Source organism: Luteimonas sp. Soil_C_5 (assembly GCF_057656615.1).
The window spans coordinates 171295-283678 of sequence record NZ_JBDGKA010000002.1 but is presented as its reverse complement, the minus strand read 5'-3'; the positions used below and the strand labels follow the sequence as shown (position 1 = coordinate 283678).

Below are 112384 nucleotides of genomic sequence, written 5' to 3'. Positions count from 1 at the left end.
TTCTCACGGTCCATCGAGCGCAGCAGTTCGTCGATCACCGCGCCGGGCAGATCCTCGACGAGGTCGGCCAGATCGTCGATGTCGAGATCCTCGACCGCGGCGACCAGCTCGTCGGCATCCATGTCCGCGATCAGGCTTTCGCGCACCTCGTCGCCGACGTGGACCAGCACCTCGCCATCGTCCTCGGCATCGACCAGGCCCCACACGACGATGCGCTTGTCGTGCGGCAGGGATTCGAGCAGGTTGCCGATCTCGGCCGGCGCCAGCGTATTGACGAGGCGACGGACCGGACCCAGTCGCCCGCTGTCGAGCGCGTCGGAAAGCAGACGCAGCTGACGCGCGGTCTTGTCGTGGCGGACGGCTTCGGCCATGGATTGCTCCGTTGCGCGTCGCGACGAGGCGCGACAGCGGGTGATCAGCGCAGGGTGTTCATCCGCGCATTATCCGCGCTCGCCCGCGTTCTGCCCACCCCGTTGCAGGAACCCCGGGTGACCGGCGTCCGCTGTGTAGGCATCGATGCCGCACGGTCGAAGCTGCGCGCGTGCCCGGCGCAGGGCAGGGACACGACGGGTCGCGACGTGCGTCGCCAGGCATGTATCGCGGGCGAAATGGAACGCCGACACAGCACCACACCGCGACTCGCCGGACGAAACGCTCAGCCCGCGCCGCGCACCGGCTGCACCGTGTCCAGCCAGCGCTCGATGCCGGCGCGATCGCGTGCGCGCAGCAGCGCAGGCGACCGCGCGCGCAGCTGACCGAGGTCCAGGCCGCGGATCGCGCGCCGCACTTCCAGCAAGGGCGAAGGATGCAGGCTCAGTTCCTCCAGACCCAGCGCCAGCAGCAGCGGCGTGAAGCGCGCATCGCCGGCGATTTCGCCGCAGACCGAGACCGGCATGCCGCGACCACGCGCCACGCGGATCACGCTGTGCAGCAGGCGGATCACTGCCGGGTGCAGCGGCGAATACAGGTCGCCGAGCGCGTCGTTGTTGCGGTCGGCCGCCAACAGGTACTGCACCAGGTCATTGGTGCCGATCGAGATGAAATCGATGTCGCGCGCAAACGTCGGCAGCGCGATCGCGGCGGACGGCACCTCGATCATCGCGCCAAGTGGAATCCGCTCCGCGCCGCCCTGACCTTCGGCGCGCAGGTCGCGCTGCACGCGGGCGAGCATGCCGCGCACGGCCATGATCTCCTCGCGGCCGCTGACCATCGGCACCAGCACACGCACCGGGCCGTAGCCGGACGCGCGCACGATCGCGCGCAGCTGCGTCTCCAGCAGGCCGTCGCGCGCCATCGACAGGCGTACGCCGCGCAGGCCCATCGCCGGGTTGGGTTCGTGGCGCAGCGCCAAGCCGGTCTCGTCGGCCTTGTCGGCGCCGATGTCGAGCGTGCGGATGGTGACCGTGCGTCCGGTCATACCGAGGACGAGATCGCGATAGGCGCGGAACTGTTCGTCCTCGTCGGGAATGCGCCGGCCCTGCAGGAACAGGAACTCCGTGCGGTACAGGCCCACGCCGGCCGCGCCGAGCGCATGCGCCTCGGCCACGTCCTCACGTGTTTCGGCGTTGGCATAGAGCCGGATGTCGATGCCGTCGAGGGTCTTGCTGGGTTCGCGGCGCAGACGACGCAGCTGCTTGCGTTCGCGCTTCTCCTCGCGGAGACGTTCGCGGTACTGGCGCAGGTCGTCGGCATTGGGTTCGACGATGATCTCGCCGGTACTGCCGTCGACGACGAGCACGTCGCCGTCGTTGATCTGGGCCAGCGCATGTGGCGCGTTGACGACCAGCGGCAGGTGCAGGCTGCGCGCGAGGATCGCCGAATGCGACAGCGAGCTGCCGGTCGAGGTCACGACGGCGAGCACGCCACGCGCCTGCAGCCGGCCGATCTCCGACGGCGCGATCGCATCGGTCACCAGGATCTCGCCCGCGACGCCCTGCAGTTCCGCGTCGCGCGCGTGCAGCGCCGCATGCACGCGTCCGATGACGTGGTCGATGTCCTCGATGCGGCTGCGGAAGTAGGCGTCGTCCATCGTCTCGAACACGGCTGCGAGACGATCGCGTTGCAGGCGCAGCGCATAGTCGGCGCCGTACAGCCCGTTCATCACCAGCTCGTCGAGGCCCTGCAGCAGTTCGGGATCGTCGAGCAGCAGCGTGTGCAGGTCGAGGAACTCGCCGACCTCGTGGGCCAGTGCGCCATGCAGCTGGTCGCGCATCGCACGGATCTCAGCGCGAACGGCATCGATGGCTGCATGCAGGCGCGCCAGTTCGGCCGCCGCATCGCCCGGACGGATGCGTGTCTCGGCGACTTCCAGCGCATGCGGTTCGCGGACACGCGCCCGACCGAGCGCGTTGCCCCGTGATGCGCCCTGACCGTGCAGGCCCTGCCGCATCAGCCTTCCTCGTCGAACCTGCGTTCGAACAGGTCGGCTGCGGCGTCCATCGCAGCGGCCTCGTCCTCGCCATCGAGACGCAGCACCACCCGGGTGCCGTGACCGGCCGCCAGCAGCATCACACCCATGATGCTCTTGGCGTTGACCTCGCGGCCCTTGGCGAGCAGCGTGGCATTGCTGCGGAAACCGGACAGCACCTGCACCAGCTTGGCGGTGGCGCGCGCATGCAGGCCGAGTTTGTTGGCGACGAGCAGTTCACGTTCGATCATCGGGAGAAGCCTGTCCTTGGTACGGGGGAATGCGGCCGAGGCTCAGGCCTCGTCGAGCACGACGCCGTTTCGGGCGCCTGCCGCCGCGGTGGCAGGCAGTTCGTGGAGTGCCTGCTCAGGATAGTTCATCACCCGCAGCAGCATCGGCAGGCTGAGCGCCGAAACGCGTCGCGCCGGCGTGCCGAGGCGGGCGAGCTCGGCGGCCACGTTGCTGGGGCTGGCGCCATAGAGATCGGTGAGGATCAGCACGCCGTCGCCATCGTCGACGGTGCGCAGCGCCGCGCTGGCCAGCGGCAGTACCGCGTCCACCGTCTGGTCGAACGGCACCTCGAACACGGCGGTCCGCAACGGCAACTGGGTGAGCAGGCGGGTCGCGACGGCGTGGATCGCGGTCCCGATGCCTTCGTGGGTGATGAGCAGTACGCCGACGGTCATGCGCGGACGTTAGCAGAGCGGGGCGACCGGCCGGAAGCGTCAGCGACGGAACTGCGTATCTGCTGGACACCGCGACGAAACTCTGCGTCGCCGGACCGGGCGCACATCAGGCGCGTGCGTCGCGCGCCGACGCGTCAGTCCAGTTCGCGGTGATACGTCGCCACGTCGCGCCAGCCCTGTTCGCGGGCATGGCGGGCCAGGCGTTCGGCCAGATAGACCGAGCGGTGGCGTCCGCCGCTGCAGCCGAAGGCCACGGTGACGTAGCTGCGCGTCGCGCTGCGCATCTTCGGCAGCCAGGTGTCGAGGAACTGCGCGACCTGGGCCGCGTATTCGCCGACATCGTCGTGTCCCTCGAACCAGGTCCGCACATCGACGTCGCGTCCCGACAGCGGGCGCATGCGCGGATCCCAGTGCGGGTTCGGCAACGCGCGGGCATCGAACACGAAATCCGCATCCGCCGGTACGCCGCGGCGATACGCGAAGGATTCGAACAGCAACGAGACCGAATCGTCGTCGGCCAGTTCCAGCTCGGTGAGAATGCGCCGGCGCAGCTGATGGACGTTGAGGTCGCTGGTGTCGATGACGCGGTCGGCCAGCGCCCGCAGCGGTCGCAGCAGGGTGCGCTCCAGCGTGATCGAATCGGCGAGCGACAGGCCGGCGCGGCCCAGCGGATGCCGCCGGCGCGTGTCGGCGAAGCGGCGCAGCAGGACTTCGTCGCCGGTTTCGAAGAACACCAGACGCGGATCGAGGCCGAGACGGCCGACTTCCGACAGCCAGGTCGGCACCTTCGACAGGTCGGTGTGCCGGTTGCGGACATCGATGCCGACCGCGAGCCGCTGCGGCGGGTCATCCGCCCGGGTCACGTTGGCGACGAAGTCGGCCAGCATGCCGGCCGGCAGGTTGTCGACGCAGTAGAAGCCCAGATCCTCGAACGTGCGCAGCGCGACCGACTTGCCGCTGCCGGACAGTCCGCTCACCACGTACAGCATCGGCGGCGCGGGCTCGCTCATGGCGCGCTGCGCTCGAGGAAATGCGAATGCCGGGCGAGGAAGGCGGCGGCCGGATCGAGGCCCTTGCTGCGCAGAATGTGGGTGCGGGTGGCCGCCTCGGTCAGCACCGCGAGGTTGCGACCCGGCATGACCGGCAGGGTGATCAGCGGTACGTCGAGATCCAGCACCCGGCGCATTCCGAGATCGCCGGTCAGGCGCACCATGCCATCGGCGTCAGCGGCCATCGTGTCGGCATTGGGACGTGCGAGATGCACGATCAGGCGCAGATACTTGTTCCGCTTGACCGCGGTGTCGCCGAACATCTCGCGGATGTTGAGCACGCCGAGGCCGCGCAGTTCGAGCAGATCCTGCAGCAGTTCCGGGCAGGCGCCGTCGAGCACGTCCGGCGCGATCTGGGTGAACTCGGGTGCGTCGTCGGCGACGAGACGATGGCCGCGGGTGATCAGCTCCAGCGCCAGTTCGCTCTTGCCGGAACCGGACTCGCCGGTGATCAGCACGCCGATCGAATAGACCTCCATGAACACCCCGTGCAGGGTGATCCGCGGCGCCAGCACACGCGCCAGGTGGTACTGCATCAGGTTCAGCAGTTCATGGCCGCGGTTGGGCGAGATCCACAGCGGCGTCTGCGATTCCTCGGCCGCTTCCCGCAGGTCCTCGGGGCAGGGCTGGTCCTTGCTGATGACCAGCGCGAGCGGCCGGTACTGGATCATCCGTTCGATGGTTTCCCAGCGCAGGCGCGAGTCAAGGCCGTCGAGCCAGGCCAGTTCCTCGGTGCCGAGGATCTGCACCTTGTTGGGATAGATGATGTTGAGATAGCCGGCCAGCGACGGACGCCGCGCGACGGTCTCGACCGATTCGATCGTGCGGTTGCCGCCAGTCTGGCCGGCCAGCCAGCGGAGGCTGAGGCGTTCCTGCAGCTGCGCGTAGAGTTCCTGCGCCTGGATGCTCGCGTTCATCGCTCAGACCGACGCGGGCTGGGCGGCGGGATCGAGCAGCAGGCTGCGCAGGCGGGGCAGGTCGCCGGCACCGCGCAGTGCGTCGCGGTACTCGGGATCCGAAAAACGCTCGACCAGGCCCGACAGGGTCTGCAGATGCTGCTCGACCAGATGGTCGGGCACGCACATCGCGAACACCAGATCGATCGGCTGGCCATCGCTGGCGCCGAAATCGATGGGATGCGAAAGGCGGAGGAACGCGGCGCGTGGCTCGCGGAACGCGCTGGTACGCGCATGCGGGATGGCGACACCGCGTCCGATGCCGGTGCTGCCCAGCTGCTCGCGATCGCGGAGCGCCTGGGCCAGCACCGGTGTGGTGGTCGGCGAATTGCCCGCCAGCAGGCGGGCAGCCGAGTCCAGGACCACGTCACGGGAACCGGGTGCAACCAGCATCACGATGCGGTCTGCAGAGAGCAGATCGAAGAAGGGCATGCTGCGCGGGCCCGGGCGGGAACGTGGAGCGGAAGCCTATCCGAAAGTTCCGTCGCGTGCAGGGTTCTCGCCGCGATGATGGTCGACGACCTTTTTGCGATGCTTGACCAGCAGGCGATCGAGCTTGTCGGCCAACTGGTCGATCGCGGCGTACATGTCGGATGCCGTGGCATCGGCGTGCATCGTCTTGCCCGCGATCAGCACCGTAGCCTCGGCCTTGTGGTGCGGTTTCTCGAGGCTGAGCTGGGCGCGCACGTCCAACGGGCGATCGAAATGCTTGGACAGCTTCTGGAACTTGGTGTCCACGTAGTCGCGAAGCGCGGGCGTCACCTCGATCTGGTGGCCATGGGTCTCGACATGCATCGGCAACCTCCTTCAACAGTGGGAAGGATCGCCGGCGATCGACGCGGGCGATCCAGGTCAGAGTAGCGCGACCGGGGCCTGGTGCAAGCACCGGTTGCGTCTCTGTGACCACCGTAGGGAAGCGGAAGTTCAGGCGATGCGAACGCGTTCGTGCGATGAGGGAATGTGCAGCGCTTCGCGGTACTTGGCGACCGTCCGTCGGGCGACCGGCACGCCGGACGTCTTCAGCAGATCGGCCAGGCGCGCGTCCGACAAGGGTTTGCGCGGATCCTCGGCGTCGACGAGGCTGCGGATCATCTGCTGGATCGCGGTGCTCGATGCTTCGCCGCCGCCTTCGGTGCCGATGCCGGAGTCGAAGAAGTCCTTCAGCGACAGCGTGCCGCGCGGCGTGTGCACGTACTTGCGTGCGACCGCGCGCGACACGGTGGATTCGTGCATGCCGATCTCTTCGGCGACCTCGCGCAGCGTCAGTGGGCGCAGGGCGCGCTTGCCGAACTCGAGGAAGCCCGACTGCTGGCGCGCCAGACAGCGCACGACCTTCAGCAGCGTCTCGCCGCGTGCCTCGAGATTCTTGAGCAGCCAGCGCGCTTCCTGCAGGCGTCCACGCATGTAGCCGGCATCGCTGGTGCCCGCGTGCTGGATCATCTGTTCGTAGCCGCGATGGATGGTCAGTCGCGGCGAGTGGCCGGACGCGAGCGACACGCGCCAGACGCCGTTCTGGCGGACGATCACGCAATCGGGCGTGACGTAGTTGTCGTGGGGCACGTTGCCGATCTGCGCGCCCGGCTTGGGGTCGAGGCCGCGCAGCAGCTGCAGGGCCGTTTCGGCGTCCTCGACGCTGCAGCCCAGCGCATCGGCCAGTCCGCCGACACCGAGCTTGGGCAGGCGTTCGATGTGTTCGCAGGCCGCGCGCAGCGCCTGGGCACGCCCGGGGGTTTCGGCCGGCAGCGTATCGAGCTGCAGGCGCAGACATTCGCCGAGATCGCGCGCGCCCACGCCGGGTGGATCGAAGCGCTGGATCCGGCACAGCACCATGGCGACTTCGGCCGTACCCACGTGCGTGTCCGGCCGCAGCACGCCGACGATGTCGTCCAAAGATTCGCGCAGATAGCCGTCGTCGTCGATGGCGTCGATCAGCGCGATGCCGATGTTGCGGTCACGCGGCGACATGGGGCTGAGGTGCAACTGCCAGGTCAGGTGATCGCGCAGGCTTTCGTTCTGCACCATGCGATCGGCGGGATCGCCGTCGGCGTCCGGATCGCTGCCGCCCTGTCCGCCGCCGCGGTCGTGCCAGCCGTCGTCGCCGCCTTCCCATGTATGGGCGTCACCGTCGCTGTCGTCGCGCTCGGGCGTGCGTTCGCGATCGTCCTGCGCCGCCTGCGTGTCGGTCGCGGTCGTGCGATCGGTGGACGGTACGGAGAGGGAGGCGGGTTCTTCCCAGTCGAGCAGTGGATTGCTTTCCACCGCCGCCGCGATTTCCGCGTCCAGCTCCACCGTCGAGAGCTGGAGAAGATGCAGCGCCTGACGCAACTGCGGCGTCAGGACCAGGTGTTGCCCCAGCGATGTCTGCAGACGTGGCTTCATCGTTCCCGGAAATCCGTGACCGGGTGCGCGCGACCACTACAGCCTGAAGGAATCACCGAGATAGACGCGACGCACATCGGGGTTGGCGAGCAGCGCATCTGGAGCCCCCTGCGCAAGTACCCCGCCGTCACTGAGGATATACGCCCGGTCGCAGATTCCCAAGGTCTCGCGGACGTTGTGATCGGTGATCAGGACGCCGATGCCGCGTTCCTTGAGGTGCGTGACGATGCGCTGGATCTCGCCGACGGAGATCGGATCGACGCCGGCGAAGGGTTCGTCGAGCAGCATCATGCGCGGATTGGCCGCCAGTGCACGGGCGATCTCGACGCGGCGACGCTCGCCGCCGGACAGGCTGGCGCCGGCCTGGTCGGCCACATGGCTGATCTGCAGCTCGTCCATCAGCTCGGCCAGCTGCTTGCGCCGCCCGTCCGAATCGAGATCCTCGCGCAGTTCCAGCACCAGCATGATGTTGTCGGCCACGCTGAGCTTGCGGAACACCGACGGCTCCTGCGGCAGATAACCGACGCCGCGCTTGGCGCGGGTGTACATGGGCTCGGCGGTGATGTCGCGGCCGTCGAGCACGATGCGCCCGGCGTCCGCCGGCACCAGGCCGACGATCATGTAGAAACAGGTGGTCTTGCCGGCGCCGTTGGGGCCGAGCAACCCGACGACTTCGCCGGATTCGAGCGTCAGCCCGAAATCCTTGACGATCTCGCGCTGCTTGTAACGTTTGCGCAGCCCCTCGACGACCAGCATCAGCGACCGCCCTGGCCGCCGGCGGGCGCGGGCTGTGCAGGCGTGCGGTTGCGCGGTTCGAACTGCATGCGCACGCGGCCTTGGCCTTCGCCGCCACCCTGCACCTGGCCGGACGCCATGTTGTAGACGATGCGCTGGCCTTCCATGCGGCCCCGACCGGGCTGGTTGACGATCGCGTCGCCGGTCAGCACCACGGTGTCGCTGGACATGTTGTAGTCGGCTTGGCCGGCGGTCGCATCGACCCATCCGCCATCGTCCATCTGCTGCTTCATCTTCACCGGCCCGCCGGTGAGGATGACGCGCTGGAACTCGCCATTGAGGCGGCGCACGTCGGCGCGTGTGGACTGGATCTCCAGCGTGCCCTGGGTGATCGTCACGCCGTTGGTGAACAGGCAGGGCAGGGCCTCGTTGCTGACCGAGCAGTCGCTGCCGCCGGCATCGACGGACAGCGTCTGGTTGCGGTCGGACGATTTCGCAGCGACCGCGGCAGGAACCAGCGCGATCGCGAGCAGCAGCAGCCTAGCGACGGGAATTGGGGTCATTGCGGAATCTCACCTGGGAGAGAAGCTCGATCCGTCCCGAATCGAGGTCGGCACGCATGCCGATGCCCTGCATTGTAGTGCCGGGCTGGTCGACGGCCACGGCCACATCGGTGGCGGCCTGGTTACGTTGGGGGAAGATGTCGAGCGCGTCGGTCCGCATGGTGGTGGGCCGCGGCGCGCCGTCCGGACTGGTCGCCTCGACGTCGCCGCGCAGGCGCACTTCCTCGTTGTCTTCGGAGACCCATCCGGTCTGCGAGACCACGGTCCAGCGTCCGCTGCCGTCTTCGGCCGGAATGTGGAAGACGGGCGTCTCCAGCTCCAGCGTGCGGGCGCCGGGCGTCTGCTGCAGCTGCGGCGCGGCCACGGAGAACGCTTCCTGGCCTGCGTTGTCGAGCGCGACGAGATCGAAATCGCGCAGCAGGTAATCGGTGCGGCCGTCGGTCGTCGTCTCCGGCCCCAGGGCGTCCTGCTGCTGCCATGCCGACCAGCCGGACAGCAGCGCGCCGGCCAGCAGCACCAGGGTGAGGGTGATGCGCCAGTTCACGACACGCGCCCATCGGCGTGGATGTCGGTCAGCCGGCCCTGGGCATGCAGGATCAGATCGCAGAGCTCACGGCCGGCGCCACGGCCGCCGCGTGCAGTCGTCTGCCAGTGGGCCACATCGGCCGCGCAGCGATGCGCATCGGCCGGTGCGACCGCCAGCCCCGCCGTCCGCATCACGCCGACATCGGCGAGATCGTCTCCCATGAAGGCGACCGCGTCCGCGTCCAGGCCCAGCGACTCGCGCAGCGCATCCACCTGGGCGCGCTTGTCGGCGACATGCACATGCGCCTGGATGCCGAGATCGTGCGCGCGGCGTTCGACGATGCCGCCGGGCCGCGCCGTGACCAGGACCACCGCGATGCCGCACTTGCGCAGCAGCACCAGGCCCTGGCCGTCGTGGACATGGAAGGTCTTGAGTTCGCGGCCATCGCTGTCGAAGGCGAGGGCGCCGTCGGTCAGGGTGCCGTCCACGTCGAAGCAGGCCAGTCGCACGCGGCGGGCGCGCGCGACGATATCGGCAGGAACGTGGACGAAGGCGGCATCCAGCGGCAACTCGGGCATCGGGGTCTGTCGGTCCATGAATAGGGAAGGGTTACACCACGCGCGCGCGCAACAGGTCCTGAATGTTCAGGGCGCCGACGACGCGACGGTCGCCGTCGATCACCGGCAGCATCGTGATCTTGCGGGTTTCCATCAACCGTGCGGCCTCCACCGCCAGCGCATCGGCATCGACTGCAGTCGGATTCCGGGTCATCACATCGGCGATCCGCGCGTTGCGCACGTCGATGGCCGGGTCGGTCAGCGTGCGTCGCAGGTCGCCGTCGGTATACAGACCGATCAGGCGGCGCGCGTCGTCGACGACGACGGTCATGCCCAGGCGCTTCCGGCTCATCTCCAGCAGGGCATCGGCCAGCGAGGCCTCGGCCGTCACTTCGGGAATCTCGTCGCCCCCGTGCATGACGTCGCGGATGTGGAGCAGCAGACGCCGGCCCAGTGCGCCAGCGGGATGCGAACGTGCGAAGTCGTCGGCGGTGAAGCCCTTGGCCTCGAGCAGCGCGACCGCCAGTGCATCGCCCATCGCCAAGGACGCAGTCGTGCTCGTCGTCGGCGCAAGGGCCAGCGGGCAGGCTTCGGCGGGCACGCTGATGTCCAGATGCACGTCGGCCGCAGTGGCCAGCGTGGAGGCCGGCCGGCCGGTCATCACGATCAGCGCATTGCCCTGGCGCTTCAGCACCGGCAGCAGCATCAGGATCTCGTCCGATTCGCCCGAGTACGACAGCGCGAGCACGACGTCGGCATCGGTGATCATGCCCAGATCGCCATGCCCGGCCTCGCCCGGATGGACGTAGAACGCCGGCGTGCCGGTCGAAGCGAGCGTCGCGGCGATCTTGCGCGCCACGTGTCCCGACTTGCCCATACCGGTGCAGACCACGCGTCCGCGGCACTCGAGCATGCGCGCACAGGCCGCACTGAAATCGCCGTCGAGGCGGGCAGCGACGGCCTGCAGACCATCGACCTCGGTCGCGAACACACGGCGTCCGCTGTCGGCGAACGAGAAGGCGGCGGACGCGGGTGGCACCACATTTTCGACCATATCCGGCAAGGGGCTTTTCCGTTAGGCTAAGCCGTTCATTTTATGCGCTTCCCGCCGTGAATGCCCCGCGACCGGCGGCGTCGGCGATGACGGCTCACCCGCGCTTCACCTGCGCGAGACGACGTTCACGGCCCGGCAGCGCGGTCACAGGACCGAATTCTTGGATACCCAGACCATTACCCACCTGATCCAGCAGGGGATGCCCGACGCCGTGGTCCACGTGCAGGGCGACGACGGCGTGCATTTCGAGGCGCTGGTCGTTTCGCCTGCATTCGCCGGCAAGTTGCCGCTTGCGCGCCACCGCATGGTCTACGCCACCCTCGGCGAGCGCATGGGCGGCGAGATCCACGCGCTGGCCCTGCGCACGCTCACACCCGACGAGCACGCGCGCTCTGGCGGAGCCACCGCCTGATGGACCGGATCGTGGTGTCAGGCGGCGCGACGCTGGACGGCGAAGTCCGCATCTCCGGCGCGAAGAACGCCGTATTGCCGATCCTCTGCGCGACGCTGCTGGCCGATGCGCCGGTCGAGATCGGCAACGTGCCGTACCTGCACGACGTGCTGACGACGATCAAGCTGCTCGAAGGCCTGGGCGCCGGTGTCGAACACGACATCGAAGGTGCGCGGGTGATCGTGGATCCGCGCAGCGTGCAGAGCCACGTCGCGCCCTACGAACTCGTCCGCACGATGCGCGCATCGGTGCTGGTGCTCGGGCCGCTGCTGGCGAAGTTCGGCGCCGCCGAAGTCTCGCTGCCCGGTGGTTGCGCGATCGGCGCGCGCCCGGTGGATCTGCACATCAAGGCGCTCGAAGCGCTGGGCGCGACGATCACCGTCGAACACGGTTTCATCCGTGCGCAGGCCGAGCGGCTGCGCGGCGGCCATGTGGTGTTCGAGACGATCAGTGTCGGTGCTACCGAAAACGTGCTGATGGCGGCCACGTTGGCCGAGGGCACGACGCTGATCGACAACGCGGCCCGCGAACCGGAAATCGTGGACCTGGCCGAATGCCTGGTCGCGATGGGCGCGGACATCCGCGGCGCCGGGACCTCGCGGATCGAAGTGCGCGGCGTGGCCTCGCTGCACGGGGCGCGCCATGCGGTGATCGCCGACCGGATCGAGACCGGCACCTTCCTCGTGGCGGCGGCGATGACCGGCGGGCGCGTGACCGCGACGGCGACGCGCCCCGAAACGCTGGGCGCGGTGCTCGACAAGCTGCGCCAGGCCGGCGCCGACGTCGCCATCGACGGCGATGCGATCACCGTCGACATGCAGGGCCGACGCCCACGCGCGGTCGACATCGTGACCTCGCCGCATCCCGGATTTCCGACCGACATGCAGGCGCAGTTCATGGCGCTCAACTGCATCGCCGACGGCACGGGCAGCATCGACGAGACGATCTTCGAAAACCGGTTCATGCACGTCAACGAGCTGATGCGCCTCGGCGCGGACATCGCCATCGACGGGCCGCGTGCGTCGGTGACCGGTGTCGGCCGTCTCAGCGGCGCGCCGGTGATGGCCACGGATCTGCGGGCCTCGGCTTCACTGATCCTCGCCGGTCTGGTCGCCGACGGTGACACCACGATCGATCGCATCTACCACCTCGACCGCGGCTACGAGCACATCGAGCGGAAGCTGTCGGCGTTGGGCGCGCGCATCCGCCGGGAGTCCTGACGATGGCGTTCCGCGGACGGATGTCGAACCGGCGCATCGCACTGTTCGCCACGATCGCCGTGGTGCTGCTGGTGCTGGGGTGTTTGCAGCTGCTCGGCGCGGCGGCGCTCAGTGGCATGTCGTTCAAGGACATGGACTGGAACGAGGACGGACAGCTGACGCGGACGGAGATCCTGCAGGGCTTCTTCTCCGTCTCCGCGTCGAAGACCGTCGACGGCGCCCGCGAGTGCGTGGAATACCGTTGGCGGCGCAGCGACGAGGTGATCCGCATGGAATGCCGGACCACGCCCGCCGGCGCCACGCCCTGATCCGCCGTCAGGCACCGGCGCAAACGAAAAGCCCCGCAATCGCGGGGCTTTTCTGTAGACATCAACGCTTGTCCGGACTCAGTTGACCGACTGCAGACGCATGTCGATGTGGTCCTTGCCGTCGCGGCGCTGGAGCAGACGCGCCGGAACCGGCAGATCGTCGACGATCCAGGCCACGATCTGGCGACGTCCATCCGTGCGCACGACCTTCGTCGCCTGCAGCGTGCGACCGCCGACCGTTACCGCCTCCGTGCCCTCGCGCTCGAACACCTGGCGCTTGCTGCGACCATCCTCGACCAGGCGATAGCGCAGCGGCGACTTGCCGGCCTGCACGTCACGCACCAGCACCAGATTCATCAGCATGCCGTCGAGATCGCCGGTCTGCAGCTTCACGGGTGCGCTCTGGCCATCGCGTACGTCGCCCGAGAAGCGCGCCTCGCCCGCCGTCCAGTCGTAGGTGGTGTTGAGTTCGCGGTTCTTCATCAGCATCGCTGCGAGGCCGGATTCGCCGCGCTGCGAATCGCTGCTGGAGATCGGGCGCCATTGCTCGCCGGTGGCCTCGAACACGGTGGTCTGCTGCATGCGCGCGCCGGCGCCGGCGACCTGCATGCCGTAGGTCCAACGGTTGCCGGTCTCGCGCGCCAGCGTCATGTTCGCCTCGGCCCGCATGCCCATGAAATTGGCCTGGTAGGTGGCGTTGAACGGCTCGATCGCCAACGCCGGCAAAGCCGCGAGCGCGAGCAGGGCCACGGCGCACAGCTTGGCCGGGCGGGACTTCAGGACTTGCAGGTTCATCAAAGTGCTCCTTGGTATTCGACAAGACGCAGGTCCACCGCGTCCTCGCCGTCTTCGCGTTGCAGGATCCGCACCGGCGTCGGCACGCCGTCCGCGATCCAGATGATCATCTCGTCGTTGCCGCCATTGGTTCGTGAAACACGCAGGGCGGAATAGCTCATCTCGCCGAGCGGCACGATCTCCGCTTCCGCAGCCGCCTGGTAGAGATATTCGCGCACGCGGCCGCCATCGACGAAACGGTAGCGAAGGGCCACACCGGGCGCGGCATCGCGCACGACCGCCAGGTTGATCAGCAGCGCGCTCATGTCGCCGGGCTCCAGCGCGACCGGTTGCTGCCGGGTCTTCTTCAGGTCGCCGGTCCATTGCGCGATGTTGCGCGTCCAGTCGTAGACGCCGCTGACCCGCCGGTTGAATAACACCGCCGCCTTGCGGGTGGTCGACTGCTGCAGCGGGCGATAGACCGCGTTGGCGACGTCGAACACCGTGCTCTGCGTGAGGTTGAGGCCGAGGATGCCGGCGAAGCCGCGGTTGCCGCGGATATCGAGGCCGACCTCCCACTGCGTACCCTGCGGCTGCAGCTGCATCGTCGCTGCGCCGGCTGCCTTGCCCTGGTACCACGCCTCGTACGTTGCGACGAACGGGCGCAACTCGGCCGCTGCCGCGGGACACGCGACGATCAGCAGTCCGGTGAGCAGAAGGGCAGGGCGCATAAGGTCGCCATCATGCGAAGCGGTTGTTGGCTGCCAGCTGAAGCGGCGCGGCCAGCGGTTGGCCGTTCATCCGCACCGGTGCCGCCTGCAGGTCCAGGGCACCGGAGGCGATCGTCCGCAGCGTTTCGAGCAGCAGCGGATGTTCGCGGGCCAGCACCCGGGCCGCCAGCCGGTCCGCATCATCATCCGGCTGCACCGGCACCCGCGCCTGTGCCAGCACCGGGCCGCCGTCGAGGTCGGCCGTCACCACGTGCACGCTGGCGCCGTGTTCGACGCTGCCGGCGTCGATCGCCTGCTGATGGGTGTGCAGCCCCTTGAACAGCGGCAGCAGCGACGGGTGGATGTTGATCATGCGACCCGGGCGGGCATTCACCGCCGCGGCGCCGATCAGTCGCATGTAGCCGGCGCAGACGATGAGGTCGGGCCCGGCCGCATCCACCGCGCCGAAGAGCGCTGCATCGTGCGCGCCGCGGTCCGCGTAGTTGCGCGGACGGATCGCAGCAGCGGGAATGCCAGCAAGACGTGCGCGTTCCAATGCGACCGCATCGCGGCGATCGGACCAGACGCCGATGATCTCTGCATCCAGCGAGCCTGCTGCGATCGCATCCAGGATCGCCTGCAGATTGCTGCCGCGCCCGGAGGCGAGCACCGCGATGCGCAAGGGCATGTCAGCGATGTCCACGCGGCTGGCGCGCAGCCGACGCGGGCAGGTTCTGAAGTGTCACTCCCGGATCGCGAACGGTCACGCCGGTCGCATCAACCGATGCGGACACGCTCGGCTCCGTCGTCGGCAGTCACGACCTCGCCGATGGACCAGTGGGCCAGGCCCAGGCCATCGAGCGCGCGGTCGAAGTCGCCGACCGCATCGGCCGGCACCGCCAGTACGAAACCGATGCCGCAGTTGAACGTGCGCCACATCTCGTGATCGGCGACCGCGCCTTCGCGTTGCAGCCACTCGAACACCGGCGGCAGCGGCCACGACGACGCATCGATCGACAGGCCCAGGCCGTCTGGGATGACGCGGATGATGTTCTCGGTCAGGCCGCCGCCGGTGATGTGGGCCATCGCATGCAGATGCGGGCCGAGGTCGCTGCGCAGCAGTTCCAGCACCGGCTTCACGTACAGCGCCGTCGGCGCCATCAGTGCGTCGACCAGCGGCACGCCGCCGACTTCGACATCGGTCGGTCGACCGGCACGGTCGTAGATGCGCCGGATCAGCGAATACCCGTTGGAATGCGGGCCACTGGACGCGATGCCGATCAGCACGTCACCCGCGCGCACGGCAGAGCCGTCGCGCAGTTCCGATTTCTCCACGGCGCCCACGGTGAACCCGGCGAGGTCGTACTCGCCGATCGCGTACATGTCCGGCATCTCGGCGGTTTCGCCGCCGATCAGCGCGCAGCCTGAGAGCTCGCAACCGCGGGCGATGCCGCCGATGACCGCGGCCGTGGTGTCGATGTCGAGCTTGCCGGTGGCGAAGTAGTCGAGGAAGAACAGTGGCTCCGCGCCTTGCACCAGCACGTCGTTGACGCACATGCCGACCAGGTCGATGCCGATGGTGTCGTGCCGGCCCAGCTGCTGGGCGAGCTTGAGCTTCGTGCCCACGCCGTCGGTGCCGGAGACCAGCACCGGCTCGCGGTACTTGCCGGACAGGTCGAACAGCGCGCCGAAGCCGCCCAGGCCACCCATGACCTCGGGACGGAAGCTGCGCTTGACCAGCGGCTTGATGCGTTCGACGAGGGCGTTGCCTGCGTCGATGTCGACGCCTGCGTCACGATAGGTCAGGGGAGTGGGGGCGGTCACGGTGGCCGTCACGTGGCGGAAAGAACGCGGATTCTAACAGCCGCACGCGGGTGCGGCCGTCCCCGCGGCGCGCCGCTCCACGGACCGGTGGCGTCGTTTGTGGCACCATCCCGCGTCGAATGCCCCTGTCCAGGATCCACCGGATGTACCGCCCGAATCGCGTGTTGGGAATGATGGTGTGGCTGCTTGCCGCGCTGCTGCTGGCCGGCACTGCCTCTGCGCAGCGCGTCGAGGGTGACCGGGCCGAAGGGACGGGCCTGTACTCGGCCGAGATTCCGGTGCGCAGCCAGAGCGAGAACGAGCGCGAGGCGGGATTCGCGCGTGGCCTGGCCCAGGTGCTGGGCAAGCTGTCCGGTGACCGGAGCGCCGCCCAGCGTCCGGGCGTGTCGCAGGAACTGCGTCGCGCGCAGCAGTATGTCGAGGGCTACGACTACCGCCAGGACGAAGGCGTCTCCTCGCGCGGGTCGCCCACCTTCACCACCACGCTGGTCGTGCGGTACCGCCGTGACGACGTGGACGCGATTGCGTCCGCCCTGGGTCTGCCGATCTGGCCGGACCCGCGCCCCAAGCCGGTGCTGTGGCTGGCGATCGATGACGGCTCCGGCCCGCGTCTGGTGGCCTTGCAGCAGAGCAACGTCGCGCGTCCCGTGCTGCAGCGCGCAGTCGAACGCGGCTACCGCCTGGGTCTGCCCGGTGGCAGCGCGGCCGAACAGGCCGCCGTGGGTGCGATCTGGCGCGGTGACACCGCCTCGATCGCGCGCATCTCCGCCCGCTACAACCCCCCGATGCAGTTGATCGGCAAGCTGTACCGCGACGGCAGCAGCTGGAAGGCGGACTGGATCTTCGTCGACGGCGGACGCGTGCTGTCGCGCTGGAGCGACACCGGCGACGACGCGCGACGCCTGTTGCCCGGCGGCGCCGACGGTGCGGCCGATGCGCTGACCCGCCGCTATGCCAAGGCCAGCCCGGCCGGCACGCCCGGCGTGCAGGCGATCGTGTTCACCGGCATCAACAGCAGTGCGGACTTCATCCGCCTGTCGGCCCAGCTGCAGCGCATGTCGGTGGTGCGCGGCGTACGCCCGGTCCGCGCCACACCCCTGGGTCTCGAGGTGGAACTGGATCTGCTCACCGGCCTGACCGGCTTCCGGCGCATGGCGGACGAGCAGGTGCTGGTCGAAGCGGACGGCAACATCGAGGGCGTTACGCCCGTCTTCCATCTGCGCTGACGTCCAGCGCCAGGACCTCCCGATGATCCAGACCGATCCCGCGAACGTCGACATCGCGCGGTTCCTCAAGCGCCTGCAATGGGGCTTGGTGGCGTTTGCCGTGGGTTATGTGATCTGGCTGCTCGGCCCGATCCTGACGCCCTTCGTGCTGGCGCTGCTGCTGGGCTGGCTCGGCGATCCACTGGTCGACCGGCTCGAGCGTCGCGGCCGGTCGCGCGCGGTCGCGGTCACGCTGGTGTTCCTGCTGATGACGCTGCTGCTGGCGCTGGTGCTGATCATCCTGGTGCCGATGATCGAGCGGCAGATCGTCACGCTGATCGACAGCCTGCCGGAATACCGCGACTGGCTGCTCGGCACGGCGCTGCCGTGGATCGAACAGCGCACCGGCTATGAAGTGGTGTCGTGGCTCGATACCGAGCGCCTGATCGAACTGATCCGCGGCCACTGGCAGCAGGCCGGCGGTGTTGCGGCGACGGTGCTCGCCTACGTGTCGCGCTCGGGTTTCGCGATCCTCGCGCTGGTCATCAATCTGGTGCTGGTGCCGATCCTGGCCTTCTACTTCATGCGCGACTGGGACCTGCTGGTCGACCGCGTCGCCGCGCTGATTCCGCGCGATCACATCGTCACCGCGACGCGGCTGGCGCGCGAGACCAGCGAGTCGCTCGGTGGCTTCCTGCGCGGGCAGTTCCTGGTGATGCTGGGGCAGGGCGCGATCTATGCGGTCGGCATGTCGGTCGTCGGCCTGCGCCTGGGTCTGCTGATCGGCATGATCGCCGGCCTGATCAGCTTCATTCCGTATCTCGGCGCGACCGTCGGCATCCTGCTGGCGCTGATCGCGGCCATCGTGCAGGCCCAGGGTTTCGACTGGCAGCTGCTGATCCTGATCGGCGTGGTGTTCACCATCGGCCAGTTGGTCGAGAGCTACGTGCTGACGCCGCGCCTGGTAGGCGACCGTATCGGCCTGCATCCGGTTGCGGTGATCTTCGCCGTGCTGGCCGGTGGGCAGCTGTTCGGCTTCCTCGGCATGCTGCTGGCATTGCCGGTGGCGGCCGTGGCCAATGTCCTGCTGCGCTACGCGCACGAGCGTTACACCCACAGTCGCCTGTATGCGGGCGATGCGCCGGAGATCGAGATCGCAGGCGCTGGCCAGCGTCCGGTGATCATCGTCACCGACACCAAGGGCACGGACGGCGAGCGTTGAGTCGGACATGAGTGGTCCATCGCCCCAGCTGCCGCTGGTGCTCCGGTATCCGCCGGATCAGCGGCTCGAAACCTTCGTCGCCGACGATGCCGCGCTGATCCCCCAGCTACGCGACTTCGCGCTGGCCGGCGCGCGGCGTGGGCTCTATGTCGAAGGCGCGGCGGGCACCGGCAAGACCCACCTCGCGATTGCCCTCTGCGCGGAAGCCGACCGGCTCGGCCGGCGTGCGGTCTATCTGCCGCTGCGCGGCATTGCCGGTCGCTTGCGCGACGCCGCGCAGGCGCTCGATGGACACGATTTGATCGCGATCGACGACGTGGATGCCATCGCCGGCGACCGCGACGACGAGATCGCGCTGTTCGACCTGCACAACCGGATGCACGACGCCGGCCGCGCGGTGTTCTACACCGCGTCCGCGTCGCCGGACGCACTCGCCCTGGGCCTGCCGGATCTGCGTTCGCGGCTGGGCCAATGCATCCGCGTGCCGCTGTCCGGGCTCGACGACGCCGGGCGCCACGACCTGCTGCGCCTGCGCGCCGAACGCCGTGGCCTGCAGGTCGACGCTGCGACCATCGACTGGCTGCTGCGTCGCCACGATCGCGATCTCCCCGCACTCACCGCGTTGCTGGACCGCCTCGATCACGCATCGCTGGCGTCGCAACGTCGGTTGACCGTGCCGTTCGTGCGTCAGGTGCTGGCGCTGGACTGAGCGTGGGTGCGGCGTGCGTGCGCACGGCGATGACACCTCCGGGCGCCTGACTTCTGCAAGGCGGGCGCACCCATCCCCGTGATGGATCGCGGCGCCTGTCGTATCCGTTCGCGGATCCGCCTACGCCAGGGCCGCATCCAGCTGCGCCAACCGCGCCGGCGTTCCGACATCGGTCCAGCGCCCCGCGTGGTGCGTGCCGGTCACGCGTCCGTGCGTCATCGCCGCGCGCAACAGGGGCGCGAGTTTGAACCGCGGCGGCCGGGCATCGGCACCAGGTGCGTCGCCGATGATCGCGCGCCAGTCGCGCAACAGGGCGGGGCGGTATACGCCGATGCCGGCGAACGTGGATCGCGCCGTGCCCTCACTCTGCACGCGACCGTCGACGAGCGCGAAATCACCGGCGGGGTTGTGCGCCGGATTGTCGACGAGCACCAGATGCGCATCGCCGTCCGGTTCGGCCGGCAACTGCGCGAAGTCGTAATCGCTCCAGATATCGCCGTTGACGGCGATGAACGGCGCATCGCCGAGCAGCCGCAGCGCGTGCAGCATGCCGCCACCGGTTTCGAGCGGCGGCGCGCCTTCGTCCGAGTAATGCAGGCGCAGTCCCCACTGGCCGCCATCGCGGAGCCCCGGTTCGAAACGGTCCGCGAGCCAGGACACGTTGATGACGACATCGCGCACGCCGATCGCGGCGAGCTTCTCCAGATGCCAGACGATCAGCGGCTTGCCGCCTGCCACCAGCAGCGGCTTGGGCGTGTGGTCGGTCAGCGGCCGCATGCGCTCACCGAGGCCGGCGGCGAAGATCAGTGCCTGCATCGTGGTCGGGTCTCCAGGTGCGGATCGCGCACGATGCGCAGTGGTCGCACCGTCGCGATGGCGGGACCGTAGCGTAACCGGCGGTGGCGATGCACGGCAGGTGGTGTCAGCGCGGCGCCGCGATATGGTCGTACAGGCCGCCGTCGGCGAAATGCACGGCCTGCGCCTGCGGCCAGCCACCGAATGCACTGTCGATGTCGACCATCGGAATTGCACGGAAGCGCGCCCGCAACGACGCCGGCACCGCCTCGGGACGCGTCGGCCGATAGTGATGCTGCGCCGCGAGGCTCTGCGCGGGCGGCGCATAGAGATGTTGCAGATACGCGTCGGCCAGTGCACGGACGCCGTCGCGGTCCGCGTTCCGGTCGACCACGGCGACAGCCGGCTCTGCGCGGATGCTGAGCGACGGGTAGACGATCTCGAACGCCTGGTTGCGCTCCGGGTCGGTCAGTTGACGCAGTGCTTCGTTCTCCCATGCCAGCAGCACGTCGCCGTGCGCTTCGCCGACGAACGCCAATGTGGCGCCGCGCGCGCCGGCCCGCGAGGCCACGGCATTGGCGAACAGCCGGCGCATGTAGGCGAGCACCTGGCCGCCATCGCGATATTCGCGCGACGCCCAGGCCCAGGCGGCGAGATAGGCCCAACGCCCGCCGCCGGATGTCTTGGGATCGGGCGTGACCACATCCACGTCGTCGCGGGCCAGATCGCCCCAGTCGGCGATCCGTTTCGGATTGCCCCTGCGCACCAGAAACACGACCGTCGAGGTGTACGGCGCGCTGCGCTGCGGCAGACGCTCGCGCCAGTCGACTGCCAACAGGCCGGCAGCTGCGAGGCGATCCACATCGCCCGCGGTGGCAAGGCTCACCACATCCGCGAGCTGGCCGGCGAGGATCGCATCAGCCTGTGCCCCGGAGCCGCCGTGCGACATCGAAACCTCGATGTCTTCACCGCGCTGCTGCCGCCACCAGGTGGCGAACATGCGGTTGTAGTCCACGTAGAACTCGCGGGTCGGGTCGTAGGACGCGTTGTGGAGCACGGTCTCCCGCGCCTGCGCCGCACCGGACGCGAGCAGGACGACACACCCGACGATCGACAGCCATCGCAGCATTTACGGGGTCCTCCGGTGCAGCGTCACCTTACCGCGACGGGCGGCAGCGCGCCCGCCGCTCGTGCGACGGCGTCCGTTCGCGCGTACGCGCATGCGCAGCCCTCGCAGCGGCGTGTGCGAGCTTGGTCGCAAGCCACCGGGATCGTGGCCTCAGGTCCGACGGGCTCGTCGAGCAGGTCGCAATGGACGAACGACGGCGGAAACGACCGCCGTCAGTCCAGTAGTCGGTCCGGTGCTCAGCAGCAGCCGTGCGCGCCGTGACGAGTACCGCTGTCGGCAGCGACTGCAGACCCCGTGGTTTCGCCGCGCAGGGACGCCTGGTGATGTTCCGTGAGCACGCGCGCCACGCAGCTGGTCACGCGCTTGCCCATCTCGATGTGCAGGAACTCGTTCGGGCCATGCGCGTTGGAATGCGGGCCGAGGACGCCGGTGATCATGAACTGGGCGCCGGGGAATTTCTCGCCCAGCATGCCCATGAACGGGATCGAGCCGCCTTCGCCCATATACATCGCCGGCCGGTCGAAGAAGGCCTGACTGGCCTCGTCGATGGCCTTGCCGAGCCACGGCGCCAGCGCGGGTGCGTTCCAGCCCGTGGCCGCCTTCTCGAGCACGAGGGTGACGGTCGCGCCATTGGGCGGGTCGCGCAGCAGCACGTCCTGCAGCAGCTCGCCCGCACGTTTGCCGTCGACGGTGGGCGGCAGGCGCAGCGACAGCTTGACCGCGGTATGCGGACGCAGCACGTTGCCCGCCGACTGCAACGACGGAATGCCGTCCACGCCCGTCACCGACAGCGCAGGCCGCCACGTGCGGTTGAGGACCAGCTCGGACAAATCCGCCGACGCCGCGCCCTGATCATCCTTGGAGAACATGGGCTGCAGATCGCCGGTGAGCGGAAACTTGTCGTAGATCTCGGTGTCCAGCACGTCGGCCGCGCGCCGCGCCTGTTCCAGACGTTCGGCGGGGATCTCGGCATGCAGGCCATCGACACGGATTCGTCCGGTGTCCTCGTCCTCGATGCGCGACAGCAACTGGCGCAGCAGGCGGAAGCTCGACGGCACCACCCCCGAGGCATCGCCCGAATGCACGCCCTCGTCCAGCACCTTGACCGTCAGGTTGCCACCGGTCAGGCCACGCAGCGAGGTGGTGCACCAGAGCTGGTCGTAATTGCCGCAGCCCGAATCCAGGCAGACGACCAGCGAAGGCTTGCCGATCCGGTCGGCCAGATGGTCGACGTAGGCAGGGAGGTCGTAGCTGCCGGATTCTTCGCAGGCCTCGATCAGCACCACGCACCGCGCATGCGGCAGGCCCTGCTCGTGCAACGCCAGGATTGCGGTCAGCGAGCCGTAGATCGCGTAGCCATCGTCGGCGCCGCCGCGTCCGTAGAGCTTGCCGTCACGAAGCACCGGCTTCCAAGGGCCCAGATCCTCATCCCAGCCGGTCATTTCCGGCTGCTTGTCGAGATGTCCGTAGAGCAGCACGCAGTCGTCGTTGCTGCCACCGTTCGCCGCCGGAATTTCGATCAGGATCAGCGGGGTGCGACCTTCAAGGCGGACCACTTCGAGCTGCATGCCGGGAATGGCCTGCGCTTCGGCCCAGCCGGTCATCAGGTCCACGGCCTGTTCCATGTAGCCGTTGACCACCCAGTCGGCATCGAACATCGGCGACTTGTTGGGGATTTTGATGTACTCGACCAGTTGGGGCACGATCTGGTCGTCCCACAGCCGGGCGACGAACTGCTCTGTGCGGCGGGTATCCATGGGCAGCTCCAAACGGCAAAACGCGATTGTATCGCGGGCCCGCATTCGGATTTTTCCTACACGGGCGCGGGGGGTTCACCGGCTCCTGCAGGCTGGAGCGCCGGATAGGCTGTGTTCATGGCGTTGGGAAGACTGGCAGTACCGGCAAGGACGAATTGATTCGCCAGTCGGGAAAGGAATCCACCCATCTGCCAAGGATTTAGGCCATGAAAACGTTCGTATCGCTCGTTGCGTCGTTGTGCTTGTCGTTTCTGCTGGCGGGATCTGCATTCGCCGCCGGCACCGGGGAAAAGGTCAATGTGAACACCGCGGACGCCGCCACGCTCGCGCGTGTGCTGCACAACGTCGGTGACGCGAAAGCCGAAGCCATCGTCGCCTATCGCCAGGAAAACGGACCGTTCCGCAGCATCGAACAGCTGGCGTCGGTGAAAGGCATCGGTCTGCGGACGGTCGAGGTGAATCGGGAGCGGATCGAAGTCGGAGCCACCGCGGCCCGGGCGGCAACAGCGCCGGCACAGCGTGCGACCGCAGCGACCGCGCAGCGTGCACCGGCGACGAGCGCCGCAGCCAAATCGGCAGCTGCGCCTTCCCGGTCGGCACCGTAACGCTGATCCACGTGTCTCTGCCGCCGGCACAGGAGTGCCGACGGCGGTTCAGGAGCAGGGACGCTCCCAAGATCGGCAGGACGCCATCTACAAGGACGTATGTATCGCCCGCCTCGCAGGGATGCGCAGGTGGGCGATTTTGTGTCTGGCCTGTGGTTCCGTTCGAGTGCTCACTGAGAAGGCAGTGTGCCGTCGGGCCGCGGGGTCGCCGGCCCTTCGAGTCATCGAGTCATCGAGTCATTGGGTTGTTGGGCCTGCATCGCTGCCCAAGCCATCGAGCGGGACGGATGTTCGCGGACAGTCCGTATCCTTCGTACTAACCCGGGTTCAGGCCTGCACGCGCTCGCACTTTTGTTCGCGCGCGGAAGAAGGTGCTTCGCGCCTCGTTGTGCACTGGCATCCAATGCCGCTCGGCCAGCCGAGCACCCAGGGCCGCGCGTAGAATCGGGCGATGGACGCCGCCCTGCATTCCGATCACGTGCAGCTGATTCCCGCGAACGAGTACCGCCGCGTGCGATGGCACAACGGGGCGGGCTGGACGCGGGAGATTGCGACGGGACCACTGGATGCCGTCGACGGCGTGACACCCGCGTGGCACTGGCGACTGTCGATCGCCGAGATCGACCGCGACGGACCGTTTTCGACCTTCGAAGGCGTCGAGCGCGAATGCATGTTGCTGCACGGCCAGGGGGCGGCGTTGCAGTTCGAGAATGCGCCGTCGCAGCTGCTTTCGCCGCCGTTCGGACGTCTGCGTTTTTCCGGAGAGGCACGCATCTCGGCGGCGCTCGTGGACGGGCGGGTCGAGGTGTTCAACGTCATGTGGCGACGCGAGCGGGTCCAGACGTCGACCTGGCACCGTCCCCTGGTGGGATCGATGGTGGTGTTCGTTGATCCCGACAGCTGCTGGGTGGTGCATGTGCTGGCCGGCCACGCGCGACTTGCGGGCGGCACCGACGGTCCAGTGCTGTCGATGGGTGATACTGCGATCCTGCGTGCAGGCGAGGTGCGGACGCGCCATGCGTTCGAAGGTGGCGGTGAGCTGCTGTTGATCCGGATCGAACCGGAAGGCTGATCCCCGAGGCGCTGAGCCGGTTTCTGACATCTGAGCGTCACCTCGGTCCTGCGCGGGCCGAGCGCTGACGCTCGATGTACTCGAAGGTGGCGATGAGCTGCTGACTGACCCGGATCGAACCGCAACGCTGAGATCTCGAAGAAATGGTCCGTGCGGTGCTTCAGATGGGGCAACATTGCGATCTCGGCGCAGGCAGGGCGCAGACGCGCCACGCGCCTGGAAGGGAGAGCGAACTGGCGCTGATCCAGATTGAATTGCAAGCCAGCCGCCGAAGCGCCTAACCAGTCGCTGATTGGATGCGCGACACCGGTTGTGTTGGTGCGTGACACGTCACGCGTCACACGCTTGATGGGTAGCGCGTGCTGACCCGCATCGAGCTGCGAGCTGATCCACGACGCGTCGAAGCGGTCGCTGATGTCACGAGCAGCACTGCAATCTCGCGCGGATGGGACGCGGCCGCGCCGCGTATTCGAAGTTGGGGACCGGCCGTTTCGGATCCGGTCGAGCCGAGAGCTGATCCAGAAAGCGCTGACCCAGTCGCCAATGTCGGGACGGCACCGCGATCTCGCGCACGGTGGGAGCGAGGGCTTGCAACGCACTCGAAGGCGGCGATGGGCGGTTGCTGATCTCTCGACAATGGGGCCATAGGGCGCTGTCGATGATCTGCACAGCAGTCATGCGCGCAGGTGTAGCGAACCTGTGTCAGGCGCGCGAACGTGCCGTGGCCGATTGCCGATCACGAATGAGCCGCAAATTGGATTTCGCGATCCGGTCAGGCCGAATCAAAAACGCCAACCAGCATCCCATGATGCCGATCCGGCACTACAAAACGACAACGCGCCATGCGGCATGCACCGCACAGCGCGTCGTCTGGACCGGCTGGATCAGAAGCGGACGTTGACGCTCAGCCAGAGGCCGCGGGCCTTGTCCTTGTTGTTGTAGTGGTCGAAGTACAGGATCTCGTTCGTGCCGTCGAAACCCGGGTCGCCGTCGAGATCGCGGAACTCGGTGTCGTAGGTGGTGAAGTCGCGATCGAGCAGGTTGTTGATCCGGCCGTTGAGGGTCACCGCCTCGGACACCTTGTACGACGCGCCCAGGTGCAGGACTTCGTAATCCTTGTAGTACAGCGGTTCGCGCGTGATCACATGCAGGTCGCGGTAACGCTTGGAACGCGCCTCGGCGGTCAGGAACATCGTGAAGCGCTCGCTGGCCTGCCAGTCGAACGTGGCGTTGGCCATGTGCCGTGCACTGTTGCCCAGCGGCAGGCCCGCCGCGCTGCCGCTCTTCTGCTCGCTGTCGGTGAAGGTGTAGTTCGCGCGGAAGCCGAACGCGTCGCTGATCTCCCAGCGGCCGGCGACTTCGGCGCCCTGGATCACGACCTTGTCGATGTTGACCGTCCGGCTGCTCGACGCATATCCGATATCGGCGTATTCGCCGGCCGCGGTGCAGGTGAGCGTGGTGCCCGGTCCGCAGGGCTGCGAGGCGATCTTGTCCTCGAACTCGTTGCGGAAGAAGGTCAGGTTGAAGTTGTGGCCGGCCGGGCTCTGCCAGTAGACCGCCACCTCGGTGCTGGTACTGGTCTCGGGCTGCAGGTCCGGGTTGCCGAACATCGGCGACGTGCCCTGGGCACCGAAACCGGTTACGCCGTCATAAAGCTGGGTGGTCTTGGGCGTCTTGAAACCGGTGCTCACGCCGCCCTTGACCGTCCACTGCGGGCTCACGGTGTACACGCCGTACAGGCGCGGGCTGAGGTGGTTGCCGAACACTTCATGGTCGTCCCAGCGCAGGCCAGCGGTCAGTGCGAAGGGCGCGGTGATGTACCAGGTGTCCTCGGCGAACAGCGAGTACATGTTGTGCTCCTGCTTCAGGCCCGGCGTGCCGCTTTCGATGCCGAAGATGCCGTCCGTCAGTTCGCCCTGGATGACCTGCGCGCCGATCACTGCCGTGTGCTCGCCGGCCAGCTGGAACGGGATGTCGAGCTTGGCGTCGAGCGTGTACTGGGCGCTTTCCAGCGTGCGCTTCGGGCGCGGCAGGAAAGTCGATTCCGCCAGCGCGCGACGTTCGGCCAGCGGCAGGCCGGCGTAGGGGCCGGTGCCGTCGATCATCTGCAGCAGCTCACCGCGCTCTTCGACGGTGAAGGGCATGGTGCGGCCGTCGTTGTTGGTCGCCACGTGCGACAGTGAGACGAAGCTGTTGCCGAAGCCCCAGCGACCTTCGTGGGTCAGCGACCACGCATCGCGGGTGAATTCCTGCACCGGGCCGTAACCTACGCGCGGATTCGCACGGCGCGCCCAGGTGCCGCCGTTCGTGCGGCAAGCCGCCGCATTGGCGCCCGCAGCGCCGTTGCAGAAGTTGCCGGCGGTGAAGATGCTGTTGATGTTGTCCACGGTGCCGACCGGATATTCCTCGACGCCCTGGTCGTTGATCTTGATCGCGTTGTCGTATTCCTGGCGCGAGGTGTCGTAGTCGAAGGTCAGGCTCTGGTTGTCGGTCGGCATCCATGCCAGCGTGATGCCGCCGGCCTTGTTGGTGTTGTCCACCGTCTTGCCACCACCGCCGAAGCCGAGGCCGCGGGTGCGCTCCACGCCATCGGGGTCGACGATCGGGGCGTAGACCGGATTGGACGCGTTGCGGTCGTACCAGCTGGCGCGCGCGCTGAGGTTGAGGACGCCCGGCACCAGCGGGCCGGTGACGAACAGGTCGGCCGTGGTGTCGTCGCCGAACTCGCTGTCTTCGAACGAACGGCTGACCGTCGCCGAGCCGTGCCACGCATCGAGCACCTTCTTGGTGATGATGTTGATGACGCCGCCCATCGCATCGGCGCCGTAGAGCGTGGAGGCCGGACCACGGATCACTTCAATGCGTTCGATCGCATCCAGCGGCGGGATGTGGTTGAACTGGTTGCCGCCGAAGTTGTTCGGGTAGATGTCGCCGTGATTGTTCTGGCGCTTGCCGTCCACGAGGATCAGCGTGTAATCCGAGCCCATGCCGCGCATCGAGATCGAGCCCTGGCCGGTCTTGTCGCGGGTCTCGCCGACGTCGACGCCTTCGATGTCGCGCACCGCATCCAGCAGGGTGATGTACGGCCGCTTCGCCAGGTCTTCCTGGGTGATGACGCTGATGCTGGCCGGCGCGTCGGTGAGCTTCTGCTCGAAGCCCGCAGCGGTGACGACGATGGTGTCGAAATCCCGGGGATCGGGCGCGGCATCGGTCGCGGCGAGCGCGGGCGTCGAAAGCAGGCCCAGCAGGGCGGAAGCGAGCAGCGTGCGGCGGAGCGGCATGGACGTGTGCATGGAAGTCTCGTGTGGTGTGCGGGACGCGGCGGGCGGCGGCTGGCCTGCGAGGGCGCCTGATCGGGCGTAGGGCTGTGCGCCAAAGGGCGCGACCGGTCCGGTCGGGCAGAACGCCTCGGCCGTGCGGCAGGGCGGGCGCAGGGCACCCGCGGAAAACGGATCAGCGGGGCGGAGCGCGCCCGCGATGCTGGCGGCGTGCGGGATCGAAACGGTCCGGCGAACGGGCCTCGCGGCGCCGGCGCAGCTGTGGACGGCGTCGCGCGCGTGGCATCACGCGATAGGCGGCAGGCCGCGCGTGCGGGATCGACTTGACAGCCAGCAGATCGATGGCGCCGCGACGTGACGCGACGGTCGCATCGCCGCCGGACGATGCAGGCGGTGTTTCGTCGCCCTGCGTCTGATGCGCTGCAGACAGGCCGGCCGATGCGGCGTCGACCGTCGTGCCCGGGCCGGTGGCCAGCGTGGCGGCGCACAGCATCGCCAGCAGCAGCACCAGCGCACACACAGCGGCCGGCACGCGGCGAACGCTGCGCGTGAGTCCGGTCACCGGCGTTGGATGGCGGCCCTGCGGCACGAAGATTCCCCTGTGGGCAGACAGGCCCAGCAGCGGGATTCTAGTTGAGAATGGTTCTCGTGATCAAACGAAAACGATTCCGGTTCCAGTCTGGAATGCCGCAGACCGCCGCGCGCAGTGCTTCAATCGCGGTCGTCGCGTGTCCAGATGCCGTCGTCTTCTCGCTTGACCGGAAATTTCACCACCGGCTCGTATGCCGGCGCGCACAACGCACGGCCGTCGCGCACGTCGAAGCGGGCGCCGTGCAGCACGCACTCGATCGAGCCCTCGGCCGCGTCGAACGCGCCGCTGGACAGTCCGAAGTCCTCATGACTGCACTGGTCCTCCAGCGCGTACAGGTCGCCGTCCAGGTTGAACACGAGGATCGGCGTGCCGGTCACGTCGTCGAAGGCGGTCTGCATCTCGCCCGGCAGTAGGGCGTCGGTCGCGCAGACATAGGTCCAGACCGCGCTCATGCGCGCGCCTCCAGCGCCTTCTCCAGAACCTCGAACCGCAGGTCGTCGCGCAGCGGCACGCCGAAGCGGGTATCGCCATAGGGAAACGGTTTGTGGATGCCGGTCCGGCGATAGCCACGGCGTTCGTACCAGGCGATCAGCGCGTCGCGGACATCGATGACCGTCATGCGCATCGTCGGCAGCTGCCAGGTCTCCCGTGCGATGCGCTCGCACTCGGCCAGCAGCACGTCGCCGGTGCCGCGTCCCTGCAGGGCCGGATCGACGGCGAACATGCCGAAGTAACCGCAGCCGTTCTCGATCGCCACGTGCGCACACGCGAGCGGACGGCCCTCGGCACCGTCGATGACGACGACGCGGCTGTCGGCACGCGCGATGTCCTGGCGCAGTACTTCGGGATCGATACGGGCGCCGTCGAGCAGATCGGCTTCGGTGGTCCAGCCGATGCGGCTGGATTCGCCGCGGTAGGCAGACGTCACCAGCGCGACCAGCGCGGGCACATCGTCGGCCGTGGCATTACGGAACACGGGCGTGGCATCGGCCCCGCGGGCCGGATCGGAAACGGAATTCGACATGCGTCCATGCTAACGGCGCCGTCGCTGACACGACAGCGGGCGGATGAACGCGGGGGGTAAAGGTATCGCCGACGTGGTTGCGGCAGGCGCAATGCGCAAGGTCGAGCTTGCAGCCATCACCGGCGGACCGATGCAATCAGCCCAGCAGCGTGCGCACCTTGCGCAGGGCGGCGACGAAGGCGTCGATCTCGTCATGGGTGTTGTAGAACGCCGGCGACGCGCGGCACGTGGCAGCAACGCCGAAGAACTGCAGCAGCGGATGCGCGCAGTGCTGGCCGGAACGGATCGCCACGCCTTCGAGGTCGAGCAGCGTCGCCAGATCGTGCGCATGCGCGCCTTCGATCAGGAACGAGACCACGGCCGCCTTGCCCGGCGCGGTGCCGAAGATGCGCAGCCCGTCGATGCGCTGCAGCTCTTCGGTCAGATGCGCCAGCAGTTCGGCCTCGCGCGCCTCGACGTGGTCCATGCCCAGACGGTCGAGATACTTCACCGCCGCGCCGAGCCCGACGAATCCCGCGATGTTGGGCGTACCCGCTTCGAAGCGGTGCGGCGGATCGTTGAACACCGTGCCGTCGAAGCTGACTTCCTTGATCATCTCTCCGCCGCCGAGGAATGGCGGCATCGCCTGCAGATGTTCGCGGCGTGCCCACAGCACGCCGGTGCCGGTCGGGCCGCACATCTTGTGGCCGGTGAAGGCGTAGAAATCGCAGCCGATCGCGGCGATGTCGACCGCGCGGTGCGGCAGCGCCTGCGAACCGTCGATGACGGTGACGATGCCGCGCTTGCGCGCATCCCGGCAGATCTCGCGGACCGGGTTCACCGTGCCCAGCACGTTGGACACGTGGGTGAGCGCGAGCAGCTTCACGTCCGCCGTCATCGCGCGCTGCAGCGCATCGCGGTCCAGCGCGCCGTCAGGCGCGATCTCGGCGACGCGGATCGTCGCGCCGGTGCGCTCGGCGACCAGCTGCCACGGCACGATGTTGGCGTGGTGCTCCATGCGCGACACCAGGATCACGTCCCCGGCCTTCAACCGCGGCAGCGCCCAGGAGTAGGCCACCAGATTGATCGCGAACGTCGTGCCGCTGCACAGCACCAGTTCGTCGGCGCGCACGTTGAGGAAAGCCGCCAGCTTCTTGCGCGTGCCTTCGTAGGCCTCGGTTGCTTCGGTGCCCAACTGGTGCACGGCGCGGCTGACGTTGGCGTTCTGGTGGCGGTAGAACCCGTCCACCGCTTCGATCACAGACGCCGGCTTCTGCCCGGTATTGGCATTGTCGAAATAGATCAGCGGCTTGCCGTGAACCTCGCGCAGCAACAGCGGGAAATCCGCACGCACGGCCGCCCAGTCGATGCCACCGGCATGGTCCAACGGCGTGCTGGGACCATCGAACGGTGGCGTCAGCGGCGGCAATGCGCTCATGCGTCGACGTGCGCGGACAGCGCGCGATCGAGCAGCGCCTCGGCCTGCGCGCGCAGGCCCGGATCGGCGATGGCCAGCAGCGGCTCGCGCACGAAGGCGGTGGTCAGCAGGCGCTGCGCGGCATCGGCCGGCAGGCCGCGCGAGCGCAGATAGAACAGCGCGCCGGGATCGAGCTGGCCGACGGTCGCGCCATGCGCCGCCTGCACCTCGTCGGCATGGATCACCAGGACCGGCTGGGAATCGATCTCGGCGGTTGCCGACAGCAGCAGGTTCTTGTTCGACAGTCGCGCATCGGTGCCGTCGGCGCCGGCGTCGATGGCGATGCCGCCATGGAACACCACGCGGCCGCGGCCGTCACCGATGCCGCGCCACAGCAGCTGGCACGCCGTGTCACGCGCCACGTGGCGGATGCCGAGGCGGGTATCGACGTGCGCACGTCCTCCGGCCAGCAGTACGCCGTTGGCGGTCAGACGCGCGGCATTGCCGAGCAGGCGTACGTCGAGCTCGTGCCGCGTGAGCGCGCCGCCGGCTTCCACATCGGTGCGGATGTAGACCGCGCGGGCCTGCAGTTCCGCATCGGTGCGCAGGAACGTCGTGGCGCCCGACTCGCGGCGCTGGAGGCGGACGTGGCGCAGCTCGGCATCGTCGGCCACGCGCAGCGAAATCACGCTGTTGTCGAGATGGCGATGCGCCGCCGCGTCAAGATGGTGTTCGACCAGCGACAGCGTCGCGCCTTCGCCCAGGCGGACGTGGTGACGCAGATGCCAGGCGAGATCGGTCGCGGCAGGCGCACCGACGAACACCAGATGGATCGGAGCTTCGACCTTCGCGCCCGCGGCGACGTCGATCGCGACGCCATCGTGTGCCAGTGCCTGGTTGAGACGCGCGAACACCGCGTCGCCCTGCGCGTTGATCGACGGCAGCGCGGCAGCGGCGTCGGCGAGCGTCGAGATCGAGACGCCGGCCATTGCCGGTCCGGGATCCGACAGCGCCGGTGCCGGGCGACCATTGACGAACACCAGCCGCGGCGCCGGGATGTCGGCCAGCAGGGCGGGATCGACGACAGGCGCGTCGCCATCGGCGCGCGCGAATTGGCGGCGCTCGAGCGCGCGCAGCGAGGTGTATTTCCAGGCTTCGCTGCGCGGGCCGGGCAGGCCGGTCGCGAGCGTCGCGTCCAGGGCCGCGCGACGTGCGGTGTCGCCATCGAATCCGGCGGCGAGAGAGTCGAGCAGGGCACTCATCAGACGGCGGTCTCCGGTGCGACGCGGTCCTTGATCCAGGCGTAGCCCTTCTCTTCGAGCTGCAGCGCCAGTTCCGGGCCGCCGCTCTGCACGATGCGGCCATCGGCCAGTACGTGCACGACGTCGGGCTTGATGTAGTCGAGCAGGCGCTGGTAGTGGGTGATCACGATGAAGGCGCGGTCGGGCGAACGCAGCGCGTTGACGCCGTCGGCGACGCTCTTGAGCGCATCGATGTCGAGGCCGGAATCGGTCTCGTCGAGGATCGCCAGCTTCGGCTCGAGCACGGCGAGCTGGAAGATCTCGTTGCGCTTCTTTTCGCCGCCCGAGAAGCCCTCGTTGACGCCGCGGTGCAGCAGGCGGTCGTCGAGGTGCAGCACGGCCAGCTTCTCGCGCACGCGCTTCAGGAACTGCATCGAATCGAGCTCCTCTTCGCCCCGCGCCTTGCGCTGCGCATTGAGCGCGCTGCGCAGGAAGTAGGTGTTGTTCACGCCCGGAATCTCGACCGGATACTGGAACGCGAGGAACACGCCGGCGGCGGCGCGCTCTTCGGGATCGAGCGCCAGAAGATCCTGGCCTTCGAACTGCACGTGGCCGGACGTCACCTCGTAGCCGTCACGGCCGGCGAGGATGTTGCCGAGCGTCGACTTGCCGGCGCCGTTCGGCCCCATGATCGCGTGCACCTCCCCCGGCTTCACGTCGAGCGAGAGGCCTTTGAGGATGTCGCGCTCGTTGATGGAGGCGTGGAGGTTGGCGATATTGAGCATGGAAAGGCCGTAATTGGTGATTCGTGATGGGTGATTCGTCAGGGCGGACAGCCGCGCGATCCGGACAGGCGGTGGCTTCTTCGAATCACCAATCACCCATCACGAATCACTTCGCTGGAAAGCAGCGTCAGCCGACGCTGCCTTCCAGCGACACGTCGAGCAGCTTCTTGGCCTCGACCGCGAACTCCATCGGCAGTTCGCGGAAGACCTGCTTGCAGAAGCCGTCGACGATCAGGCTGACCGCGTCTTCCTCGGCGATGCCGCGCGCGCGGCAGTAGAACAGCTGGTCGTCGCTGATCTTCGACGTCGTGGCCTCGTGCTCGACGGTCGCGCTGGGATGCTTGACCTCGATGTACGGGAACGTGTGCGCGCCGCAGCGCTTGCCGATCAGCAGCGAGTCGCACTGGGTGTAGTTGCGCGCGCCCTCGGCGCCGGCGCCCACCTTGACCAGGCCGCGATAGGTGTTCTGGCCGCGGCCGGCGCTGATGCCCTTACTGACGATCTTCGACTTGGTGCGCTTGCCGACATGGATCATCTTGGTGCCGGTATCGGCCTGCTGGCGGTGGTGGGTCAGCGCGACCGAGTGGAACTCGCCACTGGAGTCGTCGCCCAGCAGCACGCAGGACGGGTACTTCCAGGTGATCGCCGAACCGGTCTCGACCTGGGCCCAGACCACCTTGCTGCGCGCGCCGCGGCACTCCGCGCGCTTGGTCACGAAGTTGTAGATGCCGCCCTTGCCGTTCTCGTCGCCGGGGTACCAGTTCTGCACCGTCGAGTACTTGATCTCGGCATCGTCCAGCGCCACCAGTTCGACGACCGCCGCGTGCAGCTGGTTCTCGTCGCGCATCGGCGCGGTGCAGCCTTCGAGGTAGGACACATAGGCTTGGTCCTCGCAGATGATCAGCGTGCGCTCGAACTGGCCGGTATGGCCGGCGTTGATGCGGAAGTAGGTGCTCAGCTCCATCGGGCAACGCACGCCCTTGGGAATGAACACGAAGCTGCCGTCGGAGAACACCGCCGAATTCAGCGCGGCAAAGTAGTTGTCGCCCACCGGGACCACGCTGCCGAGGTACTGCTTCACCAGCTCCGGATGGTCCTTGATCGCCTCCGACATCGAGCAGAAGATCACGCCCTTCTCGGCCAGTTCCTTGCGGAACGTCGTGCCGACCGAGACCGAATCGAACACCGCATCCACCGCGACGCCGGCCAGACGCGCGCGCTCGTGCAGCGGCACGCCCAGCTTGTCGTAGGTGTCGAGCAGTTCCTGCGGCACGTCATCGAGCGAGGCGTACTTGGCCTTCGGCGCCGAGTAGTAACTGACCGACTGCAGATCGATCGGCGCGATGTCGAGCTTGGCCCAGTGCGGCACCGGCATGGTCAGCCAGTGGCGATATGCGGCCAGGCGCCATTCGGTCATCCACTCGGGCTCGTCCTTCTTCGCCGACAACGCGCGGACGACGTCCTCGTCGAGGCCGGGCGGGAAGCTGTCGGACTCGATGTCGGTGATGAAACCGGCGTCGTAGCGACGGCCGAGCTGTTCGTGGATCTCGGCGTTCGCAACGGGTTCTGCGATGTCGGTGGCCATGGGCTGCCTACTGTCTATGCGGAAGCGAGGCGGGCGTCGATACGCTTCGCGTCGGCTTCGGTGGAAAGGGGGGCGGAACGCGCATCGCCCAGCATCTGCGCCAGCGTCACGCTGCGCAGCGCCTCGGCGACGACGTCGTTGATGCGCAACCAGTTGGTGCGCACGCCGCATTTGGCGGAGATCCCGCACTGGCCGTCGTGCAGGCTGCACTCGGTCATCGCCAGCGGACCTTCCATGGCTTCGACGATCTCCACCAGGCTGATCGCTGCGGCCGGACGCGCCAGCCGGTAGCCGCCGTGCGTACCGCGGAAGCCTTCGACGAGTCCCGCCTGCGCCAGCGGCTTGAGCAGCTTGCTGACCGTCGGCGGCTCGAGTCCGGCCTGGTCCGCCAGGTCCGCCGCGCTCATCACCGTCTCCGGCCGTGCGGCCAGCACGGTCAGCACGACAGTGGCGTAATCGGTGAGCTTGGTGACGCGGAGCACGGGGGCGGTCTCGCAAAGGGGACCAAAATTGTACGCTTTTGGGTCCGCCCGCTCAACGCGCCGCACCGCTCCGGTTCATCGGTCGCGCGCGCGGATGGCCGCGCAGCGCTGGCGGGCCATGGGGATGTTGGCCACAATGCGGCGTCACCTCATGCCGGGCCCCGTGCGCGATGCCGAAGAAGTCGAAGACACCGAAGAAGATCGAAGCCCGCATTTCCAGCATCCACGGCAATGGCGTCTTCGCCACCGACGCGATCGCCAAGGGCGAGCGGGTCATCCGCTACAAGGGCTTCCTGCGCAGCCACGACGACGTCGACAACCAGTACGGCGATCTCGAAGAAGACGGGCATACCTTCCTGTTCACGCTCAACGACGACTACGTCATCGACGCCAACGTCGAGGGCAACGTCGCGCGCTGGATCAACCACAGCTGCGAGCCGAACTGCGAAGCGGTGGTCCACGAGGACGCCAAGGACCGCCGGCACAAGGACAAGGTCTACATCGAGGCGGTCCGCGACATCGCGGCCGGCGAGGAGCTGACCTACAACTACGGCATCACCTTGGCCGAGCGCCACACGCCGGCGCTGAAGAAGCTGTGGGGCTGCCGCTGCGGCGCCAAGACCTGCACCGGCACGATGCTGCAGCCCAAGCGCTGAGTCAGCCCCGGCGCGGTCGATCAGGACGCGGGCACCTCGCGCAGATCCGCCGAGGCGATGCGCCACGCGCGCTGGGCCTGGCTCGCGCCGTCGACCACGGCGCGCCGCAGCACGTAGCGGCCTTCGTAATGCCGGAACGTGCCATCCGCCTGCTGCGCGCGCAGCGAGACCGGCAGTTCTATGAAGCGTGAGCCTGCGGCGGCCTCCACGGCTCCCGGCGCGCCGATGTCGACCATGACCATCGAGGTCTCTCCGAATCCGGCAGCGAACTGCTCCGGCGATTGCCCGCTGCTGCGGCCGCCATCCGACCACAGCGCGTAGGCGCGCGGGTAATCCAGTGCGTTGATCGCGGCGTAGTAGGTGCGGATCACCGCCGCCGCTTCTTCCGGCGAAGGCTCCGGGATCGCTGCGGCCGACGCCGCGGGATCGCCCGGCAGCAGGAGTCCCGTTTCCGGGTTGTCCTCGAGCGGGGCGAGCGTCGGATCGAGGATGTCCGGTGCCGGCGGTTCGCCGCCGAGCGGCACCTCGCCGGGGCCGGGCTGGCCCGGCATGTCGGTGACCGCGCCGCCGGGCTGCTGCGGCTGCGGAAGACCGGCTTCGCCGGGCGCGGTACCTGCCGCAGCGTCACCCGCCGCGTCGTCACCGGCGCAGCCGGCCAGCATCAGCAGCGCCAGCAGCGCGCCGGAGACGGCGGCCCCGCGGCGACGCTCAGCGCGCAAGGTGGACCACCACGCGACCGCTCTCGATCTGGACATCGCCGACGCGCTTGCCGGCCGGCAGCTTCGACAGCAGATCGTCGTCGAGCCGGTAGACCGGTTCGCTGCGCGCATACTCGGCCAGCAGACTGTTCACGACGCCGCGCGCGCCACCCCGCAGCAGCGCGTTGGAGCCGGGCAGGTCGAACTGCAGCAGTTCGGGATTTTCCAGATGCAGGCCGCGTGTCGACGGGTCGTAGCGCAGGCCGCTGACCAGCGACAGGTGGCCGGGCCGGCTGTCGGCCATCACGCCGCCGACGCCGAGGTCGAAATCCAGCCGCAGGCGGCGATCGCCCGACGGCATCGACAGCCGCGGATTGTCCAGCGTCACCGAGACGAGACCGCCGACGCGATCGAAGGTGCGCGGGAACCGGGTGTCGAGCTGACGCTGCAGCTGCGGCGCGGTGAAGGCCACCTGGTCGTTGAGCCACGCCGAGACGACACCGAGCGACGTACACGCCGCCAGGCCCAGCAGCAGGACCGGCAGCACCAACAGGGACAGGACACGACGCATGGGATCCTCCTCGAAGTGACGCGCACCCTACCGGCGCAGGGTGAATGCGATCTGAGCCGCGCCGGGCCGGCGGCTTACTCGGGTGCCTTGCGCAGCGTCACGCGGTGCGGTTGCAGCCAGGCCAGCAGCAGGCCGAGCAGCAGCATCGCCAGTACGTCGAACGCGATCTGCTTGAACATCAGCGGCAGCGGGAAGGGCTGGCCGGCATACGCGAGCAGGTGCCAGGGCACGAAGGACACCAGCGCCAACGCCATTCCGAAGCGCGCGCCATGCCAGCGCTTGCGACGCACCGGCGGCGGCAGCCAGCGATAGAGCCAGGTCATGCCGAGGCCGAGCGCGAGGTAGGCGAGCAGGATCCAGCCGACGTTGGCATTGGCCTCGTCGCGCGGCCGGAACAGATGCGAGAGCGCAAGGTAGTCCGCGCGCAGCAGCGCGCCGTGAACCAGGAAACCGAGGACGAGCGCGGTCGCCGAGATCGTCAGGCCGCAGATCCAGAAACGCTTGTCCATCGGGTCCCCGTGGTGAAGTCGGTAGCAGGCAGGTTAACGCTGGCGCGGTGACGGTTCGATGGACGCCGACGTGATGCGCCAGTCGTCGCCGACCCGGCGCATGCGGTAGTGGCCGGCGTAGTGGCGCAGCGGGCCCTCGCCGCCGATGCGCAGACGCACCGGGATCTCCACGGCTTCGGGCATGTCGGCGGCGTCCAGCGGCTCGGGTCGCGTGTTGTCGGCGCGGATGCCGGTGACCCCGGTGAGTGCGCGCAGTGCGTCCTCGCCGGAACCGGTCGGCGCGCCGTCGACCCAGTACGCGTCGGCGGCGCTGCGGTCCGCTTCGAACAGGGCGGCGAGATAGGCATGCAGCGTGGTGACCGCGGCCGCCAGCGATTCGTAGCGCGCGCGTTGCGCCGCATCGGCAGGGGCGCGCGCAGCGTCCGCGGTCGCCGACGTGCCGGCGCCGTTGGCCGTTGACGTGATGGACGCGGCGTCAGCATCCACTGCGGGACGCGTCGCCTCGTGCACGGCGAGGGCGAGTCCCAGCAGGCCCAGCATCGCGATGATCAGCCACCAGTGCCGGTGCCGCATGTCCCGCTCCCCGACGGCCGCACGTGCGACCGGGACGAAATGCTAGCGCGCGGCGTCGCCGCTGTCCGCTGCGGCCCGCAGCAGCGGCAGCGGATCAAAGGCGCCATCGGCGGCGTAGACGCCGTAATGCAGGTGCGGCGGCGTGCCGCGCGCGTTGCCGGTGTCGCCGACGATGCCCAGTACATCGCCCGGCCGCACCAGATCGCCGACCTCCAGGAATTCGGCGAAGCCGTCGAGGTGGGCGTAGTAGTGGCGCTGCCGTCCGGGACCCATGACCCAGACCTGCTTGCCGCCCAGCCCGCTCTCGCGGATACCGACGACCACGCCATCGGTCGCGCTGACGACCGGCGTGCCGCGCGGGGCGAAGATGTCCACGCCTTCATGCCGGCGATCGGTACCGCGCGGCGCACCGAAGGTGTCGGCCACGCGCGAGGCGCGCACGCCTTCGACCGGCATCTGCAGCGTATCGGGCGCCGGTGCGGCGGTGAGTGCGGCGATCGCCCGCGGCTTGGCCATGAACGGCTGGTGCCAGACCCAGTGACCGCCCGCGGCAAGCAGCGCGACGACGAAGACGAAACGCAGCGTGCTGCGCAATTGCGGGCCGTAGTCGCAACGCGGCGGCTTCGAGGCCTTGTTCGATTCGGGCGGCGGCGTGGCGGGCGACGGCGGTGGCGCTGCGGCGTCGCGTGGTGTGGCATCTGGATCGTGCATGACGCCAGCCTCGCAGGGCGGGCGCGAAGCCGGAGTGTGCGGCGCTGCGTCCTGCGCGGTGCATGACGCGGAACGGCCTGCGCAGGGCAGGCCGTTCCGCGGGTGACGCGAGCAGGCTCAGCGCGCCTGGGCGCTGTCCTTCACTTCCTGCTCCAGGCGCGTCTTGAGCTCGGGCGCGAGCTTGAGCTGGCGCGCGAGTTCGTCGAGATAGCTGCGCTCCATGAAGCTGGTCTCGTCGGCGACCAGCACGCTGGCCAGATACATCTCCGATGCGATCTCCGGCGTGCTCGCGGCGCTGGCGACTTCGGCCGGATCCAGCGGCTTTTCCAGCTCCGCGTGCAGCCAGCGCTGCACGTCGGCGCCTTCGTCGATGCGCTTGAACTCGCCTTCGATGACCTCGCGTTCGCGCGCGTCGATGTGGCCGTCGGCCTTGGCGGCGGCGACCAGCGCCTTGAGGATCGCCTGGCTGTGGATGTCGACCTGCGGCGCGGGCAGACGGTCGACGGTCTGCGGCGCGGGCGCGGCGACGCCGGCCTGCTGCTTCTGGTAATCGCCGTAGGCCTTGTAGGCCATCACGCCGATCGCGGCCAGGCCGCCGTAGGTCGCGACCTTGCGGGTCTTCTTGTTCTTGCCGAGCAGCAGGCCCAGCGCGCCGCCGGTGGCCGCGCCCTTGCCGAAATCGGCATTGAGCAGGCTGCTGCCGGGCTTGCCGCCGGCCTGCGAGGTGAGCAGGTGATTGAGAAAACCCTGGAAGCTCATCGTTCGAAATCCAATCGAAAGGGAGAAAGCGGCGCCGAGCATGCGATGCGAAACGTTCACCGGATGTGCACGCCCGGCGACAGTGGCCGGCGGGTCGACACCGGGAGTGCGATCCACGCGATTCCGCGGTGGTGCGGCAGGAAAGCGCGGATCGGGTGGCGTTCGATCACGGGGCCGGGCGAACCGAACCGCGGGCACGCGCGCAGCGCTGGTGCCGTGTGGCGCGTGCGGACACATCCGGACCGCTCAGGGGCGTCAGGTGTTCGCCGGAGCGGAACGGGAATGGCCAAAGTCGTCGGGCCATCTCCGGACGAAACTGGTGTGGCGGAAAACCTTCGGGCAATCCCGAAACGAAATCGGGACGGCCAAGGCCGTCCCGATCGAAAGACACGTGGCGCGCCTGGATCAGGCGGCGGCGTCCTTGAGCTTCTTGAGCGGACGCACCTTGACCTTGACCGAGGCGGGCTTGGCGGCGAACCACTGCTCTTCCTTGGTGAAGGGGTTGATGCCCTTGCGCTTCGGCTTGGCCGGCACGCTGACCGACGTGATCTTCAGCAGGCCGGGCAGGGTGAACGAACCCGCGCCCTTCTTGCTGACCGAACCGTGCACGGCGCCTTCGAGCGCGGCGAACACCGAACGGACGTCCTTCGCGGCCAGGCCGGTGGACTCGGCGATGTGCGCGACCAGACCCGACTTGCTCAGGGCTTCCTTGATCGGCTTCGGGGCGGCCGGCTTGGCGGCAGCGGCCTTCTTCGGCGCAGCCTTCTTGGCCGGGGCTTTCTTGGTGGAGGCCTTCTTCGTTGCCATGGGTATGTGGTTCCCTCGTCGTATATGGATTGGATGTTCCGGGCCGAGCGAGCCGGCCAGCGAAATGTAGGGCATCGCGGCACCCCCGCCAATAGGAAACCGCAATAAAACCGGGGTTTTCTTCGCGCTATGTCCCCGGACCGGCGGATCGCCCTCGACGTCGAGCATCTTTTTCCGGCGGCCAGCGCCACCAGCCCACCACCACCAGCACGGCGACGGCGGTGTAGGCGAGCACGAACATCCACCACGGCAACTCGAAAAACAGCACGCGCGACAGCCAGTGGCCGATGAAGGATGTCTCGTACGTGGCCTGTCCGGCATGTGCGCGCAGGGTCTGTTCCCACGTCGTCAGCGGGCATAGACGACCCAGCCAGGCCTGCGCCGCGATCACCAGCACCAGCGCGACATGCAGCCAGCGCAGCGACCGGCGACGTATCCAGCGCCAGCCCAGCGCGCCACCGATGGGCACGGCCAGCGTCATGAGGACGACGAAGGCGGCGATCGCGACGTGCAGCGCGAGCACGGCATCGGCGAGAAAAGCGGCAGTGGCGGGTGACAACGACATGGCCCCAGCGTCGCGCATCGGCGCCCGTGGCGTCGTGACGCCGCACCGGTGCAACGCGCGCGTAACGCCGCGGCGACTAGGCTGCTCCTCCGTTTCCAGCAGGAGATCCACATGGGTATTTCCCGTCACGCCACCGCACACTGGACCGGCGACCTCAAGTCCGGACGTGGCGCCCTGTCGACGCCGCAGAGCGGTCTGATGGACAGCGTGCGCTACGGATTCAACAGCCGCTTCGGCGACGAGAAGGGCACCAATCCCGAGGAACTGATCGCCGCCGCACACGCGGGCTGTTTCTCGATGGCCCTGTCGGCCAAGCTGACCGAGGCCGGGTTTCCGCCGGAATCGATCGACACGCGCGCCGAGGTCGACCTGTCGATGGATGGCGGTCCGCAGCTCAGCGCGATCCGTCTGAAAACCCACGCCAAGGTGCCGGGCATCGAAGCGGCGAAGTTCCGCGATATCGCCGACGACGCGAAGCAGAACTGTCCGATCTCCAAGGCGCTGTCGGCGGTGCCGCTGTCGCTCGAGGCCGAACTCGACAGCTGACGGCATTGCGCAGCCGCAAGGCTGCGATGCGCGTTCCATCGACGGCGGCGCCGGAGTGTTCCGGCGCCGCCGTTTTCGTGTGCACGTCTGCGACGATAGGCAGATGTCGAATCGATCCTTCGATGCAGTGCTGATCCATGGCGCCGGCGGCGGTGGCTGGGAGTGGCGCCTGTGGCGCCACGTGCTCGAAGCCCGGGGCCATCGCGTGCACACGCCCGATCTGCACGCCGCGGCCGGCGGAATCGCCGCGACTGTCTATGCCGATTACGCGCAGCAGGTGCGCCGCGAACTGGCACGGCTGCCGCGCCCGCGCGTGCTGGTCGGCGCGAGTCTCGGCGGCTTGCTGGCGCTCGACGCGGCAGACGCGGCCGATGCCCTGGTGCTGGTGAATCCGGTGCCGCCCGCGCCGTGGCACGCGCAGCTACCAGCGCGCAGCTGGCCCGACGTCGTGCCCTGGGGCGCCAACGCACGCCTGTCGTCGACGCGGCGCGCGCTGGCCGATGCCGACGAGGCGACGGCGATCGAGGCGATGCGGTACTGGCGGGATGAAAGTGGCGCCGTGCTGCGCGCAGCGCACGCGGGCCTGCATCTATCGAGGCCGACAGTCCCGACGCTGTGCATCGTGTCGCAGGCCGACGACGACGTACCGCCAGACCTCACGCGCGCGATGGCCGATGCCTGGGAGATCGAACTGCTGGCGTCCGCTTCGAGCACCCACGTCGGCCCACTTCTGGGCGCTGCCGCAGCGCAGACCGCGCGCCAGGCGAGCGACTGGCTGCAGCATCAGCTGTCTACCGGGCTGCGCACCGATCCTGGCCGGGCGCGCGCGTCCGGGGGATCGGATACCGAGATCGCGAGTCGGATCTAGCGCCAGTCGATCGTGCCGCGCACCACGGTCTGTACGCGGCCGCCGGACCAGACATCGCCGTTGCCGTCGACGTGCAGTTCGATGATCGCGTCGTGGCCGACTTCGCGGCCCTGGCTGATGCGGTAGCGGCCATCGCTGCCGGGCAGGGCATCGCGATCGGCCAGCCACGCGGCCAGCGTCGCATTCGCGGCGCCGGAGGCGGCGTCCTCGAAATGGCCGGTCGAACCGACGAAGGCGCGCACCGCGAGGTGATGCACCGGGTCACTGGAGCGCGCGAACGCGCACAGGCCCATGCTGCCGGTGGCCTCGGCGAGTGCGCCGATCGCAGTCCAGTCCGGTGTCGCGGCGCGCAGGTCGGCCTCGCTCGCGAGCTCGGCCAGCCACCAGCGGCGCCCGCCATCCATCAGCACCGGCGGCAGCGCGCCGAGCGGCATCGCGGCGAGCACGTCACGCAGACGCGGATCGTCCGCCGATGCGGTTTCGACGACCGATGCGCGCGGCGTGCGCACGGCGATCGTGCGCGTCGCGCCGTCGCCGACGACTTCCAGCGGCAGCTTGCCGGCGATGCCGTCCTGTACCAGCAGGCCGTCGCGCGGCGTGGCGAGTCCGGCTTCGAGCACGACGTGCGCGGTGCCGACGCTCGGATGCCCGGCGAACGGCACTTCGCGGCGCGGCGAGAACATGCGGATGCCGTAGCTGGCATCGTCGGACATGGCCGGGAACACGAACGTGGTCTCGGGCAGGCGCGTCCAGCGGGCGATGGCCTGCATCGTGGTGTCGTCGAGGCCTTCGGCATCGAGCACCACGGCGAGCGGATTGCCGGCACCGGGCCGGTCGGCGAATACGTCCACCTGGACGAAACGGCGGGTAGTCATGGCGGGGGCGTCACGCGGCGCGACAGTGTAGCGGCCCGCTTCGCACCTGCTCGAAGTCCGGCGCCAGCGCTGCCAGCTGACGCGTGACGCGCAGCGTACGCGTTGGAGTTGCGCATTGTGGCCGCCATCTGTGGCGTCCATCCTTTGGGTCAGCGGCAATCGCTGTCAGGGCTCGCCATCCTGCGATGCCGTCAGAGCACCGCACGCGCGCCATCCGGCATGCGTAGCAGGCCTTCGCGCTGCTTCTCACCAGTCGAATGTCCCGCGGATCACCGCCTGCACCGATCCGCCGATCCAGACCTCGCCGGCTGCGTCGATCTCGACCTCGACGCGTCCGTCGCGGCCCAGCTCGCGACCCTGGCTGGCGACGTAGCGGACCACGTCGCCATCGTCGGCCCGGTCCATGTGCAGCCATGCGGCGATCGCGGCGTTCACGCTCCCGGTGACCGGGTCCTCGGGAATGCCGTCGGCGGGGCAGAACGCGCGGACGGCAAGCTGGTGGTCGACAGCGTCACTGCGCCCGCAGACCGCGAGGCCCACCGCGCCACTGGCCAGGCACAGTGCGGCGATATCGACCAGCGGCGGCCTCAGCCCGCGGACGACGGCCGCATCGCCGAGATCGACACACCACCAGTGCGGTCCGTTGTCGAGCAGGGCATGCGGCGCGCTGGTGGCGCCCAGTGCGCGCAGCACGGTATCGAGCTTGCCCTCCGTGCCCGCGGGCATCGGCAGGTTTCGGGTGCGGGGTGCGCGGATGGACGGCTTCAGACCGGTGCTGCCTGCGTCCAGTCGGACCGGCAGCAGCCCGGCGGCGCACTGCTGCACCAGCGTGCCGTCCGGGGCGTCCGCCAGGCCCTGGTCGACCGCGGCCCAGGCCGCGCCGACGCTGGGGTGGCCGGCAAACGGCAGTTCCTGGCGAGGCGTAAAAATGCGGACCCGGTAATCGGCATCGGCCTCGGGCGGCAGCAGGAAAATGGTTTCGGACAGGTTGGTCCAGTTCGCGATGGCCTGCATCGCGGCGGTGTCCAGACCGTCGGCGTCGACCACCACGCCGAGCGGATTGCCGGCGCCGGGCCGGTCGGCGAACACGTCGAGTTGCAGGTAGTGGCGGCTGGGCACGGGCGTCTCGGGGGTGGGGAGGTTGCTTTAGAATCGCCGGTCCAGGCGCGCGTTGCCATGGCCCCCTGCGGGACGTAGCGGCCCACCGCTGGCTACGCGCCACGCCTGTCGCCCCCGTCGCTGTTCGAGATCCCACTTCGATGTCTTCCCCCTCCGACGATCGCTGGATCGTGCTCAAGTTCGGCGGCACTTCGGTGTCGCGTCGCCACCGCTGGGACACCATCGGCCGACTGGCGAAACGCCGGGCGCTGGAGCAGGACGCGCGCGTGCTGGTGGTGGTCTCCGCGCTGTCGGGCGTCACCAACGAGCTCACGGCGATTGCCGATGGCGCCGCGGATTCGGCTGCGCGCGTCGCCGCGCTGGTCGAGCGCCACCGCGCGTTCGTCGCCGAACTCGAACTGGATGTCGATGCGGTGCTCGGCACGCGTCTCGCCGCGTTGCAAGCGCTGGCCATCGATGCACGCGCGGCGACGCGCACGCTCGACTGGCAGGCCGAGGTGCTGGGGCAGGGCGAACTGCTCTCCTCGACGATCGGCGCGGCGTATCTCGCGGCGCAGGGTCTGGATTTCGGCTGGTGCGATGCGCGCGACTGGCTGGACGCGGTCGCGCTGCCGAACCAGAGCGACTGGGCGCTGCGCCTGTCGGTGAACTGCAAGCGCGAACCTGATGGCGACTGGCGCGCGCGGTTCGCCGCGCAGACGCCGCGGATGCTGCTGACCCAGGGCTTCATCGCCCGTCATGGCGACGGCGGCACGGCGATCCTCGGCCGTGGCGGCTCGGATACGTCGGCGGCCTATTTCGGTGCGCTGCTCGGCGCACTCCGCGTCGAGATCTGGACCGACGTGCCGGGCATGTTCAGCGCCAATCCGCGCGATGTGCCGGACGCGCGTCTGCTCACCCGGCTGGATTACGCCGAGGCGCAAGAAATCGCGACTACCGGTGCAAAAGTGCTGCATCCGCGTTCGATCAAGCCCTGCCGCGATGGCGGCGTGCCGATGGCGATTCTCGACACCGAACGTCCGGACCTGCCGGGCACCGCGATCGACGCGAGCGCCGAGCCGGTGCCGGGCGTCAAGGCGATCAGCCGCCGCAACGGCATCGTGCTGGTGTCGATGGAAGGCATCGGCATGTGGCAGCAGGTCGGCTTTCTCGCCGACGTGTTCGAACGCTTCAAGCGTCATGGTCTGTCGGTGGACCTGATCGGCTCGTCGGAGACCAATGTCACCGTCTCGCTCGATCCCAGCGAGAACCTCGTCAGCACCGACGTGCTGGCGCGATTGAGTGATGATCTGGCCGAGATCTGCCGGGTCAAGGTCATCGCGCCCTGCGCCGCGATCACGCTCGTCGGCCGCGGCATGCGGTCGCTGCTGCACAAGCTGTCGGATGTCTGGGCCACGTTCGGCAAAGAGCGCGTGCACCTGATCTCGCAGTCGTCGAACGATCTCAACCTGACTTTCGTCATCGACGAGGCCGACGCCGACGGTCTGCTGCCGGTGCTGCATGCCGAGCTGATCGACAGCGGCGCGATGCCGGTGCATGACGAAACCGTATTCGGCCCGAGCTGGCGCGAGATCGCCCACGGCCGTCGCGAACGCGCGCCGCAGTGGTGGCAGGGCGCGCGCGACTCGCTGCTGGCGCTGGCCGAACCCGGCCGGCCGCATTACGTCTATCACCTGCCGACCGTGCGCGAACGCGCCGCCGCGTTGTCGAGCGCCGATGCGATCGACCGCCGCTTCTTCGCGATCAAGGCCAATCCGCATCCGGCCATCCTGCGCACGCTGGTCGATGCCGGCTTCGGGTTGGAATGCGTGTCGCAGGGCGAGCTCGACCACGTGTTCGCCGTGCTGCCGGAGCTTGATCCCGCACGCGTGCTGTTCACCCCGAGCTTCGCCCCGCGCGCCGAATACGCGGACGCCTACGCACGCGGTGTGACCGTGACCGTCGACAACGTCGAAGCGCTGCGCAACTGGCCCGAGGTCTTCCGCGGTCGCGACCTGTGGCTGCGTCTCGATCTGGGTCGCGGTGACGGCCACCACGCCAAGGTCGTCACCGGCGGCGCGGCCTCGAAGTTCGGCCTGCCGCTGGGTGCGTTCGATCAATTCCTGATCGCGGCCGAAGAAGTCGATGCGCGCATCACCGGCATCCACGCGCATCTGGGCAGCGGCATCGAGACCGTCGCGCACTGGCGCGAGGTCTACGCGGAGCTCGCCGGTTTCGCCGATGCGGTCGGTACCGTCGACACGATCGACATCGGCGGCGGTCTGCCGATTCCGTATCGCCCCGACGACGTGCCGTTCGACATTCCGGCCTGGGCCGCGGGCCTGGCGGCGATCAAGGCCGAATACCCGCGCTATCGTCTGGCGATCGAGCCCGGCCGCTACCTCGTCGCCGAGGCCGGCGTGCTGCTGACCAGCGTGACCCAGGTCGTCGACAAGCTGGGCACGCGCCGCGTCGGTGTGGATGCGGGCATGCACAGCCTGATGCGGCCGGCGCTCTACGACGCCTGGCACGGCATCCACAACCTGACGCGCCTCGATGACGCGGTCGAAGCCACGGTCGAGATCGTCGGCCCGATCTGCGAATCGAGCGACGTGTTCGGCACGCGTCGCCGCCTGCCCGCCGCGACCCGCGAAGGCGACACCGTGCTGATCGCCGACGCCGGCGCCTACGGCTTCGTCATGGCCAATACCTACAACCTGCGGCAGCTGCCGCAGCAGGATGTTCTGGAATGAGTGTTGTCTTCGACCGCAATGCGGTCCGCAGTTTCCGTTTCATCGATTGCGACCTCGACGCCGCGACCGGCGTCGCGCGTCTGCGCTATGCCTTCGACGACGGTCCCGAGCTGATTGAAACGGTGGCCGTGCCGGGCGCGCCGTTCGTGCTCGACGCAGCGCGCGCCGAGGCCGCGACACAGGCGTTGCGCCTGCTGCATCTGATCGCCGGCGTCAGCTATTACAAGGCCGCCGTGCCGACGGACATCCGCATCGAGGGCTACGCAATCGATGCGGAGACCGCGACGCTGCTCGAGGACGTGTACGTGCACGGACTCGGCGAGTTCGCGTATCGCAATGGACTGGATCTGCACGGCAAGATCAAATTTCCGCATGACGCGCCTGCGAACGCCGACGCCCCCGCGCTCGGTCTGCGCACGCATGCGCTGGTCGCGATCGGCGGTGGCAAGGACTCGCTGGTGTCGATCGAAGCGTTGCGTGCGCTGGGCATCGAACAGACCGTCAGCTGGATCGGCGGCTCGCAGCTGATCCGCGTCTGCGCCGAGCGCACCGGGCTGCCGACGCTCAACATCGGCCGCCAGATCGCGCCGGAACTGTTCGAGTACAACCGCCAGGGCGCGTGGAACGGGCACATTCCGGTGACCGCGATCAACTCGGCGATCCTCGTGCTGGCCGCGGTGCTGCACGGCGTGGACCAGGTGGTGTTCTCCAACGAGCGTTCGGCCAGCTACGGCAGCCTGATCAAGGACGCGTCGGGCGGCGAGACGCGTGAAGTGAATCACCAGTGGTCGAAGGGCTGGGCGTTCGAGCGCGCGTTCGGCGATCACGTGCAGGCGCGCGTCGCGGCGGACCTGCATTACTACTCGCTGCTGCGCCCGCTGTCGGAACTCGCGGTGGCGCGCCAGTTCGCGAAGACCGATCGCTACGACGCGCATTTCTCCAGCTGCAACCGCAACTTCCATCTGCTCGGCGAGCGGCCGGTGAACCGCTGGTGCGGCATCTGCCCGAAGTGCCATTTCGTGTTCCTGGCGCTGGCGCCGTTCATGCCCAAGCCGCGTCTGGTGTCGATCTTCGGCCGCAATCTGCTCGACGATGCATCGCAGGTGCCGGGCTACGACGCGCTGCTCGAGTACCAGGACCACAAGCCTTTCGAATGCGTCGGCGAAGGCCGCGAATCGCGCGCGGCGATGGCAGCGCTGGCGAAGCGTCCGGAATGGCGCGAGGACGCGATAGTCGCGCGCTTCGCCCGCGAAATCGCACCGCAGCTCGACGCGGGCGAGCTGGATGTCGCCGGCCTGCTGGTGGTCGAAGAGGACGCACACCGCATTCCCGACGCGCTGTGGGACCGCCTGCGTGCGCATCTCGCAGCTTGAGGCAATCGCCGCCAATGGCGGCCGCATCGCGCTATGGGGCTGGGGTCGCGAAGGCCGCGCGGCCTGGCGCGCGATCCGCAGTCGCGCGCCCGCACTGCCGCTGACGCTGTTCTGCAACGCCGACGAAGCCGCCGATGCGGCGACGCTCGGCGATCCGCTGCTGACCTGCGACACTGGCATCGACGCCGCACGGCTGTCGGCCTGCGCGGTCGTCGTAAAGTCGCCGGGCATCAGCCCGTATGCGCCTGATGCGATGGCCGCCGCGGCGCAGGGCACGCAGTTCGTCGGTGGTACCGCGTTGTGGTTCGCCACGCGCGCCGCGCCGGGCGAGGTCGCAGCCGGCACGGTCTGCGTCACCGGCACCAAGGGCAAGAGCACGACCACCGCGCTGCTCGCGCATCTGCTGCGCGCGCACGGCCTGCACACCGCGCTGGCCGGCAACATCGGCCTGCCGCTGCTGGAACTGCTCGATGCGGACGCCGATGCCTGGGCGATCGAACTGTCGAGCTACCAGACCGGCGATGTCGCCACCGGCGGCGTGCGGCCTGACATCGCGGTCGTCACGAACATCTTTCCCGAACATCTCGACTGGCACGGCAGCGAAGCGCAGTACGTCGACGACAAGTTGGCGTTGCTGACCCGCGCGCGTCCACGCATTGCCGTGCTCAATGCCAATGATCCGCGGCTCGCTGCGCTGGTGTTGCCCGACAGCGAGATTCACTGGTTCGGCACGCCTGAAGGCTGGCATCTGCGTGGCGATTTCCTGTATCGCGGCGACACCGCGGTCATGGATACCTCGGGCCTGCCGCTGCCCGGCCGGCACAACCGGGGCAATCTGTGCGGCGTGCTGACCGCGATCGAAGCGCTGGGCATCGATGCCGCGCCGCTGGCCGCGGCCGCCGCTGATTTCGTGCCGCTGCCGCATCGCCTGCAGCCGCTGGGTACACACGATGGTGTGTTGTGGGTCAACGATTCGATCAGCACGACGCCGCATGCGAGTCTTGCGGCGCTCGATGTCTACCGCGACCGTCGCGTCGCCTTGCTGGTCGGCGGCCACGACCGCGGTCTCGACTGGCAGGCGTTCGCCGACGCGATGTGCAGCGGTGCGCCGCACGCGATCGTGACGATGGGTCAGAACGGCCCGCGCATCTTCGATCTGCTGGCGCCGATCGCGCGCGAAGCCGGATTCGAACTGTCGGCGGCCGACGATCTCGAATCGGCGATCGCGCAAGCACGCGCGGCGTTGGACGGCGACGGCGTGTTGCTGCTGTCGCCCGGCGCGCCCAGCTTCGGTGCCTACCGTGACTACACCGCGCGCGGTCGCCATTTCGCCGCGCTGGGCGGTTTCGATCCGGATGCGATCACGGCGATTCCGGGGATCGGCATCGCTTGAGATCCCGCGCGGCCGCGCTCCCGGTGGAGACGTCCGCGGTCACCGCGGCGGGTTTCTGTAGGAGCGCGCTTGCGCGCGAGTGGACTTCTGCAACGAACGCCATTTCGCGCGCAAGCGCGCTCCTACAGAAAACGGCGGCGACGGTGTCGGGTCGCGACACCTGTCAGGCGCGCCTGGTCACGCGGCGTCGGGATGGCAGGTGTGATTTCTACCGGGCGCTTAGCAGTCAATCTCGCACGGCCGGACGCGGCGAAACTGGTGTCGACGTTAAGTGTTGCTGCGCTGGCGATCGGCGGAGGGTAGGCCGCGCATGGTTGAAGCTGTGGACCAGGCCTACGCAACCTCGCGATGCGATACCGCCACGTTGATCGCTGCCGAGATCGCAGCGCGTGCCTGCGGACTGTTGCGCCAGCAGGTGGTACCGAGCATCTGCGCGACCTGCGCTGTGATGTCGGTGACCTCGGCCTCCGACAGTTGCGCAAGCGTGCTGTAGCCGATCTGCTCGAGCCTCGAGATCACGGTCGGGCCGACGCCCTTTGCTCCGAGCAGCAGCGCACGCTCCGCGGCACCGAAGCCATCAGTGCCCGCGCTCTACCGCGTAACGCGCCAGGCCGCGCAGTGCGGCGACGGCATCGTTGTCGCCGAGTCCGGCGAGCCCACGTTCGGCCGCCTCGGCGTATGCGAGCGCGCGGGCGCGGCTGTAGTCGAGGCTGCCGGCGGCTTCGATCGCGGCCAGCACTTCGGGCAGCGCATCGGTATCGCCGGTCTCGATGATGGTCCGCAGACGCGCGCGTACATCCGGTGTGGCCTGTTCCATCGCGTGGATCAGCGGCAACGTGGCCTTGCCTTCGGCGAGGTCGTCGCCGAGGTTCTTGCCCAGCGCGTCGGCATCGCCCGAGTAGTCGAGCACATCGTCGGCGATCTGGAATGCGTAGCCCAGTTGCATCCCGTAGTCGTACAGCGCCTGCTGCGTGGCGTCGTCCGCGCCGGAGGCCAGCGCGCCGAGCTTCGTGCCGGCGGCGAACAGCACCGCGGTCTTGCGCTCGATGACGTTGAGGTAGGCGGCCTCGTCGGTGTCCGGGTTGCGCACGTGCAGCAGCTGCAGCACTTCGCCCTCGGCGATGCGGTTGGTGGTGTCGGCGAGGATGCGCATCACCGGCATGCGGTCGAGTTCGACCATCAGCTGGAAGCTGCGCGAATACAGGAAGTCGCCGACCAGCACGCTGGCGGCGTTGCCCCAGATCGCATTCGCGGTGCTGCGGCCGCGGCGCAGGTCGGATTCGTCGACCACGTCGTCGTGCAGGAGGGTCGACGTGTGGATGAACTCCACGATCGCCGCCAGCTGGTGGTGCTCGGCGCCGACGGTGCCGGTCGCGCGCCCGGCCAGCATCACCAGCATCGGCCGCAGGCGCTTGCCGCCCGCCGAGACGATGTGTTCGGCGACCTGGTTGATCAGCACCACGTCGGAAGCCAGCCGGTCGCGGATCAGCGCGTCGATGGCGGCCATGTCGCCGGCGGCGAGGGCCTGGATCGCCGGCAGATCGAGGCGGGCGGCCGGTTGGGCGACGTTGTTCATGCAGGATCCGGGACAGGCAGGCCCGGGATTATAGGCAACGCCCGACGGCGGCGTGCGGATGCCCCCCAGCGCCGCATGCGGGCCGCGCGGACGGCAGGGGCGGGGCGCTTTATACTGTGATGTCGAAATCCATCACGTCGGCCCACAGGCCGGCGCAATCCAAGGAATTCCCATGGCCCGCGGCGTCAACAAAGTCATCCTGGTCGGCAATCTCGGCAACGACCCCGACACCAAGTACACCCAGGGCGGCATGGCCGTGACCCGCATCAGCCTGGCCACGACCAGCGTGCGCAACGACAAGGACGGCAACAAGCAGGAGCGCACCGAATGGCACCGCGTGGTGTTCTTCGGCAAGCTCGGCGAGATCGCCGGCGAGTACCTGCGCAAGGGCAGCCAGTGCTATGTCGAAGGCGAGATCCGCTACGACAAGTACACCGGCCAGGACGGCGTGGAGAAGTACTCGACCGACATCGTCGCCAACGAGATGCAGATGCTCGGCGGCCGTGGTGACGGCGGCGGCGGTGGCGGTGGCGGCAATTACGAGCGCAGCAGCCGTCCGCAGCGTCCGGCCGGCGGCGGCGGCGGCGGTGGCGGCGATGCCCCGCAGCAGCGCGGCCCGGCACCTTCGCGCCAGTCGGCCCCGCAGCAGCAGCGTCCCGCACCGATGGACGACTTCTCGGACGACGATATTCCGTTCTGATCGGACGTCGCGTCGCCCGATGTACTGCACGAACCCCCGAGCGATCGGGGGTTCCGCGTTTCAGGGATCGGCGTTCCGCCTCAGCGCACCCCGTGCATCCAGCGCCGCACCAGTGGCGACAGCACGAAATAGGCGATGCCCGAGCCGACGCCGATCCACAGCATCAGCTGGAACAGATCGGCGTAGCGCGAGGCCGCGACCGCCATGTCGAAGGTCTCGCCTTCGAGCACCTCCATCGAGGTCAGCTTGCCGAACTGCGCGGCCAGCACTTCCGAATACGCGGTCGCCAGCCAGAACGCGCCCATCATCAGGCCGACGACGCGCGCGACCGACAGCTGGGTCACCGCCGACAGGCCGATCGGCGACAGGCACATCTCGCCCAGTTCCAGCAGGAAATACGCCAGCACCAGCCACCACACGCTGGCGAGTACGCCGCTGCCGGCGGACTGCGCAGCCAGCATCAGCGGCACGAAGGCGAGGCCGGCGAACACGAGGCCGATGGCCATCTTTGCCGGCTTGCTCGGGTTGAGCCCGCGGCGGTCCAGCCACGGCCACAGCCACGAGAAGATTGGCGCCAGTACGACGATGAAGAACGCGCCGAGGAAGGTCAGCGAGCCGGCGGTCTGCGGCACCAGTACGACGTCGTGGACCAGCGCGATCGCCAGCGCGACGACCATCGCGATGACGGCCGTCTTCGCCAGCCCGCCGTTGCCGCGATCACTGGCGCGCAGCGCGGTGACCATCAGGATCGGGCTGCTGGCGAGCGCGAAGATCGCCCAGGGAATGCCCGGCTGGTAATCGCCGGGGGTCAGGCCGAACAGGTCCTTGGTCAACATGCGGTCGGTGAACGTGACCCAGGAGCCATAGGTCTGCTCATAGAGAGTGAAGAAGATCAGCACGCCGATGATCAGCAGCACCAGCGCCAGCATCTGCTGCCGCTGGACTTTCGTGCAGTGGCGCACGAGGAACCAGACGAACCACACCGCGAGCGTGACCGCGATCAGATGCATCGCGCCATGCACGGTCCAGGTGCGCTGGATCAGCTGCCAGACCAGCAGCGCGCCGGCGACGCTGCCGGCATAGATCCACCACTCGCGCGACAGCGGGCCAATGCGTTCGCGCAGCTTCGCCGGATCGTTCGGTTCGGCCAGGCCGTAGAGATACTTCTGGCCCCAGATGAAGACGATCAGCCCGGCGATCATGCCGATGCCGGCCGCGCCGAAGCCGTACTTCCAGCCGTAGGTCTCACCCAGGAACGCGCAGACCAGACTCGCGAACAGCGCGCCGACGTTGATGCCCGCATAGAACAGCGTGAACCCGGAATCGCGCCGCGGATCCTCGGGCGCGTAGAGCTTGCCGACGATCGTCGAGATATTCGGCTTCAGGAAACCGACGCCCATGATGATCAGCGCCAGCGACAGGTAGAACACCTGCAGTGCGGCTTCGTCGCGGACGACGACGCCATCGACGATGCGCGCTTGCTCGCCCTCGTAGGCCATGCCCAGATGGCCGAGCACCAGCAGCACGCCGCCGAGCACGACCGCCTTGCGCATGCCCAGGTAGCGATCGGCCAGCAGTCCGCCGATCACCGGCACCGCATAGACCAGGCCGCCATAGGCGCCGAGCAGATCGAAGCCCGCGTCGTCGCCGAACAGGTGGTACTTGAGGATGTAGAGGAGCAGCAGCGCCTTCATCCCGTAGAACGAGAAGCGCTCCCACATCTCGGTGAAGAAGCAGACGAAGACGCCTTTGGGGTGGCCGAGGAAATCGGCGCCGGGTGCGTGGCCGCGGGACAGCGAGGCGCCCATGGCGCACTCCGGAGGTGTTGAAGCCGCGAGTATAGGAGCGCCGCGGCCCGCCGCGATGTGCCGATTCCAGCCGGTGGCGGGGGCGCATGTGGGCTCGCCAGATCGGCCCTGGCGCGTGTCAGGCCGCTGGTCCCGCGCCTTCTGCAGGATCCGGCAGACAGTACACACACCGCTTTGCCTGCATCGCGGCCGCGGCCTACCATTCGGGCTCTTTGTCCGGAGTCCGCGCCATGTCCATGCGTCTTGCCGTGTTGCCCCTGTGCCTGCTCGCTGCGCTGCCCCTGGCCGCCCAGACCCGTGGCCTGGATGTGCGCGACCTCGTCTCGATCGACCGGGTGTCGTCGCCGGTGCTCTCGGAGGACGGTCGCCAGCTGGTCTTCGCCCAGCGCAGCGCCGAGGCCGACGGCAGCAAGGCCGAGACCGCGATCTATGCGCGCAATCTGGTCACCCGCGACATGGCGCCGCCGCGCCGCGTGACCCCGGCGGGCTGGAACGTCAATTCGCCGTCGCTCTCGGCCGACGGGCAGACGCTGTACTTCCTCAGCGCGAAGAACGGCAGCGCGCAGCTGTATGCGATGCCGCTGACGGGCGGCACGCCGCGGCAGCTGACCGATGTCGCGGTCGACGTCGGCAGCTACCAGGTCTCGCCCGATGGCACGCGCGTCGCGTTCAGCGCCGACACCTTCGCCGACTGCGCAGCCGATCTCGCCTGCACCAAGGCGCGCCATACCGAACGCAAGGACGCGCCGGCCACCGGTGTCGTCTACGACCAGCTGTTCGTGCGCCACTGGGACACCTGGGGCAACGGCACCCGCAGCCGCCTGTTCGTCGCCGACCTGCCGGCCGCCCGCGCGGGCGCGGTGAAGACCGTGCGCGCGCTGGGCCATGCGCTGGAAGGCGACATTCCGGCCAAGCCCTTCGGCGGCGCCGACGATTACACCTGGGCGCCGGATGGCCAGTCGCTGGTGGCCAGCGTGCGCATCGCGGGTCGCACCGAACCGTGGTCGACCAACTTCGATCTCTACCGCATCGATGCGGTGGGTGACGCTGCGCCGGTGAACCTCACCGAAGCCAATGCCGCGACCGATACCGGTCCGGTCTTCAGCGCCGACGGCGGCACGCTGTTCTATCGCGCCATGAAGCGCCCCGGCTTCGAAGCCGACCGTTACGCGCTGATGGCGATGGACGTGGCCAGCGGCGCGTCGCGCGAGATCGCGCCGCGCTGGGACCGTTCGCCGAGCAGCCTCACGCCGTCCGAAGACGGCCGCACGCTGTACGTCGCCGCGCAGGACGTCGGCCAGTACCCGCTGTTCCGCGTCGACGTCGCCAGCGGCGACGTCACCCCGCTGGTGGGCGACGGTTCGGTGTCGGCGTTCGCGGTCGCCGGTGACACGGTGGCGCTGACCCGCAACAGCCTGCAGACCGGCGACGTGCTCTACACCGGTTCGCTGCAGGCGCTGGGCACGGCGGGCGAAGGCGAGCCGCCGCTGCGCAAGATCACCGAAACCACCGGCGAGCGCCTGCCCGGGGTCGCGCTGGGCGAGGCCGAGCAGTTCTCGTTCCGCGGCGCCGGCAATGCCACCGTCTACGGCTACGTGGTCAAGCCGTCGAACTACCAGGAAGGCCAGACCTATCCGGTCGCGTTCCTGATCCACGGCGGTCCGCAGGGCAGCTTCGGCAACGGCTGGAGCTACCGCTGGAATCCGCAGACCTATGCCGCCAAGGGCTACGCCGTGGTCATGATCGATTTCCACGGCTCCACCGGCTACGGCCAGGCGTTCACCGATGCGATCAGCGGCGACTGGGGCGGCAAGCCGCTCGAAGACCTGCAGAAGGGCTGGGCTGCGGCGCAGCAGCAGTACGCGTTCCTCGACGGTGACCGCGCCTGCGCGCTCGGCGCGAGCTACGGCGGCTACATGATCAACTGGATCGCCGGCAACTGGTTCGACCGCCGCGGCAATGCGCCTTTCAAGTGCATGGTCAACCACAACGGCGTGTTCGACACCCGTTCGATGGGCCTGGTGACCGAAGAACTGTGGTTCACCGAATGGGAGTTCGGCGGCACCGTGGCCGACAACCCGCGCGCCTACGAGAAGTTCAATCCGGCCCGCCACATCGAGAAGTGGACGACGCCGACGCTGGTCGTCGCCGGCCAGAACGATTTCCGCGTGCCGATCGACCAGAGCCTGTCCTCGTTCACCGCGCTGCAGCGCAAGGGCATCGAGTCGAAGCTGCTGGTGTTCCCGGACGAGAACCACTGGGTGCTCAAGCCCGGTAACAGCATCCTCTGGCACGACACCGTCAACGCCTGGCTCGAGCAGCACATCGGCCAGTAAGCGTCCCCGAACGGCCGGCCCCGCGCCGGCCGTTCTCTTTCTGAAATCCCCTTCTGTCCCGGAATCCCCTGTCGATGGCGATCGAGTCCACCGTGCCCACCACCGCGCTGATCACCAGCGACATCGTCCTGTTCGGCCTCATCGCCGCCACGCTGGGCCTGATCTTCTGGCTGGCCAGCGGGCCGACGCCGTTCTGGAAGAAGTTCTTCGCCTGGGTGCCGGCGCTGCTGCTGTGCTACTTCGTGCCGGCGTTCTACAACACGGTCGGCCTGATCGACGGTGAGAACAACAGCCTCTACAACCCGATCGCCAGCCGCGTGCTGCTGCCGGCGGCGCTGGTGCTGCTGACGCTGTCGATCGACCTCAAGGGCATCCTCAAGCTGGGGCCGAAGCTGCTGTTCGTCTTCGTCGCCGGCACCGTGGGTGTGGTGCTGGGCGCGATCGTGTCGTTCCAGGTCATGGAATGGCTGCATCCGCCGGCCGTCGCCGGTGATACGTGGAAGGGCATGGCGGCGCTGGCCGGCAGCTGGATCGGCGGCGGTGCCAACATGGTCGCGATCCGCGAGGTCTACGAGGTCGATGCCACCCTGTTCGGCCAGTTCGCGGTGGTCGACGTGGCGATGGCCAGCATGTGGATGGCGACGCTGCTGTTCCTCGCCAACCGCGCCACCCAGATCGATCTGAAATCGGGCGCCGACACCACGGCCATCGACGAGATGAAGCACCGCATCGCCGCCTACGAGGCCGCGAACGCGCGCATTCCCACGCTGACCGACCTGATGGTCATCATCGGCGTGGCCTTCGGCATCGTCGGACTGGCGCATGCGATCTCCAATCCGGTGTCGGCCTGGTTCGGCGGCTTCGAATGGGCCTCGCGTTTCAGCCTAGATTCGTCGTTCGTGTGGGTGGTCGTGGTGTCCACGCTGATCGGCCTGCTGCTGAGCTTCACCCCGGCGCGCAGGCTGGAAAGCGCCGGCGCGTCGAAGGTCGGCACGGTGTGCCTGTATTTCCTGATCGCCTGCATCGGCATGCAGATGGATTTCCTCAAGCTGGCCGACCGCCCCGAGCTCATCGCCATCGGCGCGATCTGGATGGCGGTGCACGTGCTGGTGATCTGGGGCGCGGCGCGCCTGGTCAAGGCGCCGCTGTTCTATTTCGGCGTCGGTTCGATGGGCAACATCGGCGCGGCCGCCTCGGCGCCGGTGATCGCCGCGGCCTTCCATCCGTCGCTGGCGCCGGTGGGCGTGCTGCTGGGCACAGTGGGCTACGCGACCGGCACGCTGATCGCGTATTTCATCGGCCAGATCCTGCGGATGATGGCGGGCCAGTAACGCCCCCGCTGCACGTCATCCGGCGTCGCCCGCAAGCCGGGCGCGCCGGTTATGACGCACTGCGTCATCCACCGACCCGATGCGACACCGCGACGTGGTGTGCCGCGGTCGCGCTTCGATTGGGATGCCCGTCACGATGCGATCGTGCGCTTGGCACGAACCATGCTTGATGCTGTCCCGGTTTGAAACGGACATCGATCGTGCAGCAGGCAACGTTGGACAAGGTGGTCAGCATGAGCGAACGCGGCCCGGGCGCCGCGCGCGTCGACGTGGACGCGATCCGCGAGGAGTTCGAACGCGTGCAGACGCGCGCGAAAGGCGTCTCGATGCTGCTGCTCTCGAGCGCGGACGGTCGTGCGCTCGCCGAGTGGACCCATGCCCGTCTCGATCCGCGCCGCGTCGCGGCGATGACCAATTCCTTCCTCACGCTCGGCGAAACCCTCGCCCGGGAAGTGGGGATGTCGGCGGCCGACCACGCCACCATTTCGACGGTGCACGGCAGTCTGGTCGTCATCCGGATCAACGGCACGCGGCCGTACACGCTGGCCGTGCTCGGCGAGCAGCAGGCCACCCTGGCCGTGCTGCTGTTCGCGGCCCGCGAGTGCGCGGCGCGTATCCGCACGCTGATCTAGTTTTCCGTCCTGCGCAGTCGCCTCCCGCATTCGTGGGCGGCAGACCGCGCGCGACGCTCCGGTTCCACCATCCCAACATGAGGCAAGGACATCACATGGCAGGCAATTTCAGTCTCGATCAGCTCAACAGCGTCGCCGGTTTCATCGGCGCGGCACTGGTCGACAGCGACAGCGGCATGGCACTCGGCACGCTGGGCGGCGGCTCGCTGGATCTCGACGTGGCGGCGGCAGGCAACACCGAAGTGATCCGTTCGAAGCGCAACGTGGCCAAGATGCTCGGCCTCTCGGACACCATCGAGGACGTGCTGATCACGCTCAGCAACCAGTACCACCTGATCCGTCCGCTGGAGAGCAACGAGGCGCTGTTCCTGTACGTCGTGCTGGACCGAGCGAAGTCCAACCTCGCCATGGCCCGCCATGAGCTGAAGTCGTTCGAGCGCACCCTCGACTTCAAGTAATCCTGCGGGGCGATCCCGTTCCGACCGCTGCCGCATGCCGGCGGCGGTCGCGCTTTCTTTTTTCTGTCCGGACCGATGACCACCCCCCGATTTCGACATGCGAGCATCGCGGCGGCCGGCCTCGACGTGCTGCACATGACGCGGCTGAAAGTTGCATGCTCGCTGCTGATGGCCGAGCGCGTGCATGCCGAACTGCGTGACTGGCCGGGACCCGACGTCCATCTGCTCGTCGCCGGCACGGACGATCCGCACGGCGTTGCCGCGGCGGAGCAGGGCCGTCAGGCCGACATCACCGTACTGCGGATCGCCCGCGACGTCGGCGCGTCCGGCAGTGCGCTGCGGCATGGCGCCACGGTCAAGGATCTGTTCGACCGGCTGCATACGCTGCTGACCGAGGGGCCGCCGCGCGAAGCGCCGGTGCCGATCCAGATCCGTGTGCCGCCATCGTCCGAGCCGGTCGTGGCGGCCTATGCGGTCGCGTCGCTGCCAACTGCGCTGGACCTCGCCACCGAGACGGCCGGCACCATCGCCGTGCTCGAGCATGCCGGTCTTCGCGTGGCGATCGACCGGCGCCGCGGCCTGCTGCATCTCGCCACTGCCGGCGATCTGGAGACCCTGATCGCGACCTGCGCGCAGCCCGGCTGGCGCATGCAGGCGCTGGCCGATGCGGCGTTCGAAGACCGGCGCGCGGCGTTTCCGTACACCAGCGCGCTGGAGACTTTCGTCTGGCGTGCGGCGATCGCGCAGGACGTGGAAGTCGGCGATGCACCGCGGACGACGGTGATCGGCCTGAAGGGCTGGCCGATCGTCGAATCCGATACGCTGCCGGCCCATTGGCTGTTGCCGCTGACCTGCCTGCTGCACCGCGACTGGTCATCGGCCGCACTGGCGCAGGCCTGCGGCCTGCCGGACGCGGAGGTGGCCCGGATCTTCGCGGCCATCCATCACAGTGGGCTTGCGCAGCCGGCGGAACGCCGCATCGTGCGTGCGCCGGCCCGGGCTGTCGCGGCCGTGGACCTGCCGTCAGTGGGTTTCCTGGCACGCGTTGCCCGTCGGTTTGGAATGCAATTCGGAGGACACCGTGGATAACGTCACCACCAAGCTCGTATTCGTGGGCGACATGGGCGCGGGCAAGACCACCGCCATCCGGTCCATTTCCGACCACGAGCCGGTCAGCACCGAGATGCCGATCAGCGACGAGGTCACGTCCGGCAAGACGCACACCACGGTCGCGCTGGACTACAGCTCGATCGAACTCGACACCGGCGAACTGCTGCACGTCTACGGCGTGCCCGGTCAGGCCTATCTCGATTTCATGTGGCCGATGGTGGCCGAAGGCGCGCTCGGCATCATCGTGCTGGTCAGTGCCGAACATCCGGAGCGGCTGGAGAGCACCGACCGCCTGTTGCAGCGGTTCGGCGAACTCGCGCCGCAGGCCTGCTTCGCGGTCGGCGTCACCCGCACGGACCTGGCGGATGCGTTCACGCTGCCCGAGTTCCGCGATGCGCTGCTCGCCCGCGGCTACCGGATTCCGGTGCTGCGCGTGGATGCGCGCCAGCCGCTGCAGGTCGATTTCCTGATCAAGGCCCTGCTGTCCTACCAGTACGGCCGCACGCTGACGCCCGAGACCTGATCGCGGGCCACGCGCCCGCGCCGTTCCGCCCGCATCGGGCGCGCAACGACTTTCCGGTTACACAATGAAAAACGGGCGGAACCTTGCGGTTCCGCCCGTCGTCGTTTCAGTGCATCCGCTCAGCAGCAGCGGAAGCCGTTGCGCCCGCCGAAGCGCGCATCCTGCCGTTCGCGGAAGAAGGTCTTGTAGTCCATCGGCTCGCGGTCGGGATGCTTCTCGAGGATGTGGCGGACGTAGTTGTCGTAGTCCGGGATGCCGCAGCACAGCCGTGCGGTCTGCACGACCCTCCGCCACACACGCTTGTGTGTGGCGAAGTGCTCCAGCGGGACGAGTGCGCCGGCCATCAGCCCTGCGCTCCGGTCACGCCCCGGCCGCTCACATCCATGTCTGCTGCTGCTCGGGCGTCAGCTCCACGAACGGCGATTCCTTCGCCGTCGGCGCGGGTGCGCGGCGGGCCTTGAGGATTGCGCGGACCGCGAAGAACAACACGCTGAAGACCACGAACAGGAACAGCGTCGTCAGACCGGCATTGACGTAGCCGTTGACGATGACCTGGCGCATCTGGCCGGCGGTCTTGGCCGCGCCCAGCAGTTCGCCGTTGGCCAGCGCCGCCTGGTAGTGGCGGGCCTGGGCGAGGAAGCCCATGGCCGGCTTCGGGTCGAACAGCTTGATCAGGCCTGCGGACGTGGTGCAGATCAGCAGCCACACCGCCGGGACGACCGTGACCCATGCGTAGCGGTCCTTCTTCATCTTGAACAGCACCACCGTGCACAGCATCAGCGCGATGCCCGCGAGCATCTGGTTGGCGATACCGAACAGCGGCCACAGGGTATTGATGCCACCCAGCGGATCCACGACGCCCTGATAGAGGAAGTAGCCCCACAGCGCGACACAGCCCGCGGTACCGAGTGCGTTTGCACCCCAGTTCTCGGTCTTGCGCAGCACTGGCACGAAGTTGCCGAGCAGGTCCTGCAGCATGAAGCGACCGGCGCGGGTACCCGCGTCGACGGCGGTCAGGATGAAGAGCGCCTCGAACAGGATCGCGAAGTGGTACCAGAACGCCATGGCGCCGTCGCCGGTGCCGGGCAGGGCGTCATGCAGGATCACCGCGATACCGACGGCGAGCGTCGGTGCGCCACCGGCGCGCGAGATGATCGTGCTTTCGCCGATCTGCTGGGCCTTGAGTTCCAGCGCCTCGGGCGTGATGACGAAGCCCATCTGGCTGACCGCGGCCGCTGCGCTCTGCACGTCCGTGCCGAGGACTGCGGCCGGGCTGTTCATCGCGAAGTAGATGCCCGGATCGAGGATCGAGGCCGCGACCAGCGCCATGATCGCCACGAACGATTCCATCAGCATGCCGCCGTAGCCGATGTAGCGGGCGTGGGTTTCGTTGGCGAGCAGCTTGGGCGTGGTGCCCGAGGAAATCAGCGCATGGAAGCCGGAGACGGCGCCGCACGCGATCGTGATGAAGAGGAACGGGAACAGGCCGCCCTTCCAGACCGGACCGTCGCCGGTGGAGGCGAACTCGGTCAGCGCCGGCATTTTCAGCGTGGTGACTTCCGGACTGGCGATGACGATACCGATCGCCAGCGCGACGATCACGCCGATCTTGAGGAACGTCGACAGGTAGTCGCGCGGGGCGAGCAGCAGCCACACCGGCAGGGTCGCGGCGACGAAGCCGTAACCGATCAGCATCCAGGTGATCTGGGTGCCGGTGAAGGTGAAAGCCGGGCCCCAGTAGGGATCCGCACCGACCTTGCCGCCGAACCAGATCGCCGCGAGCAGGGCGATGATGCCGAAGATCGAGATTTCACCGATCTTGCCCGGGCGGATGTAGCGCATGTAGATGCCCATGAAGACCGCGATGGGCATCGTCGCGATCACCGTGAACATGCCCCACGGGCTCTCGGCCAGTGCCTTGACGACGATCATCGCCAGCACCGCCAGGATGATGATCATGATCATGAAGGCGCCGAACAGCGCGATGGTGCCGGCGACCTGGCCCATCTCCTCGCGCACCAGATCGCCGAGCGAACGGCCGTTCCGGCGCGTGGAGATGAAGAGGACCATGAAGTCCTGCACGGCGCCCGCGAGCACCACGCCGACGATCAGCCACAGCATGCCGGGCAGATACCCCATCTGCGCAGCGAGCACCGGGCCGACCAGCGGACCGGCGCCGGCGATGGCGGCGAAGTGGTGACCGAACAGCACGTGCTTGTTGGTCGGGACGTAATCGAGACCGTCGTTGTTGGCGTGCGCGGGGGTTGCCCGACGCGGATTGAGCCCCAACACCTTGTCGGCGATGTACAGGCTGTAGTAGCGGTAGGCGACCAGATAGATCGAGACTGCGGCCACGACGATCCAGAGCGCACTGATCTGTTCGCCTTGTCGCAGGGCCACGACGCCCATACAGGACGCGCCCAGCAGCGCGACTGCGCCCCAGACCACGTGATTGATGGCACCCTTCATTTTCGGTTAATCCAGGGGAAGACGCGCACAGGGTCGCCCCGGCGGCGGGCGGGGTCAATGGAATTGCGACCGAATCGCCAATTCAGGACGTACGACTTTCGTCTTACACAGGCGTCGAGGTGTTCGAATGACGCCGCGCTGCGGGTTCGGCGGCGGCACGAACCGGCTGAGGGCTGCATGTCCAGGCGAGACGGAAGCCGGGCCAGAGTCTTCGCTGATCGTCCGGGTGGCGGGGCGCGTGCGCGCCGCAATACCCGGGCGCTGGGCTGACAGACTGCTAGCATTGCGCGCTTTGCGGCCGGGCACCGGCGGGTTGCGGGATGACGACGATGGACGACAGGGGCAGCTGGATGTGCCGCACACGATCGCCTGCCGGCCCGACGCGATGAGTGCGGCTGCGGACGCCCCGCTGCGTGAGCAGCTGCAGTCCCTGATCGCACGCCTGCCCGAGGGCGACGTGGCGGTGGGGCCACTGGTCGACGAGCTCGGCGCCCAGGGCATGTTGCTGCTGGTCATCGTGCTGACCCTGGTGTTCCTGATTCCGGTGTCGATTCCCGGCGTCAGTACCGTGTTCGGCGCCGTGATCGTGCTGATCGGTGCGGCGCGGCTCATGGGGCGCCCCCTCTGGCTGCCGGCTGCGGTCCGTCGGCGCTCGGTCCCGGCAGGTCGCCTGCGCGGCGCGCTCGATGTCGGCCTGACCTGGGTGCAGCGGCTCGAGCGCATCACAAAGCCAGGCCGCTTCGCCGCGATGAGCGAAGGGCGTGGCACCGGTCTGTTCAACGATGCCGCGCTGATCCTGGGCGCCGTGCTGCTGATGGCGCCGTTCGGCTTCATCCCTTTCAGCAACACCGTGCCCGGCGTCGCCCTGATGTGCCTGGCGATCGGCCTGTTGCAGCGCGACGGGCTGATGGTGCTGCTCGGGCACCTGATGAACGTGCTGACGATCGTCTACTTCGCCGTCCTGATCGGCGGCGGCGGTCTGGCGATCCGGGAACTGGCGTCGAGGTTCTGGCCGGCCTAGCAGACGGGCGGGGCGTTGGCGTACGTGCTCGCGCGACGCTGCTCTGCTCCGCCAAGGCCGATCGCCCGGGGATGCGCGCCCGCGGCGCGCGCCTGGCTACAGCCAGCGTGCCTTCTTGAACATCCGGTAGAGCACGACCATCACCACGCCCACGCCGCCGATCAGCAGCGGATACGCATAGCGTTCGTCGAGTTCGGGCATGTCGTGGAAGTTCATGCCGTACCAGCTGGTGATCAGCGTCGGCGCGGCGAGCAACGCGGCCCAGGCGCCGAGCTTCTTGACGGTCTCGCCCTGGGTCAGCGTCACCAGCGCCTGGTTGACGCCCAGCGCGGTGCCGAGGATGTCGCGGATCGCATCGATGGTCTCGTTGATGCGCACCGAGTGGTCGAGCACGTCGCGGATGTAGAGCTTGGCCTCGCTCGGGATCAGCGGGCTGCTGCTGCGCACCAGCTGCGAGAGCACGTCCTGCAGCGGCGTCACCGCGACGCGCATGTAGGTCAGCTCGCGCTTGAGCTGGTAGAGCCGGATCACGATGCCGCGGTGGAACTGCTCGCTGATGATGTCCTGCTCGAGCGCGTTGAGCGTCGCCTTGAAGTCGTCGACGATCGGCAGGTAGTTGTCGACGATCGCATCCAGCACCGCGTACAGCGCCGCCGGCGCGCCCATCGCCATCAGTTCGGGTTCGCGTTCGATGCGCTGCCGCGCGGGTGCATACGACAGCGACGCGCCATGGCGCACGGTCACCAGATAGCGCGCGCCGAGAAAGATGTGGGTCTCGCCGTAGGCGATGCGTTCGTCGATCGCCTGCGCGGTATTGGCGACGATGAACAGCGAATCGCCGTAGGCCTCGATCTTCGGCCGCTGGTGCGCCTTGCCGGCGTCCTCGATCGCCAGATCGTGCAGGCAGAACTCCTCCTGCAGTTGCGCCAGCACGTCGGCGCCCGGTTCGTACAGGCCGATCCACACGAAGCTGCCGTCGTCGATCGCCAGCACGTCGCTGATGTCGTCGAGCAGGATGTCGCGCTTGGTGCCGTCCGACCCGTATACGGCGCAATTGACCACGCAGTCTGGATTGGCGGCAGCGGGTGCCGCGGCGGGCACAGGTTCGGAGGAGGTCTGCATCGCGTCATCGTCCGCCACCGCGGCGGGCGCGACAAGCGCTGGTGTGTCCGTGGGACTCGCCTCGGTGACACAGGCTTCGCAGACCAGTGCCGCGGTGCAAGCCGGAACGCGCCACCTGGTCCGCGCTCGAGTCATCGCGATGAAAAGGGGTGTTGCCTGCAGCGACGTCGCGTAATCCCTTCGCGATCGCGTTGAGGGTTGTTCTTCGGGCTGACCCGTTGCCGAAGATCTGTGCGGTTCTGCGTCGGCCCACCTCCATGGCAGCCGGTCGCGGCGCGACGTGCGCGACGGGTCGGTGGTCACCGCAGCTCTGGCCACCACGCAGAATCATTACCCGCCTGGCGAGCAGGAACCCAACAGCGCGTTGCGCCGCGCACGCTTCAGCTTGCGATTCGATGACAGGCCGCGTTCCGAAGTCACAGGACGATCGACGTTTCGCGCTGCTGCGCCGCGCTTCCGGCGTGACCGGACCTGCGTCCGTCGAGCGCCGCCGGGATGTCGATCAGGAACGAAGGGGCGTCGGCACTGCCGGCCGCCGCAATACCCGGAACAGCGCCACATGCACCGGCATCAGCAGCGACAGCCACGCCGCATTGCGTTGCGGCAGCACCGGCAGCCAGTGCAGGAACACCGCGACGACGCCGCACAGCACCACGCTGCCGAGCACCCAGCCGAACATCGCGCCCGGCGCACGGCCGCGCGCGATGCGCCAGCCGCCGGGCAGCAGCAGCAGGCACAGCGGGTTGAGCAGCAGCAGGTTCTGGTTGCGCCAGGCGAAGCCGTGGGCGGTGCCCAGCCACAGGAACAGCATCACGCCGCCGAGCAGGGCGGCCACGGTCCAGAAGGGCAGGGCGACCGCCGCCAGGGCGCGTGGCGCGGTGCGGCCGGCGATCAGGATGGCCGCGCCAAGCGCCAGACCGGCCAACAGCCACGGCCACAGCAGACGTGGACGCTCGACGGGCTCGGGCGCCTGGGTGTGCGGCACGATGACCTGTTCGCTCGACACCAGCGGCCGCCCGTCGACATTGCGTGCGTCGCGCAGCGCATCGGCCAGCCGCATTGGCACGAAGGCGTCGTCCCACAGCGCATTGGGCCGGTCCGCGGCGGGGCCGAGGCCGATGTCGAACCCGAGCCACATCCACAGCGCGGGCGAGGCCAGGCGCACCGCGTCGCCGCGGTAGCTGTTGCCGCGCGACCGGCCCTGCAGCTGGCTGTGCAGCGCGCCGCCGAGTGCGCGGTCGATGGCGTCGCGCACGCGGGTGGAGCAGTTGTCGGTGAAGTAGTCGTAGCGGTAGTGCGCGTTCTCGGGCTTCGCGTTCTCGGCCAGCGCCGCAGCGAGTGCGCGCGCCTGGTCGGGGTCGAGATCCAGCCACTGGATCGAGACGCCGCGGCCGACCTGGCGGTAGTAGGCCAGGTCATCGACGAACGGCAACGCGGCCAGCATGTAGCGCATGTCGCCGCGGATGAAGCGCGGCACGAAGTCGGGCTCGTTCGGGTCGAAGAAGCCGAAGTTGTAGGACAGCGGTTCCGGCTCGGCCGGATCGTCGACGATCAGCGCGTTGTGGCCGAAGCGTTCGAAGAACACGTCGCCGGGCTGCATCGTCGCCACGCCGATCTGCGGAACATCGACATCGGCGACGTCCTGTGCGGCCGCGAGCAGCGGCCACAGTCCCAGGCACAACAGCAGCGCCAGCGCGCGTGCGATCACGCGCGTCGGTCAGACTTCGGCATGCACGCTGACGTGCAGCGCATGCAGGCGGCGCGAGTCGGCATCGGTGACGCGGAACACGAAGCGGCCCAGCGTCAGTTCTTCGCCGACTTCCGGCAGGTGGCCGATCGCACCGGTGATCACGCCACCGATGGTGTCGTATTCGTCGTCGTCGAAATCCGAACCGAAACGCTCGTTGAAATCCGCGATCGGGGTCAGCGCGCTCACCGCGAACTGGCCGTCGGCCTGCGCCGCGATCAGCGCGTTCGGATCCTCGGCGTCATCGTGCTCGTCGTCGATCTCGCCGACGATCTCTTCCAGCACGTCCTCGATCGTCACCAGTCCGGCGACGCCGCCGTACTCGTCGATGACGATGGCCATGTGGTTGCGCGACTGGCGGAACTCGCGCAGCAGCACATTGAGTTTCTTCGACTCGGGAATCAGCACCGCCGGGCGCAGCAACTCGTGGATCGAGCCGGGGCCGTTGTCGGCGACGACGCCGCGCAGCAGATCCTTGGCCAGCAGGATGCCGAGGATCTCGTCCTTGTCATCGCCGTGCACCGGGAAGCGCGAATGGCCGGACTCGACGACCTGGCGCATCAGTTCGAGGAAGGGCGCATCGGCAGGCAGCGCGACCATCTGTGCGCGCGGCACCATGACGTCGCCGACCGTCTTGCTGGAAATGCCGAGCGCACCTTCGAACATGCGCAGCGTGTCGGCATCGATCAGGCCGTCGGCGTGCGTATCGCGCAGCAGTTCGACGAGATCGTCGCGGTTGCTGGGCTCGCCGGAGATCGCGGAGCTCAGGCGTTCGAGCCAGCCACGGCGGCGTTCCTGGGGTTCGGAACCGGGGGAAGGTCGACTGTCATCCTCGGACATGGTGCGGTTTTTTCGGTTGGCATGCGTCCGGATGGACGTGGCAGCAGTCTAGCAGGCCGGCGTGGCGGGCCTGCGAACGTGACCTGTCAGCGGACTTCGCCCGCGTAGGGATCGCCGACGCCGAGTTCGGCCAGGATCTCGCGTTCCAGCTGCTCCATGGCCTCGGCCTCGGGCGTGTTCTCGTGGTCCCAGCCCAGCAGATGCAGCACGCCGTGCACGGTCAGATGTGCGTAGTGCGCATTCAGTGTCTTGCCCTGTTCGCTGGCCTCGCGCGCGACCACGGGCGCGCAGATCACCAGGTCGCCGAGCAGCGGCAGGCGCACGCCTTCGGGCAGGCCCTCTGGCAGTTCGGCCGGAAAACTCAGCACGTTGGTCGCGTAGTCCTTGCCGCGGTAATGCCGGTTGAGCGCACGGCCTTCGTCTTCGCCCACGATGCGCAGCGCGAGATCGGCGTTGCGGATGCGGCCGTCCAGCGCCGCTGCGGCCCAGCGGCGGAAACTGGCCGCGGCCGGCACGCCCTTGCGGGCGGTGGCATAGCCCACGGCGATGTCGAGCTGGACCGGTCCCTGGGTCATCGGTGTCACTCCGCGTCGTTCGCGGCGTCGCGCCGCTCGTAGGCGGTGACGATACGGGCGACCAGCGGGTGGCGCACGACGTCACGGGCCTCGAAGAAAGTGAAGCTGACGCCTTCGACGCCGCGCAGCACGTCGATCGCGTCCTTGAGGCCGGATTTCACGTGCTTGGGCAGATCGACCTGGGTCATGTCGCCGGTGACCACGGCCGTGCTGCCGAAGCCGAGGCGGGTCAGGAACATCTTCATCTGTTCGATGGTGGTGTTCTGCGCCTCGTCGAGGATCACGAAGGCATCGTTGAGCGTGCGGCCACGCATATAGGCCAGCGGTGCGATCTCGATGACGTTGCGTTCCAGCAGCTTGGCGACCTTTTCCACGCCCAGCATCTCGTACAGCGCGTCGTAGAGCGGGCGCAGGTAGGGGTCGACCTTCTGGCTGAGATCGCCGGGCAGGAAACCCAGCTTCTCGCCGGCCTCGACCGCCGGGCGCACCAGGATCAGACGCTGCACCTTGGCCTCGTTCAGGGCTTCGACCGCCATCGCCACGGCGAGGAAGGTCTTGCCGGTGCCGGCCGGGCCGATGCCGAAGTTGATGTCGTGGCCGGTGATGCGGTGCAGGTACTTCGCCTGGTTCGGTCCGCGGCCGCGGATGGTGCCGCGCTTGACGCGCACCGCGACTTCCTGGGGCTGGTAGTCGTCGCCCTCGACATTCGCATCGCTCAGACGCATCGCGACCGCCTGGCTGTCGAACACCTCGGTTTCGGTCTCGGCGTACAGGGCCTTGAGCAGCTTCTCGGTGCGGTCGAGCATGCCGGTGTCGCGGCCGGTGATCCGAAAGATGTTGCCGCGATTGGCGATCTCGACGCCGAGGCGCAGCTCGATCTGGCGCAGGTGGCCATCGAAGGGACCGGCAAGATTGGCCAGGCGCACCGAATCGGAGGGCTCGAGCAGGAAGGTGCGTTCGGGAAGGGCATTGGTCATGGCGCGGATTCTAGCGGCCGGCATGTCGTCGCCGTGCAGATTCGCGCGCGCGGCGCACGGTCAGTTGTCGCCGGCTAGGGTTGGGCTGCGGCAGGCGCAGAAGTCACGGGCAGGGGCGGCTCGGCCAGCACGTGGCGGGTGTCGCAATCGATCCGGAGACGGCCCCGGTAACAGGCGTTGGCGTCGCGGATGCAGCCCGCGCAGCCCGGATGCGGCCGGGCGGTCGCGGGATCGACATCGACGCGGGCGCCATCGGTGTCGATGACATGGCGTGCATCGGCCGCGAAATGCCGGTCGATCACGCGAAAGCTGGCCCGATCGATCCCGTCGATCCGGTGGAACCGGTCGCTGTAGACGCACAGGCGGTCGGTGATCCAGTCCTGCTCCAGCGCGAGGCTCTGCGGATCGCACACCTCGACGCGGCGAAGCCGATCCTCGTGCGCCGCCGGTTCGCCGATGGGGCTGAGCAGCGAGTAGCCGCGTACGCGGTCGACGGCGTGCGCCGAACTGAGCGCGCGGAAGCTGGCGCGATCCGCGTCGTCGACCCGCACCAGGTTGTACGGGCTGTAGACGCAGGCCGCATCCATTGGCCAGCGGTGCGCGTCGAGGTCGAGCGTGGCGATGTCGCAGACCTCGCGCGCCGTGCCGCCGCTGTACGCGCGTCGCCGGTCGACGCCGTGCCGTCCGAGCAGCCGGAACGACGCGAGGTCCGCCCCGTCGATGGCGCGCCACTGGAAATAGACCTGCGCACGGTCGCGCGCATAGTGCGTGCGCGCGTAGGGTTTGAACGTGTCCGGATCCGCTTCCGCGACCGGCCGGCCCCACAGATACACCCGGCTCCGGTCGCGGCCGTACTCCCGGTTGATCTTGCGGAAACTCGCGGCGTCGGCGCCTTCGATCGCGACCGGACCGTGCTTGCCCGAGTTGTAGAAGACCGTGTCGTCTTCAACGCTGTAGCCGGAACAGCCGGCCAGGGCGCACAGGACACACAAGAGGACGATCATCCCTGACCGCATGCGATGGCTCCTTCTGCAAGGTCCGCAATGATGCGTGGCAACCGGTGGCCGTGGCCATCCCGGTTCACAGCGTGCGGTGCATCACCAGGATGTCGGTCGGCCCGAGCGTTGCATGCCGGAACGCGCCGGGCACGCGGCCGACGATGTCGAAACCGTGACGCTGCCACAGCGCGATCGCGCCGGTATTGCTGGCGACCACGTAGTTGAATTGCATCGCGGTGAAGCCGGCTGCGCGCGCCTGCGCCATCGCATGCGTGCACAGCGCCGAGGCGATGCCCTGGCCCCGCGCCTCGGCCGCGACCATGAAGCCCGCATTGGCGACATGGTCACCCAGGCCCGGCTGGTTCGGCTTGAGCAGATACAGGCCGACGACCTGCGCGCCGCGCTCGGCGACGAAACAGCGCGCCGGTGATGTGGTCCACAGCGCCCGCGCCTCGTCCAGCGTGATGTCCGGCGCATAGGCGTAGGTGTCGCCGCGGGCCACGACGTCGCGGAATACCGGCCAAACGCGTTCGAATCCGTGCGCATCGATCTCGCGGATCGTCAGCGGCAAGGGCAGGGCGGACACGATGCGCCCGACGTCAGGCGCCGACCACGCGCCCGCGCAGCGAATTGCTCAGCGCGTGGGTGATCTCGACATCGACGAACTGACCGATCAGTCGCGCCGGCGCCGGAAAGTTCACCGAGCGCATGTTCTCGGTCTTGCCGGTGAGTTCGTTGGGATCCTTGCGCGACGGCCCTTCGACCAGCACCGTCTGCACGCTGCCGACCATGCGTTCGGAGATGCCGGCCGCGTGGGCATTGATATGCGCCTGCAGGCGCGAGAGACGCGCGTGCTTTTCGTCCTGGCTCACCGAATCCTCGATGTCCGAGGCCGGCGTGCCCGGGCGGCGCGAATAGATGAAGGAGAACGACTGGTCGAAGCCGACATCCTCGATCAGCTTCATCGTCTTCTCGAAATCGGCCTCGGTCTCGCCGGGGAAGCCGACGATGAAATCCGAGCTGATCGAGATGTCCGGACGCACCGCGCGGAGCTTGCGGATCTTCTGCTTGAACTCGAGCGCGGTGTAGCCGCGCTTCATCGCCGACAGAATGCGGTCGCTGCCGGCCTGCACCGGCAGATGCAGATAGTTCGCCAGCTGCGGCACGTCGCGATAGGCCTCGACCAGCGAGTCGGAGAACTCCAGCGGGTGCGAGGTGGTGAAACGGATGCGGTCCACGCCGTCGATCTCGGCGATGGTGCGGATCAGCAGGCCGAGGTCCGCGATCTCACCGTCACCCATCGGGCCGCGATACGCATTGACGTTCTGGCCCAGCAGATTGATCTCGCGCACGCCCTGGCCGGCCAGTTGCACGACTTCGACCAGCACGTCCTCGAACGGCCGGCTGACTTCCTCGCCGCGGGTGTAGGGCACCACGCAGAACGAGCAGTACTTCGAGCAGCCTTCCATGATCGACACGAACGCGCTCGGCCCGTCGGCGCGCGGTTCGGGCAGGCGGTCGAACTTCTCGATCTCGGGAAAGCTGATGTCGACCTGCGGCAGGCCGGTCTCGCGCTTGGCGCGGATCAGCTCGGGCAGGCGATGCAGCGTCTGCGGACCGAACACCAGGTCCACGTAGGGCGCGCGCTTGACGATCGCTTCGCCTTCCTGCGACGCGACGCAGCCGCCGACGCCGATCAGCACCGGCTTGCCGTCCCTCTTGAGCGCCTTCCAGCGGCCGAGCTGGCTGAAGACCTTCTCCTGCGCCTTCTCGCGGATCGAGCAGGTGTTGACCAGCACCACGTCCGCTTCTTCGACGTTGTCGGTGAGCTCCAGGCCGTCGCTGGCGGCGAGCACGTCGGCCATCTTGGCCGAGTCGTACTCGTTCATCTGGCACCCGTGGGTCTGGATGTAGAGCTTGCCGCGCGGCGGCGCGCCGGGCTGGGCGTGCAGGGCGGGCGCAGGGGCCAGCGGATCGCCGGCGAGGGAGGCGGTTTCGGTCATGGCGTGTCCGGGGCGCGGCGTTGAGTCCGGGCCGGATGGCGAGTGGGCGCGCAGTGTAGCGGCTCGTGGCCGGCGCGCCGATTCGCGCGTTCACAATCAAGGACTTGGCAAGCGCCGCGGAAGCGTGGACACTCCGCGACGTGAAACGGGGATGGGGACTCATCGTGGCGCTCGGTCTGCTGGCGGCCTTTCCGGTTGCCGGCAGCTCGCTGTATCGCTGCGACACCGGCGACGGCATTCCCCAGTACGTCAGCAAGCGTGTCAGCGGTGCGAGTTGCCGGGTCGTGGGTGGCGCGCCGCCGCCGCCGAGTCGCAGTGCAGGGGCGTCCGCCGCGCGCGCGACACCTGCTTCCGTGCCCGCAGCGGCCCCTTCGAACGTCGACAGCGGCGCACCGGCGACCTTCATGGGTGGCACGGCAGGCGCACCCGCAGCCGCAGTGTCGACGCCCGCCTCGGCGCCCGCCGCCACACCGGCGCCGACACCGGCCCGGACCACGGCCGCATCGGGTGCCAGCGCGGGTCAACGTCGCCTGCAGCAGGGGCAGGTGTATTCGTACGTCAAGGACGGCGTGCGCCACTACAGCAGCAGTCGGCCATCGGGCGGCGCCCAGGTGGCGGCGGTCCGCACGATCAACTACAGCTTCTTCGAGACCTGCTACGCCTGCGGCGCGGCGCCGGGGGTGAACTTCGGCAACGTGCGCCTGAACCAGACCGCCTTCCGCGACGAGATCGCCCGGGCCTCGCGCGATTTCGGGGTCGAAGAAGCGATCGTGCGCGCGATCATGCATGCCGAGTCCGCGTTCAATCCGAACGCGCTGTCGCGGGCCGGCGCCCAGGGCCTGATGCAGCTGATGCCGGCGACGGCGCGCCGCTTCGGCGTGGTCAACGCCTACGACCCCGAGCAGAACATCCGCGGCGGCGTGGAGTACCTCGCCTGGCTGCTGAAGCGCTTCAACGGCGATCTGACCCTGGCCGCGGCGGGCTACAACGCCGGCGAAGGGGCGGTGGCCCGACACAAGGGCGTGCCGCCCTACGCCGAGACCCAGCGCTACGTGGTCCGTGTCGGCACCCTGGCCGAGCGCTACCGCGGCCAGCTCGCGAGCCGCTGATCACGGCGGGCCTGCGACCGATTGTCGCTGGATTCAGGGTTCCGCTACACTCGGGCGTGTTTTGCGGCCAGCGCAGGGAATCAGCGCCGGTCTGAGGCAGCCAGTACACAACAGCTACCGAAAACGAGAGCGGAGTACCGGATGGTCGACGAAACGGTGGTCGGGCCTGGTGGGGGAGAAGACCCGGTCAATGAGGGGCGGCGCCGCTTTCTGACGGCCAGCACGCTCGTGGTCGGTGCGGTGGGCGCGGGCATCACCGCGATCCCCTTCATCAAGTCCTGGAATCCGAGCGCACGCGCCAAGCTGGCGGGTGCACCGGTGACGGTGGACATCAGCGCGCTCGAGGAAGGGCAACGCCTGATCGCCGAGTGGCGGGGCCAGCCGATCTGGATCGTCAAGCGCTCCAAGGCGATCCTCGAGGCGTTGCCGACGCTCGACAGCCAGCTGCGCGATCCCGAATCGACCAACCTCGAACAGCAGCCGACCTACGTGCTGGAGGCCAATCCCGAGCTGCGCTCGATCAAGGCCGACATCTCGGTGCTGGTCGGTCTGTGCACGCATCTGGGCTGCTCGCCGGAAATGGTCGCCGAGATCCGTCCGGCCCCGTTCGACGCCAACTGGAAGGGCGGCTATTTCTGCCCCTGTCACAAGTCGAAGTTCGACATGGCCGGCCGCGTCTACGACGGCGTGCCTGCGCCGACCAACCTGCTGGTACCGCCGCACCACTACGCGGATGACAACACGCTGGTCATCGGTGTCGATCCGGAGGGAGCCGCCTGATGGCCAACGTCCTCGTCCGCGGCGCCCACGGCGTCTTCAACTGGGTCACCGAGCGCGCACCGGCTTTGATGCCGATGTACCGCAAGCACATGACCGAGTACTACGCGCCGAAGAACTTCAACATCTGGTACATCTTCGGCGTGCTGTCGCTGGTCGTGCTGGTCAACCAGATCCTGACCGGCATCTTCCTGACGATGCACTACAAGCCGAGCGCGGCGGATGCCTTCGCCTCGGTCGAATACATCATGCGCGACGTGGAGTGGGGCTGGCTGATCCGCTACATGCACTCCACGGGTGCGTCGCTGTTCTTCATCGTGGTCTACATCCACATGTTCCGCGGCCTGATGTACGGCAGTTACAAGAAGCCGCGCGAGCTGGTGTGGATCCTCGGCATGCTGATCTATCTGGTGCTGATGGCCGAAGCCTTCCTCGGCTACGTGCTGCCGTGGGGCCAGATGTCGTTCTGGGGCGCGAAGGTCATCATCTCGCTGTTCGGCGCGATTCCGGTGATCGGCAATGGCCTGACCGAATGGATCATGGGCGACTACCTGCCCAGCGACGCCACGCTCAACCGCTTCTTCGCCCTGCACGTGATCGCACTGCCGCTGGTGCTGCTGCTGCTGGTCGTGCTGCATCTGGGCGCGCTGCATGAAGTGGGCTCGAACAATCCCGACGGTGTCGAGATCAAGAAGGGTCCGAAGGGCAACCGCTGGTCGAAGACCGCGCCGGCCGACGGCATCCCGTTCCACCCGTACTACACGGTCAAGGACGGCTTCTACGTCTGCTTCTTCCTGATCATCGCGGCCTTCATCATCTTCTTCGCGCCGGCGTTCGGCGGCTGGTTCCTCGAGCACGACAACTTCACCGAGGCCAACCGCCTGGTGACGCCCGAGCACATCAAGCCGGTCTGGTACTACACGCCGTACTACGCGATGTTGCGCGTGGTGCCGCACAAGCTCAGCGGCGTGCTGGTGATGTTCGGCGCGATCGCGATCCTGTTCCTGGTGCCGTGGCTGGACCGCTGCAAGGTGCGCTCGCACCGCTACCGCGGCCCGATCACCAAGATCATGCTCGCGCTGCTGGTGGTGTGCTTCATCTGGCTCGGCAAGATCGGCGCCGGTCCGGGTACCGATCCGGTGGAGACGATCATCGGCCGGGTGCTGACCTTCCTGTATTTCGCGTTCTTCATCACGATGCCGGTCTGGACCAAGCTCGACAGGACCAAGGCCGTGCCGGACCGGGTGACGCTGCATGACTGACCACGCCTTCGCCCGCATGTGCCTCGCGCGCATCGTCACCGCCGCTGCGGGCCTGCTGCTGTCGTTCGGCGCGCTGGCGGCGGCCGGTGGGCCGGTGGAGCAGTCCGGCACCGACATCGGGGACCGGGCCTCGCTGCAGCGCGGCGCGCAGCTATACATGAACTACTGCGCCGGCTGCCACTCGCTGAAGTTCATGCGCTACTCGCGCATGGCCGAGGACCTGGGGCTGACCGAGGACGAGGTGATGAACAACCTCAACCTCACCGGCGCGGCCTACGGCGAGCACATCATCTCGTCGATGCCGGCCGAGCAGTCCGCGCAGTGGTTCGGCCAGACGCCGCCCGACCTGAGCCTGATCACGCGGGTGCGCGGCAGCGACTGGGTCTACACCTACCTCAAGTCGTTCTACATCGACGAGACCCGCCCGCTGGGCTGGAACAACGCGTTGTTCCCGAACGCTTCGATGCCCAACCCGCTGTGGGAGATGCAGGGTCTGCAGCATGCGGTGCACGGTGAAGCGGACGAGGGCGGGGAGCCTGCGGTCGCCCATCTCGAGCTCGGCTCGGCCGGCACCCAGAACGCGCAGCAGTTCGACCAGACCGTGCGCGACATCACCACGTTCCTCGAGTACGTCGGCGAGCCGGCCGCGCTCAAGCGCCAGCAACTCGGCGTCTGGGTACTGCTGTTCCTGACGTTCCTCACGTTCCTGGCCTGGCTTCTGAAGAAGGAATACTGGCGCGACGTCCACTGAGCGTGCCGCCCCTGGAAAGGGGCGATACGTGCGGCCCGGACGGCATTGCCGGGCGCGGCGGGGAAATGCGAGACTCGGGACCGCGACGACCGTCTGCGAGGGGCAGCCGGCGTCAGGGGCTGGCGGATCCAGCCTCCGGAAGGCCGACGACGGCCGTGAGTGCATCCATGCGAAACGTCCTGACATTGTTTTCCTCGGTCGATGATGTGCTGTGCCATCGGGCGCGCCTCGTGCTCGCGGCCAAGGGCGTCACCTACGACATGGTCGTGGTCGATCCCCAGAATCCGTCCGAGGATCTGATCGACCTCAACCCGTACCACTCGGTGCCGACTCTGGTCGAGCGCGAGCTGGTGTTGTACGCGGCCAGTGTGGTCAGCGAATACCTCGACGAACGCTACCCGCATCCGCCACTGATGCCGGTCGATCCGCTGTCGCGCGCGCGGCTGCGCCTGGCGATGCTGCGCATCGAGCACGACTGGGTGCCGCAGGTGCAGGCGATCCAGCTGGGCAACAAGGCCCAGGCCGAAGCGGCGCGCAAGCGCCTGAAGGAACTGGTCACCGCAGCGGTGCCGCTGTTCAAGGCCAGCAAGTTCTTCCTCAATCCCGAAATGAGCCTGGCCGACTGCGCGATGGCGCCGATCGTCTGGCGTCTGCATGCGCTGGACATCCCGTTGCCCAAGGACGGCGCCAAGGCGATCGAGGACTACGGCAACCGCATCTTCCGCAGCCCCGGCTTCGTCCGCAGCCTCACGCACCAGGAGCGTGGCCTGCGTCAGCTGCCGGACTGAAGGATGCGTCCGTGATGGCGTTGCAGGCGGACATTCCGGTGAATCGTTAGAATGTCCGCATGACGGATCGATCGCCTGCAATGACCAGCCACCGCCCGTATCTGCTGCGGGCGCTGTACGAATGGATTGCCGACAACGGCATGACGCCGCACATCCTCGTGGATGCGCGGCAGCCCGGCGTGCGGGTGCCCGCGCATACCGTCAAGGACGGCCGCGTCGTGCTCAACATCGCCGACCGCGCGGTCGCCCGGCTGGAGCTGGACAACGAGGGCGTGCGGTTTTCCGCACGCTTCGGCGGCGTCAGCCAGGCGGTCATGGTGCCGATCCCGGCCGTGCTGGCGATCTACGCCCGCGAGACCGGGCAGGGCATGGCGCTGCCCGAGGACATCGCGGGTCCGGCCGATGACGAGTCGATCGATGACGGGATGCCCGACGAGCGGCCGCAGCTCGAAGCGGTCGACGGCGACGGTCCCGACGATCCGCCCGATGGCAACGATCCGCCGTCCGAGCCGCGGCGCGGCCATCTGCGCGTGGTGAAGTAAGCCGGTTTGCGGCCGCCGCGCGCTGGTCGGGCGCGGCGCACATACAGCGTCTGCATGCGAGGCGCGGATGCGTTGAATCGCGCCGCGGGTGGCAGCTCGCGTGGATCACTCGAAAGCCCGGCATCTGATTCCGAAGACTTTGCGGCTGCATATCGCGTGCGGCCACCGGAGTTGCGGGGCTCGGTGTTCGGGCATCCGTGGTCCGCCGGCACTGCGGTGCAGACGGACACGACGCCATCACGAGCGCTCAAGCACGCAGCCCGCAGCGCCTGCCTCAGTGCAGCGAGGCCACCTGCGGTCGCACCGGGCCGCTGAACGCGATCAGCTGCTCACCGCGCAGGACCAGATGGCCGATATGACGCTGGATGCCGTCGTCGGAATAGTCGAAGCGGAAACTGCGTTCGAACCCGAGTCGGCCATCGTCGCCACGCCGCAATCGCGTCGCGTAGGCATGCACGCTCTGGTCCAGCCATTGCACCCCGGCCCGTTCGCAGGCCTCGCGGCCCAGCTGGCCCGCGCGTTCGGCCGCCGCGCGCGATGCGCTCCACCACTGGAACACCGCGAACGCGGCCAGCATCACGAAGATCATCGTCGGGAAGTCGGGCATGGGCGAACGGTGGCGACTGCAATGGGTGGGCGACCAGTATGGCCGCGATCCGTGGCCGCGCGCTCGCGCGATGCGGCTCAGCGGGCAAATGTCGCGCCGATATCCGCGGATGTGATCCCGCAGAGTTCTGCGGGCGTGCGGTCAGCCCGGTGGTGGGCCCAGTTTCAGCGACAGGTCGATCGCATGGACGTGCTTGGTCAGGCCGCCGATCGAGATGCAGTCCACACCGTCGTCGGCGATCGCGCGCAGGCCGGCCAGATCGACGCCGCCGGACACCTCCAGCGGAATACGCCCGTCGAACGGTGCAGCGTGCGCGATCCGCACGGCCTCGCGGCGCGTGTCCGCATCGAAATCGTCGATCAGCACGCGGGTGCAGCCCGCGGTCAGCGCTGCGCGCAGTTCGTCCAGGGTCTCGACTTCGACGATCAACGGCAGCGTCGGCGACTGCACGCGCGCCTGCGCGATCGCTTCGGCGATGCCGCCGGCGGCGCGGATGTGGTTTTCCTTGAGCATCACCGCGTCGTAGAGCCCGATGCGATGGTTGTGCCCGCCGCCGACGCGGACCGCGTACTTCTGCGCCAGGCGCAGGCCGGGCAGGGTCTTGCGCGTGTCGAGAATGCGCGTGCCGGTGCCCGCGACGGCCTCGACGTGCCGGGCGGTAGCGGTCGCGGTCGCGCTCAGGGTCTGCATGAAGTTCAGCGATGCGCGCTCGGCGCTGACGAGGGCGCGCGAACGGCCCTGCAGGGTCGCCAGCACGGTGCCGGCCACGACCCGGTCGCCTTCGTCCACGCGCCAGGCGATGCGCACGTCGGGATCGAGGGCGCGGTGGCAGGCGTCGAACCAGGGACGCCCGCAGACGACGGCGTCGGCCTTGCACAGCAGATAGGCGACGTCGGCGCCGTCGGGCAGCAGGGCGGCGGTGACGTCGCCACTGCCGATGTCCTCGGCCAGGGCCGCGGCGACGTCCGCGGCGACCGCCGCGTGCGGAATGCCGTGGCGGTCGTCGGCGGTCATGCCTTGGGGAAATCCGCGACCTGGCCGGTCGCGATGCCGTCTTCGACCAGCAGCACCGGAATGCCGTCGTCGACGCGGTACACGCGCTTGCGGTCGTGGGTCACCAGGGCCTCGCGAATCGCCTCGGCCTGGGCGTTGCCGTCCTCGCGCTGGATGCCGCCGGCGGCGATCGCCGCGTTCAGCGCATCGAGGCCGGCGCGGTCGAGCAGCGCGAGCGGCTGGCGGCTGGCGGGGCAGACGAGAATGTCGAGCAGCTTGCGGTCCATGGGCGGCATCTGGAGGCGTGGAAACGGGAGCGCGACAGCGTAGCACTCCACTCCGGCGGTCCGTTCGATGCGCGCCCGGGGCGGGGGCCGTGTCGCGGCAGGTGGATCGGGGCCGACGCGACGCGGCGAACACGATAAAATGCGTCTTTGTGGCCGGGAACCGATCATGACCACCAGCACCACCCCGCCGAAGATCGGCATCGTGATGGGCTCGCGCTCCGACTGGGAGACGATGCAGCACGCGTCGCAGAAGCTCGACCAGCTCGGCGTCGCGCATGAAGTCCGCGTGGTGTCCGCGCATCGCACGCCGGACGTGCTGTTCGACTACGCCGCCAGTGCGAAGTCGCGCGGCCTGCGCGCGATCATCGCCGGCGCAGGCGGCGCGGCCCATCTGCCGGGCATGATCGCCGCCAAGACCGCCGTGCCGGTGCTCGGTGTGCCGGTGCAGTCCAAGGCGCTCAACGGCCTGGATTCGCTGCTGTCCATCGTGCAGATGCCGGCCGGCATTCCGGTGGCCACGTTCGCGATCGGCAATGCCGGCGCGGCCAACGCGGCGCTGTTCGCGGCCGCCTTGCTGGCCGCCGACGATGCCGCTGTCGCCGCCGCGCTGGATGCTTTCCGTCAGCAGCAGACCGATGACGTGACCGCCAACGACGATCCGCGTCGATGAGCGCTGCGGACAGGGCTACGACGACCGTCGGCATTCTCGGCGGCGGCCAGCTGGCGCGCATGCTCGCACTGTCAGGCGCACCGCTGGGCCTGCGCTTCCTGGTCATGGACACCGCGTCCGACGCCTGCGCCGGCCAGTTCGCGCCGCTGCTGGTGGGCGACTACCGCGACGAGGCTGCGCTGGCCGAATTTGCCGCACAGGTGGACGTGGCGACCTTCGATTTCGAGAACGTGCCCGCCGAGAGCGCGCGCTGGCTGGCCGAGCGCGTGCCGGTGTTCCCGAATCCCGGCGCGCTGGCGCTGACCCAGGACCGGCTGGCCGAGAAGACCCTGTTCCGCGAACTCGGCATTCCGGTGCCGGACTTCGCCGATGTCGCCACGCGCGAGGATCTCGATGCCGCGGTCCAGCGCATCGGCACGCCCTGCATCCTCAAGACGCGACGCCTGGGCTATGACGGCAAGGGCCAGTTCCGGATCAAGTCGCCGGCCGATGTCGACGCCGCCTGGCAGGCGCTCGGCGGACAGGCGGCAGCGGTCGGGTTGATTCTCGAGGGCTTCGTCGCATTCCAGCGCGAACTCAGCGTGGTCGCCGTTCGCGGCCGCGACGGCGAGTTCCGCGCGTGGCCGCTGACCGAGAACTGGCACGTCGACGGTGTGCTGTCGGCGAGTCTTGCGCCGGCGCGTGTCGATGCGGCGCTGCAGTCGACTGCGATGTCGCATGCCCGCGCGATCGCCGAGCGCCTCGACTACGTCGGCGTGTTCGCACTGGAGTTGTTCTGCCGCGATGGCGAGCTGCTGGCCAACGAACTGGCGCCGCGCGTGCACAACTCCGGGCACTGGACGATCGAAGGCGCGGAGACCTCGCAGTTCCAGAACCACCTGCGCGCCGTGCTGGGCCTGCCGCTCGGCGATACCGCCGTGCGCGGCGTGGTCTGCATGCTCAACTGGATCGGCGCGATGCCCGATGCCGCGCCCGTACTGTCGACGGCTGGCGGGCACTGGCACGACTACGGCAAGCAGGCGCGCGACGGACGCAAGGTCGGACACGCGACGCTGCGCGCCGACGAAGCCGAGGCCCTGGCCCAGCGGCTGGCCGATGTCGGCGAAGCGCTCGGACGCCAGGCGCAGGTCGCGCCGGTGGTGCTGCGTCTGCGCGAGCGCTGATCGCTCTTGTGGGAGCGCGCTCGCGCGCGAAGAGGCTTTGTCGATAGAGCTTCTTCGCGCGCGAGCGCGCTCCCACAGGCGTTTGCAATCTCATTCCGACCACGGGTCGTAGCTGCCGAACCACCACAGATGGCCTTCCGGATCGCGGCATGAGTAGCCGCGGCCGCCGTAAGGCTGGTCGGCAATGTCCTGCACGATCTGCGCGCCGGCGGCTTTCGCGCGGGCGTAGTGCGCATCGGTGTCGGTCACGACCACGCAGGGACTCTGCGTGGTGCGGCCGTCGATGTCGCGCGGCTGGGTGATCAGATCGCCCCAGGCGCTGCCGCGTTGCGTGGACCCCAGCATCAGCATGCCGGTGCCGAAGACGAGTTGCGCGTGGTGCACTGTGTCGCCGTCGGCGTGCACCGCCTGGGCCTCGAAACCGAAGGCCCGGCAGAGCCAGTCGATCATGCGGGGCGCATCGTCGTAGCGCAGGCAGGGAATGATCGTGGAACCAGCGCGTGCGGCCATCGCGGATCTCCTGACGGATACGGACCGGGCCGATGATGCGCCCGGCGGCGGGCGGGTGCCAGACGGTGGCGACGGACGGCGCAGGGCGTCGGCGTCACGGCATGCGCGCGCTGACGTTTCGCGTCGCCTGCTCCGGTCGGGAAGCAGATGACGCGGGCAAAACGCGGCGACATCACGCGGCGGGCCGCGCGTGAGGACATGACGTCAGAGTGGAAACGGGCTTCGCAGCGCCGCTCCGGTGCGCAAGCGCGGCCAGCCGGACACACAGTCCGACTCGCGCGGGACGACCTCAGCGGTCGCTGCGCGGATCGTCGCTGACGACCAGCGGCACGCCGCGGGTCGGGTGCTCGAGGACGAGCACCGGCTGGGCGTAGACGCGTTCGATCGTCGTCCGGGTCAGCACCTCGCGTGGGCTGCCGTCGGCGGCAATGCGGCCCTGGTGCAGCATCACGATGCGATCGGCGTAGCCGGCGGCGAGGTTCAGATCGTGCAGCACGACGATCACGCAGGCGCCGTCGTCGGCCAGGCCGCGCGCGATGCGCAGCACGGCTTCCTGGTGTTGCAGGTCCAGCGCGGCCGTGGGCTCATCGAGGAAGACGACCGGCGTGGTCTGTGCCAGCACGCGGGCGAACGCGGTGCGCGAGGCTTCGCCGCCGGACAGCGTCTGCACGTCGCGACCGTCGAAGTGCAGCACATCGGCCGAGCGCAGCGCAGCCTCGACGATGTGCGCATCGGCGTCCGGATCCGGCGCATGCGGCAGGCGGCCCATCGCGACGACTTCGCGCACGCTGAAACCGAAACGCACCGCGTGGTCCTGCGGCAGCACGCTGCGTTCGCGCGCAAGCGGACGTGCCTTCCAGTCGCGCAACTCGGCGCCCGACAGGCGCACGCGGCCGGCGGCAGGCACCAGATCGCCGCTGGCGACCGCGAGCAGGGTCGACTTGCCGGCGCCATTCGGGCCGACCAGTGCGCTCAGCGTGCCGCGTGCGAAGCGCAGGTCGACCGCATCGAGAATCGCGCGGCCGTCGATGCGCACGCTCACGCCGTCGAGTGCCAGCACGTCCTGCGCGGCGTCGTGTGCGTCGTGACTCATGCGGTGCCCTTGCGGCGCAGCACCAGCCACAGGAAGAACGGCGCACCGAGTGCGGCTGAGAACAGGCCCAGCGGAATCTCCGACGGCGGATCGAGGCTGCGCGCGGCGGTATCGGCGACGACGATCAGCAGGCCGCCGGCGACCGCCGACAGCGGCACCAGCCAGCGATGGCCGGGGCCGGCCAGCAGGCGCACGAAATGCGGCACGACGAGGCCGACGAAACCGACCACACCGGCGAACGCGACCGCCGAGCCGACCAGCAGGGCGCAGACCGCGATCAGCATCAGCCGCGCGCGTTTGACGTCCAGACCGATGTGCTGCGCCTGGCGCTCGCCGAGCGCCAGCATGTCCAGCGGCGTCGCCAGCGCACGCAGCGCGATGGCGCCCAGCGCGAACGCGGGCAGCGCGGCCAGCATCGAATTCCAGTTCGCCATCGCCAGCGAGCCCATCTGCCAGAACACCAGCGACTGCAGCTCGTCGGCATCGGCGATGTAGGTGAAGAAGCCGATCGCCGCCGAACACGCCGCCGCGATCGCGATGCCGACCAGCAACAGCGTTGCGGTGCCGGTGCCGCGATCGGGCCGGGCGAGGACGTAGATCAGCGTCGTCGTCGCGGCGCCGCCGAGAAACGCGGCCACCGGAATCGTCCACGCGCCGAAGGCGGTTACGCCGAGCACGATCGCGCCGACCGCACCCAGCGCGGCGCCGTGGGTCACGCCGACGATGCCGGGATCGGCCAGCGGATTGCCGAACAGACCCTGCAGGCCGGCGCCGGCCATCGCCAGCGACGCGCCGACGATCACCGCCAGCAGCGCCCGCGGAACGCGCAGGTTCCACACCACCGAGATGTCGCGCTGGCTCAGCGCGCCGGCCTCAACCAGGTCCAGCTTGTGCGCGATCACGTGGACCACGTCACCCGGCGGAATGCGGAGCGGGCCGATGCCGAACGACAGCACGATCACGACCACCAGCAGCGCGAGCAGGCCGGCGAACAACAGCCCGCCCGGCGGTCGCCGGACCAGGCCGGTGCGTCGTGCCGCAGCCGCGCCGGTCATGCGCCGGGCGGTGCGTCGAGTGTGGCGGCCAGCGTGGACAGCGCCTGCGCCAGCGCGACCGCGCCTGCGCCGCCGCCGATGCTGCTGACCTTGAGCTGCGTGTCGGGCATCACCCAGACGCGGTTGGCGAACCCGGCGGGCGTCTGCTGCAGCGACGGATAGGCCTTCCACAGGCCGGCCTCGCCGCCGAACACGCGCAGGTCGTCCTCGCTGACGAGGATCACCTCGGGCTCGACCGCGACGATGCCTTCGTTGCTGAGCTGCGAATAGTTGGAGACCTTGGCCTCGTCGCCGACGTTGATGCCGCCGGCGAGGCGGATCATGCCCGCGGCTGCGGTATCGGCGCCCGCGACCGCCGGCGAACCGCCGCCGCCGGTGGCGGAGACATGGATCACGCGCGGCTTGCGCGTGTGGGTGCCGGCGATGCGCGCGGCCTCGTCGAGCTGCTGCTGCACCTGGGCGGCGAGCTGCTCGCCTTCGTCGGCATGGCCGAACACGGTCGCGAGCTTGCGCACCTTCTCGGGAATCGGCTGCAGTTCGTCGAGGATCACCAGCGTCTGTCCGGCATCGCGCAGCGGCTGCGCCAGCTTGCCGTGGCGGCGCAGGCTGTTGCCGACGAACAGGGTGCCGTCGAGGCTGAGGATGCCTTCGACGCCGGTGGTGCGGTTGAACAGGAAATGGTGCTGCGCCTGGCGACCGGTCTCGGTCACGGCATTGGTCGGCGCGGCGAACACCTGGTCGGACAGACCCAGCGCATCCATGACCATCACGATGTCGTCGTTGCCGACGATCGTGCGGGCGGTATCGGTGATCGTGACTTCGACGCCGTCGTCGGACTGCACCGTGACCGGCAGGTCCTGCTGCGAGCGTTCGACACGTGGAATATCGGTGCCGGCGATGTGCAGCCAGCCGTCGGGCAGGGCATCGACCGCGGCCGGTGCCGCGGTGGCGGCCGGGTCAGCGGCCGGCGTCGGTCCGGGTGACGGCGAGCAGGCAGCCAGCGCACAGGCGAGCGCGATGGCGAGAGGGGCGCGGAGGCGGTGGTCGGACATCTGCAATTCCATCCCGGCAAAAAAAAAGCAGCGGCCGGACCGGAATCCGGCCGCTGCGAGGCAACGATTTTAGTTGGTTTTCGGCGTGATCCGGCGAATCTGGTCGCCTTCGGCATCGTCGGCGCCACGCGACTTGTTGATCGCGTACACCGTGCCGTCCGCAACCGGCAGGACGTGATTCGGGAACGTGCCGCCATCCAGGTTGGCCACGATGTTGCCGTTGGGGTCGACGGCCGTGACGGTGCCAGCGCCGCGGCTGGAGACGTAGGCAAGCTTGCTGTGCGGATCGAACGCCACGTAGACCGCGCCGGCGCCGACATAGACGTCGTGCAGCACTTCACCCGTGTCGGCGTTGGCGATCACGAGGTTGTCGCTGCCCTGCGCCGCGACATAGAGACGGCGGCCTTCCGGATCGATCGCGACGCCGATGCCGCCATTGATGGACGGGAAGCGGAACATCTTGTCCACGGCGCCGGTTGCACCGTCGAGTACGACGACCTCACCGGTCGAGAGGCCTACCGAGTAGAGCTTGCCGGCGACCGGGTCAACGGTCAGTGCCATCGGCCCAAACTCCTCGCCGCGCACGCCTGACGGCACCGTCAGCTCCTGCACCACCTCGAGCGTCTTCGCGTCGAAGGCCACGAACTTGCCGCCGCCGAAGCCGCTGGCCCAGACGCGGTTGTCCTTGGTGTCCACGACCACGTCACGGCCGTGCGGCAGCACACCCGGCTCGAACTGCTTGACCAGCGACAGGTCGGACTGCTTGTAGACCGCGACCGTATCGTCGCGGGTATTGGTGACCCAGACATTGCCGTTGACGTCGTCGACGGCCACGCCGTAGACCGCGTACACGCGGCCATCGGTCTGACCTTCGACCTGGGCCGGCGTGACGCGCGCCGTGACTTCGAGCGTGTCGGGATCGAGCTTCAGCAGTTCCGACTGCGTGACCGGCGGACGACCCACGGCAGCCGTCACGAACAGTGCATTCGATGCCTCGCTGTGCGCGACCTGGTACAGGCCCTGCACCAGCTTGCTGGCGGTGACGTCATAGCGCTCGGCGCCGGACAGCGGCAGTTCCTCGGAGATCTTCAGATCGAACACGACGGCGGCATCCGGGTTGGCGGCGCGCACGACGACCGGGTGACGACCGGTCACGGCATCGGCCGGGATCTGCACATTGCCCTTGAAACGGCCTTCGGCATCGGCCGTGTAGGGCTGGGCGTTGAGCACGGTTTCGCCGCGCAGCAGCGTGACCGACTGGCCCGGCTGGAAGCCGCTGCCGTTGAGTTCGACCGTATCGCCGGCCTTGATCACCGGGCTACCGGCGCGCACGGCACCCTTGAAGTCGATGGCCGGCTGGCCGAATCCCTGCGCACCCACGGCGCCGACAGCGGCACACAGGGCGAGGGACAGGGCGGCGAGGCGCAGACGACGCGAGGACAGCTTTTGCATGAAGAACTCCTGGAGCGTGGATTAGACCGGCGTTCCGTATCGCCGGAAGGAAACAGCAAGGTGAGCGGAGACACGAAAAACGGGCCGCGCGGTGGTGCTCATCGCGGCGCCCGGCGTGGCGCGGCGGACCCGATCGCCGGCAACAGCGTCAACGCAGGAACGCCCGGAAGCGGAGACAGTTGACGCGCCAGCGCATCGGCCGATGTGTCGCGGCTTGACGGCAGGCAGGCATGCACGAAGCCGGCCCACGCCAGCGCCTGCAGCGCCTGGTTGAGCAGGCCCGGCGCAGCGTCGTAGGGCGCCCGCATCCGCAACGCGGCGAAGGACTGCGGCCCCTGCGCGAGTGCGTCGAGCGCCGGGGCGAACAGATCACGCGCACCGGTCACCGGGCCGATGCGGGTGTCGAAGCGCAAATCGCCGGTGAGCGCGGTCGACGCGCCGGGCAGGGCGGCGAACACCAGCGCATCGAGTGAATCGAGATGCGCGGCGTCGTCGAGGCGGCGCGCGTCGCGCTGGAACAGATCGCGGCGCAGGCTCTGGTTGCGCGCGAGGTCGCGTGCGGTTTCGGCCAGCGGCCCCGGCGGCAGCGTGCGCAGGCGCGCCTGCAGCGCAGCCGGTATCGACAACGCATCGATGTTCTCGATCGGCGTCGCGCTGCCGAGAAAACCGCAGCCCACGCTGGCGAAGGCACGGATCACATCGGCAGCGTGCTGCGGCTGCCAGTGCGCGCCGAGGAATTCGTGGGCGATGTAGCCCGCAGGTTCGCGCGCCATCGCATCGAGCTGGCGCGTGGCGCCCGGATGTTCGGCGAAGAACCCCGCGCCGCCGTCGGCAAGATCGCGCAGCAGCGACAGCGCGGCGGCAGTCCGCGATGCCGTGTCGCCTTCGAGATGGCGGCTTGCCTCGTGCAGCAGACGCTGCACGCCCTGCAGCTGCGAGGCGCCAGGATGGCTCATGTAGCCGAGTGCGAGCAGACCGCCGGGCGCGAGGCGCCGCTCGACGAGCGTCAGGACGGATGCACGCACCGCGTCCGACACCCAGGCCCACAGGCCGTGCGAGACGATGAAATCGAAGGCCTCGCCATCGTGCGTCGCGTAGTCGCGCAGATCGGCGTGGACGAATTCGAGATTGGCCAGCCCTGCGCGCTCCGCAATGTCGCGCGCCTGGGTGATCTGCGCGGCGTCGGCATCGACGGCGGTGAAACGGCCCGAGGGATTGCAGGCCGCGGCGACCAGTGCGGTCAGGCCTGCGCCGCTGCCGAGTTCGCACCAGCGATAGGGCTGCGCCAGATCGGGCGCGCGGAAACCGAGTGCGGTGGCGGTGGCGTGCAGCCACGCCGGCATCTGTTCGCGATGGAAATGCATCGGATACGCGGCATCCGCCACGTAACCCTCAATGTCCGTCGCGCCTGCGTTCACCGGTTCGGATCCACGCCGTCCGCGTGGCTCGGCGTGTCGCTGTGATCGGCGACGCCGGTGATCGCGTGCAGCGCCCACATCAGTGACGCGCGGAACATCGGACCGTGGGTCAGGTGCGGAAATTCGCGGTACTCGACCTGCAGGCCGTCGACGTCGGACAGACGCTGGGCGAGTTTCTCGGCCGAATCCGGCGGCGCGGCCTCGATGCGGCGCAGGTGCACCTGCACGCGCGGATCGTTGAGATCGCGATGGCCCACGTCGCGCACGCGTTCGCCTTCGCCGAGGCCGATCAGCACGCGCGCGCGCTGGCCGGCGTTGTTGGCGACGAAACGCTGCTCCGGTGCGCCGAGCAGGGCGCCGTCGCCCCACCACAGCGACGGGCTGCCGGCGGCGTAGGTGTCGAAGCTGCCGGTGCGGGTGTACAGCGTGTGCAGTGTGAGCAGGCCGGCCAGCGAATGGCCCCACAGGGTCTGGTGCTGCGGGTCGGTGGCCACGCGCCGCGCCACTTCCGGGCGGATCTTGCGTTCGAGGATTTCCAGCATCGCGTCCGCGCCGCCGCCGCCGACGATCGTGCCGCCCTCGCGCACCGGGCGTTCGCCGGCGAAGGGCGTGTAGTCGCGCGTGCGGGCTTCCGAATCGATGCGCAGGTCGTTGTCGTAGCCGACGAACACCAGCGCATGCGGCACCGGTTGCGCGGCGAGTTCGGCCAGCAGCGCTTCGTCGAATTCGATCAGCGCGGCGTTGCCGTCCAGCATCCAGAACGCCGGCCTGCCGGCGTCGGGGGCAGGGGTGTTCGGGATGGCGACGTGCACGCGCCAGGTGCGCTGGCCGTCGGCGCTGCTGACGTTGAAGCGCTGGAATGCGTAATGCGCGGACGTGCGGTCGGCGACGGTTTCGCCGATCGACTGTCCAGGATTGCGCTGCTGCGCAGCGGCCGGCGGTGCGATCGCCTGCAGGCCGACGAGCAGCCCCGCCGCCACGGCGAGCGTGGCCAGGCGGAGCGGGCGGTGGGGCTTGGATCTGCGGACGTTCATGCGTGACATCGTGGTGGATCAGGCTCCGATCTTCGGGGGACGCGCCGGGTACGTCCAGATTCGCGCCGCAGGCATGGGCCTGCGGCGTGCGGCGGGCGGGTCAGAACCCGATGTTCATGCTCACGTAGTACGAGCGGCCCGGCTCGTTGTAGGTCGCCGCGCCCGCGTACTGGCTGTTGGATTCGCGGAACAGGCGCTTGTCGAGCAGGTTGTTGACGCCGCCGCCCAGGCTGACCGTCGGCGTGATGCGGTAGCGCGCGCCGATGCCCCAGATGTTGTACGGCTCGCGTACCTGGCGCACGGCGACGCAATCGGCACCGGCCTCGGCGCAGCGGTCGTCGTTGTTGATGTCGCGCGTCGCCGGTTCCTGGCGGCCGTAAAACGTGCCGGTCAGCAGCAGCGACAGCGCCTCGGTGGCCTGCCAGTCGAGCGAGGTGTTGACGGTGTATTCCGGAATCACCGACAGCGGCTGCCCGGTCACCTTGTTCTCGTTCTCGATCATGTAGGTGACGTTGTTGTTCCACTTCAGCACGTTGCCGCGCTCGCCGATCAGCGGAATGTTGACGTTGCCTTCCAGGCCCGAGACCACGGCCTCGGGCGCGTTCTCCCACTGGAAGATGCGCGCGGGCTGGACCGGCGGTCGTGCGCCGGGTATGCCGGGGGTCTGCCCGATCGGCGTGACGCCGGCGACCACCTTGTCCTTGTAGTCGTTGTGGAAATACGTCAGCGACGCGTGGTGACCGGAGACCGGCGCCCACTCGATGCCGATCTCCTTGTTGATGCTGGTCTCGGCATCGAGATCCGCATTGCCGAGGACGTAGCAGCCGGAACCGAAGCTGGGAAAGTTGTCCGGGCAGCCGAAGCCCATCGTGTAATACAGATAGTTCGGGTTCGACTGGTAGAGATTCGGCGCTTTGAACGCGCGGGCGATGCCGCCCTTCAGCTTGAGATCGTCGTTGATCGCGAACTGCACGTTGAGGCTGGGACTGGTGTTGTTGCCGAACTGGCTGTGGTGGTCGAAGCGCACGCCCGGGGTGAGGATCCAGCGCTCGCCGGCGTAGATGTTGTCCTCGACGAACACGGCCGAAGTCTGCGCATCGGCCTTGCCGCCGCCGCGGGCGGGGTCGAGGCCGGGAATGCCGCCGCCATTGCCGCCCGACTGCGACATCGAATACGGATCTTCCAGCTCGCTGTCGCGGTGTTCGAAGCCGACGGTCCAGATGTGCTCGGCCGCGCCGATGGTCGTCGGCAGGTTCACCTCGCCGTCGATGCTGGCGTTGCGCAGGCGCGAGGTCGACCACGCGATCGCATTGCCGATCGTGCCTTCGGGGCCGCCGGCCAGGCCTTCGTTGAGGCGCTTGTTGTTGGTGCCTTCGAACGCGACCGTCAGGCGCGAGGACGCATCGCCCCAGCGTCCGCGGTGGGTGATCGCGCCGCTGTTGCGGTACATGCGGTTGGTCTCGGCGCTGGTCTCGGCCAGTTCGGTCGTCAGCGGCGTGCCGTCCAGGCTGACCGCGCGGTCGCCGGCGTAGATGTTGCCCTGGCGGCTGGTGCCGGCTTCGAACTCGACCACGTGCGCGTCGTTGATGTCCCAGCGCAGCAGGGCGTTGACATCCTTGTTGCGCACGCCTTCGCGGCCGGCCGGCGGGGTGATGCCGGCGCCGGTCAGGAAGTCGGCGTTGAGGTCCAGCGAATCGGCGTCGGTCTTGTTGACGTTGCCGTAGAGCCGGAACGACAGCGCATCGGTCAGCGGGCCGCTCAGGGTCACGCCGGCGCGCTGGCTGCCGCCTTCGTCGCCGTGCTGCGGCACCTGGCCGAACAGGCTCAGCGAGCCGGTCAGGTCGCCGGTCGGACGCTTGGTGATGATGTTGACCACGCCGCCCGAGGCGCCCGAGCCATACCGCGCCGCCGCCGGGCCGCGCAGCACTTCGATGCGCTCGACCGCTTCGGCCGGCACCCAGTTGGTGTCACCGCGCGTGTTGCGCTCGCCGCTGCGGCCCATGCGGATCGAATCGCGCGAGCCGACCGGCTTGCCGTCGACCAGGATCAGCGTGTTCTCCGGGCCCATGCCGCGCAGGTCGATCTGGCGGTTGTTGCCGTACTGGCCCGACGAGCTGTTACCGGTGAGGTTCACGCCCGGCATCGTGCGGATCAGCTCCGACAGATCGTTCGCCGGCGGGCGACGCTCGATGTCCTCGACCGTGATCACCGAGGTGCCCAGCGCCTGGCGGGCAATGGCTTCGGCGGTGACGCGCACGGTGTCGAGATCCTGCGCATCGCGGGTCTCGGCGTCGGAGGTCTGGGCCAGCACCGGGGCGGACAGCAGCAGGGCGATCGCGGCAGGCAGCGCACGCGGACGCGGGGCAAGGGAAGAACGGGACATTCGGAACGCTCCGGCGCGGAGTGGGTCTCAGGCGGCGGCAGAGACGAGGGGGTCGGGATGGGCTGCCCCTCGGGACAGCGGCGGCAGCATAAGATGAATGCGAATTATTCTCAATCACAACACGGCGCGGACGCAGCGTTCCGCTTGGCGGCCCGGAATCCCTGGACAATCCCCGGGCGCAGAGCGTGCCAGGCCCGTCAGACCGCGGCTGGACGCCCATATCGGGGACCAGCCGTCAGACGCGGTACGCCCGATGGCGCACAGGCGCCCGGCATTTGACACAGATGAGATTTGTTATCATTTGCGGGTTCCCTGACGGACCCGCGCGTCGTATCGACGCCATCTGCCCGGGCAGCCGTTCCGCGCTGCAATGCGTGCAACGCCCGTTTTCCGCGCAGCCGGGCGCCAGATCCCGGCGTGCCGCCCACGAGTACCGACATGTCGTCTTCGCCTCCCGTCGTCTCCGGCCTGCCCGCGCTGGTGTTCACCGCGCTCGCCGGCACGATGGCGATGATGGCGTTCGTCGCCGTGGTCGGCCCGGTGGTGCGCATCCTCGGCCTGGCCGAATGGCATGCCGGCCTGTCGGTCACCGCAGCCGGTGTGATGTGGATGCTGTCGGCGCGACGCTGGGGCGTCCTCAGCGACCGCATCGGCCGCCGCCGCGTCCTGCTGCTGTCACTGGTCGGCTATGCCGTGGTCTACATCGCGATGGCGGTGTTCGTCGACCTGGCGCTGCGCAACCCGCCCGCGATCTGGCTGTCGGTCGTCGTGCTGGTGGGCACCCGCGCGCTGGTGGGGCTGTTCTATGCCGCGGTGCCGCCGACGGCCGCCGCCGTGGTGGCCGACGAGGTGCCGCCCGGCGGGCGCGCCAGCGTGATGGCGAAGCTGGGCACCGCCAATGCGGTGGGCATGGTGGTGGGACCGGCGGCCGCCGGCTGGATCGCGTTCCACGACATCGCGCTGGCGCTGTACATCGCCGCCGCGCTGCCGCTGCTCTCCTTGTTGTTCCTGTGGTGGCGGCTGCCGGCGACGGCGCCGGCGGATTCGACCCGGCAGGGACCGCGCCCGACGATGGGCTTTCTCGACCCGCGGCTGCGCCTGCCGCTGTACGCGGTGTTCGCGGCGATGGTGTCGGTGACGATCGCCCAGGTCGTCGTCGGCTTCTTCGCGATCGACCGGCTGCAGCTCTCGCCCGAAGACGGCGCCCGCGTGGCCGGCCTGTCGCTGACCGCGGTCGGCGTCGGCCTGATCTTCGCCCAGGCGCTGGTGATGCGGCTGAAGTCGGTGCCGCCCGCGCGCTGGATCGCGTTGGGCGCGCTGATCTCGGCGATCGGATTTGCCTCCTCGGCGCTGGTCGCGGCGCAGTGGCAACTGCTGCTGGCCTACGGCGTCGCCGCATTCGGCATGGGCTTCGTGTTTCCGTCCTTCCAGGGCCTGGCCGCGGATTCGGTCGAAGCGCACGAACAGGGCGCCGCCGCCGGCACCGTGGCCTCGGTGCAGGGCATGGGCATGGTCGCCGGCCCCTTGCTGGGCACGCTGCTGTACCGCTGGTCGCCGAACGCCCCCTATGTGCTGGTCGGCGTCGTCCTGCTGGTGCTGGCACTGGCCGCTGCGCTGCATCCGCCGGCGCCGCTGCGCACGGCCGCACGCCCGGGGGCGCCGTCATGATCCCGCGCGACGACGCCGGTGATGCCGGCGTGGCCAACCTGTTCCGGTTGCGCGCTCCGGCCCGACGCCTCGCGACCGACGGCATGCTGGCGCGGTTGCCGCGCGGTCCGGCGGCATCGCTGGGCGCGCGCGTGGCCGCGTTCTTCGACGCGCCGCGTCCCGGGCCGGCGCTGCTGGTCGGGGCGTTGCCGTTCGATCCGCACGATGACGACGCGCTGTTCCAGCCGGCGCGGTTCTCCACGCCGGGCAACGGCAGCGTGCCGTCCTCGCTCGGGCGTTTCATTTCGACCACCGAGGTGCCGTCGGCGTCTGCGTATGCCGATGCCGTCGAACGCTGCGTGGCCACGCTGCGCGCGGCCCCCGATGGCGCCGATGCGCTGCGCAAGGTCGTGCTCGCGCGCGGGCTGCAGGTCGAGGCCGCGGCGCCGATCGATCCGCACGCACTGGCGGTCCGGCTGGGCGCCGATGCCAGCGTGACCACCTTCGTCGTGCCCTTGCCGGTGGCCGCGGGCGAGGCGCCGGCCTGGCTGGTCGGCGCGACGCCGGAACTGCTGGTGTCGCGCCGCGGCCGCGAGGTGGTCTCGCATCCGCTGGCCGGATCCGCGCGCCGCGTCGGCGATCCGGTCGAGGACCGCCGCCGCACCGATGCACTGCTGGCCTCGGGCAAGGATCTGCACGAACACCGCCTCGTCGTCGAAGCCATCCTCGACGGCCTCGCTCCGCTGTGCAGCCAGCTGCAGGCGCCGCCGCGGCCGTCGCTGCACGCGACCGCGACGATGTGGCATCTCGCCACCCGCATCACCGGCACGCTGAAGGATGCGGAAGTGTCGTCGGCCACGCTGGCCGGCCTGCTGCATCCCACGCCGGCCGTCTGCGGCACGCCGCGGTTGCCGGCGCTGCAGGCGATCCGCGCGCTCGAACCCTTCGACCGCGGCTTCTACGCCGGCGCGGTCGGCTGGACCGATGCCGCCGGCGACGGCGACTGGTACGTCTCGATCCGCTGCGCGCGCGTGCAGGGGCACACGATGCACCTGTTCGCCGGCGCCGGTATCGTGGCGGCCTCGCAAGCCGAGTTGGAAGTCGACGAGACCGCCGCCAAGTTCATGGCATTGCGCAATGCGCTGGGCATCGACGACGCCCGCGCGGCCTAAGCCCTTCCAGACGACCGATGTTCCGCATGACCGATTCCCCGACGCCACTGATGCCGCTGCGCCAGGTCTGGCCCGACGATTTCGTCGCGCGCTATCGCGCCGCCGGTCACTGGCGCGGCGAGACCTTCCCCGGCTTCCTGCGCGAGCGCGCGACATGGTTCGCCAACAGTGTCGCGGTCGTCGGCGGCGACACGCGCTGGACCTACGCGCAACTGTGGGCCGAGGCCGAACGCATCGCCGCGGGCCTGCTGGCAAACGGTCTGGCGCCCGGCGACCGCGTCGTCGTGCAGCTGGGCAACATTCCGGAATTCATCGCCGTGGTCTGCGCGCTGTTCCGCGCGCAGCTGGTGCCGGTGTACGCATTGCCCGCGCATCGCCTGACCGAGGTCGCGCACTTCGCGCGCAAGTCGGAAGCCAGCGCCTACATCTGCGCGGAGCGCTACGAGACCTTCGATTACCGCACGCTCGCGCGTGAACTGCAGGCCGAAGTGCCGGCGGTGCGGCAGGTGTTCGTCGTCGGCGATGCGGCCGAGTTCGTGTCGATCGAGTCGCTCGACGGTCCGCGCGATGCGCTACCCGGTGATCCCGATCCGCAGTCGGTCGCGTTTCTGCAGATCTCCGGCGGCAGCACCGGCCTGTCGAAGCTGATTCCGCGCACGCACGACGACTACATCTACAGCTTCCGCGCCAGCAACGATCTGTGCGGCATCGATGCGGACAGCGTCTACATGGTCGCGCTGCCGGCCGCGCACAATTTCCCGATGAGTTCGCCCGGTTTTTTCGGCGCGCTGTACGCCGGCGCGCGCGTGGTGCTGAGTCCCGGCCCGGGGCCCGACGCCGCGTTCCCGCTGATCGCGCGCGAGCGCGTGACCTGCGTCGGCCTCGTGCCGCCGCTCGCGCTGCTGTGGGCCGACGCTGCCGGCAAAACTTCGCACGATCTGTCGAGTCTGCAGGTGCTGCAGGTCGGCGGCGCCAAGCTGGTGCCGGAAGCCGCGCGCCGCGTGGTCGCGGGCCTGGGCTGCACGCTGCAGCAGGTGTTCGGCATGGCCGAGGGGCTCGTGAACTACACGCGCCTCGACGATGCCGACGATCTCGTGCTGACCACGCAGGGCCGGCCGATCAGCGCAGACGATGAAGTGCTGGTGGTCGACGATCACGGCATGCCGGTCGCCGACGGCGAAATCGGCCATCTGCTGACGCGTGGCCCGTACACGATCCGCGGTTACCACAACGACGACGCGGCGAACGCGCGCTCGTTCACCGACGACGGTTTCTACCGCACCGGCGACATGGTGCAGCGCCTGCCGAGCGGGCATCTGGTCGTGCAGGGCCGGGCGACCGACCACATCAACCGCGCCGGCGAGAAGATCTCGGCAGAGGAGATCGAAGACCACCTGCTCGCGCATCCGCAGGTGTTCGATGCGGCGGTGGTGTCGATTCCTGACGAATTCCTCGGCGAGCGCAGCTGCGCGTTCGTGATTCCCGGTGACGAGAAACCGCGCCCGGCCGAGCTCAAGGCCTGGGTGCGCGGTCGCGGTCTCGCGGCGTTCAAGGTGCCGGACCAGATCGTGTTCGTGGATGCGTTCGGGACTACGGCGGTGGGGAAGATCAGCCGGCGGGAATTGCGGGCGCAGTTGCGAAAGACGTTTCTGGCTGGGCTGCAGGACGCGTGATGTTCAGATGCGCCCGCATCTTTCAGCCGTCATTCCCGCGTAGGCGGGAATCCAAGGACTTTGTTTTCACGTGTCAACGTCCATGGATTCCCGCCTACGCGGGAATGACGATGTGTGGTAATCGCGGCCTTTACGCGCATCGCCATCCAACGATCCAATCAAGCAAATAGAAATGGCCCTCCCCAAAATCCACCCGTACCCGCTGCCCACTGCCGCCGAACTGCCGGCTGCGCGCGGCCAGTGGGTGCCCGAAACCTCCCGCGTCGCGTTGCTCGTCCACGACATGCAGCGCTACTTCCTCGCCGCGTTCGGGCAGGACGACGCGCCGCTGGCGCCTGCCGTGCAGAACCTCGCGCACCTGCTCGCGCATTGCCGCAGCGCGGGAATCCCGGTGTTCTACACCGCGCAGCGCGGCCATCAGGACCGGCGCGATCGCGGCCTGCAGGCCGATCTCTGGGGCCCGGGCATGCAGGCAAGTGCCGAGCACGAGACCATCATCGACGCGGTGGCGCCCGTCGACGGCGACCACGTGCTGGTCAAGCATCGCTACAGCGCCTTCCAGCGCAGCAACCTCGACACGCTGATGCGCGCGCGCGGTCGCGACCAGCTGCTGATCACCGGCGTCTACGCGCACATCGGCGTGCTGTCGACGGCGACCGACGCCTTCCAACGTGACATCGAGACCTTCGTCGTCGCCGACGCGGTCGCCGATTTCTCGCGTGCCGACCACGACCTCGCGCTGCACTGGATCGCGCGCACCTGCGGCGTGCCGCTGACCACCGACCGACTTCTGGAGATGCTGCAGTGACTGTGGACCGCACCGGCCCGTTGACCCTCGAGCGCATGCGCGCCGATGTCGCCAAGCTCGTCGGCGAAGCGCCCGAAGAGGTGCGCGACGACGACAACCTCATGGATCTCGGCCTCGATTCGATGCGCGTGCTGGGCCTGGTCATGGCCTGGGGCGAGCACGGCATCGCGCTGGAGTTCTCGCATCTCGCCGAGCACACCACGCTCGCCGGCTGGTGGCAGGTCGTGCAGGATCTGCAGCGCGACACGCCCCCCGCCGGATGACCGCGACAGCGTCTCCTGTCGAAGTCGACGCCGCCGCGTCGGGCACGGGCTGGCCGCTGACCGAAGCGCAGGCCGGTCTCTGGTACGCGCAGCGGCTGGCGCCGGACAACCCGGCGTTCAACACCGCGCACGCCTTGTGGATCGACGGCGCGCTGGATGTCGAGGCCTTCGTGCGCGCGGCGGACCAGGCTGTCGACGAGGCGCCGGCGCTTGCGTTGCGTATGCGCGAGACGGGCGACGGTCCGATCCAGTGGATCGACGCGGGTCACGCGCCGCATCTGGAGATCGTCGATCTGTCGGCCGAGTCGGCGCCGGACGATGCCGCGCGTGCGGCGATGACGCGCGATCGGCTGTCGCCGGTCGATCCCGCGCGCGATCGTCTCGCGCTGCAGCGGCTGTACGTGCTCGGCGGCCACCGGTTCGTCTGGTTCCTGCGCGTGCATCACCTCGCGACCGACGGCTACGGCATGGCGCTGCTGACCGAGCGCGCCTGTGCGCTGTATGCCGATGCATCTGCCGGTACGACCTTCGCACCGCTCGATGGCGTGCTGGCCGAGGACGCGAGCTATCGCGCGTCGGAGAAGCGCGCGACCGATGCGGCGTACTGGCAGGAGACGCTGGCCGGCATGCCGGCCGCGTCGGGGCTCGGTGGTGGCTTCGCCCATGCCGCGCCCGATTGCCTGCGTCACGTCGAAGCGCTCGACGCGGACTTCCGCGACGGCCTCGCCCGCGCGGCCACCGCGCTCGGCCAGCCCTGGCCGGATGTGCTGACCGCGCTCACCGCCGCCTATTGCCAGCGCTTCGGCGGGCAGGGCGAAGCCGTCGTCGGTGTGCCCTTCATGGGCCGGCTCGGCAGCGCGTCCGCGCGCGTGCCGGCGATGGTCATGAACGTGCTGCCGCTGCGCGTGCCCGCACAGCCGGATGCGAGCGTCGCGGATTTCATGCAGGCGATGATTCGCGCGCTGCTGCGTGGCCGCCGGCATGGTCGCTACCGCGGCGAGCAGCTGCGGCGTGATCTCGGCCTGATCGGCGGCCAGCGTCGTCTGCATGGTCCGCTGATCAACGTGCAGCCGTTCTACCGGCCGACACTGCTCGCCGGCACGCGCGCGTCGATGGAAATTCTCGGCACAGGACCGGTCGACGACATCACGCTGGGCTTCCGCGGCGATGGCGTGCAGGCGCTCGATCTGGAGATCGAAGCCAATCCCGATCTGTACGTCGACACTGACGTCGCCGCGCACGCGACGCGTCTGCGCACCTTCCTCGGCGCGGCGTTCGCGCTTGCAGCGCAGCCGGATGCGCGTCTCGACGACGTGCCGCTGGCGACACCGGCCGAAGCCGCGCGCACGCTGTTCGATTTCAATGCCACCGCGCATCCTGTGCCTGACACCACGCTGGTCGCGTTGATCGAAGCGTCGATGGCGGCGACGCCTGACGCGCCAGCACTGGTGTTCGAGGGCGAGACGCTGACCTATCGCGCACTCGACACACGCAGCCGCGCGCTCGCGCAGGCGCTGCGGGCGCGTGGTGCATGCGCCGACGCTGTCGTCGCGGTCGCATTGCCCCGCTCGATCGAACTCGTCGTCGCGCTGGTCGCCGTGTTGCGCGCCGGTGCGGCGTATCTGCCGATGGATCTTGCGCATCCGATCGAGCGACGCGCGCGCATCCTGCGATCGGCACAGCCGGTCGTACTGCTCGCGAACGCAGACGACGGGATCGACTGGCCGGACGACGCGCTGCGTTTCGCGCCGTCCGACTGGCCGCAGCGTGCGGACGGCGGCGCGCTGCCGTCCGTCGACCCGCAGCATGCGGCTTACGTCATCTATACCTCCGGCTCGACCGGTGAGCCCAAGGGCGTCGTCGTCGCGCATCGCGCGATCGTCAATCGCCTCGAATGGATGCGCACGCATTACGGCGTCAATGCGAGTGATCGCATCCTGCAGAAGACGCCGGCCACGTTCGACGTCTCGGTCTGGGAATTCTTCCTGCCGCTGCTGGCTGGCGCCACGCTGGTGGTCGCACCGCCGGACGCACACCGAGACCCGGTTGCGCTCGCGCGGTTGATTCGTGAGGCCGGCATCACCACCCTGCATTTCGTGCCCTCGATGCTCGCCGCGTTCCTCAGCGCGCCGGAAGCCAGTGGGCTGTCGACGCGTCGCGTCTTCGTCAGCGGCGAAGCGCTGGATGCCGATCTGCGCGATCGATTCCACGCGACCGTTGCGTCGGAACTGCACAACCTCTACGGCCCGACCGAAGCCGCGGTCGACGTCAGTTTCTGGCCCGCCAGTGCGGACGACACCTCGCGCCCGGTGCCGATCGGCTTCCCGGTCTGGAACACGCGGCTGTACGTGCTCGATGCGCGGATGCGCGCGTTGCCGCCGGGCGTCGTCGGCGATCTGTATCTCGGCGGCGTGCAGCTCGCGCGCGGCTATCTGGGCCGCGACGACTTGACCGCCGAGCGCTTCCTCGACGATCCGCATCTGCCGGGTGAGCGCATCTATCGGACGGGCGACCTTGCACGCTGGCGCAAGGATGGCGCGGTCGAGTTTCTCGGCCGCAGCGATCACCAGGTCAAGCTGCGTGGCCTGCGCATCGAACTGGGCGAGATCGAAGCCGCCATCGTCGCCAGCGAACTCGCGTTGCAGGCGGCCGTCATCGTGCGCGAGGACCGCGCCGGCGACCGGCGTCTGGTCGGCTATCTGCAGCCGACGGCCGATTTCGACGCTGCGTCGCTGCGTACGTTCGTCGCCGCGCAGCTGCCGGATTACATGGTGCCGTCTGCCTTCGTCGCGCTCGCCGACTGGCCGGTCACCGCCAACGGCAAGCTCGACCGCGATGCGCTGCCGGCCCCCGCGTTCGAGCCGGGCGCCTGCGTCGCACCGCGCACGCCGACCGAATCCTCGCTCGCCGCGCTGTTCGCGGATGCCCTCGGCGTCGAGCGCGTCGGCGCGGACGCCGACTTCTTCGCGCTCGGTGGCGATTCGCTGCTCGCCGTGCATCTGCTGCTCGCGATCCAGCAGACCTTCGGCCGCGATCCGGGACTCGGCGCCTTGTTCGCGACGCCCACGGTCGAAGGGCTCGCCGCCGCACTCGATGCGGGCGAGGGCGACGATCCCGATCACGGCCTCGCGCCGGTGATCGCCCTCGCGCAGGGCGAATTCGCGCGCGCGCCGCTGTTCGTCGTGCATCCGGCGGGCGGTATTGCCTGGTGTTATCGCGACCTCGCACGCGCACTCGCGCCCGCCCGCAGCGTGTACGGCCTGCAGTCGCCGGCGCTCGATCTTGCGCAGGCGCTGCCCGGCAGCATCGACGCGCTGGCTTCCGAATACGCCGACCGCGTGGTCGCCTTGCAGCCGGACGGTTCGGTGCATCTGCTCGGCTGGTCGGTCGGCGGCATCCTCGCCCAGGCGATGGCCGTGCGCCTGCGCGCGCTCGGCCGCGAGGTCGGTGTCCTCGCGTTGCTCGATGCGTATCCGGCCGAGGTCTGGCGTGCCGAACCCCAGCCCGACGCCATCGCTGCACTGCGCGCGCTGCTGGCAATTGCCGGCTACGACCCGGATGCGTATCCCGAGCTGCGCACACGCGAGGCCATCGTCGACTTCCTGCGTCGCGGCGACAGTGCGCTGGGCAATCTGCCCGGTGCGGTGCTCGATGGCGTCGTGCGCGCGGTGACCGATACCAATCGCCTGGTGCGCCTGCATCACCACCATCCTTTCGACGGCACGCTGCTGCACGTGCGCGCCGGCAACGACCACGCCGACCGCCCGCAGCTGCAGTCCGCGTTGTGGGCTGCGCATGCCGCGCAGATCGAATCGATCGAGTTGCCGTTCCTGCACGCCGAACTGACGGGTCGCGACGCCACGGCGCGCATCGCGCCGTGGCTCGATGCGCGACTTTCGGCTTTCGACCCGCGTTAGCGAAGCACCGCGCGGCTCTATCCATTTGCCGGATCGTAGGATGGGTAGAGCGCAGCGAAACCCATCATCTCCTCGCCGCATCACACTACAGTCCCGGAATCGACCACATGCAACTCACAGGCTTCGACGGAAAGATCGCCCTCGTCACCGGCGCGACGGGCGGTATCGGCGCTGCGGTGGTGCGGTTGCTGCGGGAGAGCGGCGCGACGGTGGTGGCGACGGATCGGACAGCGCCCGTTGTTGAAGTGGCTTCCGAAGGCATTGCCTTGGCTGATGGGGCCCTCACCCCAACCCCTCTCCCGGAGGGAGAGGGGCTCATAGAAACGGAAAGCTCGCGCGCTCTAAGCTCCTCTCCCTCCGGGAGAGGGGTTGGGGTGAGGGCAGGTCTCGCCACCCTCCATTCCCACGTCCTCGACGTCACCGACGCAGCCGCAGTCGACATGCTGGTCAGAGAGATCGAAGCCGACTTCGGCCCCATCGATCTCGCCATCAACGTCGCCGGCATCCTCTCGACCACATCGGTCCTCGACCTCACCGCCAATGAGTGGCGTCGCACTTTCGCGGTCAACACCGACGGCGTTTTCCACGTGTCGCAGGCCGTCGCGCGGGTCATGGCGCCGCGCCGCCGCGGCGCGATGGTGACCGTCAGCTCCAATGCCGCCGGCATCCCGCGCCAGAATATGGCGGCCTACGCCGCGTCCAAGGCCGCGACCACGATGTTCGTGCGCTGCCTCGGTCTTGAACTCGCGCCGCTCGGCATCCGCTGCAACATCGTCGCGCCGGGCTCGACGCGCACGCCGATGCAGACCGGCATGTGGACCGACGCCGACGGCGAGGCGCGCACCATCGCCGGCACACTGAAGACGTTCAAGAGCGGCATTCCGCTGGGCAAGCTGGGCGAACCCGAGGACATCGCACACGCGGTGATGTTCCTGCTGTCCGACCAGGCCGGCCACATCGCGATGAGCGATCTCTACGTCGACGGCGGCGCGACGCTGCGCGCCTGATGGACTCGCATCGGCGCATCGCAGGATCACCGGCCTCCACACACGACGGGACACGGGAATGACGACGCAAGTGCAGTCCGGCGCGGTCCTGGTGGGTGTCGGCGTGATCATCGTCCGCGACGGCAAGGTGCTGCTCGGCGAACGTACCGGCTCGCATGGTGCCGGCACCTGGGCCTTGCCGGGCGGCCATCTGGAGTTCGGCGAAACGGTCGCGGACTGCGCGCGGCGCGAGGTGCTGGAAGAAACCGGCCTTGCGATCCACGACATCGCGCCCGCGCCGTATACGAGCGACGTCTTCGTGGCCGAGGGCCGGCATTACGTCACCCTGTTCGTCACCGCACGGGCGCCCGGTGAGCCGGCGGTGCTCGAACCTGCGAAGTGCCTGGGTTGGGGATGGTTCCGATGGGCCGACCTGCCGGGTCCGTTGTTCCCGCCCTTGCAGACCCTGCGCGATTCCGGCTTCGTGCCTGCGGGCACGGTCTGATGCTTCGTCGTGGACTCGCGCTGCTTACAGGCGCGCATCCTCCGCACCGCACGGACTGAAGCGCGCCGCAGACGCCACGGGCCGACAGCATTCGGGCATGATCCGCGAGACCGCACCGGAGGCCCGTCATGCCCACCCACGAAAAGCTCAACTACGTCGAGTTCCCCGCCCGCGATCTCGATGCGACGAAGCGGTTCTTCGCGCGGGTATTCGGCTGGACGTTCGAGGACTACGGTCCGGACTACATCGCGTTCGCGAACGAGGGACTCGACGGCGGCTTCTACCGCGCGGACCTGCAGGGACGCAGCGAGGCGGGCAGTGCGCTGCTGGTGTTCTACAGCGCACGCATCGAGGACACGCTGGCGAAGGTCGAGTCTGCGGGTGGCACGATCCTCAAGCCGGTGTTCGAGTTTCCCGGTGGCCGTCGCTTCCATTTCGCCGAGCCCAGTGGCAACGAGTTCGCGGTGTGGTCGGATCCGGTCGGCTGAGCCGGCTTCGAGAGCGCGACCCGGCGGGCCGGGCAGAATCCGTCTGCGTGGATCGAAGGCCACTCGACATCGCCGCTTCGCGCTGGCGTTTTCTGTCCATGTCGCGCGGCAGTGTCGTGGCGGCGCTTTTCCGCAGCGCAGCAAGCCAATTTTCGAACTGCTGCTAGAGTGCATCCATCGTCGATTCCCACCGACCGCACCCATGTCATCAGCTGCACCAATGCGTTCCCTTTTTTTTATCCCGAAGAATGGTAGCGCTAACTTTTTCGCCCTGAAGGTGCGCCCGTGACGGTCGTCGCCGGCCTCGATGCGGGCACCCAGAGCGTCAAGCTGGTGGTCTACGACACCGATGCGCGCCGGGTGATCGCCAGTGCCAGTGCGCCGCTCGATCTGATCAGTGGCGAGGACGGCAGCCGCGAGCAGCATCCGGCCGCCTGGGTCGATGCGATGCGCGACTGCTTCAACGCGGTCGACGTCGGCATCCGCCATCGCATCGAAGCGCTGGGCGTCTCCGGCCAGCAGCATGGCTTCGTGCCGGTCGATGCGGCGGGCGAGGTGCTGGGGCCGGCCAAGCTGTGGTGCGACACCAGCACCAGCGCCGAATGCGGCGAGATCATGGACGCGGTCGGTGGCGCGGCGCGCAGCATCGAAGCGGCGGGCAATCCGATCCTCGCCGGTTACACCGCATCCAAGCTGCCGTGGACGCGCAAGCACCGGCCCGAGGTCTACGCGAAGCTCGCGACGATCCTGCTGCCGCACGACTATCTGAATTTCGTCCTGACCGGCGAGCGTTACTGCGAACACGGCGACGCGTCCGGTACGGGCTGGCTCGACGTGCGCACGCGCACCTGGTCGAAGGCGATGCTCGATGCCACCGACGCCACGCGCGATCTGGCAGCGTGCCTGCCACCGCTGGTCGAGGCCGATGCGCTGTTCCCGGTATCGGCCGCGATCGCGAGCGAACTGGGACTTTCTGCTAGCACGCGCATCGCAGCGGGCGGTGGCGACAACATGATGGCCGCCATCGGCACCGGCTGCGTGTCGGAAGGCCGCTTGACGATGAGCCTCGGCACATCGGGCACGCTGTTCGCCTATGCCGACCGGCCGATCGTCGATGCCGGTGGCGCCTGGGCCGCGTTCTGTTCGTCCAGCGGCGGCTGGCTGCCACTGATCTGCACGATGAACTGCACCGTGGTGACCGAACAGGTCGCGAAGATGTTCGGCTTCAGCACGCGCGACGGCGATGCGCGCATTGCGGCGACACCGCCCGGCGCGGACGGCCTGACCTTCCTGCCGTTCCTCAACGGCGAACGCACGCCCGACCTGCCGCTGGGCAAGGGCGTGCTGGCCGGTCTGGGCGCGCACAACATGCGCGAGGCGCACGTCTATCGCGCGGCGATGGAAGGCGCGACCTACAGCTTGCGCTACGGCTATGACGCCTTCGTCGGCGCGGGCATGCGCTTCGAACGCATCGCGCTGACCGGTGGCGGCGCGAACAGCGCGGCCTGGCGGCAGATGGTGGCCGACGTCTTCGATTGTCCGGTCGACGTGCCGGCGCAGGTCGAAAGCGCAGCCTTCGGCGCGGCGCTGCAGGCCCTGTGGTCGTTGCAGCGTGCGCAGGGCGATGCGACCTCGCTGGCCGAGGTCGCGGCCGCACACGTCGCGGTCGATCCGGCGCTGGCCTGCATGCCCGATCCCGAGCGCGTACGCGCCTACCAGCCCGCCTACCAGCGGTTCCTGCGACACCTGGATGCGGTGCGTCCGCTTTACGCCGCGCCGCCGCCTGCGTCATGACCGGACGGGCGCGGCCAGGTGCCGCGCACGTCCAGCGCGGCCCGGGCTGCGTCCATATTCCTTTCCACGCACTGCACGAGAACCCCACATGAGCGCACAGCATTTCATCGGTGGCCGCGAATACTTCGGCGGCATCGGCACGATCCCGTTCGAGGGCCGCGAGTCCGACAATCCGCTGGCCTTCAAGGTCTACGAGGCCGATCGCCGGATCGGCGGCAAGACGATGGCCGAGCATCTGCGCTTCGCAGTCTGCTACTGGCACACGTTCTGCAATTCCGGCCAGGATCCTTTCGGTCCGGGGACGCGCCGCTTCCCCTGGGACGGTGGTGAACCGCTGGCCGCGGCCGAAGCCAAGCTCGACGCCGCGTTCGAGTTCTTCACCAAGCTCGGCGTGCCGTACTGGTGCTTCCACGACGTCGACCTGGCGCCGGACGCCGACGACATCGGCGCCTACGAGAAGAACCTCAAGCACATGGTGGCGCTGGCCAAGGAGCGCCAGCAGGCGACCGGCATGAAGCTGCTGTGGGGCACGGCGAACCTGTTCTCGCATCCGCGCTACATGAACGGTGCATCGACCAATCCGGACTTCGCGGTGGTCGCGCGTGCGGCGGTGCAGGTCAAGGCCGCGCTCGACGCGACCGTCGAACTGGGCGGCGAGCACTACGTGTTCTGGGGCGGCCGCGAGGGCTACGCCAGCCTGCACAACACCGACATGAAGCGCGAACTGCAGCACTTCGGCCGCTTCCTGACGATGGCGCGCGACTACGGCCGCAGCATCGGACTCAAGGGCAACTTCCTCATCGAGCCCAAGCCGATGGAGCCGATGAAGCACCAGTACGATTTCGACAGCGCGACCGTCACCGGCTTCCTGCGCGAGCACGGTCTGGACAAGGACTTCAAGCTCAACATCGAGGCCAACCACGCCACGCTGTCGGGCCACACCTTCGAGCACGATCTGCAGGTCGCATCCGACCACGGCCTGCTCGGCAGCATCGACGCCAACCGCGGCAATGCGCAGAACGGCTGGGACACCGACCAGTTCCCGACCGATCTCTACGACACCGTCGGCGCGATGCTGGTGGTGCTGCGCCAGGGCGGTCTCGAGGGCGGCCTGAACTTCGACGCCAAGCCGCGCCGCGAATCGAGCGACATGGAAGACCTGTTCATCGCCCACATCGGCGGCATGGATGCGTTCGCGCGTGGCCTCGAAGTCGCGCACGGCCTGCTCAACGATTCGCCGTGGGAACAGTGGCGCAAGGACCGCTACGCGAGCTTCGACGCAGGCGACGGCCAGGCCTTCGAAAACGGCAAGCTGTCGCTGGACGACCTGCACGGCATCGCCGCGAAGGCCGGCGAGCCGCGGCAGCGCAGTGGCCGCCAGGAAGCCTACGAGAACCTGCTCAACCAGTACCTGCTGCGCTGAGGCCACGGGGACATGGGGACGGGGGCCGCCATCGCAGATACCGGAAGGATTTCCGGATGCGCGGCGGCTCCGGTCCTGCGCACGCGCCGTCTATTTCTGACGGCGCGGCGGCGCGACCGAATCGCGCGCGATGAGCCGGTGCGCGACCACATGGTCGGTGAGCACGCGGGTGCTGCTGTCGTTGCGGCGGATGCCGCGTACCAGGACTTCGATCGCCGCGTTCGCCATCGAGGCGATCGGCTGGTTGATCGTGGTCAGTTCCGGCCACACCGTGGTCGCGGCCGAGCTGTCGTCGAAGCCGACGACCGAGAGGTCACGCGGCACGTCGAGGCCGCGGCGGTGGGCAACGGAGATCGCGGCCGCGGCCATGTCGTCGTTGCTGGCGAAGATCGCGCTGGGCGGCTTGCGCAGGCCCAGCAGCTTTTCCGTCGCCGTCAGGCCGGAGCGGTAGGTGTAGTCGCCCTGCTGGACGAGCGCCGCATCGAGCGCGATGCCGGCCTCGTCGAGCGCGGCCTTGAAGCCTTCGAAGCGGCGTGCGGTCGCACTGAGATACGTACCGCCCTTGATGCAGGCGATGCGCGTGTGACCGCGTTCGATGAGGTGCTCGGTGATTTCCTTGGCCGCGCGGAACTCGTCGACGCGCACGCAGGAAATGTCGTCGCTGAAGTGGCCCGATGCGATCGCGACGACGGGCACGCCTGCACGCACGAATTCCGTCACCGCGGCCCGCGATTCGCACAGCGGTGGCGGCAGGATCACGCCGTCGACGCGCTTGGCCAGCGCCCGCGCGGACTTGCGCTCGGCATCGGCGTCGAGTTCGTCCCAGTAGTCGATGACCAGCTGGATCGCGGTGCCCGAGGCCACGCGCAGCAGGCCCACCAGCAGTTCGCGCAGATAGGCGCCACTGGGGTTGGTATAGACCAGCGCGATGCGCGTGTGCTGGGCCGCGGCCAGCGAACTGGCGGCGAGGTTGGGCGTGTAGTTGAGCTCGCGCACGGCGCGCATCACGCGTTCGCGGGTGGAGTCGCGCACCTTGCCCTGGCCGTTGACCACGCGCGAGATCGTCATCGGCGACACGCCGGCGAGGGCGGCCACTTCGGCGATGGTCACACCGCGCGTCTTGCGGCGGACCGATTTTTTCGTCTTCTCCAACGCTCGCTCCTTCACTCGCCAGGCGAGGGGATCGGCCCGCTGCGCGCGGGCACACACGCATGAAAGCCGTTTCCGTACGGGGAATCCATATGCCGAGAATGTTACCGCTAACCCATTGCAGCGGCGATACGCGCCGTTACCGCCATATCTTCGCGTCGATGCTGTGCGCGCTGGTCCTGCTGTGCGCGTCCGCCGCGCAGGCCGAAGACGGCTACGACCTGTGGCTGCGCTACGTGCCGCAGGATTCGACCTCGGGCATCACCCAGCTGGTGGCCGCGGCGGACTCCGAGGTGCAGACGGCGACACGTGACGAACTGCGACGCGGCCTGGCGGGCGTGCAGGGTGCGGCACCGGCCGCGGGTGCATCGGTCACGCGCGCAGGTGCGCTGCTGGTTGGCACGCCGGCGTCCTCGCCGCAGATCGCGCGGCTGGGGCTGGATCTCGACGGGCTGGGCGACGAGGGCTATCGCGTGCGCAGCGCCGTCGTCGACGGCCATGCGACGACCGTCGTCGCCGCGAACACGGACGTCGGCGCGCTGTACGGGGCGTTCCACGTGCTGCGCCTGTTGCAGACCGGCCAGCCGCTCGACGGCCTGGACGTGCGCGAGGCGCCGCGGCTCGCAGTGCGCGTGCTCAACCACTGGGACAACCTCGATCGCTATGTGGAGCGCGGCTATGCCGGCCAGTCGATCTGGGACTGGCACCGTCTGCCCGGCTGGCTCGACCCGCGCTACACCGATTACGCGCGCGCCAATGCCTCGATCGGCATCAACGGCACGGTGCTCAACAACGTCAACGCCAATGCCGAGGTGCTGACGCCGATGTACCTGGAGAAGGTCGCGGCGATCGCCGGCGTGCTGCGGCCCTACGGCATGAAGGTCTATCTGAGCGCGCGTTTCAGCGCGCCGATGGAGATCGGCGGCCTCGACACCGCCGATCCCACCGACGCCGGCGTGCAGCGCTGGTGGCGCGCGAAGGCCGATGAGATCTACGCGACCATTCCCGATTTCGGCGGCTTTCTGGTCAAGGCCAATTCCGAAGGCCAGCCCGGTCCGCAGGACTACGGCCGCTCGCATGCGCAGGGCGCCAACATGCTGGCCGACGCGGTCGCGCCGCACGGCGGCATCGTGATGTGGCGCGCCTTCGTCTATTCGGACGAGGAACCGGTCGACCGCGCCAAGCAGGCCTACAACGAGTTCGTGCCGCTGGACGGCACATTCCGCGACAACGTGCTGGTGCAGGTGAAGAACGGCGCGATCGATTTCCAGCCGCGCGAGCCCTTCCATCCGCTGTTCGGTGCAATGCCGAAGACGCCGCTGATGATGGAATTCCAGATCACCAAGGAATATCTCGGCTTCGCCACGCACCTGGCCTACAAGGGCCCGCTGTACGAGGAGGTGCTGGATGCGGACACGCAGGTGCAGGGCCCGGGTTCGACGGTCGCGCGCGTGCTCGACGGATCGCTCGACGGGCACGCCCTGACCGGCATCGCCGGCGTGGCCAACATCGGCAGTGACCGCAACTGGAGCGGCTCGCACTTCGACCAGGCCAACTGGTACGCCTATGGCCGCCTGGCCTGGGATCCCGGACTGTCGTCGCGCGACATCGCGGTCGAGTGGACGCGGATGACGTTTTCGCGTGATCCGGCCGTCGTCGAACCCGTCGTCGGCATGATGATGGCCTCGCGCGAAGCGGTGGTGGACTACACCGGCGCGCTCGGGCTGCATCACGTGATGGGGCGCGGGCATCACTACGGCCCCGGGCCGTGGGTGGAAGGCGGTCCGCGCGCGGACTGGACCTCGGTGTATTTCCACCGCGCGGATGCGGACGGCATCGGCTTCGACCGCACGCGCGCGGGCAGCAACGCGGTGTCGCAGTACGCGCCGCCGGTGGCGGCGGTCTTCGACGACGTCGCGCAGACGCCCGAGAACCTGCTGCTGTGGTTCCACCACGTGCCCTGGGATCACCCGATGCAGAGCGGGCGCCCGCTGTGGGACGAACTGGTGCTGCATTACGACCGCGGCGTCGACAGCGTGCGCAGCATGCGCGCCACCTGGGACGGTCTCGACGGCCGCATCGATCCGGCGCGGCACGCGCAGGTCGCCGCGTTCCTCGCGATCCAGCAGGACGAGGCGCAGTGGTGGCGCGATGCCAGCGTCGCCTACTTCCAGTCGATCTCCGGCCGGCCGTTGCCGGCGGGCAGCGCCGCGCCGCCGCATCCCTTGGCCTACTACAAGGCGCTGGAATTTCCGCACGCGCCGGGCGATACCCAGTGACACGCGCCGGCCCGGTGCCCGCACGCGGTCCCGGTGGCGCGCGCGTCCGTTGGGGTCTGGCGGCGCTGCTGCTGGCGCTGGCGCCGGCTGTCCCGGCGTGGGCCGACGACGCCGCGGCGACGCTGCTGCATCCGCTGTTCCAGGATCACGCCGTGCTGCAGCGCGACCAGCCCATCCGGGTCTGGGGCGAGGCCATGCCGGGCGAGACCGTGCAGGTGGCGCTGGGGCGTCACCAGCGCCGCGCGCGCGTGGATGCGGACGGCCGGTGGCAGGTCGAACTGCCCGCGATGCCGGCCGGTGGTCCGCACCGTCTGACGGCGCGTGCCGGCACGGTGTCTCGCACGGTCGACGATGTGCTGGTCGGCGATGTCTGGCTGTGCTCGGGCCAGTCGAATATGGAACTGCAGGTCTGGCGCTCACTGGATGCGCGCGCCGAGATCGCGGGCGCGGCCAGCGACACGATCCGCCTGCTGACCGTGCCGCAGACCGGCAACGCGGTGCCGCAGACGGGTTTCGGCGCCGACACGCACTGGCAGACCGTGACCTCCGATTCGATCCGCGATTTCTCCGCGGCCTGCTGGTACTTCGCGCGTGAACTGCAGCAGACCGTCGACGTGCCGATGGGGCTGATCAACGCGGCCTGGGGCGGCTCGCGCATCCAGGCCTGGACCAGCGCCGATGCGCTGCGCGCCGGCGGCGGCTTCGACGCCGAACTCGACGTGCTGGCGCTGTATGCCACCGATCCCGAAGCCGCCCTCGCGCGCTGGGGCGAGGTATGGACCGGCTGGTGGCAGCAGCGGCCCGGTATCGCGGCCGACGATCGCCCCTGGGACGGTCAGGCCGGAGGCGCCGACTGGCACGATGCGCCGCGCGATCTCGGCGCCTGGGAGCGCTGGGGCGTGCCGGAGCTGGCCGCGTTCGACGGCATGCTCTGGTATCGCACGCAGGTCGCGCTGACCGGTGCACAGGCCGCGCAGGACGCGACCCTCGTGCTCGGCCCGGCCGACGAGATGGACACGACCTGGGTCAACGGCCAGGCGGTCGGCAGCACCTACGGCGCCGGTACGCCGCGCGCGTATGCGCTGCCGCAAGGTCTGCTGCGGGCGGGCGACAACCAGATCGTCGTCAATGTGCTCGATACCTATCGCGAGGGCGGGCTGGCCGGACCGGAATCCGCGCACTTCCTGCAATTCGCCGATGGCAGCACGGTGCCGTTCGATGGCGGCTGGCGGTATCGCGTGGTGCCGAATGCGGTCGGTTCGCCGCCGCGCGCACCGTGGCAGTCCGCCGCGGGTCTGTCGACGCTGTTCAACGGCATGATCGCGCCGCTGTCGGGCCTGCACCTGCGCGGCATGCTCTGGTACCAGGGTGAATCCAACACCTTCGAGGCCGATGCCTACGCCGCCCTGCTGCGCGGCCTGCGCGACGACTGGCGGGTGCGCTTCGGCGATCCCGCATTGCCGTTCCTGATCGTGCAGCTGGCCAACTACGGCACGCCCGCCGATGCAGCCGGCGACAGCGACTGGGCCGCATTGCGTGAGGCGCAGCGGGCCGTCGCCGATGATCCGCACAGCGCGCTCGCGGTGACGATCGACATCGGTGACCGCCACGACATCCATCCGCCGAACAAGCAGGCGCTCGGCCAGCGCCTCGCCCGCGCAGCGCGGCATGCCGTCTACGGCGAACGCATCGCGCCCTCGGGTCCGGTGCCACGCCGGGCCTGGCGCGAGGGCGATACCGTCATCGTCGATTTTTCCGATGTCGACGGCCGGCTGATGGCGCACGGTGCCGCCGGGCCGATCGGCTTCGAGTTGTGCGGCGCGGATGCTGGCAGCTGCCGGTTCGTCGACGCGCGGATCGACGGCAATCGCGTGCGCCTGCGCGCGGACGACGTGCCCGCAGCGGTGCGCGTCCGCCATGCCTGGGCCGACGCGCCGCTGGTGAACCTGTTCGATGCAGCGGACCTGCCGGCCGGTCCGTTCGAGATCGAGATCCGTTGAACGCGTGACCTGCACGCGCGGCACTGCACTGCCGCCCGCGCCGGTCCGTCCACTCCCATCGCTGTCCGACCGCTCCGGAAGAATCCACATGTCGACCTCCAGTGCCCACGATCCAAACCCGCACAGCTCGTCGCGCGATCGCGAGATCGTCGAGGCGCGGGTCATCGTCACCTGTCCCGGCCGCAACTTCGTGACCCTGAAGATCGTCACGCGTTCGGGCGTGACCGGCCTCGGCGACGCCACGCTCAACGGCCGCGAGCTCGCGGTGGCCTCGTATCTGCAGGACCACGTAGTACCCAACCTCATCGGCCGCGACGCAGGCCGCATCGAGGACATGTGGCAGTTCTTCTATCGCGGCGCGTACTGGCGACGCGGCCCGGTGACGATGACCGCGATTGCCGCCGTCGACGTCGCGCTGTGGGACATCCTCGGCAAGATGGCCGGCCTGCCGCTGTACCAGCTGCTGGGCGGCCGTTCGCGCGAGGGCGCGCTGGTCTACGCGCACGCCAACGGTCGCGACATCGCCGAGGCCAGTGACGCGGTCGGCGACTACATCGACAAGGGCTTTCTCGCCGTGCGCGCGCAGTGCGGCGTGCCGGGGGTCAAGAAGGCCTACGGCATCTCGACCGGCGGCAAGCCCTATGAACCGGCCGAGAGCGCGTTGCCCGCCGAGACCGAATGGAATACGCCGCGCTATCTGGAGACCGTGCCGGCGCTGTTCGAGCGCGTGCGTGCAGATCACGGCAGCCACGTCGAACTGCTGCACGACGTGCACCACCGGCTCACGCCGATCGAAGCCGCGCGCCTTGGACGCGAGCTCGAGCCCTACCGTCTGTTCTGGATGGAGGACGCGACCCCGGCCGAGAACCAGCGTTCGTTCGAGATCATCCGCCAGCACACGGTGACGCCGCTGGCGGTGGGCGAGGTGTTCAATTCGATCTGGGACTGCAAGCACCTGATCGAGCACCAGCTCATCGATTACATCCGCACGACGATCGTGCACGGCGGCGGCATCACCCACATCCGCCGGCTCGCGGATTTCGCCGGCCTGCACCAGGTGCGCACCGGCTTCCACGGCGCGACCGATCTGTCGCCTGTGACGATGGGCGCCGCGCTGCACTTCGATACCTGGGTGCCGAACTTCGGCATCCAGGAATACATGTTCCACAGCGACGAGGCGAACGCGGTGTTCCCGCACGACTACGTGTTCCGCGATGGCCGGCTGCATGTCGGCGACACGCCGGGTCATGGCGTGGAGATCGATGAAACGCTGGCGG

The 112384-nt window shown here is 68.7% G+C and carries 109 protein-coding genes (2 of these 109 running past the window's edge); 44 read left to right on the top strand and 65 right to left on the bottom strand.

Features of this window, described 5'->3' with window-relative positions:
* The 14 genes from mgtE to AC3A5K_RS05640 form a co-directional block, all read right to left on the bottom strand.
* Positions 1-371, bottom strand: partial view of a magnesium transporter gene (gene mgtE, locus AC3A5K_RS05705; protein ID WP_487616554.1) — the 5' portion only. 991 nt of this gene lie to the left of the window's left edge; only the first 371 of its 1362 coding nucleotides appear in the window; it begins with the start codon at positions 369-371; its stop codon lies beyond the left edge, outside the window.
* 284 nt (positions 372-655) lie between these two features.
* On the bottom strand, positions 656-2389 hold the full coding sequence (gene ptsP, locus AC3A5K_RS05700; protein WP_487616553.1) for a phosphoenolpyruvate--protein phosphotransferase: 1734 nt from the start codon (positions 2387-2389) through the stop codon (positions 656-658).
* Positions 2389-2658, bottom strand: a complete 270-nt coding sequence (locus AC3A5K_RS05695; RefSeq protein WP_487616552.1) for an HPr family phosphocarrier protein — start codon at positions 2656-2658, stop codon at positions 2389-2391. Before AC3A5K_RS05695 ends, ptsP begins: the two co-directional genes overlap by 1 nt.
* A gap of 42 nt (positions 2659-2700) precedes the next feature.
* Positions 2701-3093 carry a PTS sugar transporter subunit IIA gene (locus AC3A5K_RS05690; RefSeq protein WP_487616551.1) on the bottom strand — a complete coding sequence of 131 codons (393 nt, stop codon included), beginning with the start codon at positions 3091-3093 and terminating at the stop codon, positions 2701-2703.
* A gap of 134 nt (positions 3094-3227) precedes the next feature.
* Positions 3228-4103, bottom strand: a complete 876-nt coding sequence (gene rapZ, locus AC3A5K_RS05685) for an RNase adapter RapZ (RefSeq protein WP_487616550.1) — start codon at positions 4101-4103, stop codon at positions 3228-3230.
* Positions 4100-5059, bottom strand: coding sequence for an HPr(Ser) kinase/phosphatase (gene hprK / locus AC3A5K_RS05680; protein WP_487616549.1), 960 nt, complete (start codon positions 5057-5059; stop codon positions 4100-4102). Before hprK ends, rapZ begins: the two co-directional genes overlap by 4 nt.
* A gap of 3 nt (positions 5060-5062) precedes the next feature.
* Positions 5063-5530, bottom strand: coding sequence for a PTS sugar transporter subunit IIA (locus AC3A5K_RS05675; RefSeq protein ID WP_487616548.1), 468 nt, complete (start codon positions 5528-5530; stop codon positions 5063-5065).
* 36 nt (positions 5531-5566) lie between these two features.
* Entirely contained in the window at positions 5567-5893 is a 327-nt protein-coding gene (hpf, locus tag AC3A5K_RS05670; protein ID WP_487616547.1) for a ribosome hibernation-promoting factor, HPF/YfiA family, read from the bottom strand.
* Positions 5894-6022: 129 nt separating this feature from the next.
* Positions 6023-7477, bottom strand: coding sequence for an RNA polymerase factor sigma-54 (locus tag AC3A5K_RS05665; RefSeq protein ID WP_487616546.1), 1455 nt, complete (start codon positions 7475-7477; stop codon positions 6023-6025).
* Between the two features lie 36 nt (positions 7478-7513).
* Positions 7514-8233 carry an LPS export ABC transporter ATP-binding protein gene (lptB, locus tag AC3A5K_RS05660; RefSeq protein WP_487616545.1) on the bottom strand — a complete coding sequence of 240 codons (720 nt, stop codon included), beginning with the start codon at positions 8231-8233 and terminating at the stop codon, positions 7514-7516.
* The gene (lptA, locus tag AC3A5K_RS05655) at positions 8233-8775 is read right to left on the bottom strand and encodes a lipopolysaccharide transport periplasmic protein LptA (protein WP_487616544.1); all 543 of its coding nucleotides are present in this window, start codon (positions 8773-8775) and stop codon (positions 8233-8235) included. Before lptA ends, lptB begins: the two co-directional genes overlap by 1 nt.
* On the bottom strand, positions 8753-9319 hold the full coding sequence (lptC, locus tag AC3A5K_RS05650) for an LPS export ABC transporter periplasmic protein LptC (RefSeq protein ID WP_487616543.1): 567 nt from the start codon (positions 9317-9319) through the stop codon (positions 8753-8755). The genes lptA and lptC overlap by 23 nt, the downstream gene beginning before the upstream one ends.
* Positions 9316-9879, bottom strand: a complete 564-nt coding sequence (locus tag AC3A5K_RS05645; RefSeq protein ID WP_487617060.1) for a KdsC family phosphatase — start codon at positions 9877-9879, stop codon at positions 9316-9318. Before AC3A5K_RS05645 ends, lptC begins: the two co-directional genes overlap by 4 nt.
* A 31-nt stretch (positions 9880-9910) precedes the next feature.
* Positions 9911-10912, bottom strand: coding sequence for a KpsF/GutQ family sugar-phosphate isomerase (locus tag AC3A5K_RS05640; protein WP_487617059.1), 1002 nt, complete (start codon positions 10910-10912; stop codon positions 9911-9913).
* 160 nt (positions 10913-11072) lie between these two features.
* Between AC3A5K_RS05640 and AC3A5K_RS05635 the strand changes: the two genes are divergently transcribed.
* From AC3A5K_RS05635 to AC3A5K_RS05625, 3 genes are read left to right on the top strand one after another with little or no spacing between them, the layout of a single operon-like run.
* Positions 11073-11324, top strand: coding sequence for a BolA family protein (locus AC3A5K_RS05635; protein WP_487616542.1), 252 nt, complete (start codon positions 11073-11075; stop codon positions 11322-11324).
* Entirely contained in the window at positions 11324-12583 is a 1260-nt protein-coding gene (murA, locus tag AC3A5K_RS05630) for a UDP-N-acetylglucosamine 1-carboxyvinyltransferase (protein ID WP_487616541.1), read from the top strand. The genes AC3A5K_RS05635 and murA overlap by 1 nt, the downstream gene beginning before the upstream one ends.
* Before the next feature lie 2 nt (positions 12584-12585).
* Entirely contained in the window at positions 12586-12891 is a 306-nt protein-coding gene (locus AC3A5K_RS05625) for a hypothetical protein (RefSeq protein ID WP_487616540.1), read from the top strand.
* 78 nt (positions 12892-12969) lie between these two features.
* Here the strand turns inward: AC3A5K_RS05625 and AC3A5K_RS05620 are convergent, their stop codons facing one another.
* The 4 genes from AC3A5K_RS05620 to purM form a co-directional block, all read right to left on the bottom strand.
* Positions 12970-13686, bottom strand: a complete 717-nt coding sequence (locus tag AC3A5K_RS05620; RefSeq protein WP_487616539.1) for a DUF3108 domain-containing protein — start codon at positions 13684-13686, stop codon at positions 12970-12972.
* Positions 13686-14396, bottom strand: coding sequence for a DUF3108 domain-containing protein (locus AC3A5K_RS05615; protein ID WP_487616538.1), 711 nt, complete (start codon positions 14394-14396; stop codon positions 13686-13688). Before AC3A5K_RS05615 ends, AC3A5K_RS05620 begins: the two co-directional genes overlap by 1 nt.
* A 10-nt stretch (positions 14397-14406) precedes the next feature.
* The gene (purN, locus tag AC3A5K_RS05610; protein ID WP_487616537.1) at positions 14407-15078 is read right to left on the bottom strand and encodes a phosphoribosylglycinamide formyltransferase; all 672 of its coding nucleotides are present in this window, start codon (positions 15076-15078) and stop codon (positions 14407-14409) included.
* A gap of 74 nt (positions 15079-15152) precedes the next feature.
* The gene (purM, locus tag AC3A5K_RS05605; RefSeq protein ID WP_487616536.1) at positions 15153-16199 is read right to left on the bottom strand and encodes a phosphoribosylformylglycinamidine cyclo-ligase; all 1047 of its coding nucleotides are present in this window, start codon (positions 16197-16199) and stop codon (positions 15153-15155) included.
* 143 nt (positions 16200-16342) lie between these two features.
* Here purM and AC3A5K_RS05600 point away from each other — a divergent pair, with 143 nt between their 5' ends.
* The 3 genes from AC3A5K_RS05600 to hda are packed head-to-tail and all read left to right on the top strand — an operon-like array spanning position 16343 to position 19335.
* A complete protein-coding gene (locus AC3A5K_RS05600; RefSeq protein WP_487616535.1) occupies positions 16343-17425 on the top strand; it encodes a DUF2066 domain-containing protein in 1083 nt (360 codons plus the stop codon).
* Between the two features lie 22 nt (positions 17426-17447).
* A complete protein-coding gene (locus AC3A5K_RS05595; protein ID WP_487616534.1) occupies positions 17448-18626 on the top strand; it encodes an AI-2E family transporter in 1179 nt (392 codons plus the stop codon).
* Between the two features lie 7 nt (positions 18627-18633).
* Entirely contained in the window at positions 18634-19335 is a 702-nt protein-coding gene (gene hda, locus AC3A5K_RS05590) for a DnaA regulatory inactivator Hda (RefSeq protein ID WP_487616533.1), read from the top strand.
* Between the two features lie 120 nt (positions 19336-19455).
* On the opposite strand, the gene murU is transcribed toward hda, so the two are convergent.
* From murU to AC3A5K_RS05575, 3 genes are all read right to left on the bottom strand, one after another.
* Entirely contained in the window at positions 19456-20151 is a 696-nt protein-coding gene (gene murU, locus AC3A5K_RS05585) for an N-acetylmuramate alpha-1-phosphate uridylyltransferase MurU (protein WP_487616532.1), read from the bottom strand.
* A 106-nt stretch (positions 20152-20257) separates the two neighbouring features.
* Entirely contained in the window at positions 20258-21259 is a 1002-nt protein-coding gene (locus AC3A5K_RS05580; RefSeq protein ID WP_487616531.1) for a sulfate ABC transporter substrate-binding protein, read from the bottom strand.
* Between the two features lie 236 nt (positions 21260-21495).
* Complete coding sequence (locus AC3A5K_RS05575; RefSeq protein WP_487616530.1) at positions 21496-23016, bottom strand: M20 family metallopeptidase; 1521 nt, start codon at positions 23014-23016, stop codon at positions 21496-21498.
* A gap of 206 nt (positions 23017-23222) precedes the next feature.
* On the opposite strand from AC3A5K_RS05575, the gene AC3A5K_RS05570 reads away from it, so the two are divergent.
* Both AC3A5K_RS05570 and AC3A5K_RS05565 read left to right on the top strand, forming a co-directional pair.
* Positions 23223-23621: a ComEA family DNA-binding protein gene (locus AC3A5K_RS05570; RefSeq protein ID WP_487616529.1), complete on the top strand. Its 399-nt coding sequence runs from the start codon at positions 23223-23225 to the stop codon at positions 23619-23621.
* 451 nt (positions 23622-24072) lie between these two features.
* A complete protein-coding gene (locus tag AC3A5K_RS05565; RefSeq protein WP_487616528.1) occupies positions 24073-24693 on the top strand; it encodes a HutD/Ves family protein in 621 nt (206 codons plus the stop codon).
* An 884-nt stretch (positions 24694-25577) separates the two neighbouring features.
* Here AC3A5K_RS05565 and AC3A5K_RS05560 read toward each other — a convergent pair.
* The 9 genes from AC3A5K_RS05560 to AC3A5K_RS05520 form a co-directional block, all read right to left on the bottom strand.
* Positions 25578-27986: a TonB-dependent receptor domain-containing protein gene (locus AC3A5K_RS05560; RefSeq protein WP_487616527.1), complete on the bottom strand. Its 2409-nt coding sequence runs from the start codon at positions 27984-27986 to the stop codon at positions 25578-25580.
* Positions 27987-28146: 160 nt separating this feature from the next.
* Entirely contained in the window at positions 28147-28560 is a 414-nt protein-coding gene (locus AC3A5K_RS05555; RefSeq protein ID WP_487616526.1) for a hypothetical protein, read from the bottom strand.
* A 122-nt stretch (positions 28561-28682) separates the two neighbouring features.
* Positions 28683-29015, bottom strand: coding sequence for a non-heme iron oxygenase ferredoxin subunit (locus AC3A5K_RS05550; RefSeq protein WP_487616525.1), 333 nt, complete (start codon positions 29013-29015; stop codon positions 28683-28685).
* Positions 29012-29587 (bottom strand): GNAT family N-acetyltransferase, encoded by a 576-nt coding sequence (locus AC3A5K_RS05545; protein WP_487616524.1) that lies wholly within the window; start codon positions 29585-29587, stop codon positions 29012-29014. Before AC3A5K_RS05545 ends, AC3A5K_RS05550 begins: the two co-directional genes overlap by 4 nt.
* Positions 29588-29723: 136 nt before the next feature.
* The gene (locus AC3A5K_RS05540) at positions 29724-31004 is read right to left on the bottom strand and encodes a cysteine desulfurase (RefSeq protein WP_487616523.1); all 1281 of its coding nucleotides are present in this window, start codon (positions 31002-31004) and stop codon (positions 29724-29726) included.
* The gene (gene sufD / locus AC3A5K_RS05535; protein ID WP_487616522.1) at positions 31001-32245 is read right to left on the bottom strand and encodes a Fe-S cluster assembly protein SufD; all 1245 of its coding nucleotides are present in this window, start codon (positions 32243-32245) and stop codon (positions 31001-31003) included. The genes AC3A5K_RS05540 and sufD overlap by 4 nt, the downstream gene beginning before the upstream one ends.
* Complete coding sequence (sufC, locus tag AC3A5K_RS05530; RefSeq protein WP_487616521.1) at positions 32245-33009, bottom strand: Fe-S cluster assembly ATPase SufC; 765 nt, start codon at positions 33007-33009, stop codon at positions 32245-32247. The genes sufD and sufC overlap by 1 nt, the downstream gene beginning before the upstream one ends.
* A gap of 127 nt (positions 33010-33136) precedes the next feature.
* The gene (gene sufB, locus AC3A5K_RS05525) at positions 33137-34594 is read right to left on the bottom strand and encodes a Fe-S cluster assembly protein SufB (protein WP_487616520.1); all 1458 of its coding nucleotides are present in this window, start codon (positions 34592-34594) and stop codon (positions 33137-33139) included.
* A gap of 14 nt (positions 34595-34608) precedes the next feature.
* Positions 34609-35076, bottom strand: coding sequence for an SUF system Fe-S cluster assembly regulator (locus tag AC3A5K_RS05520; RefSeq protein WP_487616519.1), 468 nt, complete (start codon positions 35074-35076; stop codon positions 34609-34611).
* A gap of 170 nt (positions 35077-35246) precedes the next feature.
* Between AC3A5K_RS05520 and AC3A5K_RS05515 the strand changes: the two genes are divergently transcribed.
* Positions 35247-35732 (top strand): SET domain-containing protein, encoded by a 486-nt coding sequence (locus AC3A5K_RS05515; protein ID WP_487616518.1) that lies wholly within the window; start codon positions 35247-35249, stop codon positions 35730-35732.
* A gap of 20 nt (positions 35733-35752) precedes the next feature.
* On the opposite strand, the gene AC3A5K_RS05510 is transcribed toward AC3A5K_RS05515, so the two are convergent.
* The 8 genes from AC3A5K_RS05510 to AC3A5K_RS05475 form a co-directional block, all read right to left on the bottom strand.
* Positions 35753-36487: a hypothetical protein gene (locus tag AC3A5K_RS05510; RefSeq protein ID WP_487616517.1), complete on the bottom strand. Its 735-nt coding sequence runs from the start codon at positions 36485-36487 to the stop codon at positions 35753-35755.
* Positions 36441-37001, bottom strand: a complete 561-nt coding sequence (locus AC3A5K_RS05505) for a DUF1439 domain-containing protein (RefSeq protein WP_487616516.1) — start codon at positions 36999-37001, stop codon at positions 36441-36443. Before AC3A5K_RS05505 ends, AC3A5K_RS05510 begins: the two co-directional genes overlap by 47 nt.
* A gap of 74 nt (positions 37002-37075) precedes the next feature.
* Positions 37076-37510, bottom strand: coding sequence for a hypothetical protein (locus AC3A5K_RS05500; RefSeq protein WP_487616515.1), 435 nt, complete (start codon positions 37508-37510; stop codon positions 37076-37078).
* Between the two features lie 33 nt (positions 37511-37543).
* Positions 37544-38083, bottom strand: a complete 540-nt coding sequence (locus AC3A5K_RS05495) for a hypothetical protein (protein WP_487616514.1) — start codon at positions 38081-38083, stop codon at positions 37544-37546.
* A 42-nt stretch (positions 38084-38125) separates the two neighbouring features.
* Complete coding sequence (locus tag AC3A5K_RS05490) at positions 38126-38794, bottom strand: M23 family metallopeptidase (protein WP_487616513.1); 669 nt, start codon at positions 38792-38794, stop codon at positions 38126-38128.
* A gap of 117 nt (positions 38795-38911) precedes the next feature.
* Positions 38912-39553 carry a tellurite resistance TerB family protein gene (locus tag AC3A5K_RS05485; RefSeq protein ID WP_487616512.1) on the bottom strand — a complete coding sequence of 214 codons (642 nt, stop codon included), beginning with the start codon at positions 39551-39553 and terminating at the stop codon, positions 38912-38914.
* 405 nt (positions 39554-39958) lie between these two features.
* Positions 39959-40360, bottom strand: a complete 402-nt coding sequence (locus tag AC3A5K_RS05480) for an HU family DNA-binding protein (RefSeq protein WP_487616511.1) — start codon at positions 40358-40360, stop codon at positions 39959-39961.
* Between the two features lie 127 nt (positions 40361-40487).
* Positions 40488-40925 carry a DUF2784 domain-containing protein gene (locus AC3A5K_RS05475; protein WP_487616510.1) on the bottom strand — a complete coding sequence of 146 codons (438 nt, stop codon included), beginning with the start codon at positions 40923-40925 and terminating at the stop codon, positions 40488-40490.
* 111 nt (positions 40926-41036) lie between these two features.
* Between AC3A5K_RS05475 and AC3A5K_RS05470 the strand changes: the two genes are divergently transcribed.
* Positions 41037-41471: an OsmC family protein gene (locus AC3A5K_RS05470; RefSeq protein ID WP_487616509.1), complete on the top strand. Its 435-nt coding sequence runs from the start codon at positions 41037-41039 to the stop codon at positions 41469-41471.
* 103 nt (positions 41472-41574) lie between these two features.
* Entirely contained in the window at positions 41575-42339 is a 765-nt protein-coding gene (locus AC3A5K_RS05465) for an alpha/beta fold hydrolase (protein WP_487616508.1), read from the top strand.
* Here AC3A5K_RS05465 and AC3A5K_RS05460 read toward each other — a convergent pair.
* Entirely contained in the window at positions 42336-43214 is an 879-nt protein-coding gene (locus AC3A5K_RS05460; protein WP_487616507.1) for a PhzF family phenazine biosynthesis protein, read from the bottom strand. The genes AC3A5K_RS05465 and AC3A5K_RS05460 overlap by 4 nt on opposite strands.
* A 246-nt stretch (positions 43215-43460) precedes the next feature.
* Positions 43461-44333 carry a PhzF family phenazine biosynthesis protein gene (locus tag AC3A5K_RS05455; protein WP_487616506.1) on the bottom strand — a complete coding sequence of 291 codons (873 nt, stop codon included), beginning with the start codon at positions 44331-44333 and terminating at the stop codon, positions 43461-43463.
* A 140-nt stretch (positions 44334-44473) separates the two neighbouring features.
* Here AC3A5K_RS05455 and AC3A5K_RS05450 point away from each other — a divergent pair, with 140 nt between their 5' ends.
* From AC3A5K_RS05450 to murD, 3 genes are read left to right on the top strand one after another with little or no spacing between them, the layout of a single operon-like run.
* On the top strand, positions 44474-47065 hold the full coding sequence (locus AC3A5K_RS05450) for a bifunctional aspartate kinase/diaminopimelate decarboxylase (protein WP_487616505.1): 2592 nt from the start codon (positions 44474-44476) through the stop codon (positions 47063-47065).
* The gene (gene murL, locus AC3A5K_RS05445; protein WP_487616504.1) at positions 47062-48438 is read left to right on the top strand and encodes a UDP-N-acetyl-alpha-D-muramoyl-L-alanyl-L-glutamate epimerase; all 1377 of its coding nucleotides are present in this window, start codon (positions 47062-47064) and stop codon (positions 48436-48438) included. The genes AC3A5K_RS05450 and murL overlap by 4 nt, the downstream gene beginning before the upstream one ends.
* On the top strand, positions 48419-49831 hold the full coding sequence (murD, locus tag AC3A5K_RS05440; protein ID WP_487616503.1) for a UDP-N-acetylmuramoyl-L-alanine--D-glutamate ligase: 1413 nt from the start codon (positions 48419-48421) through the stop codon (positions 49829-49831). Before murL ends, murD begins: the two co-directional genes overlap by 20 nt.
* A 333-nt stretch (positions 49832-50164) precedes the next feature.
* On the opposite strand, the gene AC3A5K_RS05435 is transcribed toward murD, so the two are convergent.
* Positions 50165-50350, bottom strand: coding sequence for a hypothetical protein (locus AC3A5K_RS05435; protein WP_487616502.1), 186 nt, complete (start codon positions 50348-50350; stop codon positions 50165-50167).
* 58 nt (positions 50351-50408) lie between these two features.
* Positions 50409-51407 carry a polyprenyl synthetase family protein gene (locus AC3A5K_RS05430; RefSeq protein WP_487616501.1) on the bottom strand — a complete coding sequence of 333 codons (999 nt, stop codon included), beginning with the start codon at positions 51405-51407 and terminating at the stop codon, positions 50409-50411.
* 172 nt (positions 51408-51579) lie between these two features.
* Between AC3A5K_RS05430 and AC3A5K_RS05425 the strand changes: the two genes are divergently transcribed.
* On the top strand, positions 51580-52107 hold the full coding sequence (locus AC3A5K_RS05425) for a single-stranded DNA-binding protein (protein WP_487616500.1): 528 nt from the start codon (positions 51580-51582) through the stop codon (positions 52105-52107).
* Positions 52108-52187: 80 nt separating this feature from the next.
* On the opposite strand, the gene AC3A5K_RS05420 is transcribed toward AC3A5K_RS05425, so the two are convergent.
* Positions 52188-53915 carry a peptide MFS transporter gene (locus AC3A5K_RS05420; RefSeq protein ID WP_487616499.1) on the bottom strand — a complete coding sequence of 576 codons (1728 nt, stop codon included), beginning with the start codon at positions 53913-53915 and terminating at the stop codon, positions 52188-52190.
* 230 nt (positions 53916-54145) lie between these two features.
* Here AC3A5K_RS05420 and AC3A5K_RS05415 point away from each other — a divergent pair, with 230 nt between their 5' ends.
* The 6 genes from AC3A5K_RS05415 to AC3A5K_RS05390 all read left to right on the top strand — a co-directional run bounded on the left by AC3A5K_RS05415 (position 54146) and on the right by AC3A5K_RS05390 (position 60305).
* Positions 54146-56251 carry a dipeptidyl-peptidase 5 gene (locus tag AC3A5K_RS05415; protein WP_487616498.1) on the top strand — a complete coding sequence of 702 codons (2106 nt, stop codon included), beginning with the start codon at positions 54146-54148 and terminating at the stop codon, positions 56249-56251.
* A gap of 74 nt (positions 56252-56325) precedes the next feature.
* Positions 56326-57582 carry a DUF819 family protein gene (locus AC3A5K_RS05410; protein WP_487616497.1) on the top strand — a complete coding sequence of 419 codons (1257 nt, stop codon included), beginning with the start codon at positions 56326-56328 and terminating at the stop codon, positions 57580-57582.
* Between the two features lie 233 nt (positions 57583-57815).
* Complete coding sequence (locus tag AC3A5K_RS05405) at positions 57816-58214, top strand: roadblock/LC7 domain-containing protein (protein WP_487616496.1); 399 nt, start codon at positions 57816-57818, stop codon at positions 58212-58214.
* A gap of 95 nt (positions 58215-58309) precedes the next feature.
* The gene (locus AC3A5K_RS05400) at positions 58310-58672 is read left to right on the top strand and encodes a roadblock/LC7 domain-containing protein (RefSeq protein ID WP_487616495.1); all 363 of its coding nucleotides are present in this window, start codon (positions 58310-58312) and stop codon (positions 58670-58672) included.
* Positions 58673-58747: 75 nt separating this feature from the next.
* Positions 58748-59761 carry a hypothetical protein gene (locus AC3A5K_RS05395; protein WP_487616494.1) on the top strand — a complete coding sequence of 338 codons (1014 nt, stop codon included), beginning with the start codon at positions 58748-58750 and terminating at the stop codon, positions 59759-59761.
* Positions 59762-59792: 31 nt separating this feature from the next.
* On the top strand, positions 59793-60305 hold the full coding sequence (locus AC3A5K_RS05390) for a GTP-binding protein (RefSeq protein ID WP_487617058.1): 513 nt from the start codon (positions 59793-59795) through the stop codon (positions 60303-60305).
* Between the two features lie 119 nt (positions 60306-60424).
* Here AC3A5K_RS05390 and AC3A5K_RS05385 read toward each other — a convergent pair whose 3' ends face one another.
* The gene (locus tag AC3A5K_RS05385) at positions 60425-60649 is read right to left on the bottom strand and encodes a YbdD/YjiX family protein (RefSeq protein WP_487616493.1); all 225 of its coding nucleotides are present in this window, start codon (positions 60647-60649) and stop codon (positions 60425-60427) included.
* 31 nt (positions 60650-60680) lie between these two features.
* The gene (locus AC3A5K_RS05380; RefSeq protein ID WP_487616492.1) at positions 60681-62774 is read right to left on the bottom strand and encodes a carbon starvation CstA family protein; all 2094 of its coding nucleotides are present in this window, start codon (positions 62772-62774) and stop codon (positions 60681-60683) included.
* A gap of 385 nt (positions 62775-63159) precedes the next feature.
* Here AC3A5K_RS05380 and AC3A5K_RS05375 point away from each other — a divergent pair, with 385 nt between their 5' ends.
* A complete protein-coding gene (locus AC3A5K_RS05375) occupies positions 63160-63795 on the top strand; it encodes an exopolysaccharide biosynthesis protein (protein WP_487616491.1) in 636 nt (211 codons plus the stop codon).
* Positions 63796-63891: 96 nt separating this feature from the next.
* On the opposite strand, the gene AC3A5K_RS05370 is transcribed toward AC3A5K_RS05375, so the two are convergent.
* The 8 genes from AC3A5K_RS05370 to miaB form a co-directional block, all read right to left on the bottom strand.
* Complete coding sequence (locus AC3A5K_RS05370; protein WP_487616490.1) at positions 63892-64917, bottom strand: magnesium and cobalt transport protein CorA; 1026 nt, start codon at positions 64915-64917, stop codon at positions 63892-63894.
* 502 nt (positions 64918-65419) lie between these two features.
* Positions 65420-66625 carry a lipoprotein N-acyltransferase Lnb domain-containing protein gene (locus AC3A5K_RS05365; protein ID WP_487616489.1) on the bottom strand — a complete coding sequence of 402 codons (1206 nt, stop codon included), beginning with the start codon at positions 66623-66625 and terminating at the stop codon, positions 65420-65422.
* A 9-nt stretch (positions 66626-66634) separates the two neighbouring features.
* On the bottom strand, positions 66635-67504 hold the full coding sequence (locus tag AC3A5K_RS05360; RefSeq protein ID WP_487616488.1) for a CorC family transporter: 870 nt from the start codon (positions 67502-67504) through the stop codon (positions 66635-66637).
* Between the two features lie 86 nt (positions 67505-67590).
* Complete coding sequence (ybeY, locus tag AC3A5K_RS05355; protein ID WP_487616487.1) at positions 67591-68079, bottom strand: rRNA maturation RNase YbeY; 489 nt, start codon at positions 68077-68079, stop codon at positions 67591-67593.
* A 5-nt stretch (positions 68080-68084) separates the two neighbouring features.
* Complete coding sequence (locus tag AC3A5K_RS05350; protein WP_487616486.1) at positions 68085-69056, bottom strand: PhoH family protein; 972 nt, start codon at positions 69054-69056, stop codon at positions 68085-68087.
* A gap of 74 nt (positions 69057-69130) precedes the next feature.
* Complete coding sequence (locus AC3A5K_RS05345) at positions 69131-70072, bottom strand: DKNYY domain-containing protein (RefSeq protein WP_487616485.1); 942 nt, start codon at positions 70070-70072, stop codon at positions 69131-69133.
* Positions 70073-70136: 64 nt separating this feature from the next.
* On the bottom strand, positions 70137-70640 hold the full coding sequence (locus tag AC3A5K_RS05340) for an N-acetyltransferase family protein (RefSeq protein ID WP_487616484.1): 504 nt from the start codon (positions 70638-70640) through the stop codon (positions 70137-70139).
* Between the two features lie 13 nt (positions 70641-70653).
* Complete coding sequence (gene miaB, locus AC3A5K_RS05335; RefSeq protein ID WP_487616483.1) at positions 70654-72057, bottom strand: tRNA (N6-isopentenyl adenosine(37)-C2)-methylthiotransferase MiaB; 1404 nt, start codon at positions 72055-72057, stop codon at positions 70654-70656.
* A gap of 140 nt (positions 72058-72197) precedes the next feature.
* On the opposite strand from miaB, the gene AC3A5K_RS05330 reads away from it, so the two are divergent.
* The 6 genes from AC3A5K_RS05330 to AC3A5K_RS05305 all read left to right on the top strand — a co-directional run bounded on the left by AC3A5K_RS05330 (position 72198) and on the right by AC3A5K_RS05305 (position 77286).
* The gene (locus tag AC3A5K_RS05330) at positions 72198-73166 is read left to right on the top strand and encodes a lytic transglycosylase domain-containing protein (RefSeq protein ID WP_487616482.1); all 969 of its coding nucleotides are present in this window, start codon (positions 72198-72200) and stop codon (positions 73164-73166) included.
* A gap of 141 nt (positions 73167-73307) precedes the next feature.
* Positions 73308-73946, top strand: coding sequence for a ubiquinol-cytochrome c reductase iron-sulfur subunit (gene petA, locus AC3A5K_RS05325; protein ID WP_487616481.1), 639 nt, complete (start codon positions 73308-73310; stop codon positions 73944-73946).
* Positions 73946-75205 (top strand): cytochrome b, encoded by a 1260-nt coding sequence (locus AC3A5K_RS05320; RefSeq protein ID WP_487616480.1) that lies wholly within the window; start codon positions 73946-73948, stop codon positions 75203-75205. The genes petA and AC3A5K_RS05320 overlap by 1 nt, the downstream gene beginning before the upstream one ends.
* Positions 75206-75221: 16 nt before the next feature.
* Positions 75222-75956: a cytochrome c1 gene (locus AC3A5K_RS05315; RefSeq protein WP_487617057.1), complete on the top strand. Its 735-nt coding sequence runs from the start codon at positions 75222-75224 to the stop codon at positions 75954-75956.
* 167 nt (positions 75957-76123) lie between these two features.
* Positions 76124-76744, top strand: coding sequence for a glutathione S-transferase N-terminal domain-containing protein (locus tag AC3A5K_RS05310; protein ID WP_487616479.1), 621 nt, complete (start codon positions 76124-76126; stop codon positions 76742-76744).
* Positions 76745-76803: 59 nt separating this feature from the next.
* The gene (locus AC3A5K_RS05305) at positions 76804-77286 is read left to right on the top strand and encodes a ClpXP protease specificity-enhancing factor (RefSeq protein ID WP_487616478.1); all 483 of its coding nucleotides are present in this window, start codon (positions 76804-76806) and stop codon (positions 77284-77286) included.
* 274 nt (positions 77287-77560) lie between these two features.
* On the opposite strand, the gene AC3A5K_RS05300 is transcribed toward AC3A5K_RS05305, so the two are convergent.
* The 3 genes from AC3A5K_RS05300 to AC3A5K_RS05290 form a co-directional block, all read right to left on the bottom strand.
* Positions 77561-77893: a DUF3301 domain-containing protein gene (locus AC3A5K_RS05300; protein ID WP_487616477.1), complete on the bottom strand. Its 333-nt coding sequence runs from the start codon at positions 77891-77893 to the stop codon at positions 77561-77563.
* A 141-nt stretch (positions 77894-78034) separates the two neighbouring features.
* A complete protein-coding gene (nadC, locus tag AC3A5K_RS05295) occupies positions 78035-78907 on the bottom strand; it encodes a carboxylating nicotinate-nucleotide diphosphorylase (protein ID WP_487616476.1) in 873 nt (290 codons plus the stop codon).
* A complete protein-coding gene (locus AC3A5K_RS05290; protein ID WP_487616475.1) occupies positions 78904-79173 on the bottom strand; it encodes a Trm112 family protein in 270 nt (89 codons plus the stop codon). The genes nadC and AC3A5K_RS05290 overlap by 4 nt, the downstream gene beginning before the upstream one ends.
* A gap of 166 nt (positions 79174-79339) precedes the next feature.
* Here AC3A5K_RS05290 and purE point away from each other — a divergent pair, with 166 nt between their 5' ends.
* Positions 79340-79843 (top strand): 5-(carboxyamino)imidazole ribonucleotide mutase, encoded by a 504-nt coding sequence (gene purE, locus AC3A5K_RS05285; RefSeq protein WP_487616474.1) that lies wholly within the window; start codon positions 79340-79342, stop codon positions 79841-79843.
* Entirely contained in the window at positions 79840-81006 is a 1167-nt protein-coding gene (locus AC3A5K_RS05280) for a 5-(carboxyamino)imidazole ribonucleotide synthase (protein ID WP_487616473.1), read from the top strand. The genes purE and AC3A5K_RS05280 overlap by 4 nt, the downstream gene beginning before the upstream one ends.
* 90 nt (positions 81007-81096) lie before the next feature.
* Here the strand turns inward: AC3A5K_RS05280 and AC3A5K_RS05275 are convergent, their stop codons facing one another.
* From AC3A5K_RS05275 to AC3A5K_RS05240, 8 genes are all read right to left on the bottom strand, one after another.
* Entirely contained in the window at positions 81097-81516 is a 420-nt protein-coding gene (locus tag AC3A5K_RS05275; RefSeq protein WP_487616472.1) for a VOC family protein, read from the bottom strand.
* A 289-nt stretch (positions 81517-81805) separates the two neighbouring features.
* Positions 81806-82609 (bottom strand): heme ABC transporter ATP-binding protein, encoded by an 804-nt coding sequence (locus tag AC3A5K_RS05270; RefSeq protein WP_487616471.1) that lies wholly within the window; start codon positions 82607-82609, stop codon positions 81806-81808.
* The gene (locus tag AC3A5K_RS05265) at positions 82606-83664 is read right to left on the bottom strand and encodes a FecCD family ABC transporter permease (RefSeq protein ID WP_487616470.1); all 1059 of its coding nucleotides are present in this window, start codon (positions 83662-83664) and stop codon (positions 82606-82608) included. Before AC3A5K_RS05265 ends, AC3A5K_RS05270 begins: the two co-directional genes overlap by 4 nt.
* Complete coding sequence (locus AC3A5K_RS05260) at positions 83661-84716, bottom strand: heme/hemin ABC transporter substrate-binding protein (RefSeq protein ID WP_487616469.1); 1056 nt, start codon at positions 84714-84716, stop codon at positions 83661-83663. The genes AC3A5K_RS05265 and AC3A5K_RS05260 overlap by 4 nt, the downstream gene beginning before the upstream one ends.
* Positions 84717-84785: 69 nt before the next feature.
* A complete protein-coding gene (locus AC3A5K_RS05255; protein WP_487616468.1) occupies positions 84786-86168 on the bottom strand; it encodes an ATP-binding protein in 1383 nt (460 codons plus the stop codon).
* Positions 86169-86266: 98 nt separating this feature from the next.
* The gene (locus AC3A5K_RS05250; protein ID WP_487616467.1) at positions 86267-87586 is read right to left on the bottom strand and encodes a class I SAM-dependent methyltransferase; all 1320 of its coding nucleotides are present in this window, start codon (positions 87584-87586) and stop codon (positions 86267-86269) included.
* A complete protein-coding gene (locus AC3A5K_RS05245; protein WP_487616466.1) occupies positions 87583-88620 on the bottom strand; it encodes an alpha/beta hydrolase in 1038 nt (345 codons plus the stop codon). The genes AC3A5K_RS05250 and AC3A5K_RS05245 overlap by 4 nt, the downstream gene beginning before the upstream one ends.
* 100 nt (positions 88621-88720) lie before the next feature.
* Positions 88721-91003, bottom strand: coding sequence for a TonB-dependent siderophore receptor (locus tag AC3A5K_RS05240; protein WP_487616465.1), 2283 nt, complete (start codon positions 91001-91003; stop codon positions 88721-88723).
* 438 nt (positions 91004-91441) lie between these two features.
* Here AC3A5K_RS05240 and AC3A5K_RS05235 point away from each other — a divergent pair, with 438 nt between their 5' ends.
* The 11 genes from AC3A5K_RS05235 (at position 91442) to xylA (ending at position 105679) form a co-directional block, all read left to right on the top strand.
* The gene (locus tag AC3A5K_RS05235; RefSeq protein WP_487616464.1) at positions 91442-92671 is read left to right on the top strand and encodes an MFS transporter; all 1230 of its coding nucleotides are present in this window, start codon (positions 91442-91444) and stop codon (positions 92669-92671) included.
* Positions 92668-93822 (top strand): isochorismate synthase, encoded by a 1155-nt coding sequence (locus tag AC3A5K_RS05230; protein WP_487616463.1) that lies wholly within the window; start codon positions 92668-92670, stop codon positions 93820-93822. Before AC3A5K_RS05235 ends, AC3A5K_RS05230 begins: the two co-directional genes overlap by 4 nt.
* Before the next feature lie 26 nt (positions 93823-93848).
* Positions 93849-95495 carry a (2,3-dihydroxybenzoyl)adenylate synthase gene (locus AC3A5K_RS05225; protein ID WP_487616462.1) on the top strand — a complete coding sequence of 549 codons (1647 nt, stop codon included), beginning with the start codon at positions 93849-93851 and terminating at the stop codon, positions 95493-95495.
* A gap of 172 nt (positions 95496-95667) precedes the next feature.
* Positions 95668-96303, top strand: coding sequence for an isochorismatase family protein (locus AC3A5K_RS05220; RefSeq protein ID WP_487616461.1), 636 nt, complete (start codon positions 95668-95670; stop codon positions 96301-96303).
* A 35-nt stretch (positions 96304-96338) separates the two neighbouring features.
* On the top strand, positions 96339-96566 hold the full coding sequence (locus AC3A5K_RS05215; RefSeq protein WP_487617056.1) for a phosphopantetheine-binding protein: 228 nt from the start codon (positions 96339-96341) through the stop codon (positions 96564-96566).
* The gene (locus tag AC3A5K_RS05210) at positions 96563-100483 is read left to right on the top strand and encodes an amino acid adenylation domain-containing protein (RefSeq protein ID WP_487616460.1); all 3921 of its coding nucleotides are present in this window, start codon (positions 96563-96565) and stop codon (positions 100481-100483) included. Before AC3A5K_RS05215 ends, AC3A5K_RS05210 begins: the two co-directional genes overlap by 4 nt.
* 107 nt (positions 100484-100590) lie before the next feature.
* Complete coding sequence (locus tag AC3A5K_RS05205; RefSeq protein WP_487616459.1) at positions 100591-101490, top strand: 2,3-dihydro-2,3-dihydroxybenzoate dehydrogenase; 900 nt, start codon at positions 100591-100593, stop codon at positions 101488-101490.
* Positions 101491-101548: 58 nt separating this feature from the next.
* Positions 101549-101974: a nucleotide triphosphate diphosphatase NUDT15 gene (locus AC3A5K_RS05200; RefSeq protein ID WP_487616458.1), complete on the top strand. Its 426-nt coding sequence runs from the start codon at positions 101549-101551 to the stop codon at positions 101972-101974.
* A gap of 128 nt (positions 101975-102102) precedes the next feature.
* A complete protein-coding gene (locus tag AC3A5K_RS05195; protein ID WP_487616457.1) occupies positions 102103-102462 on the top strand; it encodes a VOC family protein in 360 nt (119 codons plus the stop codon).
* Positions 102463-102747: 285 nt separating this feature from the next.
* Positions 102748-104256, top strand: a complete 1509-nt coding sequence (gene xylB, locus AC3A5K_RS05190; protein ID WP_487616456.1) for a xylulokinase — start codon at positions 102748-102750, stop codon at positions 104254-104256.
* Between the two features lie 88 nt (positions 104257-104344).
* Positions 104345-105679, top strand: a complete 1335-nt coding sequence (gene xylA / locus AC3A5K_RS05185) for a xylose isomerase (protein WP_487616455.1) — start codon at positions 104345-104347, stop codon at positions 105677-105679.
* A gap of 90 nt (positions 105680-105769) precedes the next feature.
* Here the strand turns inward: xylA and AC3A5K_RS05180 are convergent, their stop codons facing one another.
* A complete protein-coding gene (locus AC3A5K_RS05180) occupies positions 105770-106831 on the bottom strand; it encodes a LacI family DNA-binding transcriptional regulator (protein WP_487616454.1) in 1062 nt (353 codons plus the stop codon).
* A gap of 98 nt (positions 106832-106929) precedes the next feature.
* Between AC3A5K_RS05180 and AC3A5K_RS05175 the strand changes: the two genes are divergently transcribed.
* The 3 genes from AC3A5K_RS05175 to manD all read left to right on the top strand — a co-directional run.
* On the top strand, positions 106930-109107 hold the full coding sequence (locus AC3A5K_RS05175) for an alpha-glucuronidase family glycosyl hydrolase (protein ID WP_487616453.1): 2178 nt from the start codon (positions 106930-106932) through the stop codon (positions 109105-109107).
* Complete coding sequence (locus AC3A5K_RS05170; RefSeq protein ID WP_487616452.1) at positions 109104-111107, top strand: sialate O-acetylesterase; 2004 nt, start codon at positions 109104-109106, stop codon at positions 111105-111107. Before AC3A5K_RS05175 ends, AC3A5K_RS05170 begins: the two co-directional genes overlap by 4 nt.
* 88 nt (positions 111108-111195) lie before the next feature.
* Positions 111196-112384, top strand: partial view of a D-mannonate dehydratase ManD gene (gene manD, locus AC3A5K_RS05165; RefSeq protein WP_487616451.1) — the 5' portion only. The gene runs 71 nt beyond the window's last position; the window shows 1189 of its 1260 coding nt (coding positions 1-1189); the start codon lies at positions 111196-111198; its stop codon lies off the right edge, out of view.

What these genes read in the sequence shown, in the direction of transcription:
- ptsP (WP_487616553.1), bottom strand. Translation starts at nt 2,389, where the DNA reads ATGCGGCAGGGCCTGCACGGTCAGGGCGCATCACGGGGCAACGCGCTC.
- AC3A5K_RS05695 (WP_487616552.1), bottom strand. Translation starts at nt 2,658, where the DNA reads ATGATCGAACGTGAACTGCTCGTCGCCAACAAACTCGGCCTGCATGCG.
- AC3A5K_RS05690 (WP_487616551.1), bottom strand. Translation starts at nt 3,093, where the DNA reads ATGACCGTCGGCGTACTGCTCATCACCCACGAAGGCATCGGGACCGCG.
- rapZ (WP_487616550.1), bottom strand. Translation starts at nt 4,103, where the DNA reads ATGAGCGAGCCCGCGCCGCCGATGCTGTACGTGGTGAGCGGACTGTCC.
- hprK (WP_487616549.1), bottom strand. Translation starts at nt 5,059, where the DNA reads ATGAACGCGAGCATCCAGGCGCAGGAACTCTACGCGCAGCTGCAGGAA.
- AC3A5K_RS05675 (WP_487616548.1), bottom strand. Translation starts at nt 5,530, where the DNA reads ATGCCCTTCTTCGATCTGCTCTCTGCAGACCGCATCGTGATGCTGGTT.
- hpf (WP_487616547.1), bottom strand. Translation starts at nt 5,893, where the DNA reads ATGCATGTCGAGACCCATGGCCACCAGATCGAGGTGACGCCCGCGCTT.
- AC3A5K_RS05665 (WP_487616546.1), bottom strand. Translation starts at nt 7,477, where the DNA reads ATGAAGCCACGTCTGCAGACATCGCTGGGGCAACACCTGGTCCTGACG.
- lptB (WP_487616545.1), bottom strand. Translation starts at nt 8,233, where the DNA reads ATGCTGGTCGTCGAGGGGCTGCGCAAACGTTACAAGCAGCGCGAGATC.
- lptA (WP_487616544.1), bottom strand. Translation starts at nt 8,775, where the DNA reads ATGACCCCAATTCCCGTCGCTAGGCTGCTGCTGCTCGCGATCGCGCTG.
- AC3A5K_RS05645 (WP_487617060.1), bottom strand. Translation starts at nt 9,879, where the DNA reads ATGCCCGAGTTGCCGCTGGATGCCGCCTTCGTCCACGTTCCTGCCGAT.
- AC3A5K_RS05640 (WP_487617059.1), bottom strand. Translation starts at nt 10,912, where the DNA reads ATGGTCGAAAATGTGGTGCCACCCGCGTCCGCCGCCTTCTCGTTCGCC.
- murA (WP_487616541.1), top strand. Translation starts at nt 11,324, where the DNA reads ATGGACCGGATCGTGGTGTCAGGCGGCGCGACGCTGGACGGCGAAGTC.
- AC3A5K_RS05625 (WP_487616540.1), top strand. Translation starts at nt 12,586, where the DNA reads ATGGCGTTCCGCGGACGGATGTCGAACCGGCGCATCGCACTGTTCGCC.
- AC3A5K_RS05620 (WP_487616539.1), bottom strand. Translation starts at nt 13,686, where the DNA reads ATGAACCTGCAAGTCCTGAAGTCCCGCCCGGCCAAGCTGTGCGCCGTG.
- AC3A5K_RS05615 (WP_487616538.1), bottom strand. Translation starts at nt 14,396, where the DNA reads ATGCGCCCTGCCCTTCTGCTCACCGGACTGCTGATCGTCGCGTGTCCC.
- AC3A5K_RS05600 (WP_487616535.1), top strand. Translation starts at nt 16,343, where the DNA reads ATGTACCGCCCGAATCGCGTGTTGGGAATGATGGTGTGGCTGCTTGCC.
- AC3A5K_RS05595 (WP_487616534.1), top strand. Translation starts at nt 17,448, where the DNA reads ATGATCCAGACCGATCCCGCGAACGTCGACATCGCGCGGTTCCTCAAG.
- hda (WP_487616533.1), top strand. Translation starts at nt 18,634, where the DNA reads ATGAGTGGTCCATCGCCCCAGCTGCCGCTGGTGCTCCGGTATCCGCCG.
- murU (WP_487616532.1), bottom strand. Translation starts at nt 20,151, where the DNA reads ATGCAGGCACTGATCTTCGCCGCCGGCCTCGGTGAGCGCATGCGGCCG.
- AC3A5K_RS05580 (WP_487616531.1), bottom strand. Translation starts at nt 21,259, where the DNA reads ATGCTGCGATGGCTGTCGATCGTCGGGTGTGTCGTCCTGCTCGCGTCC.
- AC3A5K_RS05575 (WP_487616530.1), bottom strand. Translation starts at nt 23,016, where the DNA reads ATGGATACCCGCCGCACAGAGCAGTTCGTCGCCCGGCTGTGGGACGAC.
- AC3A5K_RS05570 (WP_487616529.1), top strand. Translation starts at nt 23,223, where the DNA reads ATGAAAACGTTCGTATCGCTCGTTGCGTCGTTGTGCTTGTCGTTTCTG.
- AC3A5K_RS05565 (WP_487616528.1), top strand. Translation starts at nt 24,073, where the DNA reads ATGGACGCCGCCCTGCATTCCGATCACGTGCAGCTGATTCCCGCGAAC.
- AC3A5K_RS05560 (WP_487616527.1), bottom strand. Translation starts at nt 27,986, where the DNA reads ATGCACACGTCCATGCCGCTCCGCCGCACGCTGCTCGCTTCCGCCCTG.
- AC3A5K_RS05550 (WP_487616525.1), bottom strand. Translation starts at nt 29,015, where the DNA reads ATGAGCGCGGTCTGGACCTATGTCTGCGCGACCGACGCCCTACTGCCG.
- AC3A5K_RS05545 (WP_487616524.1), bottom strand. Translation starts at nt 29,587, where the DNA reads ATGTCGAATTCCGTTTCCGATCCGGCCCGCGGGGCCGATGCCACGCCC.
- AC3A5K_RS05540 (WP_487616523.1), bottom strand. Translation starts at nt 31,004, where the DNA reads ATGAGCGCATTGCCGCCGCTGACGCCACCGTTCGATGGTCCCAGCACG.
- sufD (WP_487616522.1), bottom strand. Translation starts at nt 32,245, where the DNA reads ATGAGTGCCCTGCTCGACTCTCTCGCCGCCGGATTCGATGGCGACACC.
- sufC (WP_487616521.1), bottom strand. Translation starts at nt 33,009, where the DNA reads ATGCTCAATATCGCCAACCTCCACGCCTCCATCAACGAGCGCGACATC.
- sufB (WP_487616520.1), bottom strand. Translation starts at nt 34,594, where the DNA reads ATGGCCACCGACATCGCAGAACCCGTTGCGAACGCCGAGATCCACGAA.
- AC3A5K_RS05515 (WP_487616518.1), top strand. Translation starts at nt 35,247, where the DNA reads ATGCCGAAGAAGTCGAAGACACCGAAGAAGATCGAAGCCCGCATTTCC.
- AC3A5K_RS05510 (WP_487616517.1), bottom strand. Translation starts at nt 36,487, where the DNA reads ATGTCCAGATCGAGAGCGGTCGCGTGGTGGTCCACCTTGCGCGCTGAG.
- AC3A5K_RS05505 (WP_487616516.1), bottom strand. Translation starts at nt 37,001, where the DNA reads ATGCGTCGTGTCCTGTCCCTGTTGGTGCTGCCGGTCCTGCTGCTGGGC.
- AC3A5K_RS05500 (WP_487616515.1), bottom strand. Translation starts at nt 37,510, where the DNA reads ATGGACAAGCGTTTCTGGATCTGCGGCCTGACGATCTCGGCGACCGCG.
- AC3A5K_RS05495 (WP_487616514.1), bottom strand. Translation starts at nt 38,083, where the DNA reads ATGCGGCACCGGCACTGGTGGCTGATCATCGCGATGCTGGGCCTGCTG.
- AC3A5K_RS05490 (WP_487616513.1), bottom strand. Translation starts at nt 38,794, where the DNA reads ATGCACGATCCAGATGCCACACCACGCGACGCCGCAGCGCCACCGCCG.
- AC3A5K_RS05485 (WP_487616512.1), bottom strand. Translation starts at nt 39,553, where the DNA reads ATGAGCTTCCAGGGTTTTCTCAATCACCTGCTCACCTCGCAGGCCGGC.
- AC3A5K_RS05480 (WP_487616511.1), bottom strand. Translation starts at nt 40,360, where the DNA reads ATGGCAACGAAGAAGGCCTCCACCAAGAAAGCCCCGGCCAAGAAGGCT.
- AC3A5K_RS05475 (WP_487616510.1), bottom strand. Translation starts at nt 40,925, where the DNA reads ATGTCGTTGTCACCCGCCACTGCCGCTTTTCTCGCCGATGCCGTGCTC.
- AC3A5K_RS05470 (WP_487616509.1), top strand. Translation starts at nt 41,037, where the DNA reads ATGGGTATTTCCCGTCACGCCACCGCACACTGGACCGGCGACCTCAAG.
- AC3A5K_RS05465 (WP_487616508.1), top strand. Translation starts at nt 41,575, where the DNA reads ATGTCGAATCGATCCTTCGATGCAGTGCTGATCCATGGCGCCGGCGGC.
- AC3A5K_RS05460 (WP_487616507.1), bottom strand. Translation starts at nt 43,214, where the DNA reads ATGACTACCCGCCGTTTCGTCCAGGTGGACGTATTCGCCGACCGGCCC.
- AC3A5K_RS05450 (WP_487616505.1), top strand. Translation starts at nt 44,474, where the DNA reads ATGTCTTCCCCCTCCGACGATCGCTGGATCGTGCTCAAGTTCGGCGGC.
- murL (WP_487616504.1), top strand. Translation starts at nt 47,062, where the DNA reads ATGAGTGTTGTCTTCGACCGCAATGCGGTCCGCAGTTTCCGTTTCATC.
- AC3A5K_RS05430 (WP_487616501.1), bottom strand. Translation starts at nt 51,407, where the DNA reads ATGAACAACGTCGCCCAACCGGCCGCCCGCCTCGATCTGCCGGCGATC.
- AC3A5K_RS05425 (WP_487616500.1), top strand. Translation starts at nt 51,580, where the DNA reads ATGGCCCGCGGCGTCAACAAAGTCATCCTGGTCGGCAATCTCGGCAAC.
- AC3A5K_RS05420 (WP_487616499.1), bottom strand. Translation starts at nt 53,915, where the DNA reads ATGGGCGCCTCGCTGTCCCGCGGCCACGCACCCGGCGCCGATTTCCTC.
- AC3A5K_RS05415 (WP_487616498.1), top strand. Translation starts at nt 54,146, where the DNA reads ATGTCCATGCGTCTTGCCGTGTTGCCCCTGTGCCTGCTCGCTGCGCTG.
- AC3A5K_RS05410 (WP_487616497.1), top strand. Translation starts at nt 56,326, where the DNA reads ATGGCGATCGAGTCCACCGTGCCCACCACCGCGCTGATCACCAGCGAC.
- AC3A5K_RS05405 (WP_487616496.1), top strand. Translation starts at nt 57,816, where the DNA reads ATGAGCGAACGCGGCCCGGGCGCCGCGCGCGTCGACGTGGACGCGATC.
- AC3A5K_RS05400 (WP_487616495.1), top strand. Translation starts at nt 58,310, where the DNA reads ATGGCAGGCAATTTCAGTCTCGATCAGCTCAACAGCGTCGCCGGTTTC.
- AC3A5K_RS05395 (WP_487616494.1), top strand. Translation starts at nt 58,748, where the DNA reads ATGACCACCCCCCGATTTCGACATGCGAGCATCGCGGCGGCCGGCCTC.
- AC3A5K_RS05390 (WP_487617058.1), top strand. Translation starts at nt 59,793, where the DNA reads ATGGGCGCGGGCAAGACCACCGCCATCCGGTCCATTTCCGACCACGAG.
- AC3A5K_RS05385 (WP_487616493.1), bottom strand. Translation starts at nt 60,649, where the DNA reads ATGGCCGGCGCACTCGTCCCGCTGGAGCACTTCGCCACACACAAGCGT.
- AC3A5K_RS05380 (WP_487616492.1), bottom strand. Translation starts at nt 62,774, where the DNA reads ATGAAGGGTGCCATCAATCACGTGGTCTGGGGCGCAGTCGCGCTGCTG.
- AC3A5K_RS05375 (WP_487616491.1), top strand. Translation starts at nt 63,160, where the DNA reads ATGAGTGCGGCTGCGGACGCCCCGCTGCGTGAGCAGCTGCAGTCCCTG.
- AC3A5K_RS05370 (WP_487616490.1), bottom strand. Translation starts at nt 64,917, where the DNA reads ATGCAGACCTCCTCCGAACCTGTGCCCGCCGCGGCACCCGCTGCCGCC.
- AC3A5K_RS05360 (WP_487616488.1), bottom strand. Translation starts at nt 67,504, where the DNA reads ATGTCCGAGGATGACAGTCGACCTTCCCCCGGTTCCGAACCCCAGGAA.
- ybeY (WP_487616487.1), bottom strand. Translation starts at nt 68,079, where the DNA reads ATGACCCAGGGACCGGTCCAGCTCGACATCGCCGTGGGCTATGCCACC.
- AC3A5K_RS05350 (WP_487616486.1), bottom strand. Translation starts at nt 69,056, where the DNA reads ATGACCAATGCCCTTCCCGAACGCACCTTCCTGCTCGAGCCCTCCGAT.
- AC3A5K_RS05345 (WP_487616485.1), bottom strand. Translation starts at nt 70,072, where the DNA reads ATGCGGTCAGGGATGATCGTCCTCTTGTGTGTCCTGTGCGCCCTGGCC.
- miaB (WP_487616483.1), bottom strand. Translation starts at nt 72,057, where the DNA reads ATGACCGAAACCGCCTCCCTCGCCGGCGATCCGCTGGCCCCTGCGCCC.
- petA (WP_487616481.1), top strand. Translation starts at nt 73,308, where the DNA reads ATGGTCGACGAAACGGTGGTCGGGCCTGGTGGGGGAGAAGACCCGGTC.
- AC3A5K_RS05320 (WP_487616480.1), top strand. Translation starts at nt 73,946, where the DNA reads ATGGCCAACGTCCTCGTCCGCGGCGCCCACGGCGTCTTCAACTGGGTC.
- AC3A5K_RS05315 (WP_487617057.1), top strand. Translation starts at nt 75,222, where the DNA reads ATGTGCCTCGCGCGCATCGTCACCGCCGCTGCGGGCCTGCTGCTGTCG.
- AC3A5K_RS05310 (WP_487616479.1), top strand. Translation starts at nt 76,124, where the DNA reads ATGCGAAACGTCCTGACATTGTTTTCCTCGGTCGATGATGTGCTGTGC.
- AC3A5K_RS05305 (WP_487616478.1), top strand. Translation starts at nt 76,804, where the DNA reads ATGACGGATCGATCGCCTGCAATGACCAGCCACCGCCCGTATCTGCTG.
- AC3A5K_RS05300 (WP_487616477.1), bottom strand. Translation starts at nt 77,893, where the DNA reads ATGCCCGACTTCCCGACGATGATCTTCGTGATGCTGGCCGCGTTCGCG.
- nadC (WP_487616476.1), bottom strand. Translation starts at nt 78,907, where the DNA reads ATGACCGCCGACGACCGCCACGGCATTCCGCACGCGGCGGTCGCCGCG.
- AC3A5K_RS05290 (WP_487616475.1), bottom strand. Translation starts at nt 79,173, where the DNA reads ATGGACCGCAAGCTGCTCGACATTCTCGTCTGCCCCGCCAGCCGCCAG.
- purE (WP_487616474.1), top strand. Translation starts at nt 79,340, where the DNA reads ATGACCACCAGCACCACCCCGCCGAAGATCGGCATCGTGATGGGCTCG.
- AC3A5K_RS05280 (WP_487616473.1), top strand. Translation starts at nt 79,840, where the DNA reads ATGAGCGCTGCGGACAGGGCTACGACGACCGTCGGCATTCTCGGCGGC.
- AC3A5K_RS05275 (WP_487616472.1), bottom strand. Translation starts at nt 81,516, where the DNA reads ATGGCCGCACGCGCTGGTTCCACGATCATTCCCTGCCTGCGCTACGAC.
- AC3A5K_RS05270 (WP_487616471.1), bottom strand. Translation starts at nt 82,609, where the DNA reads ATGAGTCACGACGCACACGACGCCGCGCAGGACGTGCTGGCACTCGAC.
- AC3A5K_RS05265 (WP_487616470.1), bottom strand. Translation starts at nt 83,664, where the DNA reads ATGACCGGCGCGGCTGCGGCACGACGCACCGGCCTGGTCCGGCGACCG.
- AC3A5K_RS05260 (WP_487616469.1), bottom strand. Translation starts at nt 84,716, where the DNA reads ATGTCCGACCACCGCCTCCGCGCCCCTCTCGCCATCGCGCTCGCCTGT.
- AC3A5K_RS05255 (WP_487616468.1), bottom strand. Translation starts at nt 86,168, where the DNA reads ATGCAAAAGCTGTCCTCGCGTCGTCTGCGCCTCGCCGCCCTGTCCCTC.
- AC3A5K_RS05245 (WP_487616466.1), bottom strand. Translation starts at nt 88,620, where the DNA reads ATGAACGTCCGCAGATCCAAGCCCCACCGCCCGCTCCGCCTGGCCACG.
- AC3A5K_RS05240 (WP_487616465.1), bottom strand. Translation starts at nt 91,003, where the DNA reads ATGTCCCGTTCTTCCCTTGCCCCGCGTCCGCGTGCGCTGCCTGCCGCG.
- AC3A5K_RS05235 (WP_487616464.1), top strand. Translation starts at nt 91,442, where the DNA reads ATGTCGTCTTCGCCTCCCGTCGTCTCCGGCCTGCCCGCGCTGGTGTTC.
- AC3A5K_RS05230 (WP_487616463.1), top strand. Translation starts at nt 92,668, where the DNA reads ATGATCCCGCGCGACGACGCCGGTGATGCCGGCGTGGCCAACCTGTTC.
- AC3A5K_RS05225 (WP_487616462.1), top strand. Translation starts at nt 93,849, where the DNA reads ATGACCGATTCCCCGACGCCACTGATGCCGCTGCGCCAGGTCTGGCCC.
- AC3A5K_RS05220 (WP_487616461.1), top strand. Translation starts at nt 95,668, where the DNA reads ATGGCCCTCCCCAAAATCCACCCGTACCCGCTGCCCACTGCCGCCGAA.
- AC3A5K_RS05215 (WP_487617056.1), top strand. Translation starts at nt 96,339, where the DNA reads ATGCGCGCCGATGTCGCCAAGCTCGTCGGCGAAGCGCCCGAAGAGGTG.
- AC3A5K_RS05210 (WP_487616460.1), top strand. Translation starts at nt 96,563, where the DNA reads ATGACCGCGACAGCGTCTCCTGTCGAAGTCGACGCCGCCGCGTCGGGC.
- AC3A5K_RS05205 (WP_487616459.1), top strand. Translation starts at nt 100,591, where the DNA reads ATGCAACTCACAGGCTTCGACGGAAAGATCGCCCTCGTCACCGGCGCG.
- AC3A5K_RS05200 (WP_487616458.1), top strand. Translation starts at nt 101,549, where the DNA reads ATGACGACGCAAGTGCAGTCCGGCGCGGTCCTGGTGGGTGTCGGCGTG.
- AC3A5K_RS05195 (WP_487616457.1), top strand. Translation starts at nt 102,103, where the DNA reads ATGCCCACCCACGAAAAGCTCAACTACGTCGAGTTCCCCGCCCGCGAT.
- xylA (WP_487616455.1), top strand. Translation starts at nt 104,345, where the DNA reads ATGAGCGCACAGCATTTCATCGGTGGCCGCGAATACTTCGGCGGCATC.
- AC3A5K_RS05175 (WP_487616453.1), top strand. Translation starts at nt 106,930, where the DNA reads ATGTTACCGCTAACCCATTGCAGCGGCGATACGCGCCGTTACCGCCAT.